We start from the raw sequence: 90,483 nt of genomic DNA, 5'->3' as shown, positions 1-90,483 counted from the left end.
CTAAAACTCAACCTCAGATGCCCCCAGTCTATCCTGAGCGTCCCCGCCGCCTCAGCAGCGCCCCAGCGCCTCAGCAGCGCCGGTGAAGGGGTATTTACGGATTAGGTCTGGGACCTGCAACCCCCATTTTGCAAAAACTTCAAATTTCTCGGCAGAAAGTTTCCTACCTTAATAAAAGCAACAGGTTAGCTTCATTTTACTGGCGGTTTTTCCGCCTATATCCCCACGGGTAGCTGACAACGAACAGCCAAGCGCCTGAATCGTACCCAATGCTTGGTATGCGTTCAGGGCAGGCTAACAGAAACGCCGCCCGAGTCTTCTCGGACGGCGCTGTTTCGTGAGTGTTGTAGGCCTTTACTTCAGATCAAAGCGATCCGCGTTCATCACCTTGCTCCAGGCCGACACAAAGTCACAGACGAATTTGCCCTCGGCATCTTCCTGACCATAGACCTCGGCCAATGCCCGCAGTTGCGAGTTGGAGCCGAAGACCAGATCGACACGGGTACCCGTCCACTTGACCTCACCGCTGGCGCGGTCGCGGCCTTCATAGACGCCTTTGCCCGAGGGCTTCCATTCCGTGCTCATGTCCAAGACGTTGGTGAAGAAGTCGTTGCTAAGGACACCGGCGCGATCGGTGAACACACCGTGCTTGCTGTCACCGAAATTCGCGCCCAAGACGCGCAGACCGCCCACAAGGGCCGTCATCTCCGGGGCTGATAGCGTCAGCAGCTGCGCCCGGTCGACTAACAGCTCTTCGGGCGAGACGGTATAGTCGGCCTTCTGGTAATTACGGAACCCATCTGCGATTGGCTCCATCACGGCAAAACTGTCGACATCGGTCTGCTCTTGCGACGCATCGGTCCGGCCCGGGGTGAACGGCACCTCAACATCCTGACCGCCTGCTTTGGCCGCCTGTTCGATACCAACAGCACCGGCCAGAACGATCACATCGGCCAAGGACACTTTCTTGCCACCAGATTGAGCCTCGTTAAACGCGGCCTGAACGCCTTCCAACGCGCCCAGCGCCTTGGACAGCTTCATAGGTTCGTTGACGTCCCAGTCTTTCTGTGGCGCAAGACGGATACGGGCACCATTGGCACCGCCCCGCTTGTCCGACCCACGGTAAGTCGAAGCCGAGGCCCAAGCGGTCGAAACCAATTCGGACACAGACAGACCAGTGGCCGCGATCTTGGCTTTCAGGTCGGCCACATCCGCATCATCCACCAGATCGTGATCGACAGCAGGGACGTTGTCCTGCCAGATCAGCTCCTCAGCGGGGGCTTCTTCGCCAATATAGGCCGAACGCGGACCCATGTCGCGGTGAGTCAGCTTGAACCATGCGCGTGCGAAAGCATCAGCGAACTGGTCCGGGTTCTCGTGGAAGCGTTTCGAGATCGGGCCATAGATTGGATCCATGCGCATCGCCATGTCGGCGGTGGTCATCATGGTTTTGACCTTCTTCGACGGATCATGCGCCTGCGGGGCCATATCTTCTTCTTTGACATTCACCGGCTCCCAAATCCATGCGCCCGAGGGGCTTTTGGTCAAGTTCCAGTCATAACCGAACAGCAGGTCGAAGTAGCCATTGTCCCACTTTGTTGGGTTGGCCGTCCACGCGCCCTCGATACCCGAGGTGGTGGTGTCGTCACCCTTGCCCGAGCCGAACTTGTTGATCCAGCCAAAGCCCATCTCTTCAATCGGAGCGGCCTCTGGATCGGGACCAACTAGATCGGGATCACCCGCACCATGCGCCTTACCAAAGGTGTGGCCACCTGCGACCAGAGCGACGGTTTCCTCGTCATTCATCGCCATACGACCGAATGTTTCGCGGATATCACGGCCCGAGGCCAGCGCGTCGGGCTGTCCGTCTGGACCTTCCGGGTTCACATAGATCAGACCCATCTGCACAGCGGCCAGTGGGTTCTCCAGATCCCGCTCGCCCGAGTAACGGCTATGCGGGTTGTCCGTCGGGGCCAGCCATTCGGTTTCCGAACCCCAATAGATGTCTTCCTCAGGCGCCCAGATGTCTTCGCGACCACCGGCGAAACCGAAGGTCTTGCCGCCCATCGACTCGATGGCGCAGTTTCCGGCCAGAATCATCAGGTCGGCCCAGGAAATCTGGTTGCCGTATTTCTGCTTGATCGGCCACAGCAGACGGCGCGCCTTGTCGAGGTTGCCGTTGTCCGGCCAGCTGTTCAGCGGCGCAAAACGCTGGTTGCCGGTCGAGGCGCCGCCACGGCCATCTGCCGTCCGGTACGTACCAGCACTGTGCCACGCCATCCGAATGAAGAAACCACCATAGTGACCGTAGTCCGCTGGCCACCAGTCCTGGGAATCCGTCATCAGCGCATAGAGGTCTTCTTTCAGCGCTTTGTAGTCCAGCTTCTTGAACTCTTCTGCATAGTCGAAATCTGCGTCCATCGGGTTCGATGCCGGTGCATGCTGGTGCAGGATCGAAAGCTTCAGCTGGTTGGGCCACCAGTCGCGGTTCGACCGCGTGCCAGCGCCATGCATCACAGGGCAACCGCCTGCTTTGGGGTTATCACTTCCGTCCATATCGATCTCCAATCCTGGCTCAGGTCTTGCGGCTCAGCGCGGTATTAACTGTAACGAACAAGATTACAGAAAGATGTAGCCCTGATGGATTTCAAGGGTCGCCCGCCGAAATTGGCGCAGCCCCCATTCATCAGGGCGACTCTGCACCCTTGTGTCGGGGGAAATCTAGCAAACCAAAGACATAGAGATAAGTTTTGTTTTCTCATAATAACAATAACCAAAACCTATGATACGCGGATCCTCCGACCCGTAACCTTGGGTCACAACGTCCACAGGCAGATTGTCTTCTTTCCTGTTCGCTTTCAGTCTGGCCCGAACATGCGGCCAAGGACCCCGAGCAGGACATAAGGACAGCAAGATGGAGTTTGACTATGTGATCGTCGGCGGAGGCTCGGCCGGATCGGTTCTAGCCGGTCGCCTGAGCGAGGACCCGAACATCAGCGTCTGCCTGCTTGAGGCCGGTGGCCCCGGAAAACATATCGCCATCCGTATGCCCGCCGCCGTAGTGTCGACGCTTCCCGGACGCCCCAAGATCAGCAATTGGGCGTTCGAGACAGTCCCGCAACCGGGCCTGAACGGGCGGAAAGGATATCAGCCGCGCGGCAAAGCCTTGGGAGGCTCCAGCGCGATCAATGCCATGCTCTATATACGCGGGCAGCGACAGGACTATGACGGTTGGGCCGATCTGGGCTGCGCTGGTTGGGATTGGGACAGCGTTCTGCCTTACTTCAAACGCTCGGAAAACAACGAGCAGGGCGCAGATGACCTACATGGCGATAGTGGCCCCCTGCAGGTGTCGGATCAGAAAGAGCCGCGCCCGATCACCAATGCCTTCATCGATGCCGCCAGCCAGATGCAGCACCGCCGCGTCGAGGATTTCAATCGCGGCGATAACGAGGGCGTTGGACTCTATCAGGTGACGCAATTTCACGACTCCGCCCGCAACGGGGAAAGATGTTCAGCCGCAGCGGCCTATGTGCATCCGGTCACGGATCGTTCAAACCTGACCGTCATCACCCATGCCCATGCCAAAGAACTGACCTTCGATGGCAAACGCGCGACCGGAGTGATCTACAAGAAGAGAGCAAAAGGCGCAGATATCTCGGTCACGGCCAGACGAGAGGTATTGATCTGTGCGGGCGCGCTTCAATCACCGCAAATTTTGCAGCTGTCCGGTATCGGCGACGGGGAAGAGTTGCGCCAACACGGAATCGCAGTCCGGCATGACCTGCCCGGCGTTGGTAAGAACCTGCAAGATCATCTGGATTTCATTCTGGCCTATAAAACCAAGGATACCGACAATTTCGGCATTGGCCTGACGGCAGGCATGCGCCTTATGGGGCACCTGTTGCGTTGGCGCAAAACCGGGTCGTCTATGGCCTCGACCCCGTTTGCCGAAGGGGCTGCGTTCCTGAAGACCTCTCCTGAACTGGACCGTCCCGACATTCAGCTCCATTTCGCCATTGCGCTGGTCGATGATCACGCCCGCAAGCTGCACTATGGCCATGGTTACAGTTGCCACATCTGCAAGCTAAGGCCCGAAAGCCGCGGCACCGTTGGCCTTCACAGCGCCGATCCCTTCGCCGCACCCGCCATTGACCCAAACTTCCTGTCCGATGACCGCGATCTGCAAACCATGATCAAAGGTGCGCGGATGATGCGAGACATCATGCAGGCCCCCGCCCTTGCCCCTTACCGTCATAAGGAGATTTTCGGGACTGAAACCGCCGAAACCGACGCGGATTGGGAACGCCATATCCGCGCCCGCGCCGATACGATCTATCACCCCGTCGGCACCTGCAAGATGGGGCTGGATGAGATGGCAGTGGTCGACCCAGAGCTAAAGGTTCACGGAATCCAAGGGCTGCGCGTCGTGGATGCTTCGATCATGCCAACGCTTGTCTCGGGCAACACCAATGCGCCCACGATCATGATTGCCGAGAAGGCGGCTGACATGATCAAGGCTGCTCAGTGACCTTCATCAGGGCCTCAAGCCCTACTCGGTAATTGGGGTAGAGCAGCTTGACCCCAAGCTCATCCTTGATCCGGTTGTTTCGAACCCGCTTGTTCTCGCTGTAGAAACTGCGCGCCATCGGCGTCATTTCGGCCTCTTCAAACGGAACGGCGGGCGGTAGGGGCAGCCCCTGAAGCTCAGCCGCGTAGCCGATCACATCCTGTGGCGGCACCGGCTCATCATCACAGACGTTATATACGGCACCGGGATTGGGGGTCGCCATCGAGGCCGCCAGAACCTGCGCGATATCCTCCACATGGATGCGCGAGAACACCTGGCCCGGTTTGATAATCCGCCGGGTCCCACCGCCCTTGAGCTTGGAGAACGGCCCGCGACCGGGGCCGTAGATGCCCGCCAGTCGGAAGATATGGATCGGCAGGCCGGGAATGGCCGACCATTGCTCCTCGGCCAGCAATCGCCAGCGCCCCCGTTTGGCTGTTGGCGCGGGCGGCGTGGTCTCATCCACCCAATTGCCCTGATGATCGCCATAGATCGCTGTGGTCGACAGATATCCAACCCATTTGAACTGCTCCGCGCGCGCGGCAATCTCGGCACCCAGCGCCGCCAGAACCGGATCGCCATCCTCCTTCGGTGCGGTCGAGATCAGCAAATGCGAGACTCCGTCCAGATCCGGTACGTCCCCGGGCCAGATCAACGGCTCGGCGCCCGAGGCGCGAATAGCGTCAGTCCCCTCGGCATCCCGCGTGGTGCCGACAACGCGCCAGCCCTCGGGCGTCAGGCGGCGCGACAGGGCCTGGGCAGAATAACCGTGGCCAAAGGAAAACAATGTGTTCGTCATGCCCTCTAGATGATCCGAGCAGACCGGGGATGCAAGCGCCACGTCGACACACTTGATTCGAATCTCGCGATGCGCCTTTCTTTTAGGCATGAGCGAGAAAACCCCAGACCTGCACGCGGCCTACGCGCTGACTTCGCCGGACGACAACAAGCGCCTCTATGCCGAATGGGCGGGCGATTATGATGACGGTTTTGCCGCGCGCGAGGATTATCAGCTGCATATCCACACCGCCCGCGCCTTTGTGCGGGCTGGGGGGCAAGGACCGGTGCTGGATGTTGGCGCTGGCACTGGCCTGTGTGGCGCAGTTTTGGCCAGTCTTGGGGTTGGCCCGATCGACGCCACGGATATCAGCGCCGAAATGCTGGATCAGGCCATGCGCAAGGACACATATCGCGACGCGATCGAGGCCGACCTGACCCAAGGTATCCCGGTACCGAGCCACAGCTATTCGGGTATCGTGTCATCTGGCACGTTCACCCATGGCCATCTGGGCCCAGAGGTCCTGCCCGCCATGCTGCGCGTCGCGCGCCCCGGTGCGCAATTTGCCGTTTCAATCAACGCCAAACACTATGAAAAACTGGGCTTTGCCGACGCCTTCAGGCAGCTAGAGCAGGGCCAGATCATCAACCTGTCCCTGCCCGAGGTCCGCATCTACGGAGATCTCGCCGCCGGTCCGAACAAGGACGACACGGCCTATGTCGCCCTGTTCGAGAGGACCTGATCAGGTCTTTGACCTCGAGTGCTAAGTATACATCTGCTTCTTGAAAGCCCGCGTGCGCGTCGTCGCCTCGGCCGAACCGTCGTGATAGGTGCCGAACCACTTGTCGAACGGGATTTCCGAGGTTCCGTAGTTACACTCGAAATAGCGATGATGCAGCTGATGGAAGAAATCGCCAGCACGTGCGGCGTCCGTTTCTTTCGCCCTCAGCTTTTCGAAACCGGAATGGGACAGAACCGGGCTGATCTGCTGGAAGTAGGTATGGAACAGAAGGTGTAGAGGGTGCGATGGGATGATCAGGTGAATGAAATAGGTCGTGAAGTAGAGGATGTTCTCATACCAATGGTTTGAGATTCCCGACCAGGGCCCGATATTGACATTGCGGTGGTGCACCGCGTGGACATGTTTGTAGAGCTTCGGGTGATGCTCCAATCGATGCACCCAATAGAAATGCAGGCCGGACCACATGGGGATCAGCAACATCCACAGGACAAACCAAACCGGCGCGCTGGACCATGTCACGGTCGGCACATAACCATTGGCCATCGCCCAAAAGATCACCCACTGATAAACGGTCGCCACTGTCATCGCACTGCCCAAGGTCCACCAAATATTGTCGAGGACCTGATTTCGAAAGGTGAAGTTGCCGTTGTCCCGGGTCAGATCACGGCGATCGAACTTTTTGTACATGCCCTGCCCTTTGCGCATGTAAAGCCACCAGTGCAAACCACCCGCGACCAGAATTTGAGGCACCATGTTCAGCAGCCAAATCCGGAACATCCATCCCGCCGAGAAACTCTTCATTGCGTCCAATCCGGGGAAGAACAGGACATAGGCGATCACGGCCAGTGTCATGCACAGGGTCAGCGAGGTGATCTGCAACCACGCCCCGCCATACCATTTTACAACCGCCGCCGGGCGGAGCGGCCAAGTGAATAGAGGGTTCAATCCCACCGGTCCTTCGGGGTGATAATTCCAACGGGCAGCTTCCGGGTCCTGAGCATTGTCGGTCATAGCAGTCACTTCTGTCTGATGGGTCACGTTGCGTAGTCCGAGCCTTCTGCGTCGAGCAGGGCTTTGATCTCACGCAGATGAGCCTGGGCTTGATCGGGGTAGTCGTCCAGCTCTTGCGCAGTCTTCTCGGCGATCTCATCGGATAGCACGCGCAACGGTTGGCCCGTTTGCAGCGCACGGATGTAGGTTTCGGCGGCGCGCTCGAAATAATAGAGTCTATTAAAGGTATCTGCCGGGTCGCTGCCGATGATCAGAACACCATGGTTGCCCATGATCATGACCTTCTTTTTCGGGTCCGACAGCATTGAGGCGCAGCGTTCCCCCTCGCTCTCAAACGCCAGACCACCGAATTCCTCATCAATCACATAGCGGTTGTAGAAAGTGGCCGTGTTCTGGTCGATAGGGGGCATGTTGCTGTCCGCCAGCGATGCCAGCACAGTGGCAAAGATCGAATGTACATGCATGACACACCGTGCATGCGGGCAGTGGCGATGGATCGACCCGTGAAGCCCCCAAGCGGTCGGGTCCGGCGCGCCGGGTTGGCTCATGACATCCGGATCATTGGCATCCAGCAACAACAGGTCCGAGGCCCGGATTCGCCCGAAATACATCTGATTGGGGTTCATCAGGAACTGCGTGCCGTCCTCGTTCACTGCAAGGCTGAAATGGTTGGCAACGGCCTCGTGCAGGTTCAGACGCTCGGTCCAGCGGAACGTCGCGGCCATGTCCACACGCTCGGACCAATGGTCGATATTGGGGCGAAGATTGGCGACACTCATGGGAACGCTCCTTTGTGCAGGTGATTTGAACAAAGCCTGCCTTGGGTCCCCGGGTTTGACCAACGAAAAAAACGCATCTATCTCATTAGTGGAACTTATGGTGAGGTTATGCAGATGCAGAATTCCCTGCCTCCTCTGGGCTGGCTGCGCACATTCGAGGCGGCAGCACGACACCTATCATTCACCGGCGCCGCCCGCGATCTGAACATGACGCAAAGCGCGGTGAGCCAGCAAATCAAGTCGCTCGAGGGGCATCTGGGCCAGCCCTTGTTCCTGCGACGCCCCAAGGCGCTGGAACTGACCCAGGCCGGAATCACCTACCTGCCCGTCGTGCGAGAGGCATTTCGCACGCTGGTGCGTGGCACACAGGCCGTAACGGGCGCTCAGCAAAACGCGGTTCAGGTTCAGTGCAACATTACCTTTGCCGTGAACTGGCTGGCCCCACGCCTGCCGGCCTTTCGGGCTGAGCATCCGGATGTCCAACTAAACATCTTCACAGAGCTCTGGGAGCCGCAGGAAATGGCCGAAGGCGCTGCGGTCGAGATTCGCTTTTCCCTCAGGCCCGCCGACACGGTCCGGACAGAGTTGCTGCGGCGTGAACACTACTATCCTGTCTGCGCGCGCGGTTTCAGTGTGGACTTGGAGACGTTGCAGGAAAAGCCTCTGTATGATTGCTCAAACCTACTTTCGAATTGGGCCAGTTGGGCGGATGATCAGGCTCTAATATGGGGAAAACCGAACATCACTTACGCCACGACCTATCTGGTTTGTTTGTCAGCGGCGATGGCTGGGGGCGGCTTGTGCCTTGCGCATGATACGATCGCAGACCGGTTGATTGAGCAGGGCTTGCTGGTGGCCCCTTTTGAGCATCGCGCAGAGATGCCCGAGGCGTATTACCTGTTGCTTTCCCCCCAGGCCGAGGAAACGCCTGGCGCGGTGGCCTTTGCCAATTGGATACGGCGCGAGATTGGGTGAGGGAACCTCTCCCGCCCATCGTCGCGGCCCCTTTTCGGGGCAGCTTCTCTGGTTGGGCCGGGCAGCGCTGGCGCGCTGCGGGCGGGATTTATGATGATTTCATGATACGGGATTACCGGGGTTGCACCTGACAACACATTCGGGAAAGTTGAGCCATGGAATACACACCCTTCCCAAGTTGGCCCGATGTCGCCCCCCGTTTAATCGCCGTTGCCGCAGGTCGCGAACCCGCGGATATGGTGATCCGCAGTGGTATATGGGTCAATGTTCACAGCCGAGAGCTACTGCCCAATCACTCCGTCGCCATCGCTGAGGGGCGGATTGCCTTTGTCGGTCTAGATGCTAGCCACTGCATCGGCCCCGACACACAGATCATCGACGCCAACGGGCGCTATATTCTGCCCGGCCTGTGCGACGCGCATATGCACATAGAGTCGGGCATGCTGACACCGGCTGAATTCGCGCGGGCCGTGATCCCGCATGGCACGACCTCGATGTTCACTGACCCGCATGAGATCGCAAATGTGCTGGGCCTAGACGGCGTGCGCATGATGCATGATGAAGCGATGATGCAGCCGGTGAATATCTTCACTCAGATGCCCTCCTGCGCGCCATCGGCCCCAGGATTGGAGACCACTGGCTATGAAATCTCGCCCGAGGATGTGGCACAGGCGATGAGCTGGCCGGGTATCATCGGGCTGGGTGAGATGATGAATTTTCCTGGTGTGATCAACGGTGATCCGAAGATGCTGGCCGAGATTGCAGCCACTCAACGGGCCGGGAAAACGGTTGGCGGACACTACGCTTCGCCTGATTTAGGGTCTGATTTTTCCGCCTATGTGGCTGGCGGCCCGGCGGATGATCACGAAGGCACTTGCGAGGCCGACGCCATCGCGCGAGTACGGCAGGGGATGCGGTCGATGATGCGGCTGGGGTCGGCTTGGTACGATGTGGAGACCCAGATCACGGCTGTCACTGAGAAAGGTCTGGACCCGCGGAACTTCATTCTATGCACCGACGATTGCCACTCGGGCACCTTGGTCAATGAGGGCCATATGAATCGGGTGGTGCGCCATGCCATCGCCTGTGGGTGTGAACCCCTGGTTGCGTTGCAGATGGCCACGATCAACACCGCCACGCATTTCGGGCTGGAGCGCGAGATCGGCTCGGTTACGCCGGGACGACGCGCGGATATCATTCTCAGCTCGGACTTGACCGATTTGCCGATCGAGACGGTTATTGCACGCGGGCAGGTGGTCGCTGAGAACGGAGCCATCACCGTCGAATGCCCGCATCTGAACTGGCCGGACAACGCGCGCAATACGGTGCATCTGGGACATGCGCTGACGGAAGGCGACTTTGAAATTCAGGCCACCGCAGGCGCGAACCGGGTTCAGGCCAATGTCATCGGTGTTGTCGAGAACCAGGCCCCGACCAAGGCGCTCAAGGCCGAATTGCCGATCATCGGTGGTCTGGTCGAGGGGGAGGGCGAGGTCTGTCAGATCGCGCTGGTCGAACGCCATCGCGCCACCGGAGGGGTCACGAACGCGTTCGTCTCAGGCTTTGGCTATCAGGGCAACATGGCGATGGCCTCAACCGTGGCCCATGACAGCCACCACATGATCGTCGTCGGCACCGACCGCGCGCAAATGGCGCTGGCCGCCAACCGTCTGGCCGAGGTCGGCGGTGGTATCACCCTGTTCCGGGACGGTCAGGAACTGGCGCTGGTGGAACTGCCCATCGCTGGCCTGATGTCCGACAGCCCTGCCGCTGAGGTCGCAGCAAAAGCCGAAAAGATGGTTGAGGCGATGGAGGCCTGCGGCTGTCAGTTGAACAACGCCTACATGCAACACTCTCTGCTGGCCCTCGTTGTGATCCCCGAATTGCGGATCTCGGATCTTGGATTGGTGGATGTCCGTACGTTTGAAAAAATAGACCTTCTGGAACCCCTGGCATGACAATAATAAAAACACCTGAAACACCTGCTGCGGAAGACTTCACCGACCCCAAGGCCGCCGTCGCGCGGCTTGAACTTCTCTACAATCAAGCCACCGATTTCCTGTGCGAGGGCTTTTCGGCGGCGATGCAAGATGGGGCCCCTTCGGCCCGTATTAGAGCCTATTACCCGGAAATTCGCATCAAGACCTCAAGCTACGCGCAGGTCGATAGCCGCCTGAGCTTTGGGCATGTCTCGGAACCTGGCATCCATGCAACCACCGTGACGCGGCCTGACCTGTTCCGCGCGTACCTGACGCAGCAGATCGCGTTGCTGATCAAGAATCACGACCAACCGGTGACCATAGGTGCATCAGACACGCCGATTCCGGTTCATTTTGCCGTCGCCAACAACCCAGATCTGGTAGTGCCTCATCAAGGCGCCGCAGGATTTACCCTGCGCGATGTGTTCGACGTACCCGATCTGACAACAACCAATGACGATATCGTCAATGGCGTACATGATCATACCGAGGTCGGGCCGCTCGCTTTGTTCACCGCCCAGCGCGTCGATTATTCTCTGGCGCGGCTGGCACACTATACCGCGACGGATGCGGGGCATTTCCAGAACCACGTTCTGTTCACCAACTACCAGTTCTACGTGTCCGAGTTCGAAAACTACGCGCGTGAAAAACTGGCCGATCCCGATAGCGGCTACACCAGCTTTGTTTCGACCGGGAATGTCGAGATAACCGACGCGAATGCGCCGCTTGAACAGCCGATGAAGCTGCCGCAGATGCCGACCTATCACCTAAAACGGGCGGATGGATCCGGCATCACTCTTGTCAATATCGGCGTCGGACCGTCGAACGCCAAAACCGCCACCGACCATATCGCGGTACTACGCCCGCATGCCTGGTTGATGGTCGGGCACTGCGCCGGTCTGCGGAATACGCAAGCCTTGGGCGACTTTGTACTGGCACACGCCTATCTGCGCGAAGACAAGGTTCTGGACGATGACCTGCCGGTCTGGGTCCCGATCCCACCGCTCGCCGAGATTCAAGTGGCGCTGGAACGCGCCGTGGCCCAGGTCACCGAACTTGAAGGGTATGAGCTGAAGCGGATCATGAGAACGGGCACTGTCGCATCGGTCGATAACCGCAATTGGGAGCTGCGCGATCAATCCGGCCCGGTGCAACGGCTCAGCCAATCCCGTGCGATTGCGCTGGATATGGAAAGCGCAACGATCGCTGCAAATGGCTACAGATTCAGGGTTCCCTACGGAACTTTGCTCTGCGTGTCCGACAAACCGCTGCATGGTGAATTGAAGCTTCCCGGCATGGCGTCTTCCTTTTATACAACTCAGGTCAGCCGTCATCTGGCGATCGGAATAAAGGCGATGGAGCATCTGCGCGGCATGCCGTTAGAACGCTTGCACAGCCGGAAATTGCGTTCATTTGACGAAACGGCCTTCCTCTGACGTAAAAAAGCAACGTTTTCCCCATATTTTTAGGGTTTTCCGCGCTACTATTCGTTGTGTTCGTCCACAATATCCCGTTACAGTTACGCGGTGAGGCCCTATAGATCGGGCACGTTAAGGAGACCAAGAAATGGCAAAGCCTATGACAAAGACTCAGCTGGTGGCTGCTCTCGCTGAGGAAATGGGAACCGACAAGAAATCCGCGAACGCGGCGCTGGAGGCTGTGACCGGCCTGATCACCCGCGAAGTTTCGGCAGGTGGCGCAGTAACCCTTCCCGGCGTCGGCAAAATCTACTGCCGCGAACGCCCCGAGCGTCAGGTTCGCAACCCGGCCACTGGTGAGACCTTCACCAAAGAAGCCGACAAGGTTGTGAAGATGACCATCGCAAAAGCTCTGAAAGACAGCGTGAACGGCTAAGCCGCGACGTCATGTTGACAGAATGTGGGGCTGCCGGAAGGCGGCCCCTTTTTCTTGCCGGGCGACCCGTTTAAGAAAAGCACACCGCCCACCCAAGGAGATGGAAATGGATCTGCGCGCCATCGCAATGGGGCTGACCTTTGCCCTGATCTGGTCGTCGGCTTTTACGTCGGCGCGGATCATCGTTGCGGATGCATCGCCTCTGTTTTCTCTGGCGTTACGCTTTTTGATTTCCGGCATCATCGGCGTTGCGATCGCGCGGGCCATGGGCCAATCCTGGCACCTCACACGGGAGCAGTGGCGCGCGACCATATTGTTCGGAGTATGCCAAAATGCCCTTTATTTGGGTCTGAATTTCTATGCGATGCAAACCGTCGAGGCCTCGGTCGCGGCGATTATCGCATCCACAATGCCGCTGCTTGTCGCACTGGCGGGCTGGGCATTTCTGGGTGAGCGTTTGCGCCCCTTGGGGATTGTCGGGCTACTGGCCGGATTTGTTGGCGTTGCCCTCATCATGGGCAACCGCATCGGCGCAGGTGTCGATCTGTTCGGAGTGGCCCTTTGTGGAATTGCAGCCCTCGCCCTGACCTTCGCGACTCTATCGGTGCGCGGGGCCACGTCGGGCGGCAATTACATGATGGTGGTCGGTTTGCAGATGTTCGTGGGTGCCGCGATTCTGTTTGTCGCCGCCCCGATTTTCGAAACGATCCGAATTCATCTGACGGTACCGCTGGTTCTGGCGTTCAGCTACACAACACTGTTCCCCGGCCTTCTCGCGACGTTGATCTGGTTCATGCTGCTCAACCGGATCGGGGCGACTCGCGCGGCCACCTTCCACTTCCTCAACCCCGTGTTCGGCGTCGCCATCGCGGCCGTTCTGCTGGGTGAGAAGTTGGGGCCACTGGATGCGCTGGGTGTTGTGATCACGACGCTGGGCATTCTCGCGGTGCAACTGTCGCGTCAGCCTGGTCAGGGTAGCAGTGCCTCGACCTGACGGGTTAGTTTCGGCGATGTCGGCTTGACGCTTGAACCAAAAGTAGCCACGACCTCACCTTCAGAATCCAACAGGATTTTGTTGAAGTTCCACTGCGGCACAAAACCGGTTTGCTCCGCAACGGCCTTGTAGAACGCATGCGCCTTTGGCCCCTTGACCGGAGTGATATCGGCCATCGGCAGTGTCAGGCCGTAGTTCATCTCGCAGAAGGCTTTGACTTCGCTTGCTGTTTCCAATTCCTGATTGAAGGAATCTGATGGGACCGCAAGCACCACCAAACCGCGTTTGCCATAGGTTTCATGCATCTTCTGCAAATCCGCGTATTGACCGGTGAAGCCGCATTGCGATGCGGTATTGACCACCAGAACCGGCTGACCGCGCCACGCCTCAAGGGACAAGACACCCCCGTCGATCGACGCAAACTCGGCCATCAAGGGCGCGGCTTGAACGCCGCGACCGATCAACAAAAGAACGCTTAGCAGCAACACACGAAACATGGCAAAACCTCCTTAGTATTAAGAATACGGTAAAAACCCCCTTCTGGATCAACCGCACATGCGCGCGAGGGGTTTGAAATATGATTTTGATTTCCGAAATTTTATGCCCAAATACTACTCAACCATTCCAATTGAACGGAGGAGCCATGTCCCGCTACACCAAGGACCCTGCGGTCGTTGCCGCTCTGTCCCCCGAGGCGTTTCACGTCACCCAGCGCAGCGGCACCGAACGTCCCGGAACCGGCGCATATCTGGGCAATAAAGAGCCCGGCATCTACGTGGATATCGTATCGGGCGAGCCGCTGTTTGCCTCGACGCACAAATACGAATCCGGCTGCGGCTGGCCCAGTTTCACAAAGCCAATCATCCATGAGCATGTGGAAGAGTTTCGCGACACCACCCATGGTATGATCCGCACCGAGGTCCGCTCAAAACACGGTGACAGCCATCTGGGCCACGTCTTCCCGGACGGCCCGCGCGAACATGGTGGTCTGCGCTATTGCATTAACTCTGCCGCACTGCGGTTCATCCATCGCGACGAGATGGAGGACGAAGGTTACGGTGAATACCTGATCCATGTGGAGGACATCCAATGAGTATCGAACGCGCTGTTCTGGCCGGTGGCTGCTTTTGGGGCATGCAGGATTTGATCCGCAAACTGCCCGGCGTCTCCCGCACGCGTGTCGGATATACCGGCGGCGACGTGCCAAACGCCACTTATCGCAACCACGGAACCCATGCCGAAGGGATCGAGATTTTCTTTGATCCCTCTCATATCACCTATCGCGATCTGCTGGAGTTCTTCTTTCAGATCCACGACCCGACGACACCGAATCGTCAGGGCAATGATCTTGGAATGAGCTACCGTTCAGCGATCTATTATGTGGATGACGCGCAAAAGCAGGTGGCTCTGGACACAATCGCGGATGTGAACGCCAGTGGATTGTGGCCCGGCAAGGTCGTCACCGAACTTGAACCCGTGGGTGACTTCTGGGACGCCGAACCCGAACATCAGGATTATCTGGAACGCATTCCAAACGGCTATACCTGCCACTTCCCGCGCCCCGATTGGGTCCTGCCCAAACGCGACGCGGCTGAATGACGCTTGGTCCCTTTCGGGTTCCGAAGGGGGTTAACCCGTGGCGACACGCGGTCGACCGCTGGCCTCGACGGTCAACATCGCCTCGACAAACACCTCACGCTCTTCCACGCGGGCGGTTCGGATATCGCGGTCGACAACCACTCGGATATCTTCAGCACCCGCCTCGCGCACGGCCCCTTCCGTCTCATCTCGGAGGATCTTTTCCAGCAACGCCAAAGCCTCATCCGAGGCGTTGAAGTCCTTCGGGCCGTCCTCCAGATGAACACGGTACTGCCCTTCGGCAGGCGAGGTAATGGTTCCCGACCGCCGCAGAGTCAGCCGCCCGACCACCGCCCCGATGGCGTTGGCCACGCCTGCATGTTCGGGCAGAACCATTTTGCAACGCAGCCGCTCCCCAACCGCCGGATAGTAGCTTGGGGCCGAGGCACCCAATCCCACCACATCCACATTCAACGCCGCATCCAGCGCCAGCAACCCTCGGTGCTGCGCCAATCCACGTTGGGTCAGGACATGCCGGGCAAGCTCCTTCGGGGGTAGACCGAAATCGTCTGCCTCTTCAGCAAAAGCAGTCTCTAACAAGGTCAAACTGGTCTGTTCTGTCAGTTGGTCGATGATCATCAGCGCCAGGTGTTCCGGTGTCGCCGCCAGCATGTCACCCGACCCAACCCGTTTGCGCGCAACCAGTTCCAGCGCCTTGCGTGCGGCATCTGCGTCCCACGCCTCGACCCGGCCAAGAACATGGCTGGCATCAGATGGCGTGATCCCCGAAACCTGAACGATTCCGCGATCCACCAAACGGTTCAGCGCGCCATTCTCCATCCGCGTCCGCAATAGTCCGCTGAGGGGCAGGACCTGATCGCCCAGCCGGTCCAGTAACGCCTCTTCCCGCGCACCGATCCCATCGGCATGCACCCCCGGAACGCGGCGAGCAAACCGTGTGTCATGCTCGCCCACCGTGGTTGAGCGCAGCTGCTCGTTGAGTATCGCATGCACCACCTCCGGTGCCTCAGACGCGATCAGTGAAACCGGCAGCACCCGCCGTGGCCCAAGGAAAACGCCGCCCTTCAAGCCTTCGGTCATGACATGAACCTGACTGTCGCCGCCCAAACCATGAGTCCGCATCGCGACGGCCTCAACCATTGTGCGGAACCCACCAACCTGCGCGCCCGCCGGATCAATCGCGGGCTTCCCATCGCGGATCAGCGCCACATCCGTCGTCGTACCGCCGATATCAGAGACCAGAGCATTCTCTGCCCCCGTCAACCACCGCGCCCCGACGATCGAGGCGGCAGGACCACTCAGAATCGTTTCAATCGGCCGCTCCCGCGCCTGTTCCGCGCTCATCAAAGCCCCGTCCCCGCGCACGACCATCATCGGAGCGGTAATGTCCAAAGAAAGCAACTGATCCTGAGCGCGCCCGATCAGCCGATTAATCATCCCGATCAACCGCGCATTCAAAACGGCCGTGACGGCACGCTTTGGCCCGTTCAACTTGGCCGACAATTGGTGCGAGCAGGTGACCGGCGCTCCGGTCTTTTCGGCTATGATCCGCGCCGCTTCCAACTCGTGCGCCGGGTTGCGTGTCGCGAACTGGGCTGCCACGGCAAAGCCAGAAACCCCTTTGTGAGAGTCTAAAAACGCCTCCAAGACTTCAACATCCAGCTTTGCGACCTCACCGCCGGCATGGCTGTGCCCACCTGCAACAACAAGCGCCGGATCACCTTTCAAAGCATCCCTCAGACCATGCTTCTCAAGATCGCTTTCCTTGAACCCGATATAGATCAAGGCCACGCGACCGCCCTGCCCCTCGACCAGAGCATTGGTGGCCAGCGTCGTCGACAGAGACGCCATCGAGATCTGATCCGGCGTCACCTGCGCCTCGTCCAAAACGGCCGAGATCGCCTTACCCACCCCAATCGCCAGGTCCGCCCGAGTGGTCAGGGACTTGGCCGAGGCGATCACCTCACGCTCATCCCGGATCAACACCGCATCGGTATAGGTCCCGCCCGTATCTACCCCCAAAGCCAGCGCCATCGGGTCCTCCATCTGTTCGCTGCAGATGGGTGTAGCGGTTTGGACCGACACGTCCAGCCTATTTGCGGCATTTAACCTAGCTGTTCCACCGCCCAGCGCGCGGCATCGGCCACAGTCGGATCGGGATCATCCGCCAAGCCCTGCGCCACAGCCCGCAATTCGGCCCGACCCGAGTTGCCAATGGCATAGAGAACATTGCGTACGAACCGGTCTCGCCCGATCCGCTTGATCGGAGAGCCCGAGAATTTTGCCCGAAACGCGGCATCATCCAACACCGCCAGATGAGCCAGGGCCGGAGCCTTCAGATCCTCCCGCGCCGCATATCGAATGTCGCTGGCCGCCACTGCAAACTTGTTCCAAGGGCACGCAGCCAAACAATCATCGCAGCCGTAAATCCGATTGCCCATCTTGCCACGCAGTTCTTCCTCAACCGGGCCTTTGTGCTCAATCGTCAGGTAGGAGATACACCGGCGCGCATCCAGTTGATACGGGGCGGGAAAGGCATCTGTCGGACAACTGTCCAAACAGGCACGGCACGACCCACAATGGTCAACTTCCGCCATATCCGCCGGGAGGTCCAAAGTTGTAAAAACAGAGCCTATAAAGCACCAATTGCCCCATACTCGGCTGACCAGATTGGTGTGTTTGCCCTGCCACCCCAACCCGGCTGCATGACCCAAAGCCTTTTCGGGAACCGGGGCGGTGTCCACAAAAACCTTAACCTCACCACCCGCTTCGGCAATCAACCAACGGGCCAATCGTTTCAGCCGCTTCTTGACCAGATCGTGGTAGTCCTTGTTCTGCGCATAGACAGAAATCGCACCGCGCTCCGGATGGGCCAAAACCTCGGTCGGATCATGCTCGGGCGTGTAGCTTTCGGCCAGCATGATCACCGAACGCGCCTCGGGCCAAAGGGCCGCCGGATCCCCACGCCAATGCGTGCGCTCCGCCATCCAGCCCATCTGCCCGTGATACCCGGCCCCCAAAAAGGCCTCCAACTGCGCTGGCACCTGCGGCACGTCCCAAGGGCGACACACCCGGCACGAGACAAACCCCTCGGCCAAAGCCTGCGCCACCAGTTTGTCCTTTAAACCCGATCCGCTCTTCATCTGGCTAAAAATATCCTCGGGGGGAATCGCGCCTCTGGCGCGATGGGGGGCAGACAGCCCCCCTTTGCCACCCTATCAGAAATCCAGATCGGCGTAATGGGGCGGAGGCCGAAATCCCGGCACCTGATCCGCCAGAATCGACCGGAACGCCGGCCGCGATTTGATCTTGGCGTACCAATCCTTCACCGCCGCGCTGCGATTCCAATCCACGTCCGAGATATAGTCCAGCGCCGACAAATGCGCCGCCGCCGCGAAATCCGCCAGCGTCATCTGATCCCCGGCCAACCAGCGACGATGATCCAGCAACCACGCCATGTAGTCCAAGTGATACTTGATCGCCCGCGCGCCTTCTTTGACGTTTTTGCTGTCCGGATAGCCCTGTCCGGTCATCTTCTTGTTGACCCGCTCATACAGAAGTTTCGAAGTCACCTCGTGATGAAACTTGTCATCGAACCAGCCCACCAATCGCCGCACCTCATACCGCGCTTCGGCGGTCTTGGGCATCAAGGGCGGTTCTGGGCGCGTGTCCTCGATATACTCACAAATCGCCGCACTCTCGGACATGATCTGCCCGTCCAACCGCAAAACCGGCACTTTGCCAGCCGGGTTTCGACGCAGGAAATCCGGATCTTGTTCCCAATACCGCTCTTCGACCAGCTCAACTTCGATCTTCTTTTCGGCCAGAGACAGCCGAACCTTACGACAGTAAGGAGAGAGGGGAACGTGAAACAAACGCGCCATGGACATCCAATCAAACCAATGAGTACCCCTCAGCTTTAGCCTCGGCAGGGCGTGGGATTCAATCCTCGAAACAATCCGCGCGACCATCTGCGCGGATGGTAGCCGCCCCTTGCAGGATGGCCGCCGCCCGCCTGCGGGTGAAAACCGACGGGTCCGTCACCGAGCGCTTGCGGGGCGAGGGCAGGATCGCCGCAAGCCGCGCCGCCTGCGTCGGGGTCAGTTGCGCCGCGCTGACACCAAAGTTCCGCTGCGCCGCAGCCTCAACCCCAAACAGGCCCGTCCCGGTTTCCGCGACGTTTAGATAGACCTCAAGAATGCGCTGTTTGCTCCAGAAAATCTCGACCACTGGCGTGATCGTAGTTTCCATCGCCTTTCGCACCCAACTGCGCCCCTGCCACAGAAAGACATTCTTCACCACCTGCTGCGTGATGGTCGAGGCCCCTCGGGTCCCGCCACCCTCCAAAGCGTCACGAATGGCTTCGACGTCAAAACCCCAATGCAGGCAGAAATTCGCATCCTCAGCCGCCACGACTGAACGCGCCATGATCGGAGCGATCTCATCCATCGTGACCCACTCGCGCTCAACCTTTCCAAGGCGACGCCACTCAGACCAGATCGTATGCGTGATCGGAGGGTTCACGACCGAGTACAGAACCACCAAAGCCACCAGAAACGCCGCAACGCCCAGCGCGGAATAGATCATCCATCGCCGGATACGGGACCAGAGCGACCGTGTCTTTTGCCCCTTGCCTGCCTTACTTTTTCTGCCGCTTTTCTTGCGGGCTGCTTTCTTTGCCATGGTTTTGCTATACGCCGCCGCGCCGGTCTTGGGAACGGCGGAATTCCGGATCGGCGGATTGGACCGCACGACTGTGTCCGCCGCGAAATACAAAAAGACCCGCGTTCCACTTCAGAAACACGGGTCCTTCTTGTTTATCTCTGCGCCCGACTTATTCGGCCGGAACAGCAGCCACTTCGTTTGTCAGAGGATGGCTGAGCTTGTTCAGCATCTCTTTCGGGCAGACCTGCAGGAAGTTCGCCGTTTCCACATCCCAATGCTGCAGGATGTCCGAGGCTTTCCGGCTGAAGGTTTCCGCCGCGTGACGCTCGATCAGGGACTTCAACTGATCTTCCCAATGATCGACGGTCACCGGACAGCTCACCAGCGTTTCCATGTTCATCAACGCCTGCGCCTTGCCCTCCGGATCATACAGATAGGCCATGCCGCCGGTCATACCGGCGCCAAAGTTGGCCCCGATATCACCCAGGATCACCGCGACACCACCGGTCATGTATTCACACCCGTTCGAGCCACAGCCCTCGATCACCACTTTGGCGCCCGAGTTCCGCACCGCGAACCGCTCACCCGCGCGACCAGCGGCAAACAGCTGCCCGTCGGTTGCACCGTAGAGAACGGTGTTACCGATGATCGTGTTGTCATCTGCCTTCAGCGGGCTGACCTGTGGTGGGCGGACGACGATCATGCCGCCTGACAGCCCTTTGCCGACATAGTCGTTGGCGTCACCAGACACCTCCAGCTTCAGACCCGGTGCCGCAAAGGCCCCCAGCGACTGACCTGCCGAGCCCTGCAGTTTCACATGCAGGTGGTCGTCCTGGAACGTGTTCCGCATACCGAAGTTCTGAACGATATGGCTGGAGACGCGCGTACCTACGGTCCGGTGCGTGTTCTGGATCGCGTAAGACAGCTGCATCTTTTCACCGTCTTTCAGGAACCGCGCCGCGTCGCGCACGATCTCGGCGTCCAGCGTATCAGGCACCGCGTTGCGGTCCTTGTCACGGTTGTAGACGATGTCATGCGCGCCATCGACAGTGATCAGCAGCGGGTTCAGGTCCAGATCGTCCAGATGGGCCGAGCCACGGCTGACCTGATCTAGCAGATCGGCCCGACCGATGATCTCATCAATCGAACGCGCACCGAGGCTGGCCAGCAGCTCGCGTACTTCCTGCGCGTAGAAGGTGATCAGGTTGACGACCTTATCCGCGTTGCCGGTGAACTTGGCGCGCAGGCTTTCGTCTTGCGTACACACGCCAACCGGGCAGGTGTTCGACTGGCACTGACGCACCATGATACAGCCCATCGCGATCAAGGCGGCGGTGCCGATGCCATATTCCTCGGCCCCCATCATTGCTGCCATGACGATGTCACGACCGGTCCGTAGGCCACCATCGGTCCGCAAGGTCACGCGGTCACGCAGGTTGTTCATCGCCAGAACCTGATGCGCCTCAGTCAGGCCCATCTCCCACGGAAGACCGGCATATTTGATCGAGGTCGCAGGCGACGCGCCCGTGCCGCCATTGTGGCCCGAAATCAGGATGATATCCGCTTTCGCCTTGGCCACACCTGCAGCAATCGTGCCCACGCCTGAGGACGCCACCAGCTTCACCGTCACCTTGCAGCGCGGGTTGATCTGCTTGAGGTCGTAGATCAACTGCGCCAGATCCTCGATCGAGTAGATGTCGTGGTGCGGTGGCGGCGAGATCAGCGTCACACCTTTGGTCGAGTGACGCAGACGCGCAATCAGGTCGGTGACCTTCATGCCGGGCAGCTGACCACCCTCACCCGGTTTGGCGCCCTGGGCGACCTTGATCTCAAGCTCTTCACACTGGTTCAGATACTCGGCAGTCACGCCGAACCGGCCCGAAGCCACCTGTTTGATCTTGGCCGACGGGTTGTCGCCATTGGGTTCCGGCACAAAGTGTGCCGGGTCTTCACCACCTTCACCCGAGTCGGATTTCGCACCAATCCGGTTCATCGCCACGTTCAGCGTCTTGTGCGCCTCGGGCGACAGCGCGCCCAGCGACATACCCGGCGTGACAAAGCGCTTGCGGATCGAGGTGATCGATTCGACCTCTTCAATCGGCACCGGTTTGCCCAGCGGTTTGAAGTCCATCAGATCACGCAGATGGATCGGAGGGTTCGATTGCATCTTGGCCGAATACTGCTTCCACAGCTCGTAGGACGCCTTGTTGCACGCCATCTGCATCATGTGCATCGAGGTCGCTTCCCAAGCATGGGTCTCGCCCGATTGCCGGGCTTTGTAGAACCCACCAATAGGCAGCACATCCAAGCCATTGTCCCACGCTTTGGCATGGATTTCCTCGACCTTGGCCTGAATACCCGTGACACCGATGCCGGAAATCCGGCTGGTCATACCGGGGAAGTACTCGGCAACCATGGCACGGCTAAGACCCACGGCCTCAAAGTTCAGACCGCCTCGATAGGATGAGATCACCGAGATGCCCATCTTGGCCATGATCTTCAGCAGACCCTGATCGATGGCCTCGCGATAGCGCGCGACGTTCTCGGTCAGCGTGCCTTCCAGCAGACCACGGTCAATCCGATCGGCCAGCGAATCCTCGGCCAGATAGGCGTTCACAACGGTTGCACCACAGCCGATCAGAACCGCAAAATAATGCGGATCAACACATTCGGCCGAACGCACGTTCAGCGAGCAGAAGGTCCGAAGTCCTTGCCGTGTCAGATGCGAGTGCACCGCGCTGGTCGCCAGGATCATCGGCATGGCCACACGGCCCTCGCCCGAGTTCATGTCCGACAGCACCAGATGCCCCGCGCCCGAGCGCACAGCCTCCTCTGCTTCGGCTCTAACACGGGCCAAGGCGTCGCTCAGCGCGCCACGACCGGGCTCAAAGCTGCAGTCGATTTCTGCCAGAGGAGAGCCGAAGGTCTCAACCAGTTTGTCCCACTGCGCGTTGCCAACAAAGGGGCTGCCCAGCACAACGATTTCGGTTTGGCTGCTATCTTCGTCCAGCACGTTTTTCAGGTTACCGAACCGCGTTTTCAGCGACATCACGCGGTATTCCCGCAAGCTGTCGATGGGCGGGTTTGTCACCTGGCTAAAGTTCTGACGGAAGAAATGGCTTAGCGGGCGGTACTGCTTGGACAGCACGGCCGAGGGCGTGTCATCCCCCATCGAAGCCAGCGACTCCTTACCATCCTCGGCCATCGGCGCGAGGATCTGCTCCAGCTCTTCGATCGAGTATCCCGCCGCGATCTGACGCTTGCGCAGCTCTTCTCCGCGGAACATGGCTGTCTCGGTCACGCCGGCCAGGGAGTCATCCAGATCATTGATCTTATTGACCCACTCACCAAACGGCAGGGCGCGGGCCAGTTTGTCCTTGATCTGTTTGTCCCGGTAAAGCTTGCCGCGCTTCATATCCACGGCCAGCATCTGACCCGGACCCAGAGCGCCTTTTTCAGTCACCGAGGCCTCATCAATCGGCACCATTCCGGCCTCAGAGCCCGCGATGACCAGACCATCGCCCGTCACCACATAGCGCATCGGGCGCAGACCATTCCGGTCGAGACCGGCACAGACCCAGCGGCCATCGGTCATGGCCAGAGCGGCAGGGCCATCCCATGGTTCCATCACCGAGTTGCAGTAGGAATACATGTCGCGCCACGCCTGCGGCAGCTCAACGGCCTGCTTGGACCAGCTTTCCGGCACCAGCATGGTTTTCGCCATGGGTGCCGAGCGGCCCGCGCGTACCAGAACCTCAAAAACCGAGTCTAACGCGGCCGAATCAGACGATCCGCCTGCGATGATCGGCTTGATATCTTCGGCATAGTCACCAAAGGTCGAGGACGCCATGCGGATCTCATGGCTCTTCATCCAGTTGATGTTGCCCTTCAGCGTGTTGATCTCACCATTGTGGGCCAGCATGCGGAAGGGTTGGGCCAGCCACCATTGTGGGAAGGTGTTGGTCGAATAGCGCTGATGATAGATCGCAAAGGCCGACTCAAAGCGTTCGTCCATCAGGTCTGGGTAGAAAACCGCGACCTGTTCAGCCAGCATCATGCCCTTGTAGATAATCGAGCGGCAGGACAGCGAAGCCAGATAGAGACCAGAAATCCCAGCAGCCGCAGCCGCTTTTTCGATGCGACGACGGATAACATACAACTCACGCTCGAACGTCTCTTCGTTCACGCCTTTCGAGTTGGAGATCAGGATTTGCTCGATTTCAGGACGGGTCGCGTTGGCCTTGTCGCCCAGACAGGTGACATCAACCGGCACGTGACGCCAGCCATAGATATAGTAGCCCATCCGCAAAACTTCGGTTTCCACGATGGTCCGGCAGCTTTCCTGCGCGCCAAAATCGGTGCGAGGCAGAAAGACCTGACCAACCGCGATCAGCTCATCCAGGTTGGGTTCGTGACCGGTGCGACGAATCTGATCGTAGAAGAATGGAACAGGAATTTGAACGTGGATACCCGCGCCGTCACCTGTCTTGCCATCCGCATCGACAGCGCCCCGGTGCCAGATCGCCTTCAGGGCATCGATCCCCGCATCAACAACCTTACGCGAAGGCTTACCATCGACGGACACCACAAGGCCCACACCGCATGAGGAATGCTCTTCCTCTTCGGAATAAAGACCGTTTTCCGCCATCCACTTGCGCTTGGTTTCCTCGGCGCGCACCCAATCGGCATCAAATTTGGTCATTCGCTGTCTCCTGCTTCCAAGGGGGCACGGATTGCCGGATCCCTGGTTTTGGTCTTTGGCTGGCGTTCTGGATCGAACGCGTATCCCTTTGGGAAAATGTTGAACTTCGACGATGGCAGTTATTCAGCTGCGACCACCGCCTTGGCATTGAACCGCTCAATGATGGCATCAGCGCAATCTCGGCCATCCCGGATCGCCCAGACGACCAGAGAGGCTCCGCGCACGATGTCACCAATGGCATAGACGCCGTCCATCTCGGTTTCACCGGTCTGGAAGGCCGCTTTGATGGTGCCCCAGCGCGTGACCGGCAGATCGGGCTGACCGAACAACGTGGGCAAGTCTTCGGGCTCAAAACCCAGCGCCTTGATCACCAGATCGGCGTCCTCGACATAGTCGGCACCTTCGATCACCTCAGGGGCCTGACGACCCGACGCATCCGGTTGTCCAAGGCGCATCTTCTGCACCATCACGCCGGTAACTTTGTCATCGCCGACGAAACCCTTTGGCGCGCTAAGCCATTCGAATACCACGCCTTCTTCCTCGGCGTTCTGCGTTTCTCGCTGCGAGCCGGGCATGTTGGCACGGTCACGGCGGTACAAGCATTTGACCGAGGTCGCGCCTTGACGGATCGAGGTGCGCACACAGTCCATCGCCGTGTCGCCACCGCCGATAACGACAACTTTCTTGCCGTCGGCGTTCAGTCGGCCATTGTCGAAATTTTCGACCGCGTCACCAAAGCTTTTGCGATTCGAGGCGGTTAAGAAGTCGATCGCCTTCTCGATACCCGTCAATCCGCTGCCCGGCATGGACAGATCACGCGACTTGTAAACGCCGGTTGCGATGATCACGGCGTCATGCTTGGCGCGAATTTCGTCAAATTTGGCGGCGTCCACGTCGCAGTTCAGAACGAACTCCACCCCGCCTTCGGCCAACAGATCATTGCGGCGCTGGACGATGTCTTTCTCGAGCTTGAAGCCAGGGATACCGTACATCAACAAGCCGCCCGCACGGTCATAGCGGTCATAAACTGTGACTTGGATACCGGCACGGCGCAGCATGTCGGCTGCCGCCAGGCCACCCGGGCCTCCGCCGATGATGCCCACACTTTCGCCGCGTTCAGCGGTCGGAACGACGGGCTTCACCCAGCCTTTGTCCCAAGCGGTGTCGGTGATGTATCTTTCAATTGTCCCGATGGTGACCGTGCCGTGGCCCGACTGTTCAATCACGCAGTTGCCCTCGCACAAGCGATCCTGAGGACAGATACGGCCACAGATCTCGGGGAATGTGTTGGTGGCCTGACTGGTCGCGTAGGCCTCTTCCAGGCGACCTGTCGCTGTCAGGCGCAACCAGTCGGGGATGTTGTTGTGCAACGGGCAATGCGATTGGCAATAGGGCACACCACATTGGCTGCAGCGACTGGCTTGCTCTGCGGCCTTGGCCGATGCGAATTCCGCGTAGATTTCGTCAAAGTCTTCTTTGCGGTCGTCGGCGGCACGCTTTTCAGGCATGACACGGTCAATCTGCACAAATTTCAACATCGGTTGCTTTGCCACGGGTCCGACTCCATGAATTGGCTAGGAAGCATCTCTTTATGAGATCGCCCCGGATATGAAAAGTCATATATACTGACCTAATTAAGAAAAATCTCAGCTGGCGCGTAAAATATTTGCTTTTTTCTTCTATTTTTATGTCCGATACGGACCTATCTATCATCTTTCCTTTTCGACACCACCAGAATACCCATGAACTCAAAGCAATTTGATGGCAGTGCGGCAGGGTAAATGAGTCTCTTTCACTTGATTCTCGTGGCGATCATTCAGGGGCTTACTGAATTTCTGCCTGTCTCCTCGTCCGGCCATCTGATCTTGCTTCCCAACCTGACCGGGATGCAGGATCAGGGCCAAACCATCGACGTGGCAGTTCATGTGGGCACGCTGGGTGCGGTTGTTTTTTACTTCTGGTCCGACGTCAAACAAGCAATCCGCGGGCTGCCTGCCGCGCTATCTGGGCGCACCGACACGGCGCAGGCACGGTTGGCGCTGGGGTTGATCGTGGCAACGATTCCGACAGTCCTCGCTGGGCTGGTCCTTTACCTGACCGGCCTGACCGAGGCGCTGCGATCCATCGCCGTCATCGGCTGGACCATGCTGCTGTTTGGGCTGCTGCTCTATTGGATGGACCAGAAAGGCCCCCAGACCAAGATCGCCGCCGATTGGAGTCTGCGTGACGCGGCCATCATGGGACTTTGGCAGGCAATCGCCCTGATTCCGGGGACATCCCGGTCGGGCATCACCATCACCGGGGCACGGAATCTGGGCTATACACGGGAAGAAGGCGCACGCCTCGCCATGCTTATGTCGATCCCGACCATCATCGCCTCAGGCGTGTTGCTATCCCTTGACGTAGCCCACCAGGCCGACGCGCAGCTGGCCAAAGACGGAGCGATCGCCGCCCTCTTTGCCTTTGTGTCGGCCCTGTTAGCACTCAGCCTGATGATGCGCCTGCTGCGCAGTGTCAGCTTCACGCCCTATGTCATCTATCGCGTCATTCTTGGCGCGATCCTGCTGGTGATCGCCTATAGCTGATCAGGTCCGCAAATTCTTGGCCGAGTTCTGAATGTCGTCATACTGACCTGAGGGGCGGAATTTCCACAGGTATTCGGGCAGAACAGCATCCAACGTAGTGGGCACAATCCTCAGATCCGCAAAGCCCTTGGCGCTGTCACCGACTACATTGTCTTGTCGAAGGTTCTTCAGCTGATCCTGCGTCAGGATCGGATTCGAGAACAGCTGGAAGCTGACGAATTTCAGAATATCCAACACACCGGCCATGATCTTGGCGGCAAAGAACGGCACACCCAGAATCACCCGGCGCCGATGAATCACCTCCAGCATTTGCTGCATCAAAGCCCGGAAGGTTTTCACCTCAGGACCGCCCAGCTCATAAATGCCCGAGGCCGCTTTCCCCAAGACACCCTGCTCGGCCGCCTGCGCCACATCATCCACATAGACCGGTTGAAACCGCGTCTCGGCCCCGACCAGAGGCAAAAACGGCCCGAACCGCGTCATCGCGGCGAACCGGTTGAAGAACTGATCCTCGGTACCAAAAATGATCGAAGGGCGCAGGATTACTGCATCGGGCATATGAGCCAGAACTCCGGCCTCACCCGCAGCTTTGGTGCGGGAATAAGCGCTGGCCGACTCGGCATCTGCACCAATGGCCGAGATATGAACCATCCGCTCCACGCCATTCTCGGACGCAAGACGCGCGATGCGTTCGGCCCCTTCGGCCTGCACTGCATCAAACCCGTTCTTGCCCAGTTCGTTCAGAACACCCACGCAATTCACAACCGCTTCTGCACCCTGCATGGCCAACTGCACCGAAGCGTCATCCCGGATGTTGCAAAAAACCGGTTCAACCTGACCCACAACGCCATAGGGTTTCACGAACATGGCCTCGTTCGGGCGTCGCACGGCGACTCGGACGCGCCACCCTTTGGCCGCCATACGGCGCGCGATGTAGCGCCCGACAAACCCTGACCCTCCGTAGATCGTGACCAGTTTCGACATTCGATGGCTCCTGCTGCGTGGCTTTGACGTAGAAGTAGCGCCCGAACCCCTTTGAAACAAGGCATCAAATCGCCGCGTGTCCTGCGAAGAAACCCACTGTGAAAAGGGGCCGAGCGGCGTGGTTCAAAAAACTTTCAAAAATCTGTCCGAATCTGGTTGACCCTCCCCGCCGCTGGGCTTAAACGCCCCCTCACGACACCTGCCCAGGTGGCGGAATTGGTAGACGCGCTAGCTTCAGGTGCTAGTGTCCGTATGGACGTGGAGGTTCGAGTCCTCTCCTGGGCACCAAATCCCCCTAAATTGTATCGATTACTCGCATTTGCGGCGTGGAAATAGCCCGTGTGTTTGGGGAATTCAGTCTCAGATCCAACCACACGCACAGCATTTCATGCCTTGAGCGTTGACGTCAGGGCCTCGCAAAGCAGTGCTCTGCGCAGGCCCCGGCCTATGTCTCAGATTTACTTGGCTTTCTTTTCTAGGTTTTGCCAGAACTTCAGCTTTTCGTCGAAGGTCTTTTCCATTTGCTTCGGCTTCGCTTTCGGGACGGCCTGTTGCACCACATGCGTTGCCTCGTGACCGATCAATTTCTTGGCCGCCGATGCAGTCTTGGCAGCTTTCGACACCTGAACCAGAAGGTCTTTGTTGGCCTTTTCGTCCATACATTTTTTCTTCTTCGCAGTCGAAATGGCCTTCTGCGCAGCTTTGCCTTGCTTCATCGCCACTGCAATTGCCTTTTTCAACGGTGCCAGTGTTTTCTTCGCGACCGGAGACGCCTTTTCCGCCTGATCAATAATTTTGGACTGCTGCACAATCGCCGCCGCGAGCTTGTCCGCTTCTTTCTCAAATTTATCCAGGCCTTTTTCATCAATTTTCATTTGGTTTCTCCTCAATCTAAGACGCTTGGTCGATTCATCGAGAGAATGCGGCAAATGCTGCCGGAGAGTCAGTGAAACCCGTCACACTGGCGTTAAATACCCCAGAACTGCGCCCTTTTGAGAGGCGCCACAGACTTACACTTTCATCTTTTGCAAAGCTGCTGCGGGCTGGAAAAGATCAGGCCGTTTGGGTCAGGCCTGCTTCTCTGCGGTCTCATCGACCGTATCGGCGTTCAGCTCGATCACCTCAGCAGGGACATCCTCTTCGGTCTCGGGTTCTTCTTCGGCAGAGGCTTTGTCTTCCAGCGCGCCCACAATCAAAGGCAACATATGCACACCTGTGGCTGTGGCGATCTCGGGCGTCTGAGGTGTCTGCCAGCTGAGCGTATCGAAGCTGCCGCAATTCTGGCAGACCGGGCCCCATTCGGGCTGAATGTCGTGACAGTTCTCGCACACCCATTGCGGCCCACGCGGCGCCGTCAAGGCCTTGGCCAGCCAACCCTGAACAACCGCGTCCGAGGCACCTTCGCCGCGCTCGATGGCCGCCATCAACGTGTATCCACGGGCATCAGCCTGTTTCTCCACCACATCCCCCAGCGCGCGACGCGCTTCGGGGAAGTCCTCGGCGACGATGTTCAATTCGGCCAGAATCAGGCGGGTTTCCATGTTCTCAGGGTGGATACGGGTCAGCGCGGTGAACCGCTTGATACGGTCCTGAGCCGACTCCTCCGGTGCAATCTCGGCAAAGGCATGGGCGAGATCGGGGTGGGGCTGAACCTCCCACGCTTTCTTGAGGATCTTGGTCGCCGCGCGCGGTTTGCCTTTTTCGATATAGGCCCGCGCAGCCATGGCGGCGGCGGGCACCAGATCGGGTGACAGGCGGTTGGCCTCGATGGCTTGTTCTTGTTGCTCGACGCTTGCTCCGTCGTCCAGAATGCCCTTGGCCTCGGACAGGGCCAGAACCGCGTCGCGCCGTTTGAACACGTCGCGCGGCAGGTACCCGGCCTTCAGCTTCGACGTCAGAGTCGACCGCGCTCCGGCCCAATCCTGTGCCTTGGTTTGCAGGTTGAGCAAGACATCTTGCGTTTCCTCATGGCGCGGCTTTAGCGCGAGGGCCTTCTCGGCCAGTTTGCGCGCGGTTTCGTCATCGCCCTCGGCCAGCTTCTGTTTCATGATACCGCGCACACCGACAAAGCGCGTTGCGCTATTGGTCACCAGCTTTTTGTAGGTCTCCGAAGCCTTTTTGGTGTCGCCCGTCATCTCGGCCGCTTGCGCGACCAACAAGTTGGTCAGTTCCGGCTTGTTCAGCAGTTTCTCGGCCTTAGAGGCCTTGGCCATCGCCATGCGACCCTCGCCCGATGCTAACGCCATGAGACCGTCGGACAGTGCCTCATATCCGCGCCGTTCGCGGCTGCGGTCGAAATGGCGTGACAAGGCGGTTTCATCGCCATTGAGGAATTTCAGCGTCGCGATCAGCAGGCCCAGCAGTTTGAAGAACAACCAGACGCCAAAAACCAGCACGCCCAGCGCGATCACCGATTGCAGCGGCCCCAGCGTGTATTCCACTCCGGCGACCGTGATCTGAACCCCGCCGCTGGTTTGCATGAGGAAGTGACCACCCAAAGCCAGAAGGCCGATAATCGCAACAAAAACAAGGATCTTAAACAATGACCACAGCATGGCAGGTCCTTCAGTTCGAGTTCAGGTCGGAAGCAAGCATATCGGCAGCTTCAACCGCCGCGACCCGGGTCTGGGCTGCTTGTTCCCAATCGGCCATTGCGGTTTGTGCCGCCTCTGGCAGGGATTTCAATTCAGTCAGTGCGGAGGCGACGTCACCATCAGCCAAAGCCGCCTGAGCACGCGACAGCACGGCATCCGGGCCATCCCCATCCTGAGGGGTCACCGATCGCGCGCCGGTCTGGCGTTGCAAAAAGGCGATCACGCCCGTGCCTTTATCCGCATCACGCGCATCCGCCAAAGCGGTACGCGCCGCCGCCGGGAATGAGGCCCTCAAGGACGACAGCGTCTCAACCCCTTTGTCCGCAGGCGCTGAAAGCGCATCCGGCACCGTCACACCCCCCGCTTGCAATTCACTCACAAGGTCCGAATAAGGCTGACCGGCATCCAACTGTCCATGCAGGCGGGACAGGATAGCGAGGTTGGTCGCGGCGTGCGCTTCGGCCGTTGCTTTAGCCTCGAGCGCCTGCGCATCGGCGACCATTTTTTCGACCTCACCTCGTTGCGCCGCCAGTGAGTCCTGCAGCTTTTTCAGTTCAGCTTCAAAAGCAGCGGTCGCTTCGGTCGAGGTGTTTGCAGCGATGGGCGCCTTCTCAAGCTCGGTCAGCCGGTCGGCCAGGGGCGCGATCTGACCCGTCAGAGATTCGACGCTGGATTTCACGGCGGTCAGATCTGCATCAACCGGGTCCAGCTTTTGCGACAGCGCCTGAACCTGTTCCGTCAGGCCCGACACGTCCGGCGCATCCGAGAGCTTCTTGGTCAGCGCTTCGATCTGGTCTGATTGTTCCGAGAGCTTCGATTCAAGCGCCGCAATCACGTCCGAGTTATCCGACCCACCAGACGAGATCAGCCCCGTTTGGGCCGCCGCAAAACCAAGGCCCGCGGCAATCACACCACCTATCAGGGCCGGAACAAATCCACCGCGTTGTTCCTGGGTCGGTTCAGCGGGTTTCTCAACGGCCTGCATAGGTTCCGACGGCTCAACGGACGCTTCGGCTTCGGCTTCGGCTTCGGCTTCGGCTTCGGCTTCGGCTTCGGCTTCGGCTTCGGCTTCGGCTTCGGCTTCGGCTTCGGCTTCGGCTTCGGAAATCAGGTCCTCATTCGGCGCATCTTCGTCAACAGGCGACCCTTCAGTTTCACCGCTTACATCTTCGACCACATCGTCTGATTTCGGGGTTTCCACCGGTTCCTGATCGGATTTCTTTTTGCCCGCCACCGTCAAATTCCCCTTATCGATTCTAAAATCACCAGAACTACAGACTGTTCCAAGTTAATCTGCACCCGGCTCTCTCTCAACCCGCAACGCGTGTTTCACAAGCTTTTTAACGGCCTTACGCATCTTCTTGGGCGTCGGTTCCTTGGCGATCCTCAGACGTTCATACCCCAAGGATTTAAGGGGTTCCGCCGTTGCCTCGCTGATTGCGGCCAGCCATAGCGGGGCAGTGCCCGCCCAAATGTCGGCGAATTGTCGCGCGGTGCGGGGTGAGAAAATAGGCGCGATCACTGGCCTGTCGCCCTCGGATGCGGCCTTTGCCTCGGGGCTGAGCGGCAGCAGAATTTGCTGGTACACTGCCTGTTCGCGCGTGGTTACGCCCATCTCGGTCAGACGCTCGGCGATGTTGCCCCGGCTGTGTTCGCCGCGCAGATGCAACAGCGGGCTTGTTGGTCTGATCTGCAAAAGACCGGCCACAAGCTCTTCCGCCGTACCACCGACCATACGCGCATCCCAGCCCGCGCCTTCGGCGGTCGCAGTCGTGGTCGGACCCACGCAATAGGCAGGCAAATCCCGGCGCACACCCGCCGAGGCTGCCACATTCACCGCATTGGAGGACGTGAATATCAGCCCCTGCGTCTCAGCCGTACAGATCGGAACCGCCAGCGGTTTGATTTCCAGAATGGGGGAATGGATGACCTCAACACGCGATCTGACGCGGGTCGGAAGCTGCGCAACAAACCTCTCCGAGGCGGCGCGAGGGCGGGTCATCAACAAATACAACTATCGGCGCCTTCGGCCTTGGGATTGTTTGCGTCCGCGCAGGGTGGTACCCCGCTTGGCAATCATGATGCAACGGATCACGCCAATGGTGCAAACACTTACCGTCCTTGGATTGGAAAGCAGCTGTGACGACACAGCCGCCGCCGTCGTGCGCCAAACCGACGGCGAAGAGGCCGAAGTGCTGTCGTCGATTGTCCATGGCCAAACTGAGCTGCACAGCGCTTATGGGGGCGTCGTCCCCGAAATCGCCGCGCGCGCCCATGCCAAGAAACTGGATAGCTGTGTCGTTCAGGCGCTAGAGGATGCGGGTCTAACACTGGCCGATATGGACGCCATCGCCGTGACCGCCGGGCCCGGCCTGATCGGAGGGGTCATGTCCGGCGTCATGTGCGCCAAGGGGATCAGTGCGGCGACCGGCCTGCCTCTGATTGGGGTAAACCATCTGGCAGGCCACGCCCTGACCCCGCGCCTGACGGATGGAGTAGCCTTTCCGTACCTGATGCTGCTGGTCTCGGGCGGGCACTGCCAATACCTGATCGCCCACGGATCCGAGCAATTCACCCGTCTGGGCGGCACCATAGACGATGCCCCCGGCGAAGCCTTTGACAAAACCGCCCGTCTTCTGGGCCTGCCGCAACCCGGTGGACCCTCGGTCGAGGCCGAGGCGCGCCAGGGCGATCCCGAGCGGTTCCGCTTTCCCCGGCCCTTACTGGACCGGCCCGGATGTGACCTGTCTTTCTCAGGGCTGAAAACCGCGCTGATGCGGATGCGAGATCAGATCGTTGCTGAAAAAGGTGGCGTGACCCGTCAGGATCGCGCCGATCTATGCGCCGGGTTTCAGCAGGCAGTCGTGGACACTTTGGCCGAGAAAACAAGGCGCGCCATGGATCTGTATCTGGCCGAGACCCCATCGGACCCGGTCATTGCCGTCGCGGGTGGTGTGGCTGCAAATTCGGCCATTCGTTCTGCATTAGAGTCTGTTTGTGCCGAAAAAGGCGCACGTTTCACCGCCCCGCCCCTTGCACTTTGCACCGATAATGCGGCCATGATCGCCTATGCGGGGATGGAACGGTTTCGCACAGGTGCGCGCGACGGCTTGGATCTTGCAGCGCGACCCCGTTGGCCTTTGGACCAGACCAGCCCCGCCATGCTCGGCAGCGGCAAAAAAGGCGCAAAGGCATGAGCGTTTCGGTTCTGGGATCAGGGGCGTTCGGCACGGCTCTGGCGATCTCACTGGCCGGTAGCGGGCCAGTCACCCTGTGGTCGCGCAGCGCCGAGCAGGCGAAAGCCATGCAGGATAGTCGGATCAACAAGAACCGATTGCCCGATGTCGCCTTGCCCGATGCCATCACCGTCACCTCTGATATCAAAGAAGCGGCGGCAAACGATGTCCTTCTGGTGTCTGTGCCGATGCAACAGTTGCGCCATGCACTGCAGGAACACGCGGCGGTGCTGGCCGGGAAAACCCTGGTTGCGTGCTGCAAGGGGATTGAACTGTCCTCGGGCCTCGGTCCGATTTCCGTGATCCGCGAAACCATTCCGGATGCACGACCAGCGCTCCTGACTGGCCCCAGCTTTGCGGATGACATCGCGCGTGGCCTGCCGACAGCGCTGACCCTGGCCTGTGCAGATGCCGATCTGCTCGGAACACTGCAAGCCGAACTAACCACTGCCAATCTACGCCTCTACCGCACCACCGATGTGATCGGAGCGGAACTCGGCGGCGCATTGAAAAACGTTATAGCCATCGGATGTGGCGCTGCCATCGGGGCCGGTCTAGGCGACAGCGCACGCGCTGCACTGATGACCCGCGGATTTGCGGAAATGCAGCGCTTTGCCCTGATGCGCGGCGCGCAGCCAGAGACGCTGATGGGGCTCTCTGGACTGGGTGATCTGGTGTTGACCTGCTCGTCCGAACTGTCCCGAAACTATCGTTTTGGCCAGTGTTTGGGTCGAATCGAACCTTTTGACACCACAACAACTGTCGAAGGCGTCGCCACCGCCCGCGCCATGGCCGACATCGCCAAGGACGAAGGTCTGGACATGCCCATCAGCGTCACAGTGGCCGACCTGAGCCAAGGCGCTTACAGTGTGGCGCAAGCTATCGAAACCCTGCTCAACCGACCCCTCAAGGAGGAATAACATGCTCATCGCCCTCATCGCCCGTGACAAACCCGGCGCGCTGCAAACTCGGCTGGACAACCGCGCGGCCCATTTGGCCTATATCGAAGAAACCGGCGTTGTATCGCAGGCCGGCCCGCTATTGGACGGAGACGCGATGATCGGCTCACTGGTTATTCTCGAAGTCGAAGATCTGGCCGCTGCACAAAGCTGGGCCGACAATGACCCCTATGCCAAGGCCGGTCTTTTCCAATCCGTTGAACTGATCCCGTGGAAAAAGGTGATCGGCTGATGGCATACTGGCTGTTCAAATCCGAGCCATCGACCTGGAGCTGGGATCAGCAGGTTGCCAAAGGCGATGCCGGAGAAGAATGGGACGGCGTGCGCAACTATCAGGCGCGCAATTTCATGCGGCAAATGGCAATCGGTGATCGCGGGTTCTTTTACCACTCGCAAAAGGACAAGGCGATCGTTGGTATCGTCGAAGTCTGCGCCGAGGCCCATCCCGACAGCACCACCGATGACGAACGCTGGGAATGCGTGGACATCAAAGCGGTAAGGCCGTTTGAAATTCACGTCACGCTGGACCAGATCAAAGCGGATGAACGTCTGGGTGAGATGGTGCTGGTCAAAAACTCTCGTCTATCGGTGCAGCCGGTCACTGAAGCCGAATGGCAGGTGATCTGCGCCCTGGGCTCGACTGAGGCCGACTAAAACAGAGGGAAGGCCCTGCACGGTGCAGAACCTTCCCTACCCCACGTGCTCCCTACTCACCACACGCGTATTGGAATCTGTTGGTTCTGACCGTCCTGGCCACATAAGGACCATAACCTGTTTTCTCAGGCAGCTTCAAACACCAAGTCCTTAAAATATAAATCAAAACAAAAACGCCCGCCGATGGGGAGGCGGGCGTTTGGGTGGAAAACGTAACGTTTAGCCGTAAACCGATTCTTTGCCGAAATGCTTGGTCAGCATGTAGTAGACCACCGCGCGGTACTTGTTGCGCTCGGACATGCCATAGGTTTCCAGAACCGAGTTGATGGCCTCCATCAGCTCGGGCCCGTCGGCCAGACCCAGCTTTTTGATGAGGAAATTATTTTTGACGGTCTCCAGCTCAACGTCCTGGCTGGCTGCCACGGTCGACGCGTCGGCGTCATAGATCGCCGGACCGCACCCGATGGTGACCTTGGTCAGCAGGTCCATATCGGCATCCATGCCGCATTTGTTTTTCAGATCATCGGCGTATTTGGCGATCAGATCGTCGCGTTTTCCCATAAAACAGTCTCCCTATCAGCAGTCCTGGCTGCGGTTACTCAAATCCTAAAAACAGGTGTCGGAAGCCTAGCCATTCCTCCTATTCCCACAAAGGGAAAAATTCCGTGCTTTCCCCCTAAGCGGAGGAGCGCCTTTGCCGCGCGCCTTGAAAGGCTCGATCTGCAAGGTCCGAAAACGCGCGAACCTTGCGCCCCGGCGTGCTGCTGCCCGCGTGAACAAAGGCAATTGGTGCAGATGGGGATTTCAACGCACCTGGCAAAACCTCGACCAGCGTACCCTGCTGCAGCTCTCGCTGAACGGCCAGACGGGATTTGACCGCCAGCCCCAGCCCCTGCACTGCGGCTTCGGTCAACATGTCCGAGTTGGAAACGGCAATACGTCGCGTGACGGACAGTTGCCCCTCATGAGTGTCGAAACGCGTCTGCCAAGGCAAACACGCCCAGCGCATCTTGCGCAGGTCTTCGACGGATTTGGGCATTTCGTATCGTGCAATGAAACCCGGCGCGGCGCAGATGATCCGGTCGTTGTCGCAAAGCTTGCGCGCTTTCAGCGTGCTGTCCGGCAATTGCCCGACACGAATGGCGCAATCAACGCCCTCATCGACCAGAGAGACATAGCGATCGACCGCCAGAAACTCGATCGTCAAGTCCGGATGGTCCTCTTGGAAACTGTCCATCAACGGCATGATGAACCGGGACAGGATCCACGGTGACAGGGTTACACGCAGATGGCCGCGCAGCGCCCCCTTGCCGCTTCCGGCCTCCAACTCGGCCTCACGCAAATCTGACAGCACAGGCTCGATCCGATCCAGAAAGATCAGGCCTTCATTGGTCAGCTGAACCCGGCGGCTGTTGCGGTGAAAGAGCTTGAGGTTCAGCACCTCTTCTAACTTCCCGATCCGATGGCTGACCGTCGCTGCCGAAATGCCCAGCGCCTTTGCAGCCGATCCGACCCCTCCAGTTTTGGCGACAGAGATAAAGGTCAGAAGATCGTTCACATGGTACATTCGAAAATTCCTAACACTGGTTTCGAAATTGAGCCAGTTATCCGCGAAAATTTCAAATGGTATCTGATCGGGCACATCAGAGGAGGACCCGATGAAATCGCTCTATGCAGCTACATGCGCCTTGGCGCTGGCTTTGCCCGCCGCGGCAACCGAATTGGAAACGTATCTTGAGTTCGAGAAGGCCGTGCCTCCGGGCAATCTGGCGATTGGACCCGATGGGCGCATGTTCATGTCGGTGCATGAATTCTACGGGCCCGAGTTGCGCGTGGTCGAAGTGATGCCCGACGGATCAACCAAGCCCTACCCGACCGAGGACTGGGCCCGCGCCCCGCAAGACGATGCGGATGGATTGAACGGCGTTCTGGGCCTGCGGGCAGATCGCGATGGTATCCTGTGGATGCTGGACGGTCAGGGTGAAAACCAGACCGGGCGCATCGTAGGTTGGGACACCAAGATCGAGAAGCTACACGCGATCCACTATATCGGCGCCCCGGTCGCGCGGCCGACCTCGTTCCTGAACGACCTTGCCGTGGACCGTGATCATGGTGCGATTTACATCTCGGATACGGGTGACGGTCAGAACTCGGCCATCATCGTGGTTGATCTTGAGACGGGCCGCGCGCGGCGCGTTCTGGAGGGTTCGCAATACACGATCCCCGAGGATACCCCGATGGTGATCGACGGGCGTGAGATTACGCTGGGCGGCAATCCGGCCAAAATCGGCATCAACCCGATCACCGTCGATCCCACCAATACGTGGGTCTATTTCGCGCCGATGACAGCCAGCGCGATGTACCGCATCCCCACTGCGGCACTGCTGGATGAAAGCCTTTCGGATGCTGATCTTGAGGCGCAGGTAGAACGTTATGGCGACAAACCGATCTCGGACGGCTCGACCGTGGATACAGGCGGCAATGTCTATATCACCGCGATGACGGACAATGCACTGGGGGTGACCAAGCCTGATGGCAGCTATGAGGTTCTGTTCCAGTCGGATGATGAGTTGCCGTGGCCAGACGGGTTCTCGATCGGTGCGGATGGCTATGTCTATGCCACGATTAACGAGTTGCACCGCTCACCCGTTCTGAACAATGGCGAGGATGCCTCGAAGGGGATCTACAAGATTGTCCGGTTCAAATCGCTGGCGGATGCGGTCAGCGGACGCTGATCCTGGTCCGGCCCTGTTCTGCGGGGCCGGTAAACCTACCGGCAATAGCCCCAGCCAGGGCCTTGCAGGTGAAAATGATCCGCGTGCAAACGGTTGAAATTGGGGCCTAAAACCACGCGGAACCAGTTACAGGCGCCCTGCCCGATCTGCTGTAGAAAAGCACTCTCGGGTCCCGGCGTGGACCAATCCTGAAGCAGGCTGAGCGCCCGCCCATCCGCCAGTTCCACCCCGATGATATCAATCGAATCCGCCGTGGCGTGGCTGCTCCAACCGCTGTTTTCACCCTGCGCGGTCCGCATGCGGCGGCAATTATAGCTGCCGAGATGGCGCAAGCTGCGCACTTGAGTACCCAACAAGTCCTGCGCGGCGGGTTGGACGACGTGATGCTCCCACATCGCCAAACGCAGGGCCGTCGTACAGCGGGTTTCGACCCCGCCCACCCGCGCACTGACCAAGCGGGACAGCTCACCCCGACCGGCGATGCCGCAGTTCTGGTCGACGACCAGATCCTCCATCTCCGAGAACGCGACACCGGCATCGGACAGCGTGGCCCGGCACTGCGCCTCATCCGCCAATGCCCGGTTCAACTGATATTTGGTAACGGGCGTGACCGGCGCGGTCAGGGTCAGGTCCCGCAGAGGGTTCCAGTGGTCGGGCAGCGGTGACTTGGGATGCGACAGCAGTACATACCCGGCCGACCCAACAAGAAATAGAAATACGATGATCGAAAAGAAAGACGCCGCCAGATACAAGATCCGGCGGCGTCCTGAACGTTTGGTCATACCCGATCCGCGATCAGTAGCGGTAATGCTCGGGCTTGTAGGGGCCTTCCGGCGCAACGCCGATATAGGCCGCTTGTTCGTTGTCCATCTTGGTCAGTTTCACGCCGATACGATCCAGATGCAGGCGGGCCACTTTCTCATCCAGATGCTTGGGCAGGATGTAGACCTTGTTTTCGTACTGGTCACCCTTAGTGAACAGCTCGATTTGCGCCAGAACCTGGTTGGTGAAGGAGGCCGACATCACGAAGGACGGGTGACCGGTGGCGTTGCCGAGGTTCAGCAGACGGCCTTCGGACAGCAGAATGATACGGTTGCCCGAGGGCATCTCGATCATGTCCACCTGTTCCTTGATGTTGGTCCATTTGTGGTTCTTCAGGCTGGCCACCTGAATTTCGTTGTCGAAGTGACCGATGTTGCCGACGATGGCCATGTCCTTCATCGCACGCATATGCTCGATGCGGATCACGTCCTTGTTGCCGGTGGTGGTGATGAACACATCCGCCGTTGCAACTTCGTCTTCCAGCAGAGTGACTTCGTAGCCGTCCATCGCAGCCTGCAGCGCGCAGATCGGGTCGACCTCGGTCACTTTAACACGCGCGCCAGCGCCGGACAGCGAAGCGGCCGAGCCTTTGCCCACATCGCCATAGCCGCACACAACTGCAACCTTACCAGCCATCATGGTGTCGGTGGCGCGGCGGATACCGTCGACCAGCGATTCCTTGCAGCCGTATTTGTTGTCGAATTTCGACTTGGTGACCGAGTCGTTCACGTTGATCGCCGGGAACGGCAGGTGACCGTCTTTCACCAGTTGATACAGACGGTTCACACCGGTGGTGGTTTCCTCGGACACGCCCTGAATCTGGTCGCGCATCTTGGTGAACCAGCCCGGGCTAGCCGCCATACGCTTGGCGATCTGCTTCTTGATCACCTCTTCCTCTTCCGAGCCGGGCACAGGGATGATGTCCTCACCTGCTTCGGCACGGGCGCCCAACAGGATGTAGAGCGTCGCGTCGCCGCCATCGTCCAGGATCATGTTCGGGCCGTCTTCGAACAAGAAGGATTTGTCCAGATAATCCCAATGCTCTTCCAGCGTCTGGCCCTTGATGGCAAAGACAGGGACACCCGCCTCGGCAATCGCCGCTGCCGCGTGGTCCTGGGTCGAGAAGATGTTGCACGACGCCCAGCGCACATCCGCGCCCAGAGCAACCAGCGTCTCGATCAGAACGGCAGTCTGGATGGTCATGTGCAGCGACCCAACGATCCGCGCACCGCTTAGAGGCTTGCTTTCACCATATTCCGAACGCAGCGCCATCAGGCCCGGCATTTCAGTTTCGGCGATATCCAGTTCCTTGCGGCCGAACCCGGCCAGCGAAATGTCTTTGACGATATAGTCCCCGGCCATAAGGCGCTCCATTTTTGCGGTCAATCACAGTTCCGGCTGCCCCTAGCATCCCTTGGGGCAGGTGGCAATGTGGATGACCGAAAACGGGATTCTACGCCGCAAAAATCAACTGGGCGTGCCGTCAACCTTGACCTTCGGAATCGCTTCAAAAAAATCGGTGCCAACGGCGACAATACAACTTAAGCCGTTCGCATGGGTCACCAAAACGGTGTAGCTACCCGTTTCGCGTGAGGTCCAGACCTCCATGACCGACTGCGCGCCGCGTGTTTTCTGCAAACCCCCGAAAACCAGCTCTTCCGAGTAGCTTTTCTGCAGCTTGTCAACTACATGCTCGCGCTCTGCACAATTCTGGGCAAAGGCGGGCGGGGCCGTGGCGGCCATGCCAAAGGTCAGGGCGACTGCGAATATACGTTTGAACATAGCAAACTCCTTTCGTTTCACTTTGTGAGAGGAGCGCACCGGGAGAAGCCAGTGCCCCCCTCGGTTTAAATGTCGGGATCAGTTGGTGTGGTTTCAAAGCACGAATGCTCAAGAAAACGTTGGCAGCTGGTGATCCTGACAGGTACATCATAGCAGAAACAATTTGGTTTTATTGTGTCCCACTTCACAAGGCATGGCATAATGGCAACACAACCCCGCGCATGGCAGAGGATGCTGTCGGGCCGCAGGCTGGACCTGCTGGACCCGACCCCGGTGGATATCGAGATCGAGGATATCGCCCATGGCCTGGCCTTTGTGGCGCGTTGGAACGGGCAAACGGCGGGCGATTTCGCCTATTCCGTGGCCGAGCATTCCCTTCTGGTCGAAGAGCTTTTTGGCCGTATTGCACCCAAAGCGCCCGTGAAATGGCGGCTGGCAGCTTTGCTGCACGACGCGCCGGAATACGTGATCGGAGACATGATCTCACCCGTCAAATCCGCCGTAGGCCCGGACTATGGCGCGCTGGATGACCGTCTAGCAGCGGCGATTCATATTCGCTTTGGGCTTCCTGCCGAGGTGCCTAAATCGGTAAAACGGCAGATCAAAAAGGCCGACAAGATCAGCGCCTGGATGGAAGCCACCCAGATCGCGGGTTTTTCCGAGGCGGAGGCGACGAAGTTCTTTGGTCGTCCGGATCGGGCGGTGATGGAGGGGCTGGAGATCAGGCTAAGGCCGCCTGTGGACGTGCGAAAAGCCTATACTGAGCGGCACTGCGAATTACTCAATTTGTTTTGCTGATTGAAGGCTAAGTAGAAAGTTGGAGAATGCTGGCTTTAGTTCGACGCCTCTTAGTCTACGGGTCCTTCATAGCGTTGAATTTCTGTTGCTTAATCATTTCAGCTGTTCTGTTTGATGGCTGCACTAAGTGCTATGTGGACTCGAACGCAGAGCGATGGTCGATGGCAGTTACAGCGATCACCATTTGGGTTTGGCCGTATCTGTTCTTGACTATTTGGATCGGAGCCAAAGCTTACTCTGCGCGATGCAAGAACAGACCCCTGCCGCCGCTCTTGGCTGCCTTTTTCTTTGGGTTCGTGGTTTACTCGAGTACTTGGCTAGTTTGGGCCGGAATCGCTTTGCGCTGCGGCAAGGACTGCTTTCCGCCGCATAGGCTGGCATATGTATTTGAAACGGCAGGCCATTGGGGGTTCTTCATAGGTCTGGTGGGGTTGGTTGTCTGTTACTTAAAAGAAAAGGCAATGGAGTAACCAATATGTCGCATTCAAGTAAGCTCGCAGACTGACAGCAAGTCCAAGTTGCAAACACTAGCGCGAGTTGCGCTTCGCCAAAACCCGCCGCAGTGTTCGGCGGTGCATGTTCAGGCAGCGTCCAGTGATCAAAACTTCGGTTGCAGATGCGTCTACAATCTCACCCAATTGTCCTAGCGATGTAGCGGAGAACCGGCGAAATCTTGCCGCACGCTGACAAGCCTCTTTTCACAACACATAAGGTCACCCTAAAACTTGCGTGTCTTCAAAATGGGCAGTGAAGATTCTTGAATACGGGCAAACGCAAAACGGACACAACTTGGCCGCGCTTATCTGGCGGCGCGCGAACCGCAATTGCGGTGGGGCTTTTGAGTCTAGTATCTGCCTGCGCCCATGGTCCAACCGATGTGCAACTTGATCCAGAACGTCAGTCAATGGCGCTGCAAGAGGTGTCACAAAAGCAGGCTCGAGGGCAACGGGTATGGTGCGTGCCCTACGCACGAAGCCTCAGCGGTATCGAAATTCGCGGCAATGCCAAGGACTGGTGGGGTAAAGCGCGCAGTGCGTTTGAGCGAGGCAACGAACCGGCTGTCGGTTCGGTCATGTCGTTTCGGGCAACGCGCGGGATGCCTTTGGGCCATGTGGCTGTCGTGTCCGATGTTGTTAGCGACCGGGTCGTCATCGTGAACCACGCCAATTGGCACCGCAACAAAGTGTCATTGAAAATGGGCGTGAAAGATGTCTCCAAGAACAATGACTGGACAATGGTCCGGGTCGAGAGCGTTCCGGGGCAATATGGCAGTTTGTACCCGGTGAACGGGTTCATCTATCCGAAGTCTGGCGAGTAGCCCGAAAGACTACCCTCTCAACAGACTAGTGAAGGCTCTGATTTTTACCGCGGGCTTCGCTTCGCCAAAATTCGCTGCAACGTCCGACGGTGCATGTTCAGCCGCCGTGCGGTTTCCGAGACGTTGCGATCGCACAGCTCATAGACCCGCTGGATATGTTCCCAGCGCACGCGGTCCGCGCTCATCGGGTTTTCAGGTGGCGGCGGCAGTTCGTCGCCCTTGGCCAGCAGCGCGTTAGTGATGTCTGTGGCATCAGCGGGTTTGGACAGGTAGTCGGTCGCGCCGATTTTGACGGCGGCGACGGCTGTGGCGATGGCCCCGTAGCCGGTCAGCACCACGACCCGGCTGTCAGGGCGCTTTTCGCGCAGCACTTCGACGACGTCCAGACCGTTGCCATCCTCTAGCCGCAAATCCACAACTGCATAAGCCGGTGGACGCGCGGTGGAAATGGCGCGGCCAGCAGCGACAGAACCTGCAGTTTCAACTTCGAAACCGCGTTTTTCCATGGCTTTGGCAAGGCGTCTCAGGAACGGCTCGTCATCATCCACCAGAAGCAGAGATTTATCGGGGCCGATATCAAGCTGGGAACTGTCTGCCATCGTTGAGTCTTTCCGCTATTTCATGCCTTTGGCTTTATCTAGAAGTAATAGCAGCGCGGGGCCAAAGGTCAAACTGGCTTGTCAGGACCCGGCTTGATCCAAAAAGCAGCCGACCTTGTCAGCCATTTGCTGCGCTGTGTCTTCACGTTTGAAGAACTCAAGAAACCCATCTTCGGGTGTGACCAGATAGGTGAAGGTAGAATGATCGACCAGATAGTATTCGTCGCTTTTGTCATGGGCTTTGTAGTAGGTTTTGTAGGCCTGGCTGGCCGCCCTGACCTGCTCGGGTGAACCGGTCAGGGCGATCAGACGCTCATGCAGGTTGAAGGCGTAATCTCCGACCACTTCGGGCGTGTCGCGATCGGGATCGATCGAGATGAACAGTGGCGTCACGGATTGCCCGCGCTCGGCCAGAATGTCCACGGCCTCGGCGTTGCGGGACATGTCAAACGGGCAGACATCGGGGCAGAACGTATAGCCGAAATAGACTAGCGTCGGCTCGGTGATCACATCCTTGTCGGTGACCGTCTCGCCCTTACCATTGACCAGTTCGAACGGACCACCGATCGCCGCCGCTCCACCCGCGATCTGGCTGGAACGGCATTGCGCGTATTTGTCATCCGACCCGGACCCCATTGTCAAAAGCCACATGGCGCCAAGGCCGATAGCAAGAACGACAGCTGCGAGAATAGCATACAGGCGGGTCATGATCGTTTTCCGTGTGCAAGGGGTTGTTGATCGTATCAGCCGGGACACCTATCAAGATGATCAGCCGATGCAACAGGACATAAGTGACCAATGGCAGAATCCAACCAGAGTTTATGGGGCGGTCAGGAACGCAGCAGCTGGATCAGGCTGCGTACCCTTATCCTGCTGCGCTGGGTGGCCATCTTTGGCCAAATCACGGCTATCACGGTGGCTCAGCACAGCTATCATGTGCAGCTTGAGGTCACGCTCTGTTATCTGGCGATCGGCGTTTCGGTGATCGGCAACCTGACGGCCAGCTTCCTGTTCCCGCAGAACAAACGCCTGACCGAGTTTCAGAACTTCCTGATGGTGCTATTCGACCTGTTTCAACTGGCGATCCTGCTGTATCTGACCGGCGGATTGAACAATCCATTTGCCCTGCTGTTGCTGGGTCCGGTCACGATCTCGGCCAATGTCATGAGTACCCGCTCAACGCTCATCGTGGGGGCCGTGGCGATTGCGCTGGCTACCCTTCTGGCTGAGTTTCACCTGCCCCTGCGGACCGAGATTGGCCTGGTCCTGCAAATCCCCGACATTCTTCTGTTCGGCAACTGGGCCGCGATCATCATCGCCATTGTCTTTATCGGGGCCTACTCGCACCGGGTCAGCTCCGAGGCGCGCTCGATGTCCGAGGCGCTGGCGGCCACGCATATGGCGCTGGCGCGCGAACAGAAGCTGACCGATCTGGGAGGAGTTGTCGCCGCCGCCGCGCATGAGCTGGGGACCCCTCTGGCGACGATCAAACTGGCCAGTTCCGAGTTGATTGAGGAACTCGACGACCGCCCCGAACTGAAAGAAGACGCAGCCTTGATCCGTGAGCAGGCGGACAGATGCCGGGACATCCTGCGCGATATGGGACGCGCCGGCAAAGACGATCTTCATCTGCGCCAGGCTCCATTGTCCACGGTGGTCCACGAAGCGGCTGAGCCGCATATAGACAGGGGCAAAACCGTGCATTTTGCCGAAGGTCCGGTTCTGGATGGGGATGTGCAACAACCTTCGATCCTACGCAAACCCGAGATCATTCACGGTTTGCGCAACCTGATCCAGAACGCGGTGGATTTCTCGCGCGAGAATGTCTGGGTCGAGGCGGAGTGGACCTCGGACAAGATCACCGTCTGTATCATGGATGACGGGCGCGGCTACCCCTCGCATCTGATTGGGCGGATTGGTGACCCCTTGATGCGGCGCAGACGGGCCGAAACAGACCAGCGCGCGCGCCCCGAGTATGAGGGTATGGGTCTGGGCCTTTTCATCGCCAAAACCCTATTGGAACGCAGCGGGGCGGATCTGGAATTTGCCAACGGCTCGGACCCGTATCAGCACCTCTCCGACAAGCCTGACCGCCGGGGTGCTATCGTCAAGGTCGAATGGCCGCGCAATCGCATCGACGCGCAACAGGGCGATACCCCGGTACCATCCGGGCGCAACCAGCCTATCCAGGTCTGAGTTAAGACACCGTTAACCATTTTCGCCTTAGGTTGCGTCGGGGTTCCGTAGTCGTAAGGGGAGAAGATGGCAGACTGGATCATTCTGGCCGCGATCAGCTTGGTCTCGTGCTGTTTTGCGGTCATGTGGCTACTGCCGCGTCGTGCCCGGCGAGACAACAGCTATGGCATGTTCACTGCAAGCTCCCTGTTCGACGCCGTTTTTCTGTTCGATGGCGACCGCCTGATCAGCCACTCTGATATAGCGTTGGCCGGTTTCGAACATGTTGCAGATTGGAGCGATCTTCGACGCTTGTTGCAGCGCGACTTTCCGACCTTCCCGGAAACGCCTGACCTCGTGCGCGATCAGGGCAATCTGGTTGTCTCGGCCATCGACTGCACGGTTGAGCGTGAGGTTCTATGCGAATGGATTGACGGGATCGTTCGAATCCAACTGCACGAACCGACGAGAGAAAAGAAAACCAAGCTGCGGGATCCGAATGATCCGATCCGGCTGGCGATGGATCAGGCACCCTATCCGGTCTGGCTGCTGGATCAGAACGCAAGCGTGCGCTGGTGCAACGCGGCCTATGTCGCCCTTGTTCGCAAGGCGCGCGGGCTGGATGCTGACTTGACCCTATCGCTGTTCCCAGATATCGGGGCCGAGCCGCTACGCGGCGGGAAATCCCGCGTCTCGATCGACGTGGCCGGAAGCGACAGCAAATTGTGGTTCGACCTTACTCAGGTGGATCACACGGAAGGCCGCCTGTTCTATGCGGTTGATATCAATGCGATTGTGCAAGCCGAAACCGCCCAGCGCAAATTCGTGCAGACGATGACCAAGACCTTTGCGCAGCTGTCGATCGGCCTGGCTATTTTCGACCGCAACCGTCAACTGGCCCTGTTCAACCCGGCGCTGATCGACCTAACCACCCTGCCGCCGGATTTCCTCAGCTGCCGTCCCAATATTTCCAGCTTTTTTGACCGGCTGCGGGATCAGCACATGATGCCCGAGCCCAAAAACTACCGGTCATGGCGCAACCAGATGAACGATCTGCTCGAGGCGGCTGAAGACGGGAACTATCAGGAAACATGGTCCCTGCCCTCTGGCTCGGTCTATTCCGTCAGTGGCCGCCCGCATCCCGACGGGGCCGTGGCGTTTCTATTCGAAGACATCACCGCGGAGATCACCCTGACTCGGCGCTTTCGGTCCGAGATGGACCTGATGCAATCGATCCTCGACAAGCTGGCCGACGCAATCGCGGTCTTTTCCGAAGACGGCACATTGGCCCTGACCAACTATGCCTATCAGCGGCTCTGGGGAACCCAGGATGAGGCCGGATTTCACAGTGAGACAGTGACCGAAGTCACGCGCATCTGGCAGGATCATTGCGTCGCTACTCCGGTCCTGGGAGAGATCCGCGATTTCGTGGACATGCGCGATGACCGCACCGAATGGAGCGCCGAGATTCAGATGCGCAACGGCACCGCGCTGGACTGTACCGTTGTGCCCATGCAGAACGGTGCCACGATCGTGCGCTTTGAGACAGCAACCAAATCTCTGGCCGCCGAACCCATGGCCCAGATCAGCGCCTGAACCGGGTTGCAGCCGCTTGGGCGCAGGTCCATTGTGGCGCCATGACTTCGGCACCTGTTACCCTCACCCTGCAAAGCCCTCAGGACACCGCAGATTTTGCGGCGCGTCTTGGCGCGACCTTAAGACCTGCGGATGTATTGCTGCTGCAAGGTGAGATCGGCAGCGGCAAGACCCACTTTGCCCGTAGCCTCATCCAATCACTGATGAACCCGCCCGAGGATGTGCCCTCACCGACCTTCACACTGGTGCAGGCCTATGACACGCAGATCGGCGAGATTTGGCATTGTGACCTCTACCGGCTGACCTCGGTGGATGAGGTTGACGAGCTGGGCCTGACCGAAGCCTTCGACACAGCGCTATGTCTTGTGGAATGGCCTGACAAACTGGGGCCGCTGACCCCCGACACCGCATTGACGCTTGCCTTCCAAACCGACCCGATTGAGACCGAGATACGCCACATGACCCTGTCTTGGTCTGATCCGAAATGGCTTGGGAAACTGGAGAATACTCTATGACAGATCGCACTGTGCTGGCCGAGGCCCTGATTGCACAGACGCCATGGGCCAATGCCACGCGCGCACCTTTGGCCGGGGACGCCTCGAACCGCAGGTATGAGCGTCTGACTGATCCGGCGACCGGTCGCACGGCGGTTCTGATGGACGCCCCGCCGGATCGCGGAGAGGATGTCGAACCCTTCGTCCGGATCGCGAACCATCTGCGCGCGGTGGGCCTCAGCGCGCCCGAGATTTACGTCGAAGACAATCAGAATGGCTTCTTGGTGCTGGAGGATCTGGGCGATGATCTATTTTCACGCGTTCTGACCAAGGACCCGAGCCAGGAACGCCACCTCTATGAGGCAGCGACGGACGTTCTTCTGCACCTGCATGAGGCCCCGATCCTGCCCCTGCCCTCATACGATCCCACATTGATGACCGAGCTGGCCGCTCTGGCCTTTACCAAATACGCGCAGGCCATTCTGGGTGACCACGATGCAGATGCGCAAGAGAGGTTCGAGCTGCGCTTTGCCGATATCCTGCTGCAAGAGACTTCGGGCACCAAAGTCGTCGTGCAGCGGGACTACCACGCCGAAAACCTGATCTGGCTGCCAGAACGCGAGGGCGTGCAGCGCGTCGGCCTTCTGGACTTCCAACTGGCGATGCTGGGGCACCCGGCCTATGATCTGGTCTCGCTCTTGCAGGATGTGCGCCGAACCGTGCCGACCGGAATCGAAATGCAGATGGTCAATCGCTATATCGCGGCCTCTGGTATGGATGACCATGACTTCCGCACCGCCTACAGCGTTCTCGGCGCGCAACGAAACCTGCGTATTCTGGGTGTTTTTGCCCGGCTGGCCACGGATTATGGCAAGCCACATTACGTCGATCTGATCCCCGCCACATGGGCGCATCTGATGCGCGATCTGGAGCATCCCGCGCTGATCCCGGTTGCCAACATCCTGCGCGACGCCCTGCCCGAGCCAACTGCGGAAAACCTTGCAAGGCTGAAAGCATCATGAGTCAATCCCCCGATGCCGTGATGCTGTTTGCCGCCGGATTCGGCACCCGGATGGGCGCGTTGACCAAAGACCGGCCAAAACCTTTAATCGAGGTCGCCGGACGCCCGCTGATCGACCACGCGCTAGCATCGGTGGATGCCGTTCACCCGTCCCGTGTGGTTGCAAACCTCCACTATCACGCCGATCAGTTGCAGGCTCACCTAGCGCCCAAAGGCATCCTGCTCTCGCATGAAACACCCGAGATTCTGGAAACCGGCGGCGGTTTGCGGACGGCTTTGCCTCTGCTTGGCACAGGCCCGGTTTTCACCATGAACACCGATGCAATTTGGGCTGGACCCAACCCGCTAAGCCTGCTGCAAGAGGCATGGGACCCGGATCGGATGGATGCGCTTTTGATGTGCGTCCCGATTGGTCAAACCATCGGGCATGCGGGCAAAGGGGATTTTACCGCCGATGCCGAAGGGCGGATCACGCGCGGGCCGGGTCTGGTGTATGGCGGCGTACAGATTCTCAAAACTGACGGGCTGCAGCACATTCCGCAGAAGGCTTTCTCCTTGAACCTGTTGTGGAACCAGATGCACGACCGCAACCGCCTTTTCGCGCTGAAGTATCCCGGCCGTTGGTGTGACGTCGGACGCCCAGAAGGAATCGCTCTGGCTGAGGGGATGCTGGCGGATGTTTGACACCAGCGCTCATCCACGGGTGTTTGCCGTTCCGCCGGGCACGGATTTCCCCAACGCGCTGGTTGCCGGGCTGCGGCAGCGCGCCTCCGGCCCGCCCGAGGCGTTGGCCCGCGCGCAATTGGTGGTCAACACGCGCCGCATGGCCCGACGGGTACGAGACCTGTTTGATAAGGGGCCGCCATGCCTGTTGCCTCGGCTTTCTCTGGTCACCGATCTGGGCGAAAGCGTTGATCTGGCGCAGATTCCACCCGCCATACCCCCGCTGAGGCGGCGGTTGGAGATGACCCAGCTGATCTCAAAACTGCTGGACCAACAGCCTGATCTGGCCGCACGGGCCTCGCTGTTCGACCTGTCCGGCAGTCTCGCCGCCTTGATTGATGAGATGCAGGGCGAGGGCGTGTCCCCCGACGCGATCCGCCAACTGGATGTCAGCGATATGTCCGGCCATTGGGCCCGCGCGCAGGCGTTTATCGGCATCGCGGATCACTTTGTCGATGCCAGCGATCAGGCGATGGATGCACAGGCGCGGCAACGTCGTGTGGTCGAAAACCTGATCGACCGCTGGCAGGAGGCTCCGCCACAACATCCCGTCATTTTGGCCGGCTCGACCGGATCGCGCGGTACCACGCTGATGCTGATGCAAGCCGTCGCGCGCCTGCCACAAGGGGCCTTGATCCTGCCGGGCTATGATTTCGACCAGCCGCGCGCCGTTTGGGACCGCCTGGACGAGGCGCTGACCTCTGAGGATCACCCACAATATCGGTTCCGCAAATTGATGCGAGAACTGGGGTTGGAGCATGACCACGTCCTGCCCTGGACGGATGAACAACCGCCCTCACCCGCGCGTAACCGATTGGTTTCTTTGGCTTTGCGCCCTGCCCCTATCACCGATGCGTGGATGTCAGAAGGCCCATGCCTGACCGAGTTGGATCAGGCCACGCGCGACCTGATACTGGTCGAGGCAGACTCACCCCGGTCCGAGGCCCTTGCCATCGCCCTTCGCCTGAGACAGGCGGCTGAGACGGGCCAGACCGCCGCTTTGATTACACCCGATCGGATGCTGACCCGGCAGGTCAGCGCGGCATTGGATCGCTGGAACATCCTACCCGATGATAGTGCTGGTCTTCCGCTGCAATTGTCTCCGCCCGGCCGGTTTCTGCGCCATGTAGCGGGCCTTTTTGCGCGCGGTCTGGAGGGTGAGGCGCTGCTGACGCTGCTGAAACATCCTCTGTGCCATGACGGGGGTGAACGGGGGGCCCACCTGCTGCATACCCGCGATTTGGAGCTGGACCTGCGCCGCCATGGCCCTCCATTCCCGGACCAAGCCAGCCTGACCGCATCCGCGATCCGCACCGAAGCGCCCGAGGGATGGGTGAGCTGGGTCAGCGCGCATTTCTGCGATCAGCAAGTCACCGGGGAACTCCCCCTGACCGAATGGGTCGACCGATTGCGTTCTCTGGCCGAGGCGATCTCGGCTGGACATGCGAGCGATCAAGGTACCCTGTGGGATAAGAACGCCGGCCAAAAGGCCCTGTCAGTGTTGACCAATCTGCGCGATGAGGCCCATCACGGCGGCCCCATGACCGCGCATGACTTCGCCGATCTGCTAGGCGCGCTTTTGGCCGGAGAAGAGGTCCGCGACCGCGACGCCCCGCACCCGCATATCATGATCTGGGGCACGCTCGAGGCCCGGGTGCAGGGTGCAGATCTGCTGATCCTCGGCGGTTTGAACGAGGGCAGCTGGCCCGAAGCCCCAGCGCCAGACCCATGGCTGAATCGCCAGATGCGCGACAAGGCGGGATTGTTGCTGCCCGAACGGCGGATCGGGCTCTCGGCGCACGACTTCCAACAAGCCATTGGTGCGCCCGAGGTCTGGCTGACCCGCGCCACCCGCTCGGACGATGCGGAAACCGTGCCCTCGCGCTGGCTGAACCGTCTGACGAACCTGTTGCAAGGCCTACCTGACCAAGGCGGCCAAACGGCGCTATCAGATATGCGCGCGCGGGGTCGGACCTATCTGAAATGGGCCAAAACACTGGAGCAAGCCCCTCGGATTGAGGCAGCGCATCGCCCCTCGCCCAAACCTCCGGTTGCCGCCCGACCGCGACGCCTTTCAGTCACCGAGATCAAGCGCCTGATCCGCGACCCTTATGCGATTTACGCCAAACATGTGCTGCGTCTGAAACCACTCGATCCGTTGGTGCAGGCCCCCGATGCGTTGCTGCGCGGGATCGTGATCCATGAGATTCTGGAACATTTCGTCAAGGACAGCGTGCTGGATACCGCTTTGCTGACCCGCGAAAACTTCCTGAAACGTGCCCATGACCTGCTTGAAACGCACGTCGCCTGGCCGACCGCCCGCAAGCTATGGCTGGCGCGGCTGGAGCGGATCGCCGACGACTTTCTGAGTGCCGAGGTCAATCGCCGGGGCGACAGCGGCCCGGTGGCGTTTGAGGCCGCGATGAAGCTGGTGTTGGAGCCTCTGGATTTCACCATCGCAGGGCGTGCCGACCGGATCGATTGCAACAGCCGAGGCGCGTTGCGGATTGTGGATTACAAAACCGGCGCGCCTCCGACCGAAAGCCAGCAGGCGAAGTTCGACAAACAACTGTTGATCGAAGCCGCCATGGCCGAGCAGGGCGCCATCGAAGGGATCGACCCCACCGACGTGGCCGAAGCGATCTTCATCGGTATGGGCGGCAGCTACAAAGAGGTCGCCGCTCCGCTCGCCAAAGAGCCCACGGACAAGGTGCTGGCTGAGTTAAAAGAGCTGATTTCTGCCTACTTAGACCCTGATCAGGGTTTTTCATCGCGCCGCATGCTGCACAAGGACACCGATATCGGCGACTATGATCATCTGGCCCGGTTCGGCGAATGGGATCGCACGGCCGAAACGCTCCCTGAGGACCTGACATGAGCGCGCGGAACGACGCCACCGAGCGGCAAGTGCAGGCCGCGCGCCCCGATGCCTCGACCTGGTTGGCAGCGAATGCCGGGTCGGGCAAAACCCGCGTGTTAACCGACCGCGTGGCGCGTCTGCTGCTGAGCGGGGTGCAACCGCAGCACATCCTCTGCCTGACCTACACCAAGGCCGCCGCCAGCGAGATGCAGAACCGGCTGTTCAAACGGCTGGGGGAATGGGCGATGTTGGGGGACGCGCCGTTGCTGGCGCAGCTGACGGATCTGGGCGTCGAAGGAGCAATCGACTCGGACCGTCTCGCGCAGGCCCGCACCCTGTTTGCCCGTGCGATTGAGACCCCGGGCGGGTTGAAAATCCAGACCATCCACTCTTTCTGTGCCTCACTGCTGCGTCGCTTCCCGCTTGAGGCCGGTGTCAGCCCTCAATTTGCCGAAATGGAGGACCGCGCCGCCGCTTTGTTGCGCGAAGAAATCATCGAGGACTTCGCCGAAGGCCCTCAGTCCGGGCTGATCGAAGATATCGCGCGGTTCGTCACCGATACCGGGTTTGACAGGCTGACCGCGGCAGTGACTCAAAAGCGGAACCTGTTCGCGCAGCCCTTGCAGCGCTCGGATCTGTTGCAGAGGTTTGGCCTACCGGAGGGGTTTGACGACGACACCCTGTCGGGGCAGGTGTTTCTGGGCGGTGAGGTTGACCTGATCCAATCCATGTTGCCTGCACTGATTGAGAGTGGCGGCAACAATGCCAAGGCCGCCGCGAAACTCGCAGCATTCACCGAGGCAAAACTGACCCATCTGCCAACGTTGGAAGGCGTCTTGCTGACGGGCAAGGGCGCGAAGGAGCCGTTCACCGCCAAGATCAACGGTTTCCCGACTAAAGCCCTGCGCGAAGGCGCTCTGGCGGACCGCATGCCACAGCTGGAATCGCTGATGCTGCGGGTTGAGGCCGCGCGCGAACAACGGCTGGCTCTGGTTGCTGCGCAAAAAACCACCGTTTTGCATCGCTTCGCCGCAGCATTCCTGCCGGAATATGAACGCCGTAAGCAGCTGCGCGGGTGGCTGGACTTTGACGATCTGATCCTCCGCGCGCGACAGGTGCTGAACGACCCGGCGGTGGCCGAATGGGTGCTGTACCGGCTGGACGGCGGCATCGACCACATTCTGGTGGACGAAGCGCAAGACACCAGCCCAGATCAATGGGATGTGGTCGAGAAGCTGGCGCAGGAATTCACCAGCGGGGAAGGGGCTAGGTCCGAGGTTGAACGCACGATCTTTGTGGTCGGCGACAAGAAACAGTCGATCTATTCCTTCCAGGGCGCCGACCCGCAGGCCTTCGACCGAATGCAGGCAGAGTTTGGGCGAAAGCTGCAAGAATCAGGCTCTAAACTGTGGGATTCGACGCTTGAATATTCATTCCGATCCTCCAGCGCGATCCTGTCATTGGTTGATTTGCTGTTCGAAAACCAGACTGAGGCCGGGTTTCACAAAGAAAGCCAGCACCGTGCGTTCAAGTCAGACCTGCCGGGACGCGTAGACCTCTGGCCCGTGGTGGAAAAGGTCGAGGATGAGGAGGATGGCGATTGGACCGATCCGGTGGATCGGCCCGGGTCGCGCCATCATACCGTCATTTTGGCCGAGCAGGTGGCGCAGTCTATCAAGCACATGATCGACACTGGGGCCACAATCCCCGAGGATGGCGAAACGCCCGGCACATTCGTGCGCCGTAAGGTTCAGCCGGGGGATTTCCTGATCCTGGTCCAGCGCCGCTCGGACCTGTTTGCCGAGATCATCCGCGCCTGCAAAGCCCTGCATCTGCCCATCGCCGGGGCCGACCGTTTGAAAGTCGGCGCCGAGCTGGCGGTGAAGGATCTGGCGGCACTGCTAAGCTTTCTGGCCACGCCCGAAGACAGCCTGTCGCTGGCGACGGTCCTGAAATCCCCGCTGTTCGGCTGGTCCGAGCAGGCGCTGTTCGATCTGGCCCATCGCCGGCAAGAGAAATTCCTGTGGGCCGCGCTGCGCAATCGCTCGGACGCGTTTCCCGAGACGCTTGCAATCCTTAACGATCTGCGTGGACAGATCGACTTTCTGAGGCCGTTTGACCTGATCGAGCGTATCCTGACCCGTCATGACGGGAGGCGAAAACTGCTAGGTCGGCTGGGGGCCGAGGCCGAGGATGGGATCAACGCGCTGCTCTCGCAGGCTTTGGCTTATGAGCGAACCGATATTCCTAGCCTGACCGGCTTTCTGGTCTGGATGCAGACCGACGATCTGGAGATCAAACGCCAGATGAGCGGCGTGGGCAACATGATCCGCGTGATGACCGTGCATGGCTCAAAAGGGTTGGAAGCGCCGATCGTGATCCTGCCGGATACCGGCAAACGGCAGGCCCCGCGCGATGCCGAGATCATGGTGGCTGATGGAACGCCCCTGTGGAAGGTTCCCGCCGATGTCTCGCCCAAGCTGATCTCCAGCGCCCGCGAGGAGGCCCGAAACCGCGAAGAAAATGAGCGCCTTCGATTGCTGTATGTGGCTCTAACACGGGCGGAAAAGTGGTTGATCGTGGCCGCTGCTGGGGATGTCGGGAAGGATGGAACCAGCTGGTATCGGATGGTCGAGGCCGCAATGGAGCGCGCGGGCGCGACACAGATAGAGGGGTCGCTGACACGGCGACTGGCCCATGGCGATTGGGAGGGATTGCCGCTGGTCGAACGCAGCGAACACGCCGAGCCAAGTCAGGACCTGCCCGCGTACTTCCAGCATCCCCCTGAGGATCCGCCCTCAGAACCAGAAACTCTCAGCCCCTCGGACCTTGGTGGGGTAAAGGCGCTGCCCGGTGATGCGGGACAGGATGAAGAGGCCGCAAAGCTGCGCGGCACCCGATTGCACCTGATGCTGGAACATCTTCCCAGCGCGTCTCGGGATGACTGGTCCATGCTGTGCGCTCGGGTTCTACCCGATATGCAGGATCAGGCGAGAGCCGAGTTGTTGTCTGAGGTCACCAAGGTTTTGACAGCGGATCACCTGAAAGCAGTCTTCGCGCCGGATGCGCTGGCCGAGGTCCCCGTTTCAGCGGAACTGAACGGGCGGCGGATGCATGGCATCATCGACCGGCTGATCATAACGGATACCGAAGTACATGTGATTGATTTCAAAACAAATGCCACGGTGCCCGACCAGCCAGAAGCCTGCCCCGAAGGCCTGTTGCGACAGATGGGGGCCTATGCGCAGGCGATAAGTCAGATTTACCCGGACAAGACCATTCGTACCGCCATCCTGTGGACGCGGACGGCTGCGTTGATGTGGCTGCCACACGATCTTGTGACGCAATCGCTGACCCGCGCCCAGATATCTTGACCTTACCCGACGCGGCACCTACGTTCCTTTCCCGAGCTTACCCCATTCAGGAGACAGAATATGTCGACCGTTGCCGTTACCGACGATACCTTTGATGCCGAAGTCAAGAACTCGACCGTTCCCGTGGTTGTGGACTTCTGGGCGGAATGGTGTGGTCCTTGCAAACAGATCGGCCCCGCACTGGAAGAACTGGCCGCTGAGTATGGCGACAAGGTGAAAATCGCCAAGGTGGACGTGGACAGCAACCCGAACGCAGCCGCTGCGATGGGCGTGCGCGGCATCCCCGCACTGTTCATCTTCAAGGACGGTCAGGTTGTCTCGAACCGCGCGGGCGCGGCACCCAAAGCCGCGCTGCAAAGCTGGATCGACGAATCCATCTGATCCGGATTGGTATGCGAATGACCAAAGGCGCCCCGAACCGGGCGCCTTTTTTATGATCCTTTTTTGACCATGGGGCTTTGATGGCAAAAACACGAGTACTTGTGGAATTTGGTATGGGCACGTCCCTGCGGCGTGAGGACTATACCGAGGCCGCCTTGCGCGCGATCAAGGATGCGCTGTGGCACAATTCGGTCAATATGGCTGAGCTGTTCGATTTTCCCAAAGAGGCGATGATCATTGATGCCGAGATCGGCGTGCAGCAACCCGATAAAGTGGACCGTGAGGCGTTGAAGGCCGTGTTCCCATACGGTCAGCCGAACATCACGGTCACCCGCGGTGGGCTAGACATCGAAAAACCGCACGCCGATAGCCACACAGTGATCGCAAACGCCGCCATCATCGTCTCTTTCGACATGGAGCCCGCGCTATGAGTGAAAAACGTATCATTCTTGAGATGGGCACCGGCAATGACCTCTATGGTCAGGATTACACCAAAGCCGCACGGCGGGCGGTGCAGGACGCGCTGCATCATTCCTCGATCACTCTGTTTTCGCGCTTAGGCGTGGACCACAAAGAGATGCGCGTCGTGGTGACAATTGGGGTGCAACAGCCCGAGGCCGTGGATTGCGATCTGGTCGCGCAGGATTTGCCACGGGGCAGGGCCGAGGTACGGGCTGTGTTGGGCGGGCTGGACGTCGAGGACAGTGATGCAGGCACCCGCCACGTCATCGCAACCGCAGCGGTTGAGGCCTATCTGCCTGATATGTCGGGCAAATACAGGCTGGTTTGAAAAGAAAAAGCCGCTCGGACGAGCGGCTCATCTTTACTACGGCTGATCTGAAACGGATCAGATGGTGATGATGTCTTTACGGGTCAGACCGATATCTTCCAGCTGAGCGTCGCTCAGTTGCGACAACGCTTTGCGTGTCTTGCGAGTTTCGTTCCACTCAACCGCTTTTTCGAAAGCCACAGTGAACGCGTCCACTACGTGCAGGATGGTAGCTGCTCCGAGCGGCGCAGTGTTTTGTGCAGTATTTGCCATTTGCGCAGTCCTTCAAACTGAAACAGCCGACCCAATGTCGGTTGTAAGCCTCATGTAGTGCAGGGGTCTGAGTCTCACAATTGCCAGTCTGGTAGACCCGATCTGCGTTTCTTGCATATCTTTTGGGCAGTTTGTGAACAGTTGCGTTGGCGCTGGCTCCGGCCCATATAGGGTCCCAGTGATGAACGGAGGCCCTGATGGCAGACAGCGATTTTCCCGGTTGGCATGGCACAACGATCATTGGCGTCAAGAAAGACGGCCAGGTGGTGATTGCCGGGGACGGACAGGTCAGCCTGGGTCAGACCGTGATCAAGGGCACCGCCCGCAAGGTCCGCCGCCTGTCACCCGGTGGATTCGAGGTTGTGGCAGGCTTTGCCGGATCGACGGCGGATGCGTTCACTCTGCTCGAGCGGCTGGAGGCCAAGCTTGAGGCCACCCCGGGCCAACTGGCCCGTGCCTCGGTCGAGCTGGCCAAGGATTGGCGCACCGACAAATACCTGCAAAAGCTCGAAGCGATGCTGATCGTCACCGATGGCAAGGACCTGCTGGTGATCACCGGGGCAGGGGACGTGTTGGAGCCGGAACACAACGTGGCCGCCATCGGATCGGGCGGAAACTTTGCCCTCGCCGCTGCGCGCGCGATGATGGACAGCGACAAGCCCGCTGAAACGGTTGCACGTGAAGCCATGGCGATTGCTGCCGACATCTGCGTCTATACCAACGGCAATCTGACGGTCGAGACGATCTAGGGCGTTCTGCGTTTCACCAAAACACTGTATCGAAATGCGCGCTCGACCGAGGGGAAAAGCAGCGTATTCCGACTCAAATCAAACGCAAAGCTGCCTCAAGCTAACAGCGCCTTGATCTCTTTCCCTTTCCAGCGGCGGTGCATTCCGATCAGGCCGAAGATCGCGGCGATGATCACGATGTAGTAGGGCACGCGGATGTCGATGCTCATCAGCCCGCCGCCGATCAGAGACATGACCCCTCCGGCCAGGCAGAAGACTGCGGTGGTCACGCCCATGACCCAACCCTGATCCGCCTCACTGACGCTGGATGAAAACAAACCCAAAAGGGTTGGGTATGAAACACCGAAAAAGAAGTAGAAGAAGAAAACCGGAATGTAACTCAACGCACCGCTGGGGCTGAAGGCGAACGCAAGCCCGCAGATCACCATCGTGATCAGTGAGACATAGATGATCTTGTGCTTGCTGAACCTCTCTTGCGCGGGTTTCACAAGGAAGGTGCTGGAAAAGGCCAGCGCAAAGCCGATGACGACCATGGCCATACTGCCTCCGATCACGCCATAACCGAAACGGCTGGTCAGGAAATTGTCGACGAACACATAAAAGGTGACGTTGGCGATCATGAAGAACGAGTAGACCGGCAGAATTTTCAGGACCATCGGGTGACCGCGCACAGCGATCAGGCTGTCGGTGATATCGCGCGGACGAAAGACAAAGGGCGCGCGTTCGCTGCGGGTGTCCTTGAAGAAGGCCAGCACGAGGAAAATGGCGATCAGCACCAGAACGAAGGCACCGTAGAAGGGTGTTCTCAGCGTGGCAAAGCTGCCCAGTAGGGCAGAGTCCGACAGGACGGCGCCGATGATCGGCCCTCCGACAAGGCCAAAGCTGACGCCGGTCACGATATACCCCATATTGCGGTCACGATCGGCAGCATCGGTGCTACCGTCAATCATCGCCGCTTGAGCGATGGGCTGATTGCCAGCCGTAAAACCAGTGATCGACCGGCCCAGGATCAGCAGCAACAGACTATCGAGGTAGAGCGAGGCGATCGTAATCGTGTAGCCTGCCAACGCTCCGCCCAGACAGACCAGAAGCGCGTTCTTGCGCCCAATGGAATCCGAGACTTTCGAGACGTAAACGACCCCCAGAAACCACGACAGGAAGAAACACCCAATCACCAGCCCATAGTAGAAATGGCGACGGCCGTCGGGTGTGCCTTCAGGCAGAAAACCGGATTTCGTCTCCATGATCAGAGAGTTGATGATCGGAAAGACAAGCCCCTGTCCGATCAGGTCCACAAACACCACAAACAGCAGGGTGATCTTGGCAATCTTGGTCATGAAAAACGCCCCCGGTTCCAATAACTTGGGGCGAGTGTAACAGACAGTTGTGCCGTTACCTAACGATGTGTCAGAGGCCGGAGAACCCGACCTCTGACGGCGCGATTACTTCAGCGATGCTACGCCCAGAGGTACTCCGGCGACCTCGCACCAGATGTATACTTCGTTGTATCCCGACACATCCATGGTCGGCGGGACTGCATAGGATTGCTTACCTGCAAGGTGCAGCAGCGCCCCGAGTTTGCTGTCAGGGGCGTAAGTGCCGTCTTTCCCAAATGCGACGCGCGGGTCGGGGCCGTTGTCCAGCGAAAAGTCCTCGCCCAGTTCAACGATGTAGCGGTCGCCATCCTTGACCAGTTTTACCGAACCGGTGGTGATGTGGTTCGAGCGGCCCTCGAACGTGCCTTTCTTTTTGGCTCCACCGGCCACAGCAGCAGTGGTGCCGGCCAGTGTTAGGGCAGCGCCGGTGGCAGCAGCTTTCACGAAAAGAGAACGACGAGTCATCATGATCAGGTATCTCCATAAGATAGATACGGGCCTGTTTGCCCGTCGCCATTTTTTATGCCGTACGCGGCCCTCGCATGGCGATTCACATCCTCACGAAATTCCGTGTGTGTTCTGTGAGTTGTCGTGATGTTGTCGTGATCGGCTTGTGTTTTCGCGACGTATGATTAGGTTCCGCTTCGAAACAGACGGATAAAACACATATGACCGACCTGACCCCGCGCGAGATTGTCTCGGAACTGGACCGCTTCATCATCGGGCAAAAAGACGCCAAGCGCGCAGTGGCCGTGGCCTTGCGCAACCGCTGGCGACGCAAGCAGTTGGCCGATGATATCCGGGATGAAGTCTACCCCAAGAACATCCTGATGATCGGGCCCACCGGCGTCGGAAAAACCGAGATCAGCCGCCGTCTGGCCAAACTGGCCCGTGCGCCCTTCATCAAAGTCGAGGCCACCAAGTTCACTGAAGTCGGCTATGTCGGCCGTGACGTGGAACAGATCGTGCGCGATCTGGCCGACGCAGCGATCATTCAGACCCGCGAATACATGCGTGAGGATGTGAAGGCTCGCGCCCATCAGGCCGCCGAGGATCGCGTGATCGAAGCCATTGCTGGCACCGATGCCCGCGAAGCGACCCGTGAAATGTTCCGCAAGAAGTTAAAATCGGGTGAGTTGGACGACACAGAGATCGAGCTGGAGCTGTCTGACACCTCAAACCCGATGCCAATGTTCGACCTACCCGGCCAGCCCGGCAGCCAGATGGGCATGATGAATCTGGGCGATATCTTCGGCAAGGCGTTTGGCGGCCGCACGGTGAAAAAGAAAGTGACCGTGGCCGAAAGCTATGACCTGTTGATCGGGGAAGAGGCCGACAAGCTGCTGGACGACGAAACCGTCAACCGCGTGGCGCTGGAGTCGGTCGAACAGAACGGCATCGTGTTTCTGGACGAGATCGACAAGGTTTGCGCCCGCTCAGACGCGCGCGGCGGCGATGTCAGCCGGGAAGGGGTCCAGCGCGACCTTCTGCCTCTGATCGAGGGCACCACTGTGTCCACCAAACATGGCCCGGTGAAAACCGACCACATCCTGTTTATTGCCTCGGGTGCGTTCCACATCGCGAAACCCTCGGACCTGCTGCCGGAACTCCAGGGCCGTTTGCCGATCCGAGTGGAGCTGCGCGCGCTGACAGAAGAGGATTTCGTCCGCATCCTGACCGAAACGGACAACGCGCTGACCCTCCAATACAGCGCCCTTATGGGCACCGAAGAGGTTACCGTCAGCTTCACCGATGACGGCATCGCGGCGTTGGCCAAGATCGCTGCGGATGTGAACCAGACCGTTGAAAACATCGGCGCCCGGCGGCTTTACACAGTGATGGAGCGTGTGTTTGAAGAACTCTCGTTCACCGCGCCCGATCAGGCCGGGACCGAGATCACGGTGAACGCGCAATTCGTGGATGACAATCTGGGTGAGTTGACGAAATCAACCGACCTCAGCCGTTACGTATTGTAACAAATCCAGCTGTATTTCGCCGCCGATTTGGCGGCGAATTTTCGTTCCGGCTGGACCTCGCACCAGAAACTGGTAACCGTGACTCAAACTCTGTTTCTTTGAGGGTTGAGCCGTGTTGCGTTTGAGTATTGCCTTTCTTGCTGTTGCTACACTGAGCGCTTGCGTCGACAGAACTGCGCAGGTGACAGTGCCGTCCGCGTTGAATGTGGGATCCGCAGAAACCGTCTACGCGGCCACAACCCGGGGGCGGAACCCCGACGGAACGTTTAACGCCGACCGGGGTGAGCGGGTTCAGTACCACAAAATGACGGTCTCAATCCCGCCAAACCACACGCCAGGCACGTTGGAGTTTTCTTACGCAAACCCCAATCCGGAAAAGCAGTTTGTTTTGGCCAACACCACGGACCTGTCCGGCCCGCGTGAGTTGGCAAACCAGCTGCGCGGAGAAGATGATGTGTCGATCTTCGTGCACGGGTATAACTCGACCCATACCGAGACCGCGTTTCGCGCGGCGCAGTTGGCGCATGATCTTGATATTCCCGGATCGGTCCTGATTTACTCCTGGCCCAGTCAGGCGCGCGGGGCAGGGTATGCCTATGATCTGGACAGCATGTTGTTTGCCCGCGACGGGTTAGAGAAGACAATCCGGGATCTGAAATCCATCGGCGTGAAACGGGTTGTGCTGGTCGCCCACTCTATGGGCGGTGCCCTGTCGATGGAGATGATGCGTCAGGCCGAGCTTCGGTCCCCCGGCTGGTCACGGCGCAACCTTGATGGCGTGTTCCTGATCTCGCCCGATCTGGATATTGACGTGTTTCGTTCGCAAATGGACAGCATCAAAACTCCGCCCGATCCCTTTGTCGTGATGGTATCGCAAAAGGACAAGATCCTGAATATCTCGGCCCGGATTCGCGGTACACCGGGGAGTGAACGGCTGGGTAATATCAGCACCATCGAGGCGCTGGCCGACTATCCGATCGAAGTGATTGACGCGACCGCTTTCAACAGCGATGCCGAGTCATCACATTTCGTTGCTGCAACCTCACCCGCCTTGCTGTCGCTGCTCAGTTCGGCCCGGCGTGTTGGAAACACCCTTGGAAATCGACGCCGGGGCATCGATTATTTGATCCCGAACAGTCAACGCAACCCCTCGGGTGCGACCGAGGTTGTTCTGTCTGAGACCGGGCAGGCGCAGGTCGCTACTCAGTAGGTGTCTAGGGCTTGCTGGAGGGTCTCAAACCTTCTCTGTCGGCGGGCCGAGCCTAGCGGACCCGTCTCAGATAGACATAGTAGGCACCATCCCCACCGTGACTGATATGCGCAGGTGTCACCTGCATCACCGCTTGCGCCAGAGGCGGGATCGAAAGCCAATGCGGCACCTGATTGCGCAACACACCGCGCGGGGTCGGGATCGGGCCTGGCTCATCACGGTCTTTTCCCTTGCCAGTGATCACCAGAACCAGACGTTTACCCTGCGCCTGCGCTGTAAGCACAAATCGCACAAGTGCCGGATGCGCGGTGTCTATCCGCATCCCGTGCAGGTCCAGCTTGCCCTCGGGTTTGAGCTTGCCACGCTTCATGCGGCCAAAGGCCTTGGTGTCCATCTGAACGGGGGCAGCGCGCAGCGCCTCGGTGATCGACGGTTTCAAACGGTTGGAAGAAGGCTTGGGAGGTTTGTTCTGCCCCAGCTCAAACGCTTCAATCCGGGGTTTTGGTAGTTTCTTGGGCGTGGGTTTGGGCAGAGTTGTCGGATGCACGGTCTGAGGGATCTCAGGGTGCAGCCGCTCAGCCTGTTTGGCGACCTTGCGCCACAGCTCGATCTCATCGCTGGTCAGTTTGCGCCGGGTCATCAGTAGTCATCCGTCGCCATGGCAAAGGCACGCTGAATCGGCAGCAGCACAACCATGCGACCGGGGTCCTTCAAGCGGCCGGCAGCTTGCCCGGCATCGTCACCCGTTCCAAAGAAGATATCGGCCCGCTGCGCACCCTTGATCGCCGCGCCGGTATCCTGCGCGATCATCAGGCGGCGCAAGGGCTTCTTGCCGTCTTTCTCAACCCAGACTGGAGCACCGAGCGGCGTATAGGCAGGATCGGCCGCGATGCTGCGCATGGTCGTGATTGAGCGGTTCATTGCACCCAAAGGCCCCAGTTCTGGCGCGACGCGGCTCACCTCGCGGAAGAACACGTATGAAGGGTTGTGAAACAAGAGCTCTGCCCCAGCTTCGGGGTTCTTGCGTACCCAGGCCTGGATCATCTGCGCGCTGACCGCATGGGCACCCAAAGCGCCGCGCCGGACCAGCTCAACCCCGATGGAACGGTAGGGCTGCCCGTTCGCGCCACCATATCCCACACGCAAGGCACCGCCGTCCGGCAGTCGCACCCGGCCAGAGCCCTGAATTTGCAGAAAGAACAGCTCAACCGGGTCATCGACCCAGGCGATCTCAAGCCCGCGGCCCTGCATCACGTCGCTGGTCAGGATCTCGCGCCGGCTGAGCCACGGCCCGTCCCGCGCCTCGGGCGGCATCTTGTAGATCGGATACTTGAAACGATCCGTCCGGGTTCTGGAGCCGTCAAGCTCTGGCTCAAAATACCCGGTAAAAAGACCGTCCTTACCATCTTCGACCAAAACGGGCCGGAAGAAGAGTTCAAAGAAAGACCGCGCGGCATCCCCCTCATAGGTCCGGGCGACACCGCAAAGCGCACGCCAATCCGGGTCGTTCAGATCGCCGCAAGTGTTCAGAAAAACGGAAAGGGCCGCGCCGTGGTCATCCTCGGCCCAGCCCTGCAAGTCGTCAAACGACAGAACGGATCGCGTCGCCTCGGCTCCGGCGGCGCTGGCAGTGGTCATCGCACCCACCAGAATAAGCGACCGGAGCGTGGCAATCATGCGTCCGTGGCAACAAGCAGCCAGTTTGGATCGTCCTTGCCCATCACGCGGGCAAAGGTCCAGCTGTCCTTTTGGCGTTTCACGGTATTCGGGTTGCCTTCGATGATGTCACCACCACGATCCCGCACAACCGAGGTCAGCTCACCAATGAACTTCATGGTGATTTCGGCCTCGTTGGTGTCTTTGTCAAAGGAGACATCGGTCAGGGTGGTTTCGCGCACGCCGATGAACTCAGCCTCGATCGTCAGGCCTTGATCTTCACGCGCGGATACGACTGAGACAAAGGTTTCGAACACGTCTTCGGCAAGGAAGGGCTGGATCTCGTCCAAATTGCCCTTCTCAAAACCCATCACGATCATCTCATAGGCACCACGGGCGCCCTGAACAAATTCACTGACCGAGAAGCTGGGCTCAACCCGCTTCATCGCAGCCAGGGTCTGTGCTTGCTCGCTGTCTTCGGGGACGTGGTCTGTGATGTCATGATCCGGACCGCCTTCGATCACCTCGAAATCACGACGGGACGCACCCGCATCGGGCTGATGCGGAACAGGGGGTTTTTCGAAACCTTCACGCGTTCCCAACACGCTTTTCAAACGCAGGATCAGGAAAACGGCAATTCCGGCCAGTACCAGCAGCTGGATCATGGGTTCGTTCATTTCATCCTCTTTTCAGAACCGAGACTTTGTGTACGCGGCCTCCTGCCACTATGTAGGTGACAGTTGGTGGCAAGTCCACAGTTCGGCCATAGGTAAAGGATAACGCAAATGTACCTGTTCTTGGCATTTTTATTGGTTCCGATCCTCGAGATCGCCCTGTTCATCCAGGTTGGCGGTCTGATCGGCCTGTGGCCAACCCTTGCCATCGTGGTTCTGACAGCGGTTCTGGGCACCACATTGGTGCGGACACAAGGTCGCATGGCGCTGGGGCAATTGCAGCAATCCTTCGCCACTCTGGACGACCCAACCGAGCCTTTGGTCCATGGCGCAATGATCCTTTTGTCCGGCGCGCTGTTGCTGACACCTGGCTTTTTCACCGATGCTGTCGGGTTTGCACTGTTAATCCCCAGCGTGCGGATCGCCGTTTTCCGCTATCTGAAGACCAAAGTGACCGTGACCCAGTTCCAGATGGGGCAGGGCGCGGGCTTTCAACAGCCGCGCGAACCGTTTGATCAGGACGACGTGATTGACGGCGAGTTTACCGAGGTGCGCCCGCGCAAGGACCCCTCGAAACCGTCAAAATGGGTGGAAGGTCCCCACCAGCATTGAGGTGCCGCGCGCAACTTGCTAAGCAGTGTCGAATTTCATTTTTGGAGTAGATCCATGGCCGAAGAAAACGCTGCAGAAAACACTGCGGCCCAAGCCGCCCCTCAGGTTCAGATGCGCGTTCTGGGACAGTTCATTCGCGATATGTCCTTTGAAAACGTCATGGCGCAAAAAGGCGTGTCCGGTGACGTACAGCCCGAGATTCAGGTTCAGGTGAACCTGGACGCGAAAAAGCGTCAGGTCGAGCATCAGTACGAAGTTTCAATCAAGCTGAAGCTGACCTCGAAAGCCAAAGGCATGGACGATGTCCTGTTCCTGTGCGAGCTGGACTATTGCGGGCTGTTCCACGTGGAAGGCGTGCCAGAAGATCAGCTGCACCCGTTCCTGATGATCGAATGCCCGCGCATGCTATTCCCGTTCCTGCGCCGCATCGTAAGCGACGTTACCCGCGATGGTGGCTATCCGCCGGTGAACCTGGACAACATTGATTTCGTTGCACTTTACCGCAACGAGCTAATGCGCCGTCAGGCCGCTCAGGCGGAACAGGCCGAGCAGACCGACGCCTAAATCCCTTGACCCGTGCCTGACCGGATCAGGCGCGGGTCCACAGGGCGCTTTCGCCCAGTTTCTCGACAAATGCCTCATGCGCTGCGCGCTCATCCTCGGTGATCCGGGATGGCAGAGGCGTTGTGCGCGGTGTCGGACGCCAGTCATCTGCCCCACCCGTGCCGGACGCGGCTGAGGCGGAAAGGCCGAAATCCGGTTGGCGTCCGCCGATCAGCTCCAGATAGACCTCGGCCAGAATCTCGGAGTCCAAAAGCGCGCCGTGCAGCACTCGGTTCGAGTTGTCGATATTGAACCGCCGGCACAGCGCATCCAACGATGCCGGAGAGCCCGGAAACCGTTTGCGCGCAATGGCGAGCGTATCGAGCGCCTGATCCATCGGGATCGGCGGCAGGCCCATCCATTTCAGCTCGGCGTTTAGGAACTTCATATCGAAGGAGGCGTTGTGGATCACCAGTTTCGCGTCGCCAATAAACTCGCGAAATCCCTGACCGACCTTGGCAAAGACCGGTTTGTCTTTCAGCGTCACCTCGCCTTTTTCGGGCGGGCGCGGGGTTTCCAGCAGGTCGGGACCAATACCATGTACGCCAAATGCCTCTTCCGGCATGCCGCGTTCGGGGTTGATATAGACATGATAGGTCTCGCCCGTGGCGACATGGTTCCACAACTCAACCGCGCCGATCTCGACAATCCGGTCACCGCTTTCAGGATCAAAGCCCGTGGTTTCGGTATCGAGTACAATCTCACGCATCAGCCATCCCCGCCCGTACCTGTCTGATCACATCCTGCACCTGCGCGCGGGCATGGTCCAGTGTGTCGGTGTCGATCACATAGTCCGAGCGCGCGCATTTCTCGTCATTCGGCATTTGCTTGGCGCGGATCTGTTCGAACTGAGCCTCGGACATCGTGCCGCGTTCCATCACGCGGCGTTTTTGTTCGTCAGGAGATATCCGAACGCAGGCGACCGCATCCATCGCGGCCTCACCGCCAGTTTCGAACAGAAGAGGGATGTCGAACACCAAAATATCGGCCGAGGCGCTTTCGCGAAATGCCGCGCGATCTGCGGCGACCAGAGGGTGAACGATCCCCTCGATCCGTTTCAACGCAGAACTGTCTTCGGAAATAATCCGTTTCAAAGCCTCGCGGCTAACTGCACCCTCTACGATAGCCGACGGAAAACCCTCACCCATCGGCCCAACTGCCGCGCCACCTTTGGCATAAAGACGATGCACCGCTGCATCCGCATCCCAAAGCGCGCAGCCTTCATCGACGAACATCTGCGCCGTGGTGCTTTTGCCCATCCCGATAGAGCCTGTCAGGCCAAGCGCAAACCTCATGCCAGCACGGCCGCGCGCAAATCGCCATTGACCTCGGGGCGCACGCCGAACCAACGCTCAAAGCCCGGAACTGCCTGATGCAGCAGCATACCCAGTCCATCGACCACGGTGCATCCGGCGTCTTCCGCTGTCTTCAGCAGGTTGGTCTTGAGCGGCGCATAGACCAGATCGGTCACCACGGCGCCCGGCTGCAATCCATCCAATGGCACCCGCAGCTCAGGCTGACCCTGCATGCCCAGAGACGTCGTGTTGACCACAAGCTCGGCGTTTTCGATCATGTTTCCGGCCTGTACCCAATCCACAACGGTGATGCGCTGGCCGAATTCTTCTTTCAGATGATCGGCACGGGTGCGGGTCCGGTTGGTCAGCAGGATCTCGGGCACGCCTGCATCCGCGAGCGCCTGCAACACGGCGCGCGCCGCTCCGCCCGCGCCAAAGACCACGGCGGGGCCATCCTTGGCGCTCCAATCCGGAGCGCCAGCGCGCAGGTTCTCCATGAACCCATACCCATCGGTGTTATCGGCGTGGATCGAGCCGTCCTCGCGGAAAACCAGCGTATTCGCGGCCCCGATCACGGTCGCCCGGTCCGAGACGTGGTCTGCAATGCGCAAGGCCGCCTCTTTATGCGGCACCGTCACGTTGGTACCCACAAAACCGGCCTTGGGCAGGGTGCGCAGGACAGTTTCCAGATCAGCCGGGGCGACATCCATGGGAACATAGTGCCCCTCTAGCCCGTAGGTCTTCAGCCAATGCCCATGCAATTTGGGCGAGCGGGAATGGCCCACAGGGTGCCCGATCACTCCGGCCAGAGGAATCTTGTGGTCCGTCATTGATCAATCACCCCTTTGACAGCCAGATAGTTGAGCAACTCCAACAGTGGCATACCCAAAACGTTAAAGTAATCACCGTCAATGGTGGCGAACAGGCGCACGCCTTCTTCCTCAAGCTTATATGCACCCACCGCGTGGCGGATGCTGTGCCAGTTGCGGTCGACATAGTCTCGCAGGTAGGCGTCCGAGCTCATCCGCATCCGCAGGCGCACCTGACCGACATGGCGCCAGATCGGCTCACCATCCTGATAGATCACCGCTGCGGACAGCAACATGTGCCGCTTGCCCCGCATCATCTTCAACTGGGCAAAGGCGTCTTCGGCTGTCTCAGGCTTTGACAGCAACTGCCCGTCGAAATCCAGCACCTGATCGCAGCCCAGCACAATCGCTCCGGGCGTCTTGTCACTCACCTTGCGCGCTTTCATTTCCGCCAGCGCATCGGCAATATCACGCGGCGAGGCGCCTTCGGCCAACAAGGCACGCTTTATGCTATCCTCGTCCACGCGCGCGATCTGAACAGAGAAAGGCACGCCTGCGTTTTCCAGCAACTGCGCGCGAATGGAGGATCCTGAGGCAAGGACGATGGGGACAGACATGTGGACAACCCCGTGGGCAAATCGTTGAGCGGTCTTGGACGCTTTGTATGGTTTTCAGATTGACACGCAAGCCCGGGAATTTCGCGAAAAACTTCCCTGAGTCGCTCAAACATCATCCAATCGGGGTAAGGATAACTTTGAAACAGCGGATAACCGAGACATCTGGAATTGTTCAAGGTGTTATCCCCAGACACATCCTCAGAATTCAGAACTAACTATATGTTTTAATTTGATTATTTTTGAAATTCACAGAATCGCTCAAGTCTCGTGCAAAACTGTCCACTTGGGGAAAACCAAAGGGTAAAAAAGTAATCCACGGATTTTACCCACCCTACAAAACCATCTTCCTTTCTTCTTTCTTTTTTTTTTATTAGGGAGAGTTCCGAGCAACGCCCGGAGCCAAGATGACTGATCTTCTTTTCACGATTTACCCGTGGGTGAAGTCCCTTCATATCATGGCGGTGATTTCGTGGATGGCAGGACTGTTCTACCTTCCCCGTCTGTTCGTCTATCACGTAGAAAAAGCGCAAGCGGTTAACGGGGCCGAGACTATCTTCTTTGAAATGGAAGAGAAGCTGCTGCGCGTGATCATGCGCCCCGCGATGATCGTGGCCTGGGCCTGCGGTCTGATCATGGTGTTTACGCCCGGCATTGTCGGCTGGGATTTTGCATGGCCCTGGCTTAAAGGCGCAGCCGTTATTGGCATGACCTGGTTTCATCATTGGTTGTTGGCCCGCCGCAAGGATTTCGCTGAGGGGCGAAATAAGCTCACTGGGCGGCAGTATCGCATGATGAACGAGGTTCCGACCGTTCTGATGGTTGTCATCGTTCTAGCGGTCATTCTGAAGTTCTGAGAGCCATTCCAGGAAGGGCCTGTTTGACTCCGTAGATTGACGCAACTATGTAGGGGTCAACACGCCCGTCCGGGCGGCGTCTTTTCCGTACTAAAATTCCACTTCGAACCGCAATCTGCGGTGAAGGTATACATCATGTCCAATGAATCCCTGAATCTGGCCGATCTGAAAGCCAAAAGCCCAAAAGACCTTCTGGCGATGGCCGAAGAGCTGGAGATCGAAAACGCCTCGACCATGCGTAAAGGCGAGATGATGTTCCAGATCCTGCGCGAACGCGCGGATGAGGGCTGGACTGTTGGCGGTGATGGCGTTCTGGAAGTCCTGCAAGACGGCTTCGGCTTCTTGCGCTCGCCCGAGGCGAACTATCTGCCGGGTCCGGACGACATCTATGTCTCGCCTGACATGATCCGTCTGCACTCGCTGCGTACGGGGGATACGGTCGAGGGTGAAATCAAAGCGCCCGACGATAGCGAACGGTATTTTGCGCTAACCAAGGTCACCAAGATCAACTTTGAAGATCCTGAGAAGGCCAAGCACAAAATCCTGTTCGACAACCTGACGCCGCTCTACCCGGATGAGCGTCTGAAGATGGAAATCGAGGACCCGACCATCAAGGACAAGTCGGCCCGTGTGATCGACCTGGTCTCGCCCATCGGTAAAGGCCAGCGGTCGCTGATCGTGGCGCCTCCGCGGACCGGTAAGACGGTGATCCTGCAGAACATCGCGCATTCGATCGAACAGAACCACCCAGAGTGTTACCTGATCGTCCTGCTGATCGACGAACGCCCGGAAGAGGTGACCGACATGCAGCGCTCGGTGAAGGGTGAGGTTGTGTCCTCAACCTTCGACGAACCTGCAACGCGCCACGTCGCCGTGTCCGAAATGGTGATCGAAAAAGCCAAGCGTTTGGTCGAACATAAACGAGATGTTGTTATTCTTCTCGACTCGATCACAAGACTTGGTAGAGCATTTAACACTGTGGTCCCATCCTCGGGTAAAGTTCTAACCGGTGGTGTGGACGCGAATGCTCTGCAACGGCCCAAGCGGTTCTTTGGTGCGGCGCGGAACATCGAAGAGGGTGGCTCGCTGACCATCATCGCCACCGCGCTGATCGATACCGGCAGCCGGATGGACGAAGTCATCTTCGAAGAATTCAAAGGCACGGGTAACTCGGAAATCGTTCTGGATCGGAAGATCGCAGACAAGCGCGTGTTCCCGGCCATCGACATCCTCAAGTCCGGTACTCGGAAAGAGGACCTGCTGGTGGACAAGGGCGATCTGGCCAAGACCTTCGTTCTGCGCCGTATCCTCAACCCGATGGGGACCACCGATGCAATCGAGTTCCTGTTGTCCAAGTTGAAACAGACGAAGACAAACGGCGAGTTCTTCGATTCGATGAACACCTGACACAGGTCTTAACTGACGCGAGGCCTTCGAATGGATACGATATTCGCCTTGGCCAGCGCGCAAGGCAAAGCAGGGGTGGCGGTCATCCGCCTCTCTGGTCCTGACGCGCATAGTGCCGCGGCTGGGATGACTGGCGGCGCGCTTCCGGCGCGTGGGATGTCTCTGCGGGTTTTGCGGGATGCTGACGGTGCTCGTCTGGATGATGGTCTGGTGCTGACCTTCAAGGCTCCGGCTAGCTTTACCGGTGAAGATGTAGCTGAGTTGCAGATTCACGGAAGTACGGCCTCGGTTATTGCTGTCATGCGCTGCTTGTCGGAAACGGACGGTCTGCGCCTTGCCGATCCGGGAGAGTTCACCCGCCGCGCGTTGGAAAACGGCAAGATGGATTTGGCCCAGGTCGAAGGCCTTGCCGATTTGATCGACGCTGAGACGGAAGCCCAACGGAAACAGGCGCAAACGATCCTCGCTGGTGAGTTGGGAAACCTTGCCGAGCGATGGAGGAGGGACCTGATCCGAGCTGCCTCTCTGTTGGAGGCCGTGATCGACTTTGCCGATGAAGAGGTTCCGACAGATGTCACCCCCGAGGTGCGCGAGCTGATCTCCGGCGTCATGGCGGATTTGAAGCGCGAAGCAGATGGCGTTCAGATCGCGGAACGCATCCGAACCGGCTTTGAAGTTGCAATCGTCGGCCTTCCCAACGCGGGCAAGTCTACCTTGCTGAATGCTTTGGCAGGGCGAGACGCTGCAATTACATCAGAATATGCGGGGACAACGCGGGACGTCATCGAAGTTCGAATGGATCTGGCAGGACTCCCAGTGACACTACTGGACACGGCAGGGCTGCGGGATACGGACGACCACGTTGAAAGCCTTGGTATCGCATTGGCTAAGAAACGCGCTGAAGCTGCCGATCTGCGTGTGTTCCTGTCTGACGAACCGTTGCATCTTGGTGTAGATATTCAGCCGGATGATATTCAGGTGGCACCGAAAGCGGATCTTCGTAGTCCCCAAGTCGGTGGTGTTTCCGGGAAAACGGGTCAGGGGATTGATCAGCTGATATCCAACATATCGCGTGTGCTGAGTAATCGTACCACTAGCCATGGTATAGCGACACGAGAACGCCATCGCATTGCATTGACTAAAGCACTGGACGCTCTGACTGCGGCAATGTCGGTTCTGGAATCAGGTCCAGACCTGTATGATATAGCAGCAGAAGAGATGCGCACTGCGATCCGCGCACTTGAATCTTTGGTGGGCAGAATAGGTGTCGAGGATCTGTTAGATGAAATATTCTCGAGCTTCTGTCTGGGAAAATAAGGAGTGTTTCACGTGAAACATTCAGACTTCGATGTAGTCGTCATTGGCGCGGGGCACGCGGGCACCGAGGCTGCACATGCTGCGGCCAGAATGGGCGTTTCGACAGCATTGGTCACGCTATCTGCAGCAGATATCGGTGTGATGTCGTGCAATCCTGCAATCGGAGGATTGGGTAAAGGCCACTTGGTTCGCGAGATAGATGCTTTGGACGGCGTCATGGGACGTGTTGCAGACCAAGCAGGGATCCAGTTCCGGCTACTAAACCGCCGAAAAGGGCCAGCGGTTCAAGGCCCAAGGACGCAAGCGGACAGGTCGCTTTACCGAGCAGCGATGCAAAAGGTAACGGATAGGCAAGGGAACCTGTCAGTTATTGTTGGCGAAGTCGTAGACTTTCTGATGAATCAGGATCGAGTAGCAGGCGTTAGGTTGGGCGACGGATCAGAAATCTCGGCAAAGTCGGTCATTCTTACTTCCGGCACGTTCCTTCGAGGCGTGATTCACATCGGAGACGTCTCACGACCCGGAGGTCGCATGGGAGATCGCCCTTCCGTGAGGCTGGCGGAACGTTTGGACGCATATGATCTTCCGACGGGACGTTTGAAAACGGGAACCCCACCGAGGCTAGATGGACGTACCATAGATTGGTCAGGGTTGGAACGTCAGGACGGTGACGACGAACCAACCTTGTTCTCGTTCCTGTCGACTTCAGTTGTTGCGCCGCAGATTTCGTGTGGGATTACCCATACGAACGCTCAGACACATGAAATAATTGAAAAGAACCTAAGCAAGTCAGCGATGTATGGTGGGCATATAGATGGCGTTGGCCCAAGATATTGCCCGTCGATCGAAGACAAGATTGTTCGGTTTGCAGAGAAAGACTCGCATCAGATCTTTCTTGAACCCGAAGGGGTGAATGATCACACGATTTACCCCAACGGTATTTCAACGTCTCTGCCGCAGGATGTGCAGCTACAATATGTTCGTTCGATAAAAGGTCTGGAGAATGCTGATATTCTTCAACCCGGTTACGCCATCGAGTACGACTATATAGACCCCCGTGTCCTATCAGCGACTTTGGCCTTGCCCGAGATTCCAGGCTTATATTTAGCGGGTCAGATCAACGGAACCACAGGATATGAGGAAGCTGCCGCTCAGGGTATGGTTGCTGGTCTCAATGCGGCTTTGGCTGTTCAAGGTAAAGACCCGGTCCATTTCACCCGCGCCGATAGCTATATCGGTGTCATGATAGATGATCTTACCACCCGAGGCGTTGCTGAACCGTATCGAATGTTCACCTCTCGCGCTGAATTCAGATTGTCGCTTCGAGCAGATAATGCTGATCAGCGTTTGACGCCTATCGGATTGCAGTTGAGTTGCGTTGGAAGCAGGCGTCGACAAGCTTTCACAGAAAAGATGGATCAATTGAGCGACGCGAAATCGCTTTTGAGCGAAAAAACCTATACGCCAAAAGAGGTTTTGGCCGCTGGCATCAACGTTAATCAGGACGGCAATAGGCGTGATGGCATGGCGATTCTGGCTTTTCCGGATGTGGCTTTTGAGGACCTGCTGCCCTTGTTACCCGAGCTGGATATGGTGACGCCAGATATCCGGCTTCAGGTCGCTAGGGATGCGCTTTACGCAAACTACATCGCACGGCAGCAGCGGGATGTCGAAGCGATGAAGAGGGATGAATCCTATCAGATTCCCAGGGATTTCGACTATTTTGCTTTAGATGGCCTTTCATCTGAAATGAAGCAAAAGCTGTCTCAGACAAAACCCGGAAATATTGCTCAGGCCAGTAGGGTAGAAGGCGTTACACCCGCTGCCTTGACCTTGCTTTTGGCAAAACTTCGGCGCGATCAAAAAGTTAAACAAGCATGAAGCCTGAATTTTCCAAGTTCGATGTTTCACGTGAAACATTCGACCGGCTGGATACGTATGTGGAGCTGCTGAAGCGTTGGAATCCCAAGATCAATCTAGTCTCAAGGAACAGTCTGGAGGATATCTGGGATCGACATATTCTGGATTCCGTCCAGGTATTCCGATGTGCAATGGCCGCAGATACCTGGGTTGATATCGGAACTGGAGGCGGATTTCCGGGGATGGTGTGTGCGATTATGGCACTGGAAGAGTCGCCAAACACCCGTTTCCAATTTGTTGAAAGTGATCAGAGAAAATCAGCATTCCTGAGGAACGTTGCTCGCGAATGCGGGGTGACGTGTCAGGTCATCTCAAAGCGAATCGAATCCGTTGAGCCACTTGAAGCGGATATTCTATCGGCCCGTGCTTTGGCAGATCTGCGCACATTATTGTCCTTTTGTGACAGGCATTTAAGCGATAACGGCACTGCTTTGTTGCCGAAAGGCGCGAACTGGAAAAAAGAACTGTCAGAGGCTCAGGAAGAATGGAAATTCGATGTTGAGCCGATTACAAGTTTAACAGAGCCCCAAGCCGTAATCCTTAAAATCAAAGGAGTATCTCGTGGTTGATCTTTCTCGTCCTTCAGGGCCCCGGATAATTGCGGTTGCCAATCAGAAGGGCGGAGTTGGGAAAACTACGACGGCGATAAATCTGGCTGCGGGTCTGGCCGAAGCCGGCTGTCGGGTTCTGGTTGTTGATCTCGATCCGCAGGGCAATGCGTCGACTGGATTGGGTGTCGAAGACCGGGATTGGACCACGTATGATCTTATTTTGGACGACGCACCGCTAGAGGCGGTCATACAAGAGACAGAAATAGGTGGTCTTTTCGTCATTCCGGCCACTGTCGATTTGAGTTCGGCGGATATCGAACTCATTTCAAACGAAAAACGCAGCTACTTGTTGCATGACGCGTTGCGACAAACCTCAATAGATGGGTTTGAGCTGGATTTTGTATTGATTGACTGCCCTCCGTCCTTGAACCTGCTGACGGTGAACGCGATGGTAGCCTCGCATTCGGTTCTTGTTCCATTGCAGAGTGAATTCTTTGCTCTGGAGGGTTTGTCTCAGCTGATGCTGACGATCCGAGAGGTCCGCCAAACTGCGAATCCAGATCTGAGAATCGAAGGGATTGTGTTGACTATGTATGACAACCGCAACAACTTGTCCCGTCAGGTCGAAAAAGACGCACGTGACAATTTGGGTGAGATGGTTTTTAAGACCAAGATACCCAGAAATGTGCGGGTCAGTGAGGCACCGTCTTACGCGTTGCCGGTTTTGCAATATGACTCGGGCTCGCTTGGGGCGATGGCATATCGACATCTGGCCCGCGAAGTCATGCACAAGAACAACAAAGTCGCCGCTTAAGCGACAATGAGGAGGGCGACATGAGCGCCAAAAAAGCGAAACCCAGGGGTCTTGGTCGTGGTCTTTCGGCCCTTATGGCGGATGTTACGCAGGAAACCGATGGACGCTCACCCGTCGAGCCGCGCCGCCCGGATATGACGGTACCCATCGAAAAGCTGAAAGCAAACCCGAACCAGCCGCGCCGGACTTTCCAGGCGGAGCAGTTGGATGAGTTGGCATCCTCGGTCAAGGAAAAGGGAATCATCCAACCATTGATCGTGCGCTCGATCGGTGCCGGAGAGTATGAAATCGTTGCCGGGGAACGCCGTTGGCGCGCCGCGCAAATGGCGCAACTGCATGATATTCCAGTTATTATTCGTGACTTTGATGATACTGAAGTTCTGGAAGTCGCGATTATCGAGAATATCCAACGGGCGGACCTCAATTCCGTCGAAGAAGCGGCTGGTTACAAGCAGCTCATGGATCGTTTCGGCCACACGCAGGAGAAACTGGCCGAGGCTTTGGGTAAAAGTCGCAGCCATATCGCTAACCTCTTGCGGCTTTTGTCTCTACCAATGGATGTGCAAGCCCTTGTGATAGAAGGGAAATTATCCGCTGGCCATGCAAGGGCTTTGATCACGGCCGAGAATCCATCGGAACTGGCCAAACAGGTCGTGAAAGAGGGGCTTTCGGTACGAGCCACAGAAGCCCTGGTGAAAAAGCAACAGCAGGATACAGGAGATCGTCCCGCACCGAGGTCTCGGGATCTGAATGCAGGCAAAGATGCAGATACCCGCGCATTGGAGAAAGACCTCTCAGCCATCTTGGCTATGAAGGTTGCAATCAACCACAAGGCGGGGACGGAAACGGGTCAGGTTGTGTTGACCTATGAAAACCTGGATCAGTTGGACGATCTTTGCGCTAAGCTCAGCCGTTAGGGCGGGTCCAGATAAAGATCATGACGCCGCTCAGAACCACGGCCTGAATAATCAGGACGTAGGACGGTAAAGACAGCAGAACCGAGATGCCAAATACGGCGGCGACCGACACGGTGGCCGCCTTTTTTGCGCTCGGGCGGATCGCGCCGGAGCTTTGCCAATCGATAATCATCGGACCAAACACCTGATGTGTTAGAAGCCAATTGTGTAGCCGGGACGATGAGCGGGCAAAGAAAAACGCGGCCAACAGCAGAAAGGGAACGGTTGGGAGAAGCGGCAAGACAACTCCGACCATGGCGAGCGCGACGCAGAGCAAACCAAGACCGGCCCAGAGGTACTGCATCGGTTACTCCAACAACTCGCGGATGACCGCGTTCAGAACGGCACGCCCGTCTTTGGTTGCCCTTAGGCGCGTGTCTGACAGCTCGATCATGCCAAGGTCAGACAGAGAGACGAGTTTGTCATTGGGAAGAGGGTGCCCGGAGAGAGCGCTAAACCTCTCCATATCTAGGCCTTTAGTGAGTCGGATACACATCATAAGGTATTCAGCTGCCTGTTCGACTGGAAGAACCTCAGTTCGATCACTTTCTCCGGATCCGTTGGAAACCGCCTTTAGCCAAGTATTTGGCGACAAATGGGTCTCCGTCGCGAATTTACGCCTGTTCAAAGTGACACGACCATGCGCGCCAGGTCCGATCCCAATATAGTCGCCGTAGCGCCAATAGATCTTGTTGTGCTGCGACTCGGCGCCGGGGCGGGCATGGTTGGAGACTTCATAGGCTGGTAGGCCGTGCGCCTCGCAGATCTCTTGCGTGGCCAGATACATATCGGCGGCGTGGTCATCCTCGGGCAAACCGCGCAATTTTCCGACCGCGTAGCGATCCCCAAAGGCGGTGCCTTCTTCGATGGTCAGTTGATAGAGCGACAGGTGATCAACGGCCATAGACAGGGCCTCGGTCAACTCGGCCTGCCAAGCTTCAAGGGTTTGATGTTGGCGCGCGTAGATCAAATCAAAGCTCACGCGGTCGAAACAGGTGCGGGCGATGTCGAAGGCGGCGCGTGCTTCGGCGACCGTATGGATGCGACCCAAGCGGCGGAGGTCTTCATCGTTCAGCGCCTGCACACCCATCGAAATCCGATTGACGCCAGCGTCACGATAGGCCGCAAAGCGCCCGGCCTCGACCGAACCGGGGTTGGCCTCGAGCGATATTTCCATGTCGTTGGCGGGCCGCCAGAGGTTGCGGGCTTCGTCAATGACGGCTGCAACGGTGTCGGGGTTCATCAGTGACGGAGTGCCACCGCCAAAGAAGATCGTGTTTAGAACCCTGTCGGGCGTTTCACTGGCTGATCGGCGTAGTTCGGCTAGATAAGCATCAAGCCATTGTTTTTGGTCAATATTTTTAGAAACATGGCTGTTGAAATCGCAATAGGGGCACTTGGCCTCGCAAAAGGGCCAATGCACATACAGGCCAAAGCCCCCGTTGCGCCAATCATCCGCCAAAGCAGCCCTTCACGAACATCTCTACCGCGCGACCGCGATGGCTGATCTTGTTCTTTTCCCAACGATCCATCTCGGCAAAGGTAATGTCGTGACCTTCGGGGACAAACATAGGGTCATACCCGAAGCCGTCCTTACCTCGGATTGGCCAGACGAGATGACCGGGTGCAATGCCTTCGAACACTTCGTCATGACCGTCGGGCCAGGCCAGAACCAATGTGCAGCGGAACTGCGCGGTGCGCGGGTGAGGGGCGTTCTTGGCCTCTAGTTCGTTATTGGCACGGGTCATGGCCATCATGAAATCGCGGCCATTGTCGGTTTCGGCCCAATCGGCCGTATAGACGCCCGGCGCACCGTCCAGCGCGTCGATGGTGATCCCGGAATCGTCCGACAGGGCAGGCAGGCCGGTGGCCTTGGCGGCAGCATGCGCTTTGATCCGGGCATTGCCGACAAAGGTATCTTCAGTCTCGTCCGGTTCGGGCAGGTTCATTTCTGCCGCGCCAACCACGGTCACGCCAAAGGGGTTGAGGAGATGCGCCATCTCCTCAAGCTTGCCTTTGTTGTGTGTGGCGACCAGTAGCCTGTCGCCGTCGAACTTGCGGGTCATGCTGTGGCGGCCTTTTGGGCGGCTGCCAGCTCACCCACACCTTTTTCGGCCAGATCCATCAGTTGATCCATCTGCGCGCGGCTGAAGACCGAGCCTTCGGCGCTCATCTGTACTTCGATTAGTTTGCCCGAGCCGGTCATGATGAAGTTGCCATCCACGCCCGCCTCGCTGTCTTCGGGGTAGTCGAGGTCCAGAACCGGCTGACCCGCGTAGATGCCGCAAGAAACGGCTGCAACAGGGTCTACTAAGGGATCTGAGATCACGTCACCCGCTTTCATCAACTTGTTCACGGCCAGACGCAGCGCCACCCAGCCACCGGTGATCGAGGCGCAGCGGGTGCCGCCATCCGCCTGGATGACATCGCAGTCGACGGTGATCTGACGCTCACCCAATGCAACCCGGTCGACACCGGCACGCAGGGCGCGGCCAATCAGGCGCTGGATTTCTACGGTACGACCGCCTTGTTTGCCCGAAGACGCCTCACGCCGCATCCGGGTGTTGGTTGCGCGGGGCAGCATGCCGTACTCGGCAGTCACCCAACCCAGGCCCGAACCCTTGATGAAGGGCGGCACGCGATCCTCGATCGTAGCGGTGCACAGCACATGGGTGTCGCCCATCTTGATCAGGCAAGACCCTTCGGCATGTTTGGTGAAGCCCGTCTCGATTGAAACGGCGCGCATTTCGTTTAGATCACGTCCTGAGGGTCGCATGGGAATTCCTTTGTTTGCTGGGTTGGGGATAACGTCCTGCGGCATTACGATGCAACCCCGATTGACCTTTCATTTACCTGCGATTTAATGGCAGTCCAGCAGGGGACCGAGAATGAGCGAAGCCAGCAGAATTCTGTCAGAGATGAACGACCGGTCGCGTGAGGTGTTTCGGCTGATCGTCGAAAGCTATCTGGAAAGCGGTGAGCCGGTGGGAAGCCGCACCCTGACACGGACCCTTTCCGAAAAAGTCAGTGCCGCAACCGTGCGCAATGTGATGCAGGATCTTGAGTTTCTGGGTCTGCTGGACAGCCCTCACGTGTCTGCAGGGCGAATTCCGACGCAGCAGGGGCTGCGGATGTTCGTGGACGGTTTGCTTGAAGTCGGCGATCTGGGCGCCGACGATCGGCAAAAACTGGACGAGACTTTAGGCTCTAACGCAGGCGATGTTGGCGGAATGCTGGATCGCGTGGGCTCGGCCTTGTCACACGTGACACATGGCGCGTCACTGGTTCTGACGCCAAAACACGAGGCCGAGATCAAGCATATCGAGTTTGTCTCATTGGCGCATGACCGAGCGCTGGTGGTTCTGGTTTTCTCGGATGGGCATGTCGAAAATCGGCTGTTCACACCGCCACCGGGTCAGACGCCCAGTTCGATGCGAGAGGCCGCAAATTTCCTGAATGCGCTGATCGAGGGGCGAACCCTGAGCGAAGTGCGCCGTCAGATGCTGTCGCAGATTGATGCGCGTCGGCAAGAGATCGACGTACTGGCCCGAGAGATGGTGGAAAGCGGGATTGCGGCCTGGGACGGGGATGGAAGCGACTCGGCCCGTCTGATCGTGCGTGGTCGGGCGAATCTTCTTGCAGATTCGGGTGAGGCTGAGGAGTTGGACCGCATTCGCACCTTGTTCGATGATCTGGAACGCAAGCGCGACATTGCCGAATTCCTTGAATTGACCGAGGAAGGCGAGGGTGTACGCATTTTTATTGGCTCCGAGAACAAACTTTTCTCACTTTCGGGTTCCTCTTTGGTGGTGTCTCCTTATATGAACGCTGATCGTAAGATAATTGGTGCGGTTGGGGTCATCGGGCCCACTCGTTTGAATTATGGACGGATCGTACCGATCGTGGATTATACGGCGCAACTGGTCGGCAAGCTGATATCCGACCGGAGCTAGAGGGTAAGAGATGGCAGAGCCCAAGAACGAAGAATTTCTGGACGACATCATGGCGGCCGAAGCGGAAGAATTGGCCGAAGAGTTCGCTGAGATCAGCGACGAGGCGCTGGAACTGGATGAGTTGCGCGCCGAGCGGGATGACTACAAAGACAAGTTCATGCGCGCGTTGGCTGACGCGGAAAACGCGCGCAAGCGTGGCGACAAGGCCCGCCGGGACGCGGAGCAATATGGTGGGTCGAAACTGGCCCGCGACATGCTGCCGGTTTATGACAACATGAAGCGCGCGCTTGAAGCAGCGACCGATGAGCAGAAAGAAGTGGCTGCTGGTTTGCTGGAAGGTGTTGAACTGACCATGCGAGCGTTGAAAGACGTATTCCAAAAGCACGGGATCGAAGTGATCACGCCTGAGGTTGGGGATCGGTTTGACCCGAACGTGCATGAAGCGATGTTTGAAGCGCCAGTACCGGGAACGCGCGCTGGGGACATCATTCAGGTGTCTGCAGAAGGGTTTATGTTGCACGACCGTTTGCTGCGCCCGGCGCAGGTTGGTGTGTCGTCGACACCTGCGAGCTGATTGGCCTCTGCGAGGCCAAGCCTCCGGCGGAGGTATTTTTGAACAGAATAAGGGGCGGTCAGGATTTGGCCGCCTCTTTCAGTTTGTAGATCAAGTCGAGTGCTTCGCGGGGGGTCAGCTCGTCTGGCAGGATGTCGTTCAGCATGTCTGCGACTGGTGAGGCTTTCGGCGCAGGCGGCGGCGGTGGTGGAGCGGCAGAGAAGAGCGGAAGGTCGTCGATCAGGGATTTTTGTTTACCGCCCTCACGCTCGGTTTTTTCCAGTTGATCCAATACGATGCGGGCACGCTCGACGACTGAGGCAGGCAGACCTGCCAGTTGGGCGACTTGCACGCCATAGGATCGGTCGGCGGCGCCTTTGTGGACCTCATGCAGGAAGATGACCTCACCTTCCCATTCCTTCACGGCGACGGTGGCATTGTCGACGCCTTTGAGCTTTCCAGCAAGCGCGGTGAGTTCGTGGTAATGCGTGGCAAACAAGGCACGGCATTGGTTGGCAGCGTGCAGGTGCTCCAGCGTGGCCCAGGCGATGGAGAGGCCGTCATAGGTGGCGGTTCCGCGGCCGATTTCATCCAGAATGACCAGTGCGCGGTCATCAGCCTGGTTCAGAATGGCGGCAGTTTCGACCATTTCGACCATGAAGGTCGAGCGGCCTCGGGCAAGATCGTCTGATGCTCCGACACGGCTGAAAAGCTGGCTGACAAGGCCAATATGGGCCTGTTCCGCAGGGACGTAGCTGCCCATTTGGGCCAGTAGGGCGATCAGAGCGTTCTGGCGGAGGAAGGTTGATTTACCGGCCATGTTGGGACCGGTCAGAAGCCAAATTGCGGCCCCGTCTTCGGCACTGAGATCGCAGTCATTTGCGACGAAGGCATCGCCGCTTTGCTGGCGCAGCGCGTGTTCCACCACCGGGTGGCGTCCGCCCTGAACCTCAAAGGCGCGCGAGGTGTCGACCTGCGGGCGGCACCAGTTCTCACCGCGTGCAAGATCGGAAAGTGCTGTGGTTAAATCAAGTTCGGCTAGTCCTCTGGCAGCTTGGTTGAGGCGGGCGGCGAGAGCCAGAATTTCGTCAGAAAGCCTTTTATAGAGCCGCTTTTCGATCTCAAGCGCCAAGTTTCCAGCATTCAAGATACGGGTTTCGATCTCGGACAGTTCGACGGTGGTAAACCGCACTTGGTTGGCGGTGGTTTGGCGATGGATATAGGTCTCAGAGAACGGCGGGTTCAGCATCTTCTCGGCATGCGTAGCCGTGGTTTCGATGAAATAGCCCAAGACGTTGTTGTGCTTGATCTTCAGCGAGGCGATGCCGGTGTGTTCCGCATATTTCTGTTGAAACCCGGCGATGACAGATCGACCTTCGTCGCGCAGAGTGCGCGCTTCGTCCAATTCGGGGTCAAAGCCGGGGGCAATGAAGCCACCGTCGCGGGCCAGCAGGAGTGGTTCGGCCACCAAAGCCTCATCCAGTAGGTTCATGAGGTCGTTGAAGCCAACAAGGTTTTGCAAGGCGGTTGTCAGCAGGACCGGCAGATCCTGCCCTTCGCAGATGCCGGCAATTGCGGTGGCTTGGGTCAGGCCGTTGCGGATGGCGGCCAGATCGCGAGGCCCGCCACGTTCAAGCGACAGGCGAGACAGGGCGCGGTCCAGATCGGGGGTTTTGCGCAGGGCCTCGCGCAGGTCTGAGGCGATCAGGCTGTCTTCGGCGGCAAAGCTGACGGCGTCGAGACGGGAATGGATCACATCCAGATTTCGAGACGGGCTTGAGAGGCGCTGTTCCAGCAATCGTGCCCCGCCGGGTGTGACGGTGCGGTCGACCACCGACAACAACGATCCGGCGCGACCGCCCGACAGAGACCGGGTTAGTTCCAGATTGCGGCGAGTGGCGGCATCGATCTGCACCACACGGTCTTCGGATTCCTTCAGGGGTGTTTGCAGGAGGGGCAGTTTGCCCTTCTGCGTGATCTCAAGATAGTCGATCAGGGCGCCCATGGCGGAAATCTCTGCCCGGCCAAAAGACCCGAACGCCTCCAGCGCGCCCACGTGAAACAGCCCGCAGATGCGTTTTTCCGCCGCGGTACTGTCGAAGCTGGCCCGTCCGACAGGCGTCAGCGAAATCCCAAGGTCGCGGACGGTTTCGTTCAGCGACTGTTCCATTCCGTCGGCAACGATCAGCTCGGATGGGGCGAGCCGGGCCAGCTCGGGGCTGAGCCGCACGGAGGTCAAAGGCATCACGTGAAACGCCCCGGTCGAGATATCGGCCCAGGCCAGTGCGGCCTCATCCCGGACCTCGGCATAAGTGGCCAGAAAGTTGTGGCGGCGGGCTTCCAGCAGGGCGTCTTCGGTCAGCGTGCCGGGCGTCACCAGACGTACGACATCGCGCTTTACCACCGACTTAGAGCCTCTTTTTTTCGCTTCCGCCGGGCTTTCCATCTGTTCGCAGACGGCCACACGGAACCCTTTGCGGATGAGGGTCAGCAAATAGCCCTCGGCCGCATGAACCGGGACGCCGCACATGGGGATATCGTTACCATTGTGTTTGCCGCGTTTGGTCAGGGCGATGTCCAGCGCCTCCGCGGCGTTGACGGCGTCCTCAAAAAACATCTCGTAGAAATCGCCCATACGGTAGAACAGCAGGGCGTCGGCATGGGCCTCTTTGATCTCGAGATACTGCGCCATCATCGGCGTGACTGTGGACAAAAGCGGCCCCCTTCTGGCGTGTTCCGGACGTGACCTTACAAATCCCCCATCTTCTGTAAAAGCCGAAAACTCATTCTCATTGAGGCCCGCGCGTGGCTGCGCTATGACGCATCAGCCCCGAAGTCATGGAAACGACATTTAAGATGCCCAAAGCGAAGATCACCAAAGAAGAGGCACTGGCCTTTCACCTCGACCCGACCCCCGGCAAGTGGGAGGTGCAGGCCACCGTTCCCATGACCACGCAGCGCGATCTTTCGCTGGCCTACAGCCCCGGCGTCGCTGTTCCATGTGAAGCAATCGCCGAAGCGCCCGAGACTGCCTATGACTATACCAACAAGGGCAATCTGGTCGCTGTGATCTCGAACGGGACCGCCGTGCTGGGTCTTGGCAATCTGGGTGCGCTGGGGTCGAAACCAGTGATGGAGGGGAAATCTGTCCTGTTTAAACGGTTCGCCGATGTGAATTCGATCGATATCGAGTTGGATACTGAGGACCCGGATGAGTTCTGCCGCGCCGTGCGTCTGATGGGGCCGACCTTTGGTGGCATCAACCTCGAAGACATCAAGGCGCCAGAGTGTTTCATCATCGAACAGCGCCTGAAGGAAGAGATGGATATTCCCGTCTTCCATGATGACCAGCACGGCACGGCGGTGATCTGTGCAGCGGGTCTGCTGAACGCGCTGCATATTTCGGGCAAAAAAATTGAAGATGTTAAGATCGTTCTGAACGGTGCAGGTGCTGCGGGCATCGCCTGTATCGAGCTGCTCAAGTCGATGGGTGCGCGGCATGAGAACTGCATTGTCTGTGACACCAAAGGCGTGATCTATCAGGGCAGGACCGAGGGTATGAACCAGTGGAAGTCGGCCCATGCGATCTCAACCGATTTGCGGTCGCTTGAAGACGCCATGAAGGGTGCGGATGTATTCCTGGGCGTTTCGGTCAAGGGGGCTGTGACGCAGGATATGGTTGCGAGCATGGCCGATAATCCGGTGATTTTCGCAATGGCGAACCCGGATCCTGAGATCACGCCGGAAGAGGCGCATGAGGTCCGCGTTGACGCGATCGTTGCCACCGGGCGTAGCGACTATCCCAACCAGGTGAACAACGTTTTGGGATTCCCCTACCTGTTCCGAGGTGCGTTGGATATCCATGCGCGCGCCATCAATGACGAGATGAAGATCGCCTGTGCCCATGCTCTGGCCCGTCTGGCGCGTGAGGATGTGCCGGATGAGGTCGCCATGGCCTATGGCAAATCGCTGACCTTTGGCCGCGACTACATCATCCCGACGCCGTTTGACCCGCGCTTGATTCACCGCATCCCTCCGGCGGTCGCAAAGGCCGGGATGGATACCGGAGCGGCCCGCCGCCCGATCATCGACATGGAGGCTTATGAACTGAGCCTCAAGTCCCGTATGGATCCGACCGCCAGCATCCTGCGCGGCCTGAATGCCCGTGCGCGTCAGGCGCAAAGCCGCATGATCTTTGCCGAGGGCGACGATCCGCGCGTGTTGCGCGCTGCGGTGACCTATCAGCGCTCGGGCTTTGGCAAGGCGCTGGTTGTGGGCCGTCCAGTTGATGTGAAAACCAAGCTGGAAGAGGCCGGTCTGGGCGATGCGGTGCGTGAACTTGAGGTGGTGAACGCCGCCAACACCTCGCATCTCGAGACCTATTCGAATTTCCTGTATAACCGTTTGCAACGCAAAGGTTTTGACCCCAAGGATATCCACCGTCTGGCGGCCCGGGACCGGCATGTGTTCTCATCCCTGATGCTCGCGCACGGGCATGGTGACGGCCTTGTGACAGGGGCGACGCGCAAATCGGCCCACGTGCTGGACCGGATCAACCATGTTTTTGACGCCGATGCCGCCCATGGCGCGGCGGGCGTGACGGCGTTGCTGCACAAGGGGCGCATTGTTCTGATCGGCGATACGCTCGTGCATGAATGGCCGGATGAGAACGATTTGGCCAATATCGCCGAACGTTCGGCGGACGTGGCTCGCCATATGGGGCTTGAACCGCGCGTGGCGTTTGTCAGCTTCTCGACCTTTGGCTATCCGGTCTCGGAACGGGCCGAAAAGATGCACCGCGCGCCTGCGGTTCTCGACCAGCGTGGCGTTGATTTCGAATACGAAGGCGAGATGACCGTCGATGTTGCTCTGAACGTGGATCAGCAGGCCGGATACCCGTTCCAGCGCCTAACCGGCCCGGCCAACATCCTGATCGTGCCCGCGCGGCACTCGGCCTCGATCTCGACCAAACTGATGCAGGAAATGGGCGGAGCCACAGTGATCGGCCCGATCCTATCTGGCGTCGACAAGCCGATTCAGATCTGCTCGACCGTGTCGACGGCCAATGATATCCTGAACATGGCCATTCTGGCCTCCTGCGATATTGGCAAGTCATGACGATCTGGAACCTAGGCTCGATCAACGCCGACATGGTTTACGGCCTGCCGCACCTGCCTGCGGCGGGTGAGACCTTGGCGGCAGACGGTCTTGAGCGTTTTCTGGGCGGCAAAGGGGCCAATATGTCCGTTGCCGGATCGCGCGCGGGATCCCGGGTCAGCCATATCGGTGCTGTCGGTCCGGATGGGCGCTGGGCCAAGGATCGACTGACGGAATATGGTGTCGACACGCGGTTCATCGCTGAGGTGGATGTGCCGACCGGTCACGCGATCATTGGGGTGGACGCCCAGGGCGAGAACCTGATCATCCTATACCCCGGCGCCAACCATGCGCTTGACAGCGCGCAGATTGGGCAGGCGCTGGCCTCGGCCAATACCGGGGATATTCTGGTTTTGCAGAATGAAACCAACGCTCAGGTCGAAGCGGCCCGTCTGGGGCATGAGCTTGGCCTGACCGTCTGCTACGCCGCCGCGCCGTTTCAGGCGCAATCGGTGCAAGAGGTTCTGCCCTATCTGGATTTCCTGATCCTCAACGAGGTCGAGGCCGAGCAATTGCGGCAGGAAACCGGGTTGGATGCAGCGGAACTGCCGGTGCGCCATGTGATCGTTACGCTTGGGTCGAAAGGCGCGCGATATCTGCAGCAAGGTTGTGACCCCGTGGATTTCGCGGCTCACAAGGTGCAGGCAGTGGATACGACAGGCGCAGGGGACACGTTCACCGGCTATGTTCTGGCTGGGATGGACCGTGGCATGCCGATGGAGCAGGCCATTCTACAAGCAAACCGCGCCGCGGCCCTGATGGTCACGCGGCACGGCACTGCAGATGTCATTCCGGATCTGAGGGAAGTCCGGGACGCGCAGTTGGATTAAGATCCGGTAAAGGGCGCGTCGCTTCCCCAAAGCTGCTTCACCCGAGCGTCCCGACCGCAGGCGTTGCGATAGGCTTTATAGGCGTTTTTCTGGCGCTTGGGGCCAAAGCGGGTGAAGACCAGCTTGTCGCCTTTGTAGTAGTCCTGATGGTATGCCTCGGCCGGATAAAACGCGCCCTCCTGCAGGATCGGGGTTACGACTGTTTGGCCAAGGGCTCGTTGCGCGTTGGTCTTCGCCTGTTGCGCAAGCGCTTTTTCCCCTGCGTTAGAGACGAAAATTGCGGTGCGGTAGCTCTCTCCGCGGTCGCAGAACTGACCGCCGGCATCTGTGGGATCGACCGAGCGGAAGAACATGTTCAGCAGCGTTTCACGTGAGACGCGCGCTGGATCAAACGTGATCTGAACAGCCTCGTAGTGGCCCGTGCCGCCTTTGGTCACCTGTTCATAGGTCGGGTTCGAGACAGAGCCGCCCGTGAACCCGGACACAGCGCCAATTACGCCGGGTACGGATTCGAAATCGGATTCAACACACCAGAAGCATCCACCGGCAACCGTCAGGGTCTCGGTCCCTGCAGCCGGGGCCGGAACCGCGCGCAAGGTGGCGGCCAATGCAATCAAGGTGAACAACAAGGCGGGTTTAAGGTAGTCGAGATATGCAGTCCGGGTCATGGTATGTCTCCTTCCGAGACTCAAGGTGACCGGTGTTCTAACAAGTTGCAATTGCCTGACATGGAATGTCACGCGCTGGTGACCTGAGTTTATTGACCGACCTGTTTACCCATGCGACCGGCAAGAAAACGCCCGGCTGTTAGGCCGGGCGTTGGCAGGATCACAGACCCCATTTCTTTTGGTTTTCCTCAAAGAAGCCCTGGGCTTTCTTCACCTCAATCCAGTTGTTCACGTAGTTGATCCAGACCTGATCATCCTGCGGCAGGATCATCGCGATGGGTGAAGGGGAACGTGGTCCGGCGTTCTTAACACGCTCGATCGGGAACTTCTCTTCCAAGGTGGAGCCTTCGATGTTCGATGTGATGAACACATCGGCCCGTCCGGCGATCACTTCTTGAAAACCACGTGCGGGGGCTTCGACCACTTTGATCTCGGCATTCGGGAACCACTCGCGGACGCGCTTCTCAAAGGTTGTGCCCAGCGTTGTTGCGACCGTCACACCCGGCTGGTTGATCGACTCATAGCCGTCGAATTTGTCGGCCTTGTCCTTGGTCGTGTATGGGAACAGCTCAACCGAGATATAGCTGTCCGAGAATCCGGCAACCTTCATCCGCGGCGGCGAGATCGAGGCCGAGCCGGTCAGGTGGTATTTCTTCGCCACAACGCCATTCACTAGAGTTTTCCAATCGGTCGGGACGTATTCGACCTCAACCCCCAAATCGGCGGCGAGTTCGTTCATGATGTCGATGTCATAGCCTTTGTAGCTGTTGGTGGCCGGATCCCGCAGGGACATCGGGTTCCAATCACCGGTCGTGCCGACCTTCAAAACACCGGAATCCAGGATTTCGTTCAGTGCCGATTGCGCCTGGGCTGCGCCTGACAAGACCAGACCAAGCGCAGCGGCTGCGGCTGCTCTCCAGATTGTGTTCATTTAATTCTCCTGTTGGTGGCAGCTGGGACTTGCTGCCATATATAGTTCGTTGTTTTAAGCGGGATAGGGGGCGCAGGCCCAATAAATCAATCCACCCGCGCAAACTAGGGACAGATCGACCAATGCCAGACCCCGCCATCGAGCTTGTCGATGTGAACAAGTGGTTCGATACGTTCCATGTCCTCAAGAATATCAACCTTACGGTCAATAGTGGTGAAAAGGTTGTGATCTGCGGGCCGTCCGGCTCGGGTAAGTCCACGGTCGTGCGCTGTATCAACCAGTTGGAGAAACATCAGAAAGGGACCATCCGCATTGACGGGGTCGAGCTGAAGGATGACGCCAGATCCGCGGCCACGATCCGGTCTGAAGTCGGCATGGTGTTTCAGCAGTTCAACCTTTTCCCGCATCTGAGCGTTCTGGACAACCTGACGCTCGGCCCGATCAAGGCGCGGGGTCTGAGCCGCGCGCAGGCTGAAGAGCGCGCGCGCCATTATCTAGAGCGTGTTCACATCCCCGATCAGGCCGATAAACGCCCCATCCAACTGTCCGGCGGTCAGCAACAACGCGTCGCCATTGCCCGATCCCTTTGCATGGAGCCGAAAGTTCTTTTGTTTGATGAGCCAACCTCAGCCCTCGATCCCGAAATGATCGCCGAGGTGCTGGACGTGATGGTTGAGCTGGCGCATGAAGGCATGACCATGGTCGTTGTCACCCATGAGATGGGGTTTGCCCGCAAGGTCGCCGACAAGATGATCTTCATGGATGAGGGCGAGATCCTGGAGCAGGGCAAGCCAGAGCATTTCTTCACCAATCCGACCTCGGAGCGGTGTCGCAAGTTCCTCAGCCAGATATTGCAGCACTGAGTGGGTATGATGAAAAAAGCACTTCTCCTCATACCGCTTCTGCTGCTGGCGGGCTGTTCCTCATCCCAGACATGGGGCTGGTATGTCATCGACCCGCGGACTGACTCCGGCTGGATCAACGTGAAATTCCTGATCTCAGGCATGGGCGCGACGATCCTGATCTCTCTGATCGCAGCGGCGCTTTCGATTGTGATCGGCCTGTTGGTTGCCTTGCCCGGATTGTCCGAGAAACGCGGCTGGCGGCTGCTAAACAGGGTCTATGTCGAGTTCATTCGCGCCATTCCGCTGTTGCCTATGCTGTTCTGGGTGTTCTACGGACTGCCGATCGTGTTCCAGTCGATGGGTCTGAACATCCCGATTGATCCCTTCTGGGGCGCGATCATTACCCTGGCGATTTCCGACAGCGCCTTCACGGCCGAGATCTACCGCGCCGGCATCCAATCCATAGCACGCGGCCAGCGCGAGGCGGCCCAGACCATCGGGCTGAACTATGTACAGACCATGCGCTATGTGATCCTGCCGCAAGCGATCCGGCGCATCCTGCCGCCCTTGGCCAACCAGTTCATCTACATCGTCAAGATGAGCGCCTTTGCCAGTGTCATCGGTATGCAGGAACTGACCCGCCGTGCGAATGAGCTGGTGGTGACGGAATACCGTCCGCTGGAAATCTACACCTTGCTGATATTTGAATACCTGATCCTGGTTCTGATCATCAGCGCAGGGGTACGCTGGCTGGAACGCCGCATGGGCGC

General features: G+C 58.6%; 85 protein-coding genes, 1 tRNA gene and 1 pseudogene (1 of these 87 cut by a window edge). 46 read left to right on the top strand and 41 right to left on the bottom strand.

The features are described from left to right. Positions 1-354: 354 nt before the first annotated feature. Positions 355-2,556, bottom strand: coding sequence for a catalase/peroxidase HPI (gene katG / locus ACR0KL_RS10765; protein ID WP_480777006.1), 2,202 nt, complete (start codon positions 2,554-2,556; stop codon positions 355-357). Positions 2,557-2,914: 358 nt separating this feature from the next. Between katG and ACR0KL_RS10760 the strand changes: the two genes are divergently transcribed. Then, a complete protein-coding gene (locus ACR0KL_RS10760; protein WP_480777005.1) occupies positions 2,915-4,531 on the top strand; it encodes a GMC family oxidoreductase in 1,617 nt (538 codons plus the stop codon). Here ACR0KL_RS10760 and ACR0KL_RS10755 read toward each other — a convergent pair. Continuing rightward, positions 4,515-5,369: an SDR family oxidoreductase gene (locus ACR0KL_RS10755; protein ID WP_480777011.1), complete on the bottom strand. Its 855-nt coding sequence runs from the start codon at positions 5,367-5,369 to the stop codon at positions 4,515-4,517. The two genes, ACR0KL_RS10760 and ACR0KL_RS10755, sit on opposite strands and share 17 nt — an antisense overlap. 88 nt (positions 5,370-5,457) lie before the next feature. Here ACR0KL_RS10755 and ACR0KL_RS10750 point away from each other — a divergent pair, with 88 nt between their 5' ends. Beyond that, positions 5,458-6,090 (top strand): class I SAM-dependent methyltransferase, encoded by a 633-nt coding sequence (locus tag ACR0KL_RS10750; RefSeq protein WP_170680495.1) that lies wholly within the window; start codon positions 5,458-5,460, stop codon positions 6,088-6,090. Between the two features lie 21 nt (positions 6,091-6,111). Here the strand turns inward: ACR0KL_RS10750 and ACR0KL_RS10745 are convergent, their stop codons facing one another. Both ACR0KL_RS10745 and ACR0KL_RS10740 read right to left on the bottom strand, forming a co-directional pair. Next, positions 6,112-7,101, bottom strand: coding sequence for a sterol desaturase family protein (locus ACR0KL_RS10745; protein WP_480777004.1), 990 nt, complete (start codon positions 7,099-7,101; stop codon positions 6,112-6,114). A 23-nt stretch (positions 7,102-7,124) separates the two neighbouring features. After that, entirely contained in the window at positions 7,125-7,880 is a 756-nt protein-coding gene (locus ACR0KL_RS10740; protein ID WP_170765320.1) for a class II aldolase and adducin N-terminal domain-containing protein, read from the bottom strand. Between the two features lie 114 nt (positions 7,881-7,994). Between ACR0KL_RS10740 and ACR0KL_RS10735 the strand changes: the two genes are divergently transcribed. The 5 genes from ACR0KL_RS10735 (at position 7,995) to ACR0KL_RS10715 (ending at position 13,682) form a co-directional block, all read left to right on the top strand. Continuing rightward, positions 7,995-8,855: a LysR family transcriptional regulator gene (locus ACR0KL_RS10735; RefSeq protein WP_480777003.1), complete on the top strand. Its 861-nt coding sequence runs from the start codon at positions 7,995-7,997 to the stop codon at positions 8,853-8,855. A 155-nt stretch (positions 8,856-9,010) separates the two neighbouring features. Next, on the top strand, positions 9,011-10,813 hold the full coding sequence (ade, locus tag ACR0KL_RS10730; RefSeq protein ID WP_480777002.1) for an adenine deaminase: 1,803 nt from the start codon (positions 9,011-9,013) through the stop codon (positions 10,811-10,813). Further along, entirely contained in the window at positions 10,810-12,270 is a 1,461-nt protein-coding gene (locus tag ACR0KL_RS10725) for an AMP nucleosidase (protein WP_170470586.1), read from the top strand. Before ade ends, ACR0KL_RS10725 begins: the two co-directional genes overlap by 4 nt. 130 nt (positions 12,271-12,400) lie before the next feature. Further along, entirely contained in the window at positions 12,401-12,688 is a 288-nt protein-coding gene (locus tag ACR0KL_RS10720; protein WP_050605937.1) for an HU family DNA-binding protein, read from the top strand. Between the two features lie 106 nt (positions 12,689-12,794). Continuing rightward, positions 12,795-13,682, top strand: coding sequence for a DMT family transporter (locus ACR0KL_RS10715; protein ID WP_480777001.1), 888 nt, complete (start codon positions 12,795-12,797; stop codon positions 13,680-13,682). Here ACR0KL_RS10715 and ACR0KL_RS10710 read toward each other — a convergent pair. Next, positions 13,658-14,179 carry a glutathione peroxidase gene (locus ACR0KL_RS10710; protein ID WP_170680505.1) on the bottom strand — a complete coding sequence of 174 codons (522 nt, stop codon included), beginning with the start codon at positions 14,177-14,179 and terminating at the stop codon, positions 13,658-13,660. The two genes, ACR0KL_RS10715 and ACR0KL_RS10710, sit on opposite strands and share 25 nt — an antisense overlap. A gap of 146 nt (positions 14,180-14,325) precedes the next feature. On the opposite strand from ACR0KL_RS10710, the gene msrB reads away from it, so the two are divergent. Continuing rightward, entirely contained in the window at positions 14,326-14,775 is a 450-nt protein-coding gene (gene msrB / locus ACR0KL_RS10705) for a peptide-methionine (R)-S-oxide reductase MsrB (RefSeq protein ID WP_170380153.1), read from the top strand. Further along, a complete protein-coding gene (msrA, locus tag ACR0KL_RS10700) occupies positions 14,772-15,281 on the top strand; it encodes a peptide-methionine (S)-S-oxide reductase MsrA (protein ID WP_170380154.1) in 510 nt (169 codons plus the stop codon). Before msrB ends, msrA (ACR0KL_RS10700) begins: the two co-directional genes overlap by 4 nt. Positions 15,282-15,311: 30 nt before the next feature. Here the strand turns inward: msrA (ACR0KL_RS10700) and ACR0KL_RS10695 are convergent, their stop codons facing one another. The 6 genes from ACR0KL_RS10695 to ACR0KL_RS10670 form a co-directional block, all read right to left on the bottom strand. Further along, a complete protein-coding gene (locus ACR0KL_RS10695) occupies positions 15,312-17,315 on the bottom strand; it encodes a hydantoinase/oxoprolinase family protein (protein WP_480777010.1) in 2,004 nt (667 codons plus the stop codon). 71 nt (positions 17,316-17,386) lie between these two features. Beyond that, positions 17,387-18,424: a tRNA epoxyqueuosine(34) reductase QueG gene (gene queG / locus ACR0KL_RS10690; protein ID WP_480777000.1), complete on the bottom strand. Its 1,038-nt coding sequence runs from the start codon at positions 18,422-18,424 to the stop codon at positions 17,387-17,389. Between the two features lie 75 nt (positions 18,425-18,499). Continuing rightward, on the bottom strand, positions 18,500-19,165 hold the full coding sequence (gene fzlA / locus ACR0KL_RS10685; protein ID WP_170380156.1) for an FtsZ-binding protein FzlA: 666 nt from the start codon (positions 19,163-19,165) through the stop codon (positions 18,500-18,502). 58 nt (positions 19,166-19,223) lie between these two features. Beyond that, positions 19,224-19,964, bottom strand: coding sequence for a monofunctional biosynthetic peptidoglycan transglycosylase (gene mtgA, locus ACR0KL_RS10680; protein WP_170680511.1), 741 nt, complete (start codon positions 19,962-19,964; stop codon positions 19,224-19,226). A gap of 151 nt (positions 19,965-20,115) precedes the next feature. Beyond that, entirely contained in the window at positions 20,116-24,648 is a 4,533-nt protein-coding gene (gltB, locus tag ACR0KL_RS10675) for a glutamate synthase large subunit (protein ID WP_480776999.1), read from the bottom strand. A gap of 119 nt (positions 24,649-24,767) precedes the next feature. Next, a complete protein-coding gene (locus tag ACR0KL_RS10670; protein WP_170680516.1) occupies positions 24,768-26,201 on the bottom strand; it encodes an NAD(P)-dependent oxidoreductase in 1,434 nt (477 codons plus the stop codon). Between the two features lie 228 nt (positions 26,202-26,429). On the opposite strand from ACR0KL_RS10670, the gene ACR0KL_RS10665 reads away from it, so the two are divergent. After that, the gene (locus ACR0KL_RS10665) at positions 26,430-27,233 is read left to right on the top strand and encodes an undecaprenyl-diphosphate phosphatase (protein ID WP_170680519.1); all 804 of its coding nucleotides are present in this window, start codon (positions 26,430-26,432) and stop codon (positions 27,231-27,233) included. On the opposite strand, the gene ACR0KL_RS10660 is transcribed toward ACR0KL_RS10665, so the two are convergent. Next, positions 27,234-28,217, bottom strand: coding sequence for a complex I NDUFA9 subunit family protein (locus ACR0KL_RS10660; protein WP_170680522.1), 984 nt, complete (start codon positions 28,215-28,217; stop codon positions 27,234-27,236). Between the two features lie 201 nt (positions 28,218-28,418). On the opposite strand from ACR0KL_RS10660, the gene ACR0KL_RS10655 reads away from it, so the two are divergent. Further along, a tRNA-Leu gene (locus ACR0KL_RS10655) sits at positions 28,419-28,505 on the top strand. Between the two features lie 170 nt (positions 28,506-28,675). On the opposite strand, the gene ACR0KL_RS10650 is transcribed toward ACR0KL_RS10655, so the two are convergent. From ACR0KL_RS10650 to ACR0KL_RS10635, 4 genes are all read right to left on the bottom strand, one after another. Next, positions 28,676-29,092, bottom strand: a complete 417-nt coding sequence (locus tag ACR0KL_RS10650; RefSeq protein ID WP_170470608.1) for a hypothetical protein — start codon at positions 29,090-29,092, stop codon at positions 28,676-28,678. 192 nt (positions 29,093-29,284) lie between these two features. After that, complete coding sequence (locus tag ACR0KL_RS10645) at positions 29,285-30,772, bottom strand: heme biosynthesis HemY N-terminal domain-containing protein (RefSeq protein ID WP_480776998.1); 1,488 nt, start codon at positions 30,770-30,772, stop codon at positions 29,285-29,287. A 10-nt stretch (positions 30,773-30,782) separates the two neighbouring features. After that, on the bottom strand, positions 30,783-32,045 hold the full coding sequence (locus tag ACR0KL_RS10640; protein ID WP_480555336.1) for a COG4223 family protein: 1,263 nt from the start codon (positions 32,043-32,045) through the stop codon (positions 30,783-30,785). Between the two features lie 54 nt (positions 32,046-32,099). Further along, a complete protein-coding gene (locus ACR0KL_RS10635) occupies positions 32,100-32,813 on the bottom strand; it encodes a uroporphyrinogen-III synthase (protein ID WP_170680530.1) in 714 nt (237 codons plus the stop codon). Between the two features lie 97 nt (positions 32,814-32,910). Between ACR0KL_RS10635 and tsaD the strand changes: the two genes are divergently transcribed. From tsaD to ACR0KL_RS10615, 4 genes are read left to right on the top strand one after another with little or no spacing between them, the layout of a single operon-like run. Continuing rightward, entirely contained in the window at positions 32,911-34,008 is a 1,098-nt protein-coding gene (tsaD, locus tag ACR0KL_RS10630; protein ID WP_480776997.1) for a tRNA (adenosine(37)-N6)-threonylcarbamoyltransferase complex transferase subunit TsaD, read from the top strand. Next, a complete protein-coding gene (locus ACR0KL_RS10625; protein WP_170680535.1) occupies positions 34,005-34,967 on the top strand; it encodes an NAD(P)H-dependent glycerol-3-phosphate dehydrogenase in 963 nt (320 codons plus the stop codon). Before tsaD ends, ACR0KL_RS10625 begins: the two co-directional genes overlap by 4 nt. A 1-nt stretch (position 34,968) precedes the next feature. Further along, positions 34,969-35,238: a YciI family protein gene (locus ACR0KL_RS10620; protein WP_170680538.1), complete on the top strand. Its 270-nt coding sequence runs from the start codon at positions 34,969-34,971 to the stop codon at positions 35,236-35,238. Continuing rightward, positions 35,238-35,660 carry an EVE domain-containing protein gene (locus ACR0KL_RS10615; protein ID WP_170680541.1) on the top strand — a complete coding sequence of 141 codons (423 nt, stop codon included), beginning with the start codon at positions 35,238-35,240 and terminating at the stop codon, positions 35,658-35,660. The genes ACR0KL_RS10620 and ACR0KL_RS10615 overlap by 1 nt, the downstream gene beginning before the upstream one ends. A gap of 219 nt (positions 35,661-35,879) precedes the next feature. On the opposite strand, the gene ACR0KL_RS10610 is transcribed toward ACR0KL_RS10615, so the two are convergent. Together ACR0KL_RS10610 and ACR0KL_RS10605 are read right to left on the bottom strand one after the other, a co-directional pair. Then, positions 35,880-36,221, bottom strand: a complete 342-nt coding sequence (locus tag ACR0KL_RS10610; RefSeq protein WP_170680543.1) for a DUF2853 family protein — start codon at positions 36,219-36,221, stop codon at positions 35,880-35,882. A gap of 115 nt (positions 36,222-36,336) precedes the next feature. Next, positions 36,337-37,227, bottom strand: a complete 891-nt coding sequence (locus tag ACR0KL_RS10605) for a LysR family transcriptional regulator (RefSeq protein WP_170680546.1) — start codon at positions 37,225-37,227, stop codon at positions 36,337-36,339. Positions 37,228-37,318: 91 nt separating this feature from the next. Between ACR0KL_RS10605 and ACR0KL_RS10600 the strand changes: the two genes are divergently transcribed. Further along, positions 37,319-38,395 carry an L-dopachrome tautomerase-related protein gene (locus ACR0KL_RS10600; RefSeq protein WP_170680548.1) on the top strand — a complete coding sequence of 359 codons (1,077 nt, stop codon included), beginning with the start codon at positions 37,319-37,321 and terminating at the stop codon, positions 38,393-38,395. Between the two features lie 35 nt (positions 38,396-38,430). Here the strand turns inward: ACR0KL_RS10600 and ACR0KL_RS10595 are convergent, their stop codons facing one another. From ACR0KL_RS10595 to ACR0KL_RS10585, 3 genes are all read right to left on the bottom strand, one after another. Then, positions 38,431-39,177 carry an extensin-like domain-containing protein gene (locus ACR0KL_RS10595; protein WP_480776996.1) on the bottom strand — a complete coding sequence of 249 codons (747 nt, stop codon included), beginning with the start codon at positions 39,175-39,177 and terminating at the stop codon, positions 38,431-38,433. A 13-nt stretch (positions 39,178-39,190) separates the two neighbouring features. Further along, the gene (gene ahcY, locus ACR0KL_RS10590) at positions 39,191-40,579 is read right to left on the bottom strand and encodes an adenosylhomocysteinase (RefSeq protein ID WP_170680836.1); all 1,389 of its coding nucleotides are present in this window, start codon (positions 40,577-40,579) and stop codon (positions 39,191-39,193) included. A gap of 105 nt (positions 40,580-40,684) precedes the next feature. Next, on the bottom strand, positions 40,685-40,999 hold the full coding sequence (locus ACR0KL_RS10585; protein WP_170380174.1) for a hypothetical protein: 315 nt from the start codon (positions 40,997-40,999) through the stop codon (positions 40,685-40,687). A gap of 201 nt (positions 41,000-41,200) precedes the next feature. Here ACR0KL_RS10585 and ACR0KL_RS10580 point away from each other — a divergent pair, with 201 nt between their 5' ends. Continuing rightward, positions 41,201-41,797, top strand: coding sequence for an HD domain-containing protein (locus ACR0KL_RS10580; protein WP_170680555.1), 597 nt, complete (start codon positions 41,201-41,203; stop codon positions 41,795-41,797). A 527-nt stretch (positions 41,798-42,324) separates the two neighbouring features. On the opposite strand, the pseudogene ACR0KL_RS10575 reads toward ACR0KL_RS10580, so the two are convergent. Next, positions 42,325-42,429 (bottom strand): annotated as a pseudogene (locus ACR0KL_RS10575) (two-component system response regulator); the annotation flags it as partial. Between the two features lie 197 nt (positions 42,430-42,626). On the opposite strand from ACR0KL_RS10575, the gene ACR0KL_RS10570 reads away from it, so the two are divergent. Beyond that, positions 42,627-43,115, top strand: coding sequence for a CHAP domain-containing protein (locus ACR0KL_RS10570; RefSeq protein ID WP_480777009.1), 489 nt, complete (start codon positions 42,627-42,629; stop codon positions 43,113-43,115). 44 nt (positions 43,116-43,159) lie between these two features. Here the strand turns inward: ACR0KL_RS10570 and ACR0KL_RS10565 are convergent, their stop codons facing one another. Next, positions 43,160-43,714 carry an ActR/PrrA/RegA family redox response regulator transcription factor gene (locus tag ACR0KL_RS10565; protein ID WP_050604676.1) on the bottom strand — a complete coding sequence of 185 codons (555 nt, stop codon included), beginning with the start codon at positions 43,712-43,714 and terminating at the stop codon, positions 43,160-43,162. An 81-nt stretch (positions 43,715-43,795) separates the two neighbouring features. Further along, positions 43,796-44,422: an SCO family protein gene (locus tag ACR0KL_RS10560; protein WP_170680560.1), complete on the bottom strand. Its 627-nt coding sequence runs from the start codon at positions 44,420-44,422 to the stop codon at positions 43,796-43,798. Between the two features lie 90 nt (positions 44,423-44,512). On the opposite strand from ACR0KL_RS10560, the gene regB reads away from it, so the two are divergent. The 10 genes from regB to ACR0KL_RS10510 all read left to right on the top strand — a co-directional run bounded on the left by regB (position 44,513) and on the right by ACR0KL_RS10510 (position 57,128). Continuing rightward, positions 44,513-45,910 carry a sensor histidine kinase RegB gene (regB, locus tag ACR0KL_RS10555; RefSeq protein WP_170680563.1) on the top strand — a complete coding sequence of 466 codons (1,398 nt, stop codon included), beginning with the start codon at positions 44,513-44,515 and terminating at the stop codon, positions 45,908-45,910. 66 nt (positions 45,911-45,976) lie between these two features. After that, complete coding sequence (locus tag ACR0KL_RS10550; RefSeq protein ID WP_170680566.1) at positions 45,977-47,485, top strand: PAS-domain containing protein; 1,509 nt, start codon at positions 45,977-45,979, stop codon at positions 47,483-47,485. 41 nt (positions 47,486-47,526) lie between these two features. Then, on the top strand, positions 47,527-48,000 hold the full coding sequence (tsaE, locus tag ACR0KL_RS10545; RefSeq protein WP_170680585.1) for a tRNA (adenosine(37)-N6)-threonylcarbamoyltransferase complex ATPase subunit type 1 TsaE: 474 nt from the start codon (positions 47,527-47,529) through the stop codon (positions 47,998-48,000). Further along, on the top strand, positions 47,997-49,001 hold the full coding sequence (locus ACR0KL_RS10540; protein ID WP_170680587.1) for a phosphotransferase: 1,005 nt from the start codon (positions 47,997-47,999) through the stop codon (positions 48,999-49,001). The genes tsaE and ACR0KL_RS10540 overlap by 4 nt, the downstream gene beginning before the upstream one ends. Beyond that, on the top strand, positions 48,998-49,684 hold the full coding sequence (locus ACR0KL_RS10535; RefSeq protein WP_480776995.1) for a nucleotidyltransferase family protein: 687 nt from the start codon (positions 48,998-49,000) through the stop codon (positions 49,682-49,684). The genes ACR0KL_RS10540 and ACR0KL_RS10535 overlap by 4 nt, the downstream gene beginning before the upstream one ends. Further along, positions 49,677-52,601, top strand: a complete 2,925-nt coding sequence (gene addB, locus ACR0KL_RS10530; RefSeq protein WP_480776994.1) for a double-strand break repair protein AddB — start codon at positions 49,677-49,679, stop codon at positions 52,599-52,601. The genes ACR0KL_RS10535 and addB overlap by 8 nt, the downstream gene beginning before the upstream one ends. After that, positions 52,598-55,957: a double-strand break repair helicase AddA gene (gene addA, locus ACR0KL_RS10525; RefSeq protein ID WP_480776993.1), complete on the top strand. Its 3,360-nt coding sequence runs from the start codon at positions 52,598-52,600 to the stop codon at positions 55,955-55,957. The genes addB and addA overlap by 4 nt, the downstream gene beginning before the upstream one ends. Before the next feature lie 60 nt (positions 55,958-56,017). Continuing rightward, a complete protein-coding gene (trxA, locus tag ACR0KL_RS10520) occupies positions 56,018-56,338 on the top strand; it encodes a thioredoxin (RefSeq protein ID WP_050604667.1) in 321 nt (106 codons plus the stop codon). Positions 56,339-56,418: 80 nt separating this feature from the next. Next, positions 56,419-56,769: a Lin0512 family protein gene (locus tag ACR0KL_RS10515; protein ID WP_170680596.1), complete on the top strand. Its 351-nt coding sequence runs from the start codon at positions 56,419-56,421 to the stop codon at positions 56,767-56,769. Continuing rightward, positions 56,766-57,128 carry a Lin0512 family protein gene (locus ACR0KL_RS10510; protein ID WP_170680598.1) on the top strand — a complete coding sequence of 121 codons (363 nt, stop codon included), beginning with the start codon at positions 56,766-56,768 and terminating at the stop codon, positions 57,126-57,128. The genes ACR0KL_RS10515 and ACR0KL_RS10510 overlap by 4 nt, the downstream gene beginning before the upstream one ends. A 57-nt stretch (positions 57,129-57,185) precedes the next feature. On the opposite strand, the gene ACR0KL_RS10505 is transcribed toward ACR0KL_RS10510, so the two are convergent. Then, positions 57,186-57,380 (bottom strand): DUF1127 domain-containing protein, encoded by a 195-nt coding sequence (locus tag ACR0KL_RS10505; RefSeq protein ID WP_170380185.1) that lies wholly within the window; start codon positions 57,378-57,380, stop codon positions 57,186-57,188. Between the two features lie 197 nt (positions 57,381-57,577). On the opposite strand from ACR0KL_RS10505, the gene hslV reads away from it, so the two are divergent. Beyond that, a complete protein-coding gene (hslV, locus tag ACR0KL_RS10500; protein WP_170462831.1) occupies positions 57,578-58,129 on the top strand; it encodes an ATP-dependent protease subunit HslV in 552 nt (183 codons plus the stop codon). Between the two features lie 95 nt (positions 58,130-58,224). On the opposite strand, the gene ACR0KL_RS10495 is transcribed toward hslV, so the two are convergent. Next, the gene (locus ACR0KL_RS10495) at positions 58,225-59,466 is read right to left on the bottom strand and encodes an MFS transporter (protein WP_170680600.1); all 1,242 of its coding nucleotides are present in this window, start codon (positions 59,464-59,466) and stop codon (positions 58,225-58,227) included. Between the two features lie 105 nt (positions 59,467-59,571). Beyond that, positions 59,572-59,973 carry a DM13 domain-containing protein gene (locus ACR0KL_RS10490; RefSeq protein ID WP_170640845.1) on the bottom strand — a complete coding sequence of 134 codons (402 nt, stop codon included), beginning with the start codon at positions 59,971-59,973 and terminating at the stop codon, positions 59,572-59,574. 200 nt (positions 59,974-60,173) lie between these two features. Here ACR0KL_RS10490 and hslU point away from each other — a divergent pair, with 200 nt between their 5' ends. After that, positions 60,174-61,481 (top strand): ATP-dependent protease ATPase subunit HslU, encoded by a 1,308-nt coding sequence (gene hslU, locus ACR0KL_RS10485; protein WP_170680602.1) that lies wholly within the window; start codon positions 60,174-60,176, stop codon positions 61,479-61,481. A gap of 181 nt (positions 61,482-61,662) precedes the next feature. Next, positions 61,663-62,691, top strand: a complete 1,029-nt coding sequence (locus ACR0KL_RS10480) for an alpha/beta hydrolase (protein WP_480555348.1) — start codon at positions 61,663-61,665, stop codon at positions 62,689-62,691. A gap of 52 nt (positions 62,692-62,743) precedes the next feature. Here ACR0KL_RS10480 and ACR0KL_RS10475 read toward each other — a convergent pair whose 3' ends face one another. From ACR0KL_RS10475 to ACR0KL_RS10465, 3 genes are read right to left on the bottom strand one after another with little or no spacing between them, the layout of a single operon-like run. Beyond that, complete coding sequence (locus tag ACR0KL_RS10475) at positions 62,744-63,331, bottom strand: Smr/MutS family protein (RefSeq protein ID WP_170680606.1); 588 nt, start codon at positions 63,329-63,331, stop codon at positions 62,744-62,746. Further along, a complete protein-coding gene (gene mltA / locus ACR0KL_RS10470; protein ID WP_170680607.1) occupies positions 63,331-64,368 on the bottom strand; it encodes a murein transglycosylase A in 1,038 nt (345 codons plus the stop codon). Before mltA ends, ACR0KL_RS10475 begins: the two co-directional genes overlap by 1 nt. After that, the gene (locus ACR0KL_RS10465; RefSeq protein ID WP_170380193.1) at positions 64,365-65,024 is read right to left on the bottom strand and encodes a Tim44/TimA family putative adaptor protein; all 660 of its coding nucleotides are present in this window, start codon (positions 65,022-65,024) and stop codon (positions 64,365-64,367) included. Before ACR0KL_RS10465 ends, mltA begins: the two co-directional genes overlap by 4 nt. Positions 65,025-65,132: 108 nt before the next feature. Between ACR0KL_RS10465 and ACR0KL_RS10460 the strand changes: the two genes are divergently transcribed. Both ACR0KL_RS10460 and secB read left to right on the top strand, forming a co-directional pair. Then, positions 65,133-65,633 (top strand): FxsA family protein, encoded by a 501-nt coding sequence (locus ACR0KL_RS10460; RefSeq protein ID WP_170680610.1) that lies wholly within the window; start codon positions 65,133-65,135, stop codon positions 65,631-65,633. 54 nt (positions 65,634-65,687) lie between these two features. Next, on the top strand, positions 65,688-66,197 hold the full coding sequence (gene secB, locus ACR0KL_RS10455; RefSeq protein ID WP_170380195.1) for a protein-export chaperone SecB: 510 nt from the start codon (positions 65,688-65,690) through the stop codon (positions 66,195-66,197). Positions 66,198-66,222: 25 nt separating this feature from the next. Here the strand turns inward: secB and dnaQ are convergent, their stop codons facing one another. The 4 genes from dnaQ to ACR0KL_RS10435 are packed head-to-tail and all read right to left on the bottom strand — an operon-like array spanning position 66,223 to position 68,957. Further along, positions 66,223-66,945 (bottom strand): DNA polymerase III subunit epsilon, encoded by a 723-nt coding sequence (dnaQ, locus tag ACR0KL_RS10450; RefSeq protein WP_170680613.1) that lies wholly within the window; start codon positions 66,943-66,945, stop codon positions 66,223-66,225. Continuing rightward, positions 66,938-67,531, bottom strand: coding sequence for a dephospho-CoA kinase (gene coaE / locus ACR0KL_RS10445; protein ID WP_480776992.1), 594 nt, complete (start codon positions 67,529-67,531; stop codon positions 66,938-66,940). Before coaE ends, dnaQ begins: the two co-directional genes overlap by 8 nt. Next, positions 67,528-68,361 (bottom strand): shikimate dehydrogenase, encoded by an 834-nt coding sequence (locus ACR0KL_RS10440; protein ID WP_480776991.1) that lies wholly within the window; start codon positions 68,359-68,361, stop codon positions 67,528-67,530. Before ACR0KL_RS10440 ends, coaE begins: the two co-directional genes overlap by 4 nt. Continuing rightward, on the bottom strand, positions 68,358-68,957 hold the full coding sequence (locus ACR0KL_RS10435; RefSeq protein ID WP_480776990.1) for a Maf family protein: 600 nt from the start codon (positions 68,955-68,957) through the stop codon (positions 68,358-68,360). The genes ACR0KL_RS10440 and ACR0KL_RS10435 overlap by 4 nt, the downstream gene beginning before the upstream one ends. Positions 68,958-69,361: 404 nt before the next feature. Here ACR0KL_RS10435 and ACR0KL_RS10430 point away from each other — a divergent pair, with 404 nt between their 5' ends. The 7 genes from ACR0KL_RS10430 to ACR0KL_RS10400 all read left to right on the top strand — a co-directional run bounded on the left by ACR0KL_RS10430 (position 69,362) and on the right by ACR0KL_RS10400 (position 76,737). Further along, positions 69,362-69,811 carry a CopD family protein gene (locus tag ACR0KL_RS10430; protein WP_170470677.1) on the top strand — a complete coding sequence of 150 codons (450 nt, stop codon included), beginning with the start codon at positions 69,362-69,364 and terminating at the stop codon, positions 69,809-69,811. A 135-nt stretch (positions 69,812-69,946) separates the two neighbouring features. Then, the gene (gene rho, locus ACR0KL_RS10425; RefSeq protein WP_170765196.1) at positions 69,947-71,218 is read left to right on the top strand and encodes a transcription termination factor Rho; all 1,272 of its coding nucleotides are present in this window, start codon (positions 69,947-69,949) and stop codon (positions 71,216-71,218) included. Positions 71,219-71,248: 30 nt separating this feature from the next. Next, a complete protein-coding gene (gene mnmE / locus ACR0KL_RS10420) occupies positions 71,249-72,535 on the top strand; it encodes a tRNA uridine-5-carboxymethylaminomethyl(34) synthesis GTPase MnmE (protein WP_480776989.1) in 1,287 nt (428 codons plus the stop codon). A 12-nt stretch (positions 72,536-72,547) separates the two neighbouring features. After that, positions 72,548-74,416 (top strand): tRNA uridine-5-carboxymethylaminomethyl(34) synthesis enzyme MnmG, encoded by a 1,869-nt coding sequence (gene mnmG, locus ACR0KL_RS10415; RefSeq protein ID WP_170680634.1) that lies wholly within the window; start codon positions 72,548-72,550, stop codon positions 74,414-74,416. Further along, positions 74,413-75,024 (top strand): 16S rRNA (guanine(527)-N(7))-methyltransferase RsmG, encoded by a 612-nt coding sequence (gene rsmG, locus ACR0KL_RS10410; protein ID WP_170680637.1) that lies wholly within the window; start codon positions 74,413-74,415, stop codon positions 75,022-75,024. The genes mnmG and rsmG overlap by 4 nt, the downstream gene beginning before the upstream one ends. Then, positions 75,017-75,820: a ParA family protein gene (locus ACR0KL_RS10405; protein WP_170380205.1), complete on the top strand. Its 804-nt coding sequence runs from the start codon at positions 75,017-75,019 to the stop codon at positions 75,818-75,820. The genes rsmG and ACR0KL_RS10405 overlap by 8 nt, the downstream gene beginning before the upstream one ends. A 20-nt stretch (positions 75,821-75,840) precedes the next feature. Continuing rightward, positions 75,841-76,737, top strand: a complete 897-nt coding sequence (locus ACR0KL_RS10400; protein WP_480776988.1) for a ParB/RepB/Spo0J family partition protein — start codon at positions 75,841-75,843, stop codon at positions 76,735-76,737. On the opposite strand, the gene ACR0KL_RS10395 is transcribed toward ACR0KL_RS10400, so the two are convergent. The 4 genes from ACR0KL_RS10395 to rph are packed head-to-tail and all read right to left on the bottom strand — an operon-like array spanning position 76,727 to position 79,552. Then, on the bottom strand, positions 76,727-77,080 hold the full coding sequence (locus tag ACR0KL_RS10395; RefSeq protein WP_170660972.1) for a YbaN family protein: 354 nt from the start codon (positions 77,078-77,080) through the stop codon (positions 76,727-76,729). The genes ACR0KL_RS10400 and ACR0KL_RS10395 overlap by 11 nt on opposite strands. A 3-nt stretch (positions 77,081-77,083) precedes the next feature. Next, positions 77,084-78,238 carry a radical SAM family heme chaperone HemW gene (hemW, locus tag ACR0KL_RS10390; protein ID WP_170680643.1) on the bottom strand — a complete coding sequence of 385 codons (1,155 nt, stop codon included), beginning with the start codon at positions 78,236-78,238 and terminating at the stop codon, positions 77,084-77,086. Further along, positions 78,228-78,842 (bottom strand): RdgB/HAM1 family non-canonical purine NTP pyrophosphatase, encoded by a 615-nt coding sequence (rdgB, locus tag ACR0KL_RS10385; protein WP_170680647.1) that lies wholly within the window; start codon positions 78,840-78,842, stop codon positions 78,228-78,230. Before rdgB ends, hemW begins: the two co-directional genes overlap by 11 nt. Beyond that, entirely contained in the window at positions 78,839-79,552 is a 714-nt protein-coding gene (rph, locus tag ACR0KL_RS10380) for a ribonuclease PH (protein WP_170680649.1), read from the bottom strand. Before rph ends, rdgB begins: the two co-directional genes overlap by 4 nt. 112 nt (positions 79,553-79,664) lie before the next feature. Between rph and hrcA the strand changes: the two genes are divergently transcribed. Further along, entirely contained in the window at positions 79,665-80,729 is a 1,065-nt protein-coding gene (hrcA, locus tag ACR0KL_RS10375; RefSeq protein WP_170470711.1) for a heat-inducible transcriptional repressor HrcA, read from the top strand. A 10-nt stretch (positions 80,730-80,739) separates the two neighbouring features. Further along, positions 80,740-81,303, top strand: a complete 564-nt coding sequence (locus tag ACR0KL_RS10370; RefSeq protein WP_170470713.1) for a nucleotide exchange factor GrpE — start codon at positions 80,740-80,742, stop codon at positions 81,301-81,303. A gap of 58 nt (positions 81,304-81,361) precedes the next feature. On the opposite strand, the gene mutS is transcribed toward ACR0KL_RS10370, so the two are convergent. After that, positions 81,362-83,977, bottom strand: a complete 2,616-nt coding sequence (gene mutS / locus ACR0KL_RS10365) for a DNA mismatch repair protein MutS (RefSeq protein ID WP_170680837.1) — start codon at positions 83,975-83,977, stop codon at positions 81,362-81,364. Between the two features lie 161 nt (positions 83,978-84,138). Here mutS and ACR0KL_RS10360 point away from each other — a divergent pair, with 161 nt between their 5' ends. Together ACR0KL_RS10360 and ACR0KL_RS10355 are read left to right on the top strand one after the other, a co-directional pair. Continuing rightward, the gene (locus ACR0KL_RS10360) at positions 84,139-86,400 is read left to right on the top strand and encodes an NADP-dependent malic enzyme (RefSeq protein WP_480776987.1); all 2,262 of its coding nucleotides are present in this window, start codon (positions 84,139-84,141) and stop codon (positions 86,398-86,400) included. Beyond that, positions 86,397-87,269 (top strand): ribokinase, encoded by an 873-nt coding sequence (locus tag ACR0KL_RS10355; RefSeq protein ID WP_170680655.1) that lies wholly within the window; start codon positions 86,397-86,399, stop codon positions 87,267-87,269. Before ACR0KL_RS10360 ends, ACR0KL_RS10355 begins: the two co-directional genes overlap by 4 nt. Here ACR0KL_RS10355 and msrA (ACR0KL_RS10350) read toward each other — a convergent pair. Both msrA (ACR0KL_RS10350) and ACR0KL_RS10345 read right to left on the bottom strand, forming a co-directional pair. Further along, positions 87,266-87,937, bottom strand: coding sequence for a peptide-methionine (S)-S-oxide reductase MsrA (gene msrA, locus ACR0KL_RS10350; RefSeq protein WP_170680658.1), 672 nt, complete (start codon positions 87,935-87,937; stop codon positions 87,266-87,268). The genes ACR0KL_RS10355 and msrA (ACR0KL_RS10350) overlap by 4 nt on opposite strands. Before the next feature lie 160 nt (positions 87,938-88,097). After that, positions 88,098-88,868: a transporter substrate-binding domain-containing protein gene (locus ACR0KL_RS10345; protein WP_170380216.1), complete on the bottom strand. Its 771-nt coding sequence runs from the start codon at positions 88,866-88,868 to the stop codon at positions 88,098-88,100. 122 nt (positions 88,869-88,990) lie between these two features. Between ACR0KL_RS10345 and ACR0KL_RS10340 the strand changes: the two genes are divergently transcribed. Next, complete coding sequence (locus ACR0KL_RS10340) at positions 88,991-89,731, top strand: amino acid ABC transporter ATP-binding protein (RefSeq protein ID WP_480776986.1); 741 nt, start codon at positions 88,991-88,993, stop codon at positions 89,729-89,731. A 9-nt stretch (positions 89,732-89,740) separates the two neighbouring features. Next, positions 89,741-90,483, top strand: partial view of an amino acid ABC transporter permease gene (locus ACR0KL_RS10335; RefSeq protein ID WP_480776985.1) — the 5' portion only. Its footprint extends 16 nt past the window's final position; 743 of the gene's 759 nt are visible here — the first part of the coding sequence; it begins with the start codon at positions 89,741-89,743; its stop codon lies beyond the right edge, outside the window.

The sequence above is a fragment of the Ruegeria sp. C8 genome (genome assembly GCF_056537565.1).
Note: the sequence above shows the minus strand (reverse complement) of the source record. Positions and strands in the feature narration are given on the sequence as shown.

Coding starts and splice junctions, on each gene's coding strand:
- ACR0KL_RS10440 (WP_480776991.1), bottom strand. CDS start 68,361: ATGACGGACCACAAGATTCCTCTGGCCGGAGTGATCGGGCACCCTGTG.
- ACR0KL_RS10595 (WP_480776996.1), bottom strand. CDS start 39,177: ATGACCAAACGTTCAGGACGCCGCCGGATCTTGTATCTGGCGGCGTCT.
- ACR0KL_RS10370 (WP_170470713.1), top strand. CDS start 80,740: ATGGCAGAGCCCAAGAACGAAGAATTTCTGGACGACATCATGGCGGCC.
- ACR0KL_RS10635 (WP_170680530.1), bottom strand. CDS start 32,813: ATGACCCGCCCTCGCGCCGCCTCGGAGAGGTTTGTTGCGCAGCTTCCG.
- ACR0KL_RS10725 (WP_170470586.1), top strand. CDS start 10,810: ATGACAATAATAAAAACACCTGAAACACCTGCTGCGGAAGACTTCACC.
- hrcA (WP_170470711.1), top strand. CDS start 79,665: ATGAGCGAAGCCAGCAGAATTCTGTCAGAGATGAACGACCGGTCGCGT.
- ACR0KL_RS10760 (WP_480777005.1), top strand. CDS start 2,915: ATGGAGTTTGACTATGTGATCGTCGGCGGAGGCTCGGCCGGATCGGTT.
- msrB (WP_170380153.1), top strand. CDS start 14,326: ATGTCCCGCTACACCAAGGACCCTGCGGTCGTTGCCGCTCTGTCCCCC.
- fzlA (WP_170380156.1), bottom strand. CDS start 19,165: ATGGCGCGTTTGTTTCACGTTCCCCTCTCTCCTTACTGTCGTAAGGTT.
- tsaD (WP_480776997.1), top strand. CDS start 32,911: ATGGTGCAAACACTTACCGTCCTTGGATTGGAAAGCAGCTGTGACGAC.
- ACR0KL_RS10600 (WP_170680548.1), top strand. CDS start 37,319: ATGAAATCGCTCTATGCAGCTACATGCGCCTTGGCGCTGGCTTTGCCC.
- ACR0KL_RS10355 (WP_170680655.1), top strand. CDS start 86,397: ATGACGATCTGGAACCTAGGCTCGATCAACGCCGACATGGTTTACGGC.
- hslU (WP_170680602.1), top strand. CDS start 60,174: ATGACCGACCTGACCCCGCGCGAGATTGTCTCGGAACTGGACCGCTTC.
- rho (WP_170765196.1), top strand. CDS start 69,947: ATGTCCAATGAATCCCTGAATCTGGCCGATCTGAAAGCCAAAAGCCCA.
- ACR0KL_RS10625 (WP_170680535.1), top strand. CDS start 34,005: ATGAGCGTTTCGGTTCTGGGATCAGGGGCGTTCGGCACGGCTCTGGCG.
- ACR0KL_RS10745 (WP_480777004.1), bottom strand. CDS start 7,101: ATGACCGACAATGCTCAGGACCCGGAAGCTGCCCGTTGGAATTATCAC.
- ACR0KL_RS10605 (WP_170680546.1), bottom strand. CDS start 37,227: ATGTACCATGTGAACGATCTTCTGACCTTTATCTCTGTCGCCAAAACT.
- ACR0KL_RS10565 (WP_050604676.1), bottom strand. CDS start 43,714: ATGGCAGACAGTTCCCAGCTTGATATCGGCCCCGATAAATCTCTGCTT.
- coaE (WP_480776992.1), bottom strand. CDS start 67,531: ATGAGGTTTGCGCTTGGCCTGACAGGCTCTATCGGGATGGGCAAAAGC.
- msrA (WP_170380154.1), top strand. CDS start 14,772: ATGAGTATCGAACGCGCTGTTCTGGCCGGTGGCTGCTTTTGGGGCATG.
- ACR0KL_RS10360 (WP_480776987.1), top strand. CDS start 84,139: ATGCCCAAAGCGAAGATCACCAAAGAAGAGGCACTGGCCTTTCACCTC.
- ACR0KL_RS10400 (WP_480776988.1), top strand. CDS start 75,841: ATGAGCGCCAAAAAAGCGAAACCCAGGGGTCTTGGTCGTGGTCTTTCG.
- hslV (WP_170462831.1), top strand. CDS start 57,578: ATGGCAGACAGCGATTTTCCCGGTTGGCATGGCACAACGATCATTGGC.
- gltB (WP_480776999.1), bottom strand. CDS start 24,648: ATGACCAAATTTGATGCCGATTGGGTGCGCGCCGAGGAAACCAAGCGC.
- ahcY (WP_170680836.1), bottom strand. CDS start 40,579: ATGGCCGGGGACTATATCGTCAAAGACATTTCGCTGGCCGGGTTCGGC.
- ACR0KL_RS10750 (WP_170680495.1), top strand. CDS start 5,458: ATGAGCGAGAAAACCCCAGACCTGCACGCGGCCTACGCGCTGACTTCG.
- ACR0KL_RS10515 (WP_170680596.1), top strand. CDS start 56,419: ATGGCAAAAACACGAGTACTTGTGGAATTTGGTATGGGCACGTCCCTG.
- ACR0KL_RS10715 (WP_480777001.1), top strand. CDS start 12,795: ATGGATCTGCGCGCCATCGCAATGGGGCTGACCTTTGCCCTGATCTGG.
- rdgB (WP_170680647.1), bottom strand. CDS start 78,842: ATGACCCGCAAGTTCGACGGCGACAGGCTACTGGTCGCCACACACAAC.
- ACR0KL_RS10475 (WP_170680606.1), bottom strand. CDS start 63,331: ATGACCCGGCGCAAACTGACCAGCGATGAGATCGAGCTGTGGCGCAAG.
- ACR0KL_RS10580 (WP_170680555.1), top strand. CDS start 41,201: ATGGCAACACAACCCCGCGCATGGCAGAGGATGCTGTCGGGCCGCAGG.
- ACR0KL_RS10695 (WP_480777010.1), bottom strand. CDS start 17,315: ATGGCGCTGGCTTTGGGGGTAGATACGGGCGGGACCTATACCGATGCG.
- ACR0KL_RS10645 (WP_480776998.1), bottom strand. CDS start 30,772: ATGCTGTGGTCATTGTTTAAGATCCTTGTTTTTGTTGCGATTATCGGC.
- ACR0KL_RS10460 (WP_170680610.1), top strand. CDS start 65,133: ATGTACCTGTTCTTGGCATTTTTATTGGTTCCGATCCTCGAGATCGCC.
- ACR0KL_RS10495 (WP_170680600.1), bottom strand. CDS start 59,466: ATGACCAAGATTGCCAAGATCACCCTGCTGTTTGTGGTGTTTGTGGAC.
- ACR0KL_RS10510 (WP_170680598.1), top strand. CDS start 56,766: ATGAGTGAAAAACGTATCATTCTTGAGATGGGCACCGGCAATGACCTC.
- ACR0KL_RS10430 (WP_170470677.1), top strand. CDS start 69,362: ATGACTGATCTTCTTTTCACGATTTACCCGTGGGTGAAGTCCCTTCAT.
- ACR0KL_RS10720 (WP_050605937.1), top strand. CDS start 12,401: ATGGCAAAGCCTATGACAAAGACTCAGCTGGTGGCTGCTCTCGCTGAG.
- regB (WP_170680563.1), top strand. CDS start 44,513: ATGGCAGAATCCAACCAGAGTTTATGGGGCGGTCAGGAACGCAGCAGC.
- ACR0KL_RS10620 (WP_170680538.1), top strand. CDS start 34,969: ATGCTCATCGCCCTCATCGCCCGTGACAAACCCGGCGCGCTGCAAACT.
- ACR0KL_RS10660 (WP_170680522.1), bottom strand. CDS start 28,217: ATGTCGAAACTGGTCACGATCTACGGAGGGTCAGGGTTTGTCGGGCGC.
- ACR0KL_RS10505 (WP_170380185.1), bottom strand. CDS start 57,380: ATGGCAAATACTGCACAAAACACTGCGCCGCTCGGAGCAGCTACCATC.
- ACR0KL_RS10755 (WP_480777011.1), bottom strand. CDS start 5,369: ATGACGAACACATTGTTTTCCTTTGGCCACGGTTATTCTGCCCAGGCC.
- secB (WP_170380195.1), top strand. CDS start 65,688: ATGGCCGAAGAAAACGCTGCAGAAAACACTGCGGCCCAAGCCGCCCCT.
- ACR0KL_RS10710 (WP_170680505.1), bottom strand. CDS start 14,179: ATGTTTCGTGTGTTGCTGCTAAGCGTTCTTTTGTTGATCGGTCGCGGC.
- ACR0KL_RS10465 (WP_170380193.1), bottom strand. CDS start 65,024: ATGAACGAACCCATGATCCAGCTGCTGGTACTGGCCGGAATTGCCGTT.
- mnmE (WP_480776989.1), top strand. CDS start 71,249: ATGGATACGATATTCGCCTTGGCCAGCGCGCAAGGCAAAGCAGGGGTG.
- rsmG (WP_170680637.1), top strand. CDS start 74,413: ATGAAGCCTGAATTTTCCAAGTTCGATGTTTCACGTGAAACATTCGAC.
- ACR0KL_RS10735 (WP_480777003.1), top strand. CDS start 7,995: ATGCAGAATTCCCTGCCTCCTCTGGGCTGGCTGCGCACATTCGAGGCG.
- mutS (WP_170680837.1), bottom strand. CDS start 83,977: ATGATGGCGCAGTATCTCGAGATCAAAGAGGCCCATGCCGACGCCCTG.
- trxA (WP_050604667.1), top strand. CDS start 56,018: ATGTCGACCGTTGCCGTTACCGACGATACCTTTGATGCCGAAGTCAAG.
- ACR0KL_RS10665 (WP_170680519.1), top strand. CDS start 26,430: ATGAGTCTCTTTCACTTGATTCTCGTGGCGATCATTCAGGGGCTTACT.
- ACR0KL_RS10550 (WP_170680566.1), top strand. CDS start 45,977: ATGGCAGACTGGATCATTCTGGCCGCGATCAGCTTGGTCTCGTGCTGT.
- ACR0KL_RS10535 (WP_480776995.1), top strand. CDS start 48,998: ATGAGTCAATCCCCCGATGCCGTGATGCTGTTTGCCGCCGGATTCGGC.
- ACR0KL_RS10340 (WP_480776986.1), top strand. CDS start 88,991: ATGCCAGACCCCGCCATCGAGCTTGTCGATGTGAACAAGTGGTTCGAT.
- addA (WP_480776993.1), top strand. CDS start 52,598: ATGAGCGCGCGGAACGACGCCACCGAGCGGCAAGTGCAGGCCGCGCGC.
- ACR0KL_RS10585 (WP_170380174.1), bottom strand. CDS start 40,999: ATGTTCAAACGTATATTCGCAGTCGCCCTGACCTTTGGCATGGCCGCC.
- dnaQ (WP_170680613.1), bottom strand. CDS start 66,945: ATGCGTGAGATTGTACTCGATACCGAAACCACGGGCTTTGATCCTGAA.
- msrA (WP_170680658.1), bottom strand. CDS start 87,937: ATGACCCGGACTGCATATCTCGACTACCTTAAACCCGCCTTGTTGTTC.
- ACR0KL_RS10490 (WP_170640845.1), bottom strand. CDS start 59,973: ATGATGACTCGTCGTTCTCTTTTCGTGAAAGCTGCTGCCACCGGCGCT.
- ACR0KL_RS10615 (WP_170680541.1), top strand. CDS start 35,238: ATGGCATACTGGCTGTTCAAATCCGAGCCATCGACCTGGAGCTGGGAT.
- ACR0KL_RS10435 (WP_480776990.1), bottom strand. CDS start 68,957: ATGTCTGTCCCCATCGTCCTTGCCTCAGGATCCTCCATTCGCGCGCAG.
- ACR0KL_RS10740 (WP_170765320.1), bottom strand. CDS start 7,880: ATGAGTGTCGCCAATCTTCGCCCCAATATCGACCATTGGTCCGAGCGT.
- ACR0KL_RS10345 (WP_170380216.1), bottom strand. CDS start 88,868: ATGAACACAATCTGGAGAGCAGCCGCAGCCGCTGCGCTTGGTCTGGTC.
- ACR0KL_RS10560 (WP_170680560.1), bottom strand. CDS start 44,422: ATGACCCGCCTGTATGCTATTCTCGCAGCTGTCGTTCTTGCTATCGGC.
- queG (WP_480777000.1), bottom strand. CDS start 18,424: ATGAAGAGCGGATCGGGTTTAAAGGACAAACTGGTGGCGCAGGCTTTG.
- mtgA (WP_170680511.1), bottom strand. CDS start 19,964: ATGGCAAAGAAAGCAGCCCGCAAGAAAAGCGGCAGAAAAAGTAAGGCA.
- rph (WP_170680649.1), bottom strand. CDS start 79,552: ATGCGACCCTCAGGACGTGATCTAAACGAAATGCGCGCCGTTTCAATC.
- tsaE (WP_170680585.1), top strand. CDS start 47,527: ATGACTTCGGCACCTGTTACCCTCACCCTGCAAAGCCCTCAGGACACC.
- ACR0KL_RS10650 (WP_170470608.1), bottom strand. CDS start 29,092: ATGAAAATTGATGAAAAAGGCCTGGATAAATTTGAGAAAGAAGCGGAC.
- ade (WP_480777002.1), top strand. CDS start 9,011: ATGGAATACACACCCTTCCCAAGTTGGCCCGATGTCGCCCCCCGTTTA.
- ACR0KL_RS10610 (WP_170680543.1), bottom strand. CDS start 36,221: ATGGGAAAACGCGACGATCTGATCGCCAAATACGCCGATGATCTGAAA.
- ACR0KL_RS10540 (WP_170680587.1), top strand. CDS start 47,997: ATGACAGATCGCACTGTGCTGGCCGAGGCCCTGATTGCACAGACGCCA.
- ACR0KL_RS10395 (WP_170660972.1), bottom strand. CDS start 77,080: ATGCAGTACCTCTGGGCCGGTCTTGGTTTGCTCTGCGTCGCGCTCGCC.
- addB (WP_480776994.1), top strand. CDS start 49,677: ATGTTTGACACCAGCGCTCATCCACGGGTGTTTGCCGTTCCGCCGGGC.
- katG (WP_480777006.1), bottom strand. CDS start 2,556: ATGGACGGAAGTGATAACCCCAAAGCAGGCGGTTGCCCTGTGATGCAT.
- mltA (WP_170680607.1), bottom strand. CDS start 64,368: ATGATTGCCACGCTCCGGTCGCTTATTCTGGTGGGTGCGATGACCACT.